Consider the following 112,347-nt stretch of genomic DNA (forward strand, 5'->3'; position numbering starts at 1 on the left):
CGTCAGGCACTTATACCGAGCCCCCCGGCCTCACTGAGGTCGGGGTTTTTTGTGTCGGGTAGCTGGCTGATGGTTAAGTGCCGGTGCCGAGAGGGTGTTCAGGTCTCGACTTCGTAGAGTTCGATGGGCGTGCCATCCGGATCGCTGAAAAAGGTGAAGCGAGCCCCGGTGTACTCGTCGATGCGGATAGGCTCGGGGTGGGCGCCGCGGACCTCGAGCAGGGCGACTGAGGTGTCGAGGTCCGTGGTGGCGAGGGCCAGATGGCGGAGCCCGCAGGCCTCGGGGTAACTCGGACGCGGGGGTGGCGACGGGAAGGAAAACAGTTCCAGCTGGATACCACCGGGCAACAGGAGATCGAGCTTGTGGCTGTCGCGCTGTTCGCGATAGGTCTCGTTGATGACCTCGGCGTCCAGCACTTCCAGGTAGAAGCGCCGGGCACGTGGATAGTCGGCGGTGATCAGGGCGATGTGATGCACGCGGGCGAGCGGCAAGCGGGCAGAGGGCGCGTCCATGGGTGTCTCGCGGTCGTGTCGGTGTTGGACGCCCTGATAAAGGGCGCCGGAGGTATCAGGTGCAGAGCGGTTCCAGTGCTTCGACCAGGCTATCCATCTCGTCTTCGGTGCCGATGGAGATACGCAGATAGTCGCGAAGCGCGTCGGTATTGAAGTGACGAACCAAGATGCCGCGTTCGCGGAGGCCGACGAAGAGTTGGGCGGCATCGATGTCCGGATGATGGACCAGCAGGAAGTTGGTTCGGGAAGGCAGAACGCGAAAGCCCAGTTCCTCGAGACGTCCTCGTGTGCGTTCCCGGGTGGTGATCACGGCTTCCCGACAGGCTTCGAAATGGTCGTGGTCAGCCAGAGCCGCGATGCCTACGGCACTGGCGAGACTGTCGATGGGGTAGGAATTGAAGGAGTCCTTGACCCGCTCGAGCCCCTCGATCAGTTCCCGCGAGCCGACCGCGTAACCAAGGCGCAGGCCGGCGAGGCTGCGCGATTTGGAGAAGGTGCCGGTGACCAGTAGGTTGGGGTGATCGGATACCAGAGGAATGGCGCTTTCTCCGCCGAAGTCCGCGTAGGCCTCGTCGATCAGCACCACCGAGTCGGTAACGCGGGACAAGAGCGTGGCGATGGCCTGGCGCTCGTGCCCATGGCCGGTGGGCGCATTGGGATTGGCAAACACGACGCCGCCGGATTCCTTGGCGAAAGCCTCCAGATCGACGCGCCACTGCTCATCCAAGGGCAGGGCATGACGCGTGACGCCATACAGCCGGCAGTAGACGGGATAGAAACTGTAGGTGATGTCCGGCATTTCCAGCGGTCGGTCGTGACAGAAGAATGCCTGGAAAGCCAGGGCCAGGACTTCATCCGATCCGTTGCCGACGAAGACCTGTTCCGGCTCGACGCCGACCTCGCGGGCGATGGCCTCGCGCAGGGCGCGGGACTCGGGGTCAGGGTAGCGACGCAGATGATCCACCGGGAACTCGCGCAACGCAGCTTCGACACCGGGCGCGGGTGGATAGGGATTCTCGTTGGTGTTCAGCTTGATCAAGCGCTCGCGGGGTTGTTCGCCTGGCACGTAAGGCGTCAGCTCCCGTACCTTGGGGCTCCAGAACTTACTCATCGTTATTCGCTCGGGGTGGAAACACTGGATCGACCATGGTGACCCGCTCGTTGGAACCGCGCAAGCCGGCGTCGTGCCAGGTGGCTCCGTGTAGGGGCGGTCAGCAAGTCGGGCAGCCTGGTGACGATGCCGTTGCTATGCTGGGTGGTGTTCGAGCATGTCCGTCCGATGGCATCATGGCAGTGGAACCTGACGACCTCCAGGCTGTCCGCTGTTGGCACGAGAGGTTATGCTATCGAACAGGTTGCCGTGCATCACGGCGCCATGCCCATTGGTTAGGAGAACGAATATGCAAATCAGGACGTTGCTGGCGGGCTCGGCCATGCTCGCCTTGTTGGCGGGTTGTGCGGCGGGCCCTACCGATCAGGGAACCGCCAAGCCGGAGATGACGAGTACCGAGCAGACGTATCAGGGCACCTTGCCGTGCCGCAACTGTGAAGGGATCGACCTGAACGTCACCATGACGGGAGACGAGCAGGGCGCGGCCGCCGACCGCACCTTCGATCTGGAGGCCTCCTATCGTGGCCACCCGGAAAATCCGCCCAACGAAACCTACACAGGTAACTGGGAAGTGCTCGACGGAACGGCCGATGATCCCGAAGCCACCGTCTACGAGCTCACGCCGAACGGCGAAGGTCAGGTCTATTACTTCCTGCGTGTGGATCCACAGACCCTGGAGTTGATCGATCCGCAGCGTCGCCGCTTCCAGAACAACGAGGTGCTGCGCCTGAAGCGCATGTGATGCAACAGGCATCGCGTTGAGACGAGGGGCGGCCACGGGGCCGCCCCTTGCGTATGCCCTCCACCGCCAGTCTTCATCCTTCGACGAGTCACCCATGGCCAAAGCCAAGAGCGCTTTCGTCTGCACCGAGTGCGGCGCTGAATACCGAAAATGGCAGGGGCAGTGCTCCAGCTGCCAGGAATGGAATACCCTGAGCGAGGTGCGGCTCTCCGCAGCCCGTCCCGGAGCCGCTACGGGCAGTGGTGCGGGTCGAGGGGGCTATGCCGGTGCCGTATCGCGTGAGGTTGTCGAGCTTTCCAACGTCGACCTGAGTGAAGTGCCCCGGCTGACCTCGACGTTCGAGGAGTTCGATCGGGTGCTGGGAGGCGGTCTGGTGCCGGGTTCCGCCGTGCTGCTGGGCGGGCATCCCGGGGCCGGCAAGTCGACGCTGCTGCTGCAGACGGCCTGCAAGCTGGCCCAGCAACGTCGCGTGCTCTATGTCACCGGGGAGGAGTCGCTGTCGCAGGTGGCGATGCGTGCCCATCGCCTCCAGCTTCCCACCCAGGGCTTGCAGATGCTGGCCGAGACCAGCATCGAGACGATTCTCGGCGTCGCCGAGCGTGAGCGTCCCGAGGTCTTGATCATCGACTCCATCCAGACGACGCACCTGGAGGATATCGCGTCGGCGCCCGGGGGAGTGGCTCAGGTGCGAGAGTCCGCCGCTGCCCTGACACGATTCGCCAAGCAGTCCAGCACGGTGCTCATGCTGGTGGGTCATGTGACCAAGGACGGCACGTTGGCCGGCCCCAAGGTACTCGAGCACATGATCGATGCCTCGCTGTTGCTGGAAGGCGGCGCGGACTCGCGTTTCCGCACGCTGCGAGGCCAGAAGAACCGCTTCGGTGCGGTCAACGAGCTGGGAGTCTTCGCCATGCTCGAGCATGGCCTCAAGGAGGTGAAGAATCCCAGCGCCATCTTCCTGTCGCGCAGCGAGGAGCAGGCGCCGGGCAGCCTGGTGATGGTGGTCTGGGAGGGCACTCGGCCGATTCTGGTGGAAGTGCAGGCGCTGCTCGATGACTCGGCACTGGGCAATCCGCGTCGTGTGGCGGTGGGGCTGGACCAGAACCGCCTGGCCATGCTGCTGGCAGTACTGCATCGCCATGGTGGGCTGTTCACCGGCGACCAGGATGTCTTTCTCAACGTGGTCGGCGGGGTCAAGGTACTGGAGACCAGTGCCGATCTGGCGGTGTTGCTGGCGGTGGTGTCGAGCCTGCAGAGTCGGCCCCTGGCACGCGAGCTGGTGGTGTTCGGCGAAGTCGGCCTGTCCGGCGAGATCCGGCCGGTGCCGAGTGGCCAGGAGCGTATCGTCGAGGCTGCCAAGCATGGCTTTCGTCGCGCCATCGTGCCCCGCGCCAATGCACCCAAGCAGGCCCCCGAAGGCATGGAGGTCGTCGCGGTGGACAAGCTGGCCGATGCCCTGGAAGCTCTCTAGACGTTGTAGAATGCCGATAATGAAGCCAAGGAGAACGAGATGAGCGCCATCCGCCTGACCCAGTACAGTCACGGTGCCGGCTGTGGCTGCAAGATCGCCCCTGACGTCCTGGACGGCATTCTGGCCAAGGCCGGGCCGGGAGCCTCCCACTCTCGGTTGATCGTCGGCAACCAGGGTCGCGAGGACGCCGCCGTCTATGACTTGGGTGACGGTCGCGGAATGATCGCCACGACCGATTTCTTCATGCCGATCGTCGATGACCCCTTCGATTTCGGTCGGATCGCCGCCACCAACGCCATCAGCGATGTCTATGCCATGGGCGGATCGCCGGTGATGGCCCTGGGCATCCTTGGCTGGCCACTGGACAAGCTAGGCGCCGACATTGCCGGCGATGTGGTGGGCGGTGCCCAGGCCGTGTGCCGCGAGCTCGGTCTGGCATTGGCCGGCGGGCATTCCATCGACGCACCGGAGCCGATCTTCGGGCTGGCGGTCAATGGTCTGGTCGATCTCGAGCACCTCAAGCTCAACAAGGGCGCGCAAGTCGGCGATCTGCTGTACCTGACCAAGCCGCTCGGCGTGGGCATGCTGACCACCGCGGAAAAACAAGGATTATTGGCGCCGGGCCATCAAGGACTGGCGCGCCAGACGATGCTCGAGACCAACCGCATCGGCATGGAGCTTGCGCGGATACAGGGCGTGCATGCCATGACCGATGTCACCGGTTTCGGCCTTGCCGGTCACCTGACCGAAATGTGCGATGCCAGTGATGTCGCTGCACGCATCGATTTCCGGCGCCTGCCGCGCTTGGCCGAGGCCGAGGCCTATCGGCGCCAGGGTGCCGTGCCCGGCGGGACCGGCCGCAACCGGGAGGCTTTGGGCAAGGCGCTGCCCGCCATGGATGAGGCCCACTGGCAGTGGTTGTGCGATCCACAGACCTCCGGCGGCCTGTTGCTCTCGGTGCATCCCTCCTGGGAGGACGATATCGAGCGCGTTGGGCGCTCTCATGGTCTCGAGCTCGAGCCCTTCGGCGAAGTCGGCGCCGCGCGGGGCGAGGCGCGCATAGAGGTTCGCGGATGAGTCCGACACTGGTCGACCCTGATCTCGAGTTGTTGCGCGAGCGGCGCGTCCTGATCGATGTACGCGCGCCGGTGGAATTTCGTCAGGGAGCGCTGCCGGGTGCGGTCAACCTGCCGTTGATGGATGACGATGAGCGCCATCGGATCGGGATCGAGTACAAGCAGGCCGGCCAGGATGCCGCCATTGCGCTGGGAGAGCAGCTGGTTGCCGGCAGTGTGCGGGCGGAACGTGTCGATGCCTGGCGGCGCCTGCTGGATCGCCATCCCGATGCGCTGATCTATTGCTTTCGGGGTGGCCAGCGCTCGCGGATTGCCCAGCAATGGCTCGCCGAGGCCGGGGTCGAACGACCGCGCATCCGTGGCGGCTGGAAGGCCATGCGCCAGGCGCTGTGCGCGCGGATCGACGCGGCGGCGGAGCAACCGCTGCTGGTGGTCGGTGGCCTGACCGGCTGTGCCAAGACGAGTCTGATCCAGGCGCTGTCATGCGGATTGGATCTCGAGGCTTGTGCCCGCCACAAGGGGTCCGCTTTCGGCCGCCATCCGCTGATGGCGCCATCCCAGATCGATTTCGAACATGCCATGGGCCTGCGCCTGCTGGAGCTGCCGGGGCCGGTCGTGCTGGAAGACGAGTCCCGCCACATCGGCACCGCCAATATCCCCCTGACCTTCTGGCGTGGCATGGAGCGTGCGCCGCGCATCCGGGTCGAGATGCCCCTGGACTGGCGCCTGCAGCAGATTCACAAGGACTACATCGAGGATCTCTGGACGGTCTACCGCCATCAGTTCGGCGAGTGGCTTGGCTGGACGCTGATGCGCAAGCAGCTTTCCGGCGCCTTGCAACGCCTGCGCAAGCGGCTGGGCGGCGCCCGGCTGGCCCGACTGCAGCGCCTGCAGACGCTGGCCTTTCGCGAACATGAGCGAGGCAACAGCCAGGCCCATGAGGCCTGGCTGGCACCACTGTTGACCGAGTATTACGACCCCATGTATCGCTATCAGCTGGAGAAACACGACGACCAGCATTTCCTGCACGTGGGCGACTGGGACAGTTGCTTGGCGGCGGCGCGGGACTGGATCGAGGAAGCGTCTCGTGCCGAGCGTTCGTCGTGTGGTCGCTCAGCGGCGAGCGCTGCCCAGCCACTGGGATAACAGCCGATCCAGCAAGGGAGCCTGGCGATCAAAGCGCCTGGCGTCGGCCAGCATGGCCTGGCGTGTCTGGAGATAGGGGCCGGTGCCCAGAGACGGCAAGTGATCAAGCATGTCGAGCACGCTGGCGGGGGTGGCCTCCAGGTGGCAGAGCAGGCCGAGCACGCGGTGGCCATCCCAACTGAAGCCCTGCATGGGGCTTGCCTCGCTGCCGCCGAGCGGCAGGGCATCATCAGGCAGGGCGAAGATATCGCGGTGCCACATGAAGGCCTCGAAGCGTTCCGGCAGGTCGAAGGGGCTGTCGGGTGCCAGGTCGATGGTGTGCCAGCCGCTTTCGGCATGGGTGCCTGGCGATACCATGGCGCCGAGGGCCTCGGCGATGCGGCGCGCGCCGTGGCCGAGGCCGAGCAAAGGCTTGCGGCCATTCAGTGCCTGTTCGATCAGCTTGCGCTCCCGGCGCGGCCAGGCCGCGTTCGCGGGGATCCGGCCTTCCTCGGGGCCATCGAGGATGATCAGGGCATCGCCGTCGGCGAGCCGGGGGGCAGCTCGCCCTCATGAAGATGGAAAATGGTATGGCTGTATCCCATGCTGTCGAGCCAGTCGGCAATTCGGGCGGGGCCTCGGTGCGGGCCATGCTGGAGGAGGTGCAGATGCATAGGGACCTCGGCAGTGAGTGAGCAAAGGACGGGAGCGGAAGGGTACATGAAGCCGGCACTCAAGGAACAGATCCTGACCATCCTGGCCGAAATTCCGCCGGGGCGCGTGACGACCTACGGCCGCATCGCTGCCATGACCGAAGGTGCCACCCCGCGCATGGTGGCCAGAGCGCTGCGCGAGCTGCCCTCGGGGCATGACCTCCCCTGGTTTCGGGTGATCACCGCCTCGCGTCGACTGGCCGATCACGGCGGGGCGGATGAACAGCGCCGTCGCTTGATCGATGAGGGTGTGGCGTTCGACAGCCGGGGGCGAGTGGCCAAGGAGCGCCTCTGGCCTTGAAGGCCCCATCACACAAGGAGATTTCATGAGTCAGTCATCTGGCGGTTTCTTCGATCGACTCCAGGCGTTGCCGTTGCGAGGCCAGCAGGCGTTCATGGCCGCGCTCTGCGAGCGTCTGGTACCCAACTATGCCCTGTATGCCGAGACGACCGGTCACGGGGACGTCAAGGCGCTACGGGCCGTGCTCGACCTGGTCTGGGAACGGCTTTCGGTCAAGGACGCGCGCATCGACTTCGATCGGCAGGCGGAAAAACTGGCCGAGCTGGAGCCGCCGGAGGAGGACGACAGCTTCGGGGCTCGCCGGGCGCTGGAGGCGGTCGTCGCGGTGTCTGCGCTGCTCGATACCCTGCGCGGTGAGTCGCCGGATTCGGTCCTGGAGGTCAGTCGCACCTCGCGAGGTGGCGTGCGGGCGTTCATCGAGTTGACCGAGGGCGAGGAGGATGCCGGCAAGCTTGCTGCCCTGACGCGCGAGCATCCGCTGATGCGCGAGGAGAACGACTTCCAGGATGCGGTGCTCGAGGCGGCCCAGGGCCACCTGGACCGCGACGCCCTCAAGGCTTTGCGCCGACTGGGGCGTAACGAAGGAGTCAGCAATCTGGGCCTGACGACGGACTGAGCGCTCAGAATCGCAGGCCCGCCGTGATCATCATGCCGGCGGCGCCGAACAGTATCAGGTCGCTTTCGACATGTCCCCATCGCATGCCAATGCTGGGAAGCGCGGCTGGGGCGGTTTCCAGATGGTTGAAGGGAATCTTGTCCCGGTACTCCCCTCTGTATCCGTGCAGTAACCCGGCCGTCAGCTTGGCGCGTATGCTGAAATCGTGATCGAAGTGCCAGAGAGGAAACTGCCGGCCGAGATAGAGATAGAAGGTCTCTTGAGCGAAGGAGTTCTGGAAATGGGCACCACCGGCCAGCCAGTCATTCGGGGTGTGGAACTCGAGGCCGATCAGCTCTTGGTGATTGTTGTGTTCGGGGTCAGGGTCGAAATGTCGCGTATACAGGCTGGTTTGCACGAGGACATGGTCCAGCGCCAGCTTGGGAGGCCAGTCGAGCGACAGGGGCAGGGGATTGGCGTGCGCCTGGCCGGCCAGCAACGCCCATGAGGTGATGATGAGAAGTTTCCCGAACGGGCGATGCGTCATGATGCGTCCAATGGAGTGTATGGTGCATCATGCCTGCCGCGGCCCGCACCGGCAACCGAGCCAGCCTGGTGCCTGGGAGCAGGCACTTCTCGAGCAACGGCCTGGGGTGTCCCGGGCCGTTGCTTCACAGTGATTTACCGTCCCGCTGTTGCGGCTCGATTCCCGTAATCGACAGGTACCCAGTCATAGCCTTCAGGTGCCTTGCGAATATGCCCGATGCCCGGGAAGGACATATGAGGCACGGCGACGAGGTCACCTTCTTCGGCTATGGCCAAGAAGGCCTTCGAACGTGTGCTGGCGGCCATTTCTGGATTGACGTCGTAGGCAATGGTCACCGATGGGTCCGGCAATTGCACAGCCGCCACATGGATGATATCGCCGATGAAGGTGAGCGTCTGCCCCTGGCTTTTCAGCGTGTAGAAGGCACTGCCTGGCGTGTGCCCCGGATGGAGAGACGCTGTCAGGCCCGGGAGTATTTCCGTGGTCCGGTCAAAGGGGGCGACCTTGCCAGCATCGATGTAGGGCTTCAGGCTCTGGATGGCCTGATCAAAATAGCGCATGTCATAGTCGGTACGCTTCGCGTTCTGACGATCCAGAAAGAAATCGACGTCCGGCTTGCCGACGTGAACCGTGGCGTTGGGGAAGATGATCTGTCCGCCTTTGGTGAGTCCGCCCATATGATCGGAATGCACATGGGTGAGCAGCACATCGGTGATCTGTTCAGGCTCAACGCCTGCGGCACGCAGACTGTCGATCAGCTGGTTGCCCAGCCCCGGTCCGAACAATGGACCCACGCCCGTATCCACAAGGACGAGCCGATTGCCCATTTCGAGTAGAAACGCATTGATCGATACTTCGACAGGGTTGGCCAGATAGGCCCGCGCCAGCATGGCATCGATTTTTTCGTTGGTAATGCCATGCAGGAGCTTATGCAGGTCCTGTGGCACTGTGCCGTCGGAAAGTGCCGTGACTCGAACATCCCCTACCATGACGGCATAGGTATCGGCGCCCTGTTGGACAATGCCCGGCGAATCGTTTGGCGCGAGGTGCGTGGTTGCGAAGACTGGCCCTGACGCGACCAGGCTCAACAATACAGCGGAAAGCATAAAGGCACGTACAGCCATTGGCCTGTCTCCCTGTTCAGGTGAATGTCAGAGCCAGAGCATAGAGGGCGGAATGATGGTCGAGAAAACGATGGTCGTTATACCTTGCATAAGCCGCACTGATAGCCCTGTATCGACCTGTCCCGAAGGGAAATGAATCTAATGCCTGACCGTTTGAGCGAAATTGATATTGGCTTGTTGATGGCGTTCGAAGCCCTGATCCAAGAGAGAAATGTCAGCCGTGCGGCGGATCGGCTAGGAATTACCCAACCGGCCCTTTCGGGACGATTGACGCGCTTGCGTACGCTCTTTGGCGATCAGCTCTTTGTTCCGGTCGCCGGTCGAGGCGTGATGCCAACTCCTCGTGCTAACGAGCTTGGAGCGACATTGCCTCAACTGCTGGACCATCTGCGGGAGTTCATCGGGCCAACTCCCTCGTTTGATCCGGGGAAAAGTGATCGCGAATTTGTACTTGCGGCCTATGACAATCCCGCCATTATGCTGGGGCCGGATATTGTCCCTGCGCTCAAGCGGGCGTCGCCTCATATCAGGATCACATTCGTAGTGCCGGATCCCGAGACGATCACGCAAGCCCTCGATCGTGGAGATATCGATATGGTCGTCGGCCTACCCCGACCGGAGGATGGGGGATTGATTGGCCGGACGCTGTTCACCGACGAGTTCGTGACCGCGCAACGGCATGGTCATCCGCGAGGCAACCACCCGATCACGCTGGACGAGTTCTGCGCCGCTGAGCATCTGCTGGTGTCGACCAGCGGAGGAGGATATAGGGGGCCGGTGGATCGTGCGCTCGACAAGCTGGGTCGGTCACGTCATGTCAGCCTTTCAGTCCAGAGCTATGCCCTGGCACCGATCATCCTTGGCAGTAGTGATCACCTGTGCACACTGCCCGGCCGTTTCCTTCGACGCTTCGAGGCCATGGTCGATCTGTTTGCGCCACCGCTGGATGTTGGCAACGTTGAATTGTATGCCCTCTGGCATCCGCGTATGAGGGACGATCCAGCACATCGCTGGTTTCGTAATCTGGTGTTTGAGGTGGCTCGGGTAACGCACGGCTGAGGTCGACCCTTCGGTTGCCCGGGCAAGGCGTTGCCGAAGCAGTCACCGCCCTTACCCACAGGAATCCCGAGCCGACTTCTGCCAGCGATACGGCCAGGAGCATGCATCGTCAGTGGTTCTGGATACGCAGAGTTTCCAGGCCACGAAACACCAGGCTTGAGCGCCATTGAGTTCCGCCGGGGGCCAGGGAGAAGTCGTGCTGTATCAAGGCCGGCAGAACGCGCTGCAGTTCTATTCGCGCCAGGTGGGCACCCAGGCAGTAGTGTGCACCATGCGCGAAGGCCACGTGCCGTCTGGCATCGCGGCCAAGATCCAGGCGGTCGGGGTCGCAAAAGACTCGAGGGTCCCGGTTGGCCGCGGAAAAGGAGAACACGACCACCTCGCCCCGCTGTATTCGCTGATCGCCAACCTCCAGGTCTTCGAGCGCATAGCGTATCGAGCAGCGGACCGGGCCGTCGTAGCGCAACAGCTCTTCCACTGCACTGTCGGTGAGTTCGGGATGGGCTCGCCAACGCGCGAGCTGATCGGGGTGGCGCAGCAAGGCCAGCGTGCTGTTGCCGATCATGTCGGTCGTGGTTTCGAAGCCGACCGCGAACATCAGCGCGTAATGGGTGACCAGTTCCTCGAGGCTCAATCCTTGGTCCAGTGCGGCCTTGGGGTCCAGGGTGCCGGGGCCGTTTGCGACCTTTCGTTGTGTTTCCAGATGTTCGCGAATGTATCGGCTGAATTCCTCTGCACTGTGGTTGATGCGGGTGGCAGTGTCTTCGGTCATCAGAGGATCGAACCCCGCAATCATGTCCTGCCCCCAGGGCAACACGTCGGGCAGGTCCTCGCGGGGGAATCCCAGTATTTCGCTGATGGCGGCTGCCGGCAGCGGCAAGGCGAGTTCCTTGATCAGATCGGCTTCCTGGCTCTGGCGTAGCTTGCCGATAAGCTCGGCGGCGCACTCGTCGACATAACCGGTCCAGCGCTTGACGGCCTCAGGAGTGAACAAGGGCGAGAAGACGCGCCTGAGTCGTTGATGCTGTGGAGGGTCCAGAAACAGCATGAAACGGTTGAGATGCTGGCTGAAGGGGACGCTTTCCTGTTGCCGACTCAAGGCGCTGAGAAACGGCATATTCGCGCGACCGGCATCGAGGTGTGGCGATGCATCGCCCAGCTCTCGCGGATCGACGCCAAAGCGCTTGTCGCGCAGACCGGCCGACACCTCGGCGTGATGGGTCAGCCACCATCGGGATACGGTGTCCTGGAAAACCGGGCCGTGGTCGCGAAGTTGCGCCAGAAAGGGATAGGGCTCATCGACGTAATCCGGATGGTAGGGATCGAAGGAGATACCCTGCCGAGAAACTTCCACGGCTCGCCCCGGTGTACGAGGCGCTCTGGCGGGGTGCAGGCGGTCCAGTCCGAGGGCAAGGCGAGGGCGCGAAGCCAGTGCCGGTTGCATCGCCTCGGCAAGCGCCTGGACGTGGGGCGTGCGTACCATGCTGAGGTGGTCACCCGGCACCGGGACGATGTCCAGCGAGGCGCACAGGCCTTCCCAGCCCATGGCAGGCTCATCGGAACTGGTGCAGACCCCTCGCGCGGGGTGCACCAATTCGGTGGGGAAGCCGGAGCGGGCGCGTAGCAGGGTGGCCGAACCGGGATAGAATCGCGGTCGGAATCGCATCATCGCCGTGTAGTTGGTGTTATGGACGGTGGTGACCCTGTTGAGTGAAGTCTGGAGTCGGCTGCCCAGCCTGCGTGTCAACCATTCTCGCTGTTGATCCGGCGCGAGGGTCTCCAGCTCGCGGGCGCTGATCGGTTCGCCGGTCTGTTGGGTCAGGCGCTGGGTGATGTTGTGGAGTTCGTACAGGGCCATCAGATCGGGAGGGAGGTCATCGTGGGCATCATGGCCTTCTCGGAGCTGGAAGGTATCGATCAGGAACAGCGCGTCGATGCGCTCGCCTTGCTCGTGGAGCTGGCGCGCCATTTCATGCGCGACCAGACCACCGAAGGAATGCCCCGCGAGCCGGTAGGGCCCTTCGGGCTGGATGGTCCGCATTTCGCCGATGTAGCGTCGCGCGAGTTCCTCGACCGACCCGAGGGGAGAGGCGGTGCCGTCGATGCCGGGAGGCTGGAAGGCGATCAGCGGGGAAAGCTCGGCGAGCTCGGCAGACAGGCTCGACAGATACGTCGCCACTCCCATCAAGCCAGGAATACAGAACAAGGGAAGTGAAACCTGCCAGTCGCTCAATGCTATCGCACAGCTACCGGACTGCGCCCCCAGGGGCGCAGTCACGAAGGCGCCGTTGCTGCCGCCCGTGTTCTGCTGCATTCGGCTGTCTTCCACGAGGTCGACCAACTGGCCCAGCGTCATGGAACCGAACAAGGACATCAGAGGCAGCTTCACGTGGAAATGGCGTTCGATGTATTCCGTCAGTTCTACGGTGGCCAGCGAATCCAAGCCTAGCTGGTTCAGTGGATGGTCAGCGGGGATCGAAGCAGCCCCGGCATCGTTTTCGGTGAGCCGGGCTATTTCCTGAGCGAGGGCCTCGTGTAGATGCGGTCGGCGCGAGGGGCGATCCGTTTCCCGGTCGGCCGTATCGTGATCGGCACGTTCCGGCGTGATGGTGTCCTGCAAGTGGCGGGAGTCGAGATGGTGGTCCACGAGCCCTCCTGGGTCATTTCGTTGTGGGTAAACTTTCCTGAGGTGGCATGCGATGAGCCTTCCACTCGGCTTCGGCTGGATCGGCATTACGTATTAAGCGCTCACCTGTTAGCGCACCAGTCATGATGAGTTCGGGCCAACGAAGCGACTGGGCTTTCCCGGTAATGCACGGAAGCCGCCAGAATCTTTTGTGAGCCATGTTGTGCCGAGCGCCGGTCAGCGGTGTTACGGGCAGAAGGAAAAGAAACCTGCTTGGTACCTCCCATCAAGCAATGTTCCCGGTTTAGTCTCAATGACCAGACAGCGCCATCACCTCTAGTTAGCCAGTTTTGAAAAGTCAAGCTCGTGCCCGAGCATCAAGTTTTGGTTGTAACGGGATTGACGCTTTTTTCATGATAATGAGGATGTATGGAGATGGTGTATTTGCTCGAGTTATGATGTCCTCGGTCTCTGATATGGCGTGATGAGTTAGAGTGGTTGGAAAGTCAGAAAGTGTTACGAAGTGTTGTTGTTTTGTGAGGCTTGATATCTAGTTGCGAAATCGATCTTGACGTGACGGGTGGCTGTAATATTGAAATAACGTCGTTGTGCCATGGTGCCATGCGAGCAGGCTAGGAGGCACGAAAAAATGCCTTGGCGATGAGAGCATGCGCGATATTATGCATTGTTAATATTATGCGAATCTGTGAAGGTGAGACGAATTCGACAGGTTGTGGCACGGGTAAGTGTAAAAGCAGGAAGCATGGCAAATGCTCGATAACTCATAAGGAAGATCGGCAGCCTGAGCGGGGCAGCAAGGCCTGCATAGAGGCGCCATATGGAGGCAGGGAATGAAGCGAGAGACTGAGGTTGTCAGCGTGGGAGGATGGAATATCTATGTCGAACGGTATGTCTGTCCAGAAGCTTCCGAGTCGGCGATTTTTGTCAATGGAGCACTTTCGACGACACAAGCTTTTCGCAGTACCATAAAGAACTTGAAGGGAAAGGTGAACATGATTCTGTTCGATCTTCCTTTCATCGGGAAGTCCAGGCAGCACAACACCATTTCCCGTCCAATATCCAAATCCGAAGAAGTGATGATTCTCCAGGGTTTGATTGACCGCTATCAACCATCCTATCTCCTTTCCGTGTCTTGGGGTGGGTTGGCAGCACTGATGGTGCTGGCCAACAAACCACCCTCTATTCGCAAGGCATTGATAGCGTCGTTCTCGACCAGAATTACTCCGGAAATGCGCCGTTATATCGAGCGTGCCAAAGTGTTGCTCGATGAAGAAAGGAATCATGAGGTCGCCACCTTGCTGAACAGTGAGGTAGGCAAGTACCTGCCTCGATTGCTGCAACGAGTGAACCATGAGCACATCAAGAACCTCGATGGCGAGACATATCGTCAGGCCAGGTTTCATATCGGTCAGATATCGTCACTCAGTTTCGAGGACTATGTCGATGTGTTCAAGGAAGTGGAGGTGCCCGTACTGTTCGTGAACGGAGATTGGGACGAATATACGTCCAAGGAAGATGTCAAGTGTGTCGAGAATTATATTGAGGAGTGTGAGTTCTTTGTCATCCCTGAGGCGGGGCACTTCCTGGATATGGAGAGCAAGTCGGCATCCCGGAGCATGAGCGAGATATATGATCGCCATTTGCTGGCTTAAAGGGCCGGCTGTGTGAGGTGAGCGGAAAACATGGGGCTGGCACACGAGGTGGTGGCCGGCCTCATCGAGTGCAGCGTCTTTGCTTGATGCGCGGATATCGGAAGGACGACGCTCGATGCGTCGGATAGCGGCCGGCGCTTGGTGGGGCGAGCGAAACGACGCGCATGCAAAAGCCCCGTGTCGCGATAGGCGAACGGGGCAAGCATATATCTACAGAGGAGGCGCCTTGGCGCTGTTCCGCAACCCTGCGATGTCAAAGGGTTTCCCGATGGTGCCGGCACCAGGAGTCGAACCCGGGACCTACTGATTACAAGTCAGTTGCTCTACCAACTGAGCTATGCCGGCTCGGAACCCGATCTCGGCCAGGAAAGCAGAACGAGAACTAGGTTGGCGTGGCTGGGGTAGCAGGATTCGAACCTGCGCATGCTGATACCAAAAACCAGTGCCTTACCGCTTGGCGATACCCCAGCATTGTGGTGGCCAGAGACGGAATCGAACCGCCGACACGGGGATTTTCAATCCCCTGCTCTACCGACTGAGCTATCTGGCCCGCGCCAACGGTGCGTATTAAACCCTAAAGGCCTTTGCGCGTCAACCGTTTCGTTTCAAAAAGATGGCGTATACAGCACCTTGGGGCCCGTTACTGTTCCGGCGGCACATAGCCTTCGGCCTGGTCGGTTTCCTCGTTGTTCAGGAAGCGCTCCAGCTGCTCCATCAGATAGGCCCGGTCCGTCGGGTCGAGCATGTTGAGGTGCTTCTCGTTGATCAGGCGGGTCTGCAGGGCTTGCCACTCCTCCCAGGCGCGCTTGGAAACACTGGCCTGGATCTCGCGGCCCTTTTCGCCGGGCAGCGGGGGGAAGGGAAGGGCTTCCAGCTCTTCCTGATACTTGCGGCAGAATACGGTCTGGGTCATCGGGATGGCTCCTTGGCTGATTCGGATGCATGGCCTGCGGGTGCGGACAGGGTGAAGGGGCGCAGCGACTCCAGCAAGCCCTTGACCGGCGCGGCGAGTCCGATGTTGGCAGGGTCGGTTGGATCGAACCAGCGCCGGGATTCTCCGATGGCGTCGAGGCGTGTCACGCGAGCTGGCTGGGGCGTGATTTCCAGCCGGAAGTGGCTGAATACATGCGTGAAGGTGCGCCAGGCCTCATCGAGCTCGGCACCCGGTGCGTGCTGGTCCAGCCAGGCCCGCATGGCGGGGAGGTCTTCGAATTGCGGCAGACTCCAGAGGCCGCCCCAGAGCCCGCTGGAGGGGCGCTGCTCGAGCAGCACGCGACCTGCGTCATCCTGGAGCAGCAACATGAGGGTCTGCCGAGTGGGGAGTGCCTTCTTCGGCTTGGATTCCGGAAAGCGGCGTTCCTCGCCACGTTCGTGGGCGAGGCATTCGGTCTCGAAGGGGCAGCGTCCGCAGTCTGGACGGCCGCGGCGGCAGAGTGTCGCGCCCAGGTCCATCATCGCCTGGGTGTAGTCGATCACGCGCTCAGCGGGCGTGTAGTGCTCGGCCAGCGTCCACAGCCGGCGTTCCACGGCAGGGCGCCCCGGCCAGCCCTCCACGGCATGCAGGCGGGTCAGCACTCGCTTGACGTTACCATCGAGGATCACCGCGCGCCGCCCGGTGCTCTGGGCGATGATCGCCCCGGCGGTGGAGCGGCCGATGCCGGGCAGGCTGGCCATGGCCTCGAGGCTGTGCACGGGGAAGGCGCCACCGTGCTCGGCCACCACGACCCGGGCAGCCTTGTGCAGGTTGCGCCCGCGAGCGTAGTAGCCAAGTCCGGTCCATAGATGCAGCACTTCGTCCTGATCGGCGGCGGCCAGGGCCTCGACATCGGGAAAGCGCGTCATGAAGCGCTCGAAGTAGGGAATCACGGTGGTGACCTGGGTCTGTTGGAGCATGATCTCCGAGACCCAGACCCGGTAGGGGGTGCGGTTTCGTTGCCAGGGCAGGTCGTGGCGCCCGTGCACGTCGAACCAGTCCAGCAGGCGGCGCTGGAAGGTCTCGGGCGACAGGATGGCGGGTGGATCGTCGGTCATGAAAGGGCTCGACACGCAAAAAAGCGCCGATCACGGAGACCGGCGCAGTGACTGGCTTTACTTGATGCTCATTTCAATAGACTCTCGAGGGTGCCACGAAGTTCACCGCCGGCTTTTTCCTCGAGTTTGTCCATGGCGTCTTCGAGACGCTTGTCGATTTCCTCGCCGGCTTCCTGGCGCAGCAAATCGCCGAGCGACCCTTGCAGGGCCTGGCGGTCGAAGCGACACCACTCGTTGCTGTTTTCGCTCAGTTGCCCTTCGCAGTGAACGGGGAAGGGGACTTGCTTGAGGCGCGGATTGACCTCGCAGGCTGCATCCACGGTGTCGGTGAAGTGGGCATCGGCCTTGAGATCGAAGCGTTCGCTGGCCACATCGAGCTGGCCCTGGCCGTCCAGGGCGATACCCGGGATCGTCACGGTGAGGTCGTCGCTCTCGGCCACGCCATCGCGGATCCGGAAGCTGGCCTCGGCGCGTTGGAGGCGGGTGCCCTCCTGCCATTCTCGGCTGGTCTCCTTGCCCTCGAGACGGGCCGCCGTGGTGCAGAGTTGTCGTGAGATATTGGTGCCGGTCAACTGCCCTTCGGCGAGCCGGGTTTCCAGGTGGCCGTTCAGGGCGCGCTTGAGTTCGGCCAGGCTGTTGCCCTGGCTTTCGAGTTCGCCGTTTCCTTCCAGAAGCCCCTGCACGGGGGTCGGTTCATCGCCGAGGCTTTCCAGCAGATCGCCCAGCCTCACAGCGCTGATGTTGGGTGACAGCTGCCAGCGCAGCGGTGTCTCGCGGGCATCGAGCGAGCCGGTGGCCGAGAGCTGGCCCTCGTGGAAATCCGCTTTGAAGCGAGTCAGGCGATGGCGACCCTCCTGGCCTTCCAGCGCCAAGGCCACGTTCTGGAAGCGCTGCCGCAGAAAGTGAAGCTCGCCGAGCTCAAGATGCGCCTCGAGGTTCAGGCCGGCCAGCCAGCTTGCGGGCACCAGGGCTGTCGCTTGCTCGGCATAGGCGCGCTCGAACAGGGGAAGGCTGGCGCTGGTTTCCGAGGAAGGCGTATCGGGCGGCAGGTAATCGTCCAGGTTCAGGGTGTCGCCCTGCAGGTCGAGATTCAGGCGAGAGCCGTCGAAGCGGCCTCCCAACTGCCCGCTGAAGGTGCCGCCATCCAGGTTCAGGGTCAGGCCGTCCAGGGTGATGGTCTGCAGATCGCCCTCGATCGGGCTGGTCAAGCCGACCTCGCTCAGTGCCGTATCGCTTGCCGTGGACGGCAGGATGTCGAGGCGTGTCAGCCAGGGGCGCAGCGACAATGGCGAGAGTTGCAACTGCCCGCGATAGGTAGGCGCCGTGAACAGTTCGGTCAGGTTGAGGTTGCCATTCAGGTCGAGGCCGTCGGGGCCCGTCAGGTGCAGTTCGCGGAGTTGCGCCGTCTGGGCCGGCAGGTCGGCATCCAGTTGGAAAGTGGTCTCCAGCGCCAGACGCTTGTCGCCCAGGCGCGGATGCAACAGGCTGGTATTGAGCTGGCCATCGCGCAATGTCAGATGCTGCTCGCCAAGATCGAGCACTGCCTCGCCGGCGCTCAGGTTGGCTCGCTGCTCCTCCTGCGCATCGCCGAGACGGGTATCGGCCTGCAGGGAAAGCTGCTGCAGAACGTGGCGTCCTTCGGCCAGACCGAGGTCGACCTGCGACTTGAGGATGATCTCGCTGACGAGGGTCGGCGTTTCGACGGCAACGTCGTCGTCCAGCGTGACGCGGAAGCTGGCATTGAGCGGAAAGGGCTTGTCGGGATTGACGTTGCGGCCGGTCACGTTGAGCTGCTCCAGGATGATATCCCGTTCTGCCTGATCATCGCGGTAGTGGACCTGCCCCTGGTGGACCTGAACGCTGGCGATGTTGAGCGCCACGGAAAGCCCTCCGTCGCTCGAGGCCTCGGGATTGGGGCCGGCGCTGGCTGGCGCGAGGACGGCTTCGGCCTCTTCGCCACGACTCTCCAGGCGCTCGATGAGCGTTTCCCAGTTGCCACGGCCCTGGGCATCGCGCGCCAGGTTGAGCGACAGACCTTCGAGGGTCAGGCCGTCGATGGCAATCTCCCCGCGCAGCAGGGGAGCGAAGGCCAGGCTGACTTCGGCCTGGTCGAAGGCGGCGAACGGACGGGCATCGGAAGACTGGCTCGGCAGGCGAGCTTCGGCGGCCTTCACGCTGACGCCCAGTCGCGGATAGAACGACCAGCTGAGCGGGCCATCCAGTTCCAGCTTCAGCCCGCTATGTTCGCGTACCACGTCGACGAGGCGTGGCTTGAGGTCTTCGGGGTCGAAGAAGGTGGTGACAAAGACCACGGCACCGACCACGACCAAGCCGAGAATGCCGATGGTGGCCAGCAGGGTACGCAGGATTCGCTTCATTGCCCGGCTCCTTTGGGCGGTAAATCGAGTTCGAAGTAGTCACCCGTCTGGGTCAGGCGATAGCCGAGTCGTTTCAGCAGCATGTGGTCGGCCATGGAAAGCTGCGAGCTGACCATGCGCAGCCGGCACCCTTCGTGGTGTGCCGCTTCGCCGGTCAGTGTCAGAAGACGCGAGCCGACGCCCCGGCGGCGTGTGGTCTTGCGCACGCAGAGGTGGGAGAGCCACCAGGCGTCGGCGTCGGTGTGGACCGCCACGGCTCCCAGTAGTCGATCGTTGAAGTGCGCGCAGCAGAAGAAGCGCGTTGCCGCCAGATGCTCGCGGATGAACGCCTCGGGTTCCTGTGGCAGGCGCTCGATGGGGGCATCGGCGTAGATGCGGAGCAGATCGGTGCGGGCCTGGGCATCCGATTCCCAGGTCGCCTGGTCGACTCGCTGAAGCGTGACCGGCATGCATGATTCTCCCGTCTAGGGTGGCGAAGACCGCCATCGCTGAATGGTTGGCATTGTAGCGGATGGGGGTGGCGTTTCACTATAATGGCGATTCTGCGTCGGCGGCCTGCCATCGGCGCGTTCTGGTCAAGCGACCGGTCTTCTTTCGACAAGCGCCCTGGCGCTGGAGATTCAACATGTCCGAGCGTACCGCCATGGTCACCCGCGACACCAAGGAAACCCAGATCACGGTCACCGTGAACCTCGATGGCGAGGGGCGGCTGACCTGCGAGACCGGTGTGCCCTTCCTCGATCACATGCTCGATCAGGTGGCGCGCCATGGACTCATCGACCTCGACATCAAGGCGGTGGGCGACCTGCATATCGATGCCCACCATACGGTCGAGGATCTGGGCATCACCCTGGGGCAGGCTTTCGATCAGGCGATCGGCGACAAGCGCGGCATCTACCGCTACGGCCATGCCTATGTGCCACTCGACGAAGCGCTGTCGCGGGTCGTGGTGGACTTTTCCGGTCGTCCGGGCCTGTTCATGGATGTCGAGTTTACCCGTGCCGTCCTGGGACAGATGGACACCCAGTTGTTCTGGGAGTTCTTCCAAGGGTTCGTCAATCATGCCCGGGTCACCCTGCACATCGACAACCTGAAGGGCTTCAATGCCCATCACCAGGCGGAGACCATCTTCAAGGCCTTTGGCCGGGCCCTGCGCATGGCCGCGGCCGAAGACCCGCGCATGGCCGGCCGGATGCCGTCCACCAAGGGCAGCCTGTGAAGGAAACGCCGGGCCGCGCCGTGGAGCGCGAGACGCTTGAGTCAGGTTTCCCGAACCCGTCGACCGATACGAGGAGCATCTCATGACCATTGCCGTCATCGACTACGGAATGGGCAACCTGCATTCCGTCGCCAAGGCATTGGAGCACGTGACTCACGAGAATGTCGTGGTGACCCGTGATGCTCGGCGCATCCATGGTGCCACCCGGCTGGTTCTGCCCGGTCAGGGGGCCATTCGCGATTGCATGGGCGAGCTGGAGCGTACGGAATTGCGTGGCCTGGTGGAGGAGCTGCTGGCCAGCCAGGACAAGCCGCTGCTGGGCATCTGTGTCGGCCAGCAGATGCTGCACGAACGTAGCGAGGAGAATGGTGGCATCGATTGTCTGGGTTTCATGCCCGGCCAGGTACGCCATTTCCCCGCCGACATGCGCGACGAGAACGACAACCGGTGCAAGGTGCCGCACATGGGCTGGAACCTGGTACACCAGCATCAGGACCATCCGTTGTGGCGCGGCATCGACCAGGATGAGCATTTCTATTTCGTGCACAGTTACTATGTCGATGTCGACGACGACACCACCCTGTTCGGCACCACCGCGTACGGCCGTATCTCGGCCCATGTGGCGACCGGCCGCGATGCCACCTTCGCCGTGCAATTCCATCCGGAGAAGAGCTCCCGGGCTGGACTCAGGTTGCTGGAAAACTTCGTTCACTGGATGCCCTGAACGGCGCCCGGCCTACCGCCGGGCCCCGCCCTGGAGGATTTGACATGCTGGTAATTCCCGCCATCGATCTCAAGGATGGCACGTGCGTTCGCCTTAAGCAGGGGCGCATGGACGACGCTACCACCTATGGCGACGACCCGGTGGCCATGGCCGCTCGCTGGGTCGAGGCCGGGGCTCGCCGCCTGCATCTGGTCGATCTCAATGGCGCCTTCGAGGGGGAGCCGATCAATGGCGAGGCAGTCACCGCCATTGCCCGTGCCTATCCGGACCTGCCGATCCAGATCGGCGGCGGCATTCGTAGCGCGGCGACCATCGAACATTACCTGAAGGCGGGAGTCTCTCAGGTCATCATCGGCACCAAGGCGGTCAAGGAGCCCGATTTCGTCACCGAGATGTGCCGGGCCTTTCCGGACCACGTGATCGTCGGTCTCGATGCCCGCGATGGTTTCGTGGCCACCGATGGCTGGGCCGAGGTGTCCACCATCAAGGCCACCGAGCTTGCCAAGCGCTTCGCCGACGACGGCGTCTCCGCCATCGTTTATACCGATATTGCCCGTGACGGCATGATGGGTGGCGTCAATGTCGAGGCCACCGCTGAGCTGGCGCGCCAGGGCGGGTTGCCGGTTATCGCCTCGGGGGGCGTCACCAACCTCGATGACCTGCGGTCGCTTGTCGAAGCAGGCGAGACGGGAATCCTCGGTGCCATCACCGGCCGTGCCATCTACGAAGGCAGCCTGGACGTGGCCGAAGGGCAGCGGCTGTGCGATGAACTCACCCGCCAACGAACCGGGAGCTGAACCATGGGACTCGCCAAGCGCATCATCCCTTGCCTGGACGTCGATGCGGGACGCGTGGTCAAGGGCGTCAACTTCGTCGGCATCCGCGATGCCGGCGATCCGGTGGAGGTCGCCCAGCGCTACAACCACCAGGGGGCCGATGAGATCACCTTCCTCGACATCACCGCCAGCCACGAGGACCGCGACACCACGGTGGAAATGGTCGAGCGCATCGCCGGCGAAGTGTTCATTCCCTTGACCGTGGGCGGCGGCATTCGCACCTGCGACGATATTCGCACCATGCTGAATGCTGGCGCCGACAAGGTCTCGATCAACACGGCCGCCGTGCACAATCCCGACTTCGTTCATGAGGCCGCGGAACGTTTCGGCAGCCAGTGCATCGTGGTGGCCATCGACGCCAAGCGGGTCTCCGGCGAGAACGAGACGCCGCGCTGGGAGATCTTCACCCATGGTGGCCGTCGTCCCACCGGCCTGGATGCCGTCGAGTGGGCGCAGAAGATGGTAGAACTGGGAGCCGGTGAGCTACTGCTCACCAGCATGGACCGCGATGGTACCAAGCAGGGCTTCGATCTTGGCGTGACTCGTGCCATCAGTGAGGCGGTCAGCGTGCCGGTGATTGCCTCCGGTGGCGTCGGCAATCTCGATCACCTGGTGGAAGGCGTCAAGGATGGCGGGGCCGATGCGGTACTCGCTGCCAGTATCTTCCATTTCGGCGAGTACAGCATTCCCGAGGCCAAGCGTTACATGGCCGAGCGTGGCATCGAGATGCGCCTTTAGGGGAAACACGGTATACATGCCTGCGCATGCAGATCGCTGCGCTCTGGCTGCCATCCTTGTCGGTTACCCTGCGGGCCCATCTAACGACGCTACCGGTTCGCTCCTGGCGAACCGGTACGCGGTGCGGGTGCGCCAGCCCGGTCGAAAGCTCGCCTAACCTCATGTTATGTCTTGCCTTCTGTGCTCCAGACGCCTTGCGTGACCCACATGGATGTGGGGAAGGCGATGGCCCGTCGGGCACGGGCCTGGCTTCCCGCGTAAATCAGCGTTTCTCTACTGCCCCGGGGCCTTCATGGCGCGGGCCTTCACGCGACCGGCCAGGCTGGACAGGGCGAACAGGATCGCGGCCAGGCTGACGATGGTCGGACCGGTCGGGGTGTCCAGCCAGAAGGCCGCCTGCAGGCCCCCGGTGGTGGCGCTCGCCCCGAAGGCGGCGGCGAGCAACGTCATGGTTTCCGGTGTGCGGCTGAACGGGCGGGCCGTGGCGGCGGGGATGATCAGCAAGGCGGCGATCAACAAGACGCCTACCACCTTCAGTGCCACGGCAACGACTACCGCGAGCGACAGGGTCAGGATCAACTGCTCGCGTTTCGGGTCGATGCCACTGGCGTAGGCGAGGTCGGTATTGAGGGTGGCGGTCAGCAGGTTCGACCAGCGCCAGCCCATCAATCCCAGCACGAGGGCCGCCCCTGCCCAGATGATGGCCAGGTCGGGCTTGCCGACGGCCAGGATGTCGCCGAACAGGTAAGCCATCAGGTCGATACGTACGCCGGATACGAAGGATACCGCCACCAGGCCGAAGGCAAGGGCCGAGTGAGCCATGACGCCAAGCAGAGTATCCATGGCATAGCCCCGTCCGCTCAGTGACGAGACGATCGTCGCCATGACCAGTGACGTGACCAGCACGCCGGCGAGGATCGAGGTCGACAGGACCAGCGAGAGGGCCACGCCGAGGACCGCGGCGTGAGCGGTGGCATCGCCGAAATAGGCCATGCGCCGCCACACCACGAAACAACCCAGTGGTGCGGCGGCCAGGGCAACGCCGATGCCGGCCAGGGCGGCGCGAACCAGAAAGTCGTCGAGGATCATGAGGCCAACTCCGCTGGCGCTTGTTGATGGGAGTGGTCGTGACGGTACAGGGCGAAGGCATCCTGAGTGTCGTGCCCGAACATGGCGCGGTAGGCTGGCGAGGAAGCCACGCGCTCCGGCGTGCCTTCGCAGCAGATGGCCCCGTTCAGGCAGACGACGCGATCCGAGGCGCGCATCACGACATGCAGTTCGTGGCTGACCATCAGAACGCCGCAGCCGAGCTCGCGGCGTACGCTTTCCAGTTGGCGGTAGAAGTCGGCGACACCGCGCTGGTCGAGTCCCTGGGTCGCTTCGTCGAGAATCAACAGGTCGGGGGACTCCAGCAAGGCGCGGGCCAGCAGGATGCGCTGGAATTGGCCGCCCGACAGTGAATTCATCTGCTGTTGGCTCAGCCCGGCGGCGCCTGCCCGCTCGAGGGCCTGGTCGATCCGCTCGGCGTGCTGCCGACGAGGCAATCCCATGAACCTGGACACCGTCATCGGCAGGGTCGGGTCGAGATGAAGTCGCTGCGGGACATACCCCAGAACCAGTTCCGATGACCGTGCGATGCGTCCTCGTGAAGGTGTCAGCGAGCCGATGATGGCCCTCAGTAGGGTGGTCTTCCCCGAGCCGTTGGGGCCGACGATGGTGACGATCTCGCCGCGCTCGATAGTGAGCTGGATATTGTCGAGGATGGGGCGTCCATCAATGTCGACATCCAGGTGTTCGATGGTCAGCAATGTCATGGTGTCTCTATCGGAAGCGAACAAGGGTGAAGCTGGGCAGCGCAGGATGGCGTGCTTGACATTATTGTTATGTTATAACATAAATGTTTGCCGCTCAATTCACCTGACTGCGCCCCTGGAGGATGCCATGCCAATACGCGCTCGCCATTGCTTGATGGCGCTGCTGGGAGCACCGGCCATTGCGGTCGCCGATGTGCCGGATGTGGCGGTGGACATCCCGCCGGTCCATTCGCTCGTCGATCGTGTCATGGGAGATCTGGGCTCCCCCGAACTCGTGATTCAGCCTGGCGCATCACCGCATGGCTATTCCATGCGGCCATCGGAAGCCTCCGCGCTGGATCGTGCCGATGTCGTGTTCTGGATCGGCGATGACCTGACGCCCTGGTTGGGTGAATCGCTGAAGAGTCTGGCCGGCGATGCCGAGAGCGTCGCCCTGCTGGAGGTGCCTGGCACGAAGACGCTGGCGTTTCGTCAGGGGGCCACCTTCGAGGCCCACGATCATGATCATGGGCATCATCATGGTCACGACCACGACCACGACCACGACCACGACCATCATCATGCGTCTGGCGGTCATCACCATTCGCATGATGGCGAAGATCCACACGCCTGGCTCGATCCGGAGAATGCCCGTGTATGGCTGGATGCCATCGCCCAGTCGCTGGCCGACGCCGATCCGGAGCACGCGGAGACCTATCGGGAAAACGCACGCCTCGGCAAGGAAGCGCTTGAGGAACTGATCGGTGAGCTGGAGGAGCGTCTTGCCGGTGCCCATGACGCCCGCTTCATCGTCTTTCACGATGCCTATCAGTATTTCGAGCAGCGCTTCGATCTTGCGGCTGCCGGGGCGATTTCTCTGGGTGATGCGTCGGACCCGAGTCCGGCGCGCATCGATGAGCTCAGGGACATGGTGCAGGAGCTGGGAGTCGACTGTGTCTTCAGCGAACCGCAGTTCAACCCGCAACTGGTGGAAAACGTGTTCGGCTCGACCGGAATCGACACGTCCATCGTGATCGATCCTCTGGGAACGGAGTTGTCGCTCGGTGAAGCGCTTTATCCGCAACTTCTTCGCCAGTTGGCGGATGGCGTGGCGCAATGCGCCACGGAAGCCTGATCGCGGTGTCGCACCGCTTGTGGTCCGGCATCGAGAGACATCAGTAACACATTGATAAATAACGTAAAAGAACGAGTGGTTCATCCACTCGAACTGTTGAGCAAAGGAGAGAAGCATGAGCATGCCATATGTGAAGAGGGCGAGCGTTCTGGCCATCAGCCTGCTGGCCATGACGGCGGGTCAGGCGGCGATGGCACATGAGAACGGCCACGATGAGCATGACCACGATCATGGGCACAGCCACGATCATGGCCACGACCACGACCACGACCACGACCACGACCACGACCACGACCATGGCCATGACAGCGATATCTACGCAGGTTATTTCGACGACAGCCAGGTGAAGGACCGGCCGCTTTCCGACTGGGAGGGTGACTGGCAGTCAGTGTATCCCTACCTTCAGGATGGCACGCTCGATCCAGTCATGGCCTACAAGGCGGAGAAGAGCGATGAGAAGACCGCCGAGGAATACAAGGCGTACTACGCGAAGGGCTACGAGACGGATGTCGATCGCATCGTGATCGACGGCAGTACCGTGACCTTCCATGAAGATGGCGAAACGATGTCCGGCGAATATGCCTACGATGGCTATGAGATCCTGACCTACGAGGCCGGCAACCGGGGCGTGCGGTTCATCTTCGAGCTGCAGGAAGGCGGTGATGAGTTGCCCGAGTACATCCAGTTCAGCGACCACAGCATCTACCCGACCGATGCGGGCCATTACCACCTCTACTGGGGCGATGACCGGGAAGCCCTGCTGGACGAGGTCACGAACTGGCCGACCTACTATCCCTCCAGCATGAGCGGCGACGAGATCGTCCGCGAGATGAAGGCCCATTAGGGCTGCCATGCTCGGCCCATTGGCTCGCCAATGGGCCGTCTCGCTCCGGTGTGTCGGGCCTCATTGCGTACACGCCCCTTGAAAACTCCCCCTGACGCCACCACCCTCCCACGCGGGTCCAGCATGGACCGCCCGCGGCTGACCGCCGTCGGTAACGAGATCGAATCTGAACCATTCCGACTTTCATAAGGAGGTATTGGATGTCAGTGCAGACATCGTCCAGCCGACCGCTGCCACAAGCGAACGCCAAGACCGATCTGAATTTCCTCGAAGCAGAGAGCCGGGTGCGGAGTGCCCCGCTTCCGGATGAGGATCCCTATCCGACCCGTCTGTCCGAACCGCTGGATCTCCCCTGGCTCAATCGCCGCGAGCCGGTGGTCAAGGGAGGCGAAGCCGATGGGCCGCTCTCGTCCTCGCAGCTCGACACCTTCGAGCGCCAGGGCTTTCTCTTCGAGCCGGATTTCCTGAAGGGGGAGGAGCTCGATGCGCTGCGCCGCGAGCTCGATGCCCTGCTGGCCCGAGATGATTTCCGCGGACGCGACTTCGCCATTACCGAGCCGCAGGGCAACGAGATCCGCTCGCTGTTCGCGGTGCACTTCCTGTCGCGGGTCTTCAGCCGCCTGGCCCACGATGAACGCCTGATGGGCCGCGCCCGCCAGATTCTCGGGGGCGAGCCCTATGTCCATCAGTCGCGCATCAACTACAAGCCTGGCTTCGAAGGCAAGGGCTTCAACTGGCACTCGGATTTCGAGACTTGGCACGCCGAGGATGGCATGCCCGCCATGCATGCGGTGAGTGCCTCCATCGTGCTGACCGACAACCACACCTTCAATGGTCCGCTGATGTTGGTGCCGGGCTCGCATCGCGTGTTCGTGCCTTGCCTGGGCGAAACGCCGGAGGATCATCATCGGCAGTCGCTCAAGACTCAGGAGTTCGGCGTACCGAGCCGCGAAGCACTGCGCGAGTTGATCGATCGGCACGGTATCGAGGCGCCCACCGGCGCGGCAGGTGGCCTGCTGCTGTTCGACTGCAACACCCTGCACGGTTCCAACGCCAACATGTCGCCGGATCCGCGCAGCAATGCCTTCTTCGTCTACAACCGTCGTGATAATCGTTGTGTCGAGCCCTATGCGGCCGCCAAGCGCCGACCGAGCTTCCTGGCGCATGCGCCGGATGAGCCGTGGTCGCCGGATAGCTGACTCGAGCGTAAACTGAAGGAGCCGGGCCCTGCTGGGCCTCACCCGTAGAAGGAGTCGAGTCGGATATGCGCTTCGTTCCCCGTTTCACCGATGGCCGGAGTTTTCCGGAACCGCTGGGCAAGATCGTCTGCGTCGGTCGCAACTATGCCGAGCATGCCCGGGAGCTGAACAACCCGGTGCCCAGCGAGCCGTTGCTGTTCATCAAGCCGGCCACCAGTGCCGTGGATCTGGCCTCGCCCATCCAGCTACCGCTTGCGCGTGGCGAGGTTCATTTCGAGACGGAACTGGCATTGCTGATCGGCGAGCCATTGAGTGCGGCCGCGCCTGATCAGGCCGAGCATGCCATTGCGGGGATTGGCCTGGCGCTGGACCTGACGCTGCGCGATGTTCAGGCACGTCTGAAGGACAAGGGGCAGCCCTGGGAAATGGCCAAGGCCTTCGATGGAGCCTGTCCGATATCGGCTTTCCTGCCGCTCGCCGAGACACCCAACTGGAGTGCCCTGGAGTTTACCCTGGAAGTGAACGGCGAGCGCCGACAGCACGGCCTGGGAGCTGACATGCTGTTCTCGGTGCCGACACTGCTGGCGGAAATGAGCCGCCACTTCACGCTGCTGCCGGGGGACGTGGTGCTGACCGGTACGCCCGCCGGCGTGGGGGAATTGCCTCGCGGTGCAGCGTTGCGCCTTCAATTGACCGGAGGTCTGACAGTGGAGACCCGGGTCGCGGAATGAACCCGGGTCGGCGCATCGTGGCCGAGCCAGACTGAGAGCCTCGGCCGATATACCTCAACGACAAGGCCCCGCCGGGTTACCCGGCGGGGCCTTGTCGTGGTGGGGCTTGCCCCGGGCGTTCAGCAAGCCCGGGACAGCAGGGCTAGTCCTGCTTCAGCTTGTAGGCCACCACGTAGTCACCGATGGTGGTACCGATCGAGCCGTGCCCGCCGGCCACCTGGACGACCATCTGCTCGCCCTGGCTGTTGAGGTAGGTCATCGGTGTGGCCTGGCCACCGGCCGGCAGGCGGGCTTCCCACAGCTGCTCACCGGTGCTGAGGTCATAGCCGCGCAGGTAGTCGTCCACGCTGGCGGCCAGGAAGGCTACGCCACTTTCGGTGATGATCGGTCCACCGATGCCCGGCACGCCCATCTTGATCGGCAGCGGCAGCGGCGTCATGTCTTCGATGGTGCCGTTCTTGTGCTTCCAGACGATCTCGCCGGTGCGCAGATCGGTGCCGGCCACGTAGCCCCAGGGCGGTTGCTGGCAGGGCACGCCGAACGGCGACAGGAAGGGCTTCATATCGACCGCATAGGGGGCGCCTGCATTCTCGTTCAGGCCCTGTTCTCCCTGGTTGGTCTCGCCCAGGTCAGCGCCTTCCTTGGGCACCAGGGTGGAGGTGAAGGCCAGGTAGAGTGGCATGCCGAACATCACCTGGCGCTTGGGGTCCACGGCGATGCTCCCCCAGTTGAAGACCCCGAAGTTGCCCGGGAAGACAATGGTGCCTTGCTCGGAGGGCGGGGTGTACTGGCCCTCGTAGCGCAGCGACTTGAACTGGATGCGGCACATCAGTTGGTCGAGCGGCGTGGCCCCCCACATGTCCGCCTCGCGCAGGGTCGGCGGCCGGAAGGTCAGGCTCGAGATCGGCTGGGTCTCGGCGGCATGGTCACCCTCGATGGTGCCCTGGGGTGCCGGCTGCTCGGAAATCGGCAGGATCGGCTCGCCGGTCTCGCGGTTCAGCACATAGACATCGCCCTGCTTGGTGGGGATCACCAGGGCCGGCTGGGTTCCCTGCTCGGTATCGAGATCGAGCAGGCTGGGCTGAGCCGGGGTGTCCATGTCCCACAGGTCGTGATGCACGAACTGCTGGACCCACTCCACCTGGCCGGTTTCCAGGTTCAGCGCCACCACCGAGCTTGCGTACTTCTCCTCGGCCTCGCTGCGGTACATGCCGAGTTGGTCAGGCGTGCGGTTGCCCATGGGGAAGTAGACCATGCCCAGCTCTTCGTCGGCGCTGGCGATCGACCAGCTGTTCGGGGAGCTGGTGGTATAGGTCTCGCCCTCGGCGATCGGTGAGGTCTCGTCCGGGTTGCCGGCGTCCCAGTTCCATACCAGTTCACCGCTCTTGGCGTCGTAGGCGCGAATCACGCCGGAGGGAGACTCGACGGCATAGTTGTCGTTGACTGAACCGGCGACGATGACCTTGCCGTCGGCTACGACGGGGGGAGAGGTGGAATAGTAGAAGCCGGCCTGCTTGAACGGCATGTTGTGCAGCAGGTCGAGTTCGCCGTTGTCGGCGAAGTTGCTGCAGCGTGCGCCGGTCGCCGGGTCGACCGCGACCAGGCGGGCATCGGAGGTCGGCAGGAACAGCTGGGCGTCGCACTGCATGGCGTCCAGGTCCTCGGCCGGTCCGCTGGCGACCTGCACGTCAATGTCGTCCGCCTCGCCGGAGCTCGGCGGCAGGTAGGAGACGCCACGGCAGGTCTGGTGCTGGCGCGAGCTTTCCGCCGGCACCTTGGCGTCATAGACCCACTGTTCTTCGCCGGTATCGGCATCCAGGGCAATCAGCCAGTTGTGCGGCGTGCACAGGAACAGAGAATTGCCCACCTTCAGCGGAGTCGCTTCGTAGGTGGTTTCGGTAACGTCCTCGGGGCCTTTCACGTCACCTGTCTGGTACTGCCAGGCCAGCTCCAGATCACCGACGTTCTCCGGAGTGATCTGCTCGAGCGGTGAATAGCGCTGCCCCAGGTTGCTGCGCCCGTAGGCGTGCCAGCTTTCCTTGGGCGTGTCCCCGGTGGCCGGCTCTTCGGCGACCACGTCGCGGCTCAGCTCGCCCTCGATACGGTGAGCGTCGACGCTGAGGCTGGCGAGAGTGCCCACACCGATGATCGCCCAGACCGGCAGCAGCAGGGCCAGGCCGGCGCGACTGCCCCCCTTGGCCGGGATCAGCAGCGGGATGGCGAGCACCAGGAAGAGGCCCAGCCGGGTTGCCAGCGGCCACCAGTCGTAACCGGATTCCCAGAGCGACCAGGCGGCGGTCGCGATCAGGAAGAGCGCGTATAGCATCTGAGCGGTGGGGCGACGCGAGCGCGTCAAGGCCCCGACCACGATCAGGACGATGCCGGCCAGTGCGTAGTACCAGCTACCGTCGAGGGTGATGAGCCAGATGCCACCTCCCAACAGGGCCAGTCCTACCAGCCAGAAGATGAGCGAAAGAATGATCATGATCCAAGCTCCTTGCCATGGAAGAAGCCCTGAATAAGGTCGCGATGCCGGTATTCGCACGCCAGCCCGATCTCGGTTGCGCTCGCCGTGCCGCCGAATGGAGCAGACTGTACCGAGCCATCATTCGGCGTTTGAATCCGTTCGTCGATTTATCCAGTGCTTGCGGAGTCGTTGATTAATTTCATTTTATAATAGTTAGCCTGTGAAACAAAGGCGGCCACCCGTGGCGGCCCGTGTGACGCCTCGTCCCGGACGCAGCGTTACCATCACTATGGTCTAATGGACCGGAGATGTCAGTGTCGAATGCGTCGAAAACCGTTCATTCCAGGTAGGTATACCCTTCCAGACCGGCGGAGAGGTCATGCCGGAACTGGTACTGCTCGTCGTCGCTCAGGTCGCTGGCGGCGAGTTGCTCATCGAGCCGTGCGCGCAGGGCATCGGCATCGAAGTTGACGTACCCGAGCACGTCGGCGACCCGATCGCCGCGCAGCAGGTGGTCGAAGTGCCACTGGCCATCGGCATCGAGGGAGGCATCCACTGAGTCAGTATCGCCGAACAGGTTGTGCAGATCGCCGAGGATCTCCTGATAGGCGCCGACCAGGAAGAAGCCCATCAGGCGCTCCTCGTCGTCGCGCCATTCCGGCAGCGGCAGCGTGGATTCGACCCCCTGGCCGTCGACATAGCCATCGATGCGGCCGTCGCTGTCGCAGGTGATGTCCTGGATCACCGCGCGGCGCGAGGGCTCACGGTCGAGGCCGGAGAGTGGCAGCACCGGGAATATCTGGTCGATTCCCCAGACATCGGGCACCGACTGAAACAGCGAGAAGTTGACGAACAGCTTGTCGGCCAGCTTTTCGGCCAGCTCGTCATGGATCTCGCGATGGGCGCGGTTGCGGGGGTCCAGCCGCTCGCGCAGGCGAGCACAGGCAGCGGAATGGACGCCTTCCCCCTCGGCACGCGCACCGAGGTCGGCCAGACCCATGACGAAGCGGTCCTGGAGTTCGCCCAGCGCCTGGGTCAGGTCGTGCCAGGCCTCGACCAGCCCGCGCGGGTCATGCAAGGCGTGCAGTTCGTCGTGGACCCGCCACAGCTCGGCTACCTGCGGGTCGCCGGCGTGGCAGCGCGTCTCGGGGGCTTGGGTATCGGGGCGCTCCTCGCCGATCACGTTGGTGATCAACACCGCATGATGGGCGGTCAGGGCCCTGCCGGATTCGCTGAGCAGGTGGGGATGGGGCAGCCCTTCGCTGGCGCAGACCTGGGAGAAGGCCGAGACGACGTTGCGGGCATATTCGCGCATCGAGTAGTTGATCGAGCAGAAGCTGCGCGAGCGAGTTCCCTCGTAGTCGATGCCCAGTCCGCCACCGACGTCCACGGTATCCACTGGCGCGCCCATCGCCAGCAGGTTCTGGTAGAAACGGGCGCATTCACGCAGGCCGCGCTGGATGTCGTGAATGTTGGCGATCTGTGAGCCCAGGTGGAAGTGCACGAGCTGCAGGCTTCCCAGGGCGTCGGCCTCGGTCAGGCGAGTGACCACAGCCTGGATCTGGCTGGCGGTGAGGCCGAACTTGGACTTCTCGCCCCCGGTATTCTGCCATTTTCCCTTGCCCACCGAGGCGAGACGGGCCCGCAGTCCGATGCGTGGCACGACGCCGAGATGCTCGGCCTCCTCGAGGATCAGCGGCAATTCGGAGAGCTTCTCCACGACCAGGTAGACGCGATGTCCCAGCCGTTCGCCCATCAGGGCCAGGCGGATGTATTCGCGGTCCTTGTAGCCGTTGCAGACGATCAACGAGGGGCCGTCGCCGGAGAGCGCGAGAACCGCCAGCAGCTCGGGCTTGCTGCCGGCCTCCAGACCGACGCGGCCGCGACCACGCTCCTGGGTGGCGAGGATCTCCTCGACCACCCGGTGCTGCTGATTGACCTTGATGGGATAGACGGCCGTGTAACCACCATCGAAGTCTTCCTCGGCCATGGCGCCGTCGAAGGCGGCACAGAGCTGCTCGACGCGGTCGTGGAGGATATCGGTGAAACGTACCAGCACCGGCAGGCGCAGCCCCGCCTCGCGAAGCCGTGTCGCCAGTGTCGTCAGCGGCAGGGCAGGCCCTTCGGCGTCTTCGCCGAGTGGTCGCACCAGAGCCTGGCCGCCATCATCGACATCGAAATAACCGCTGCCCCATTGATCGATGTTCCAGGTATGCCGGGCGCGATGCGCGGGGCCGGCGGCACTGCTCATGGAGGCCTTCAAGACGTGACCTCGGGAAGCGGCAGGGCACCTTCCTCCAGGCGTCGTTTGAGGATGGTGCGGAACTGATCGGGATCGTGGGGCGTCAGGTCATGGGCCGGCGGGTCGACGTAGACCACCAGCAGCCGCGAGAGCCAGTAGCGCAGGGCCGTCATGCGCAGCATCATCGGCCAGGCATCGCGCTCGGCGGCTTCCAGCGGGCGCTGGGCCTGGTAGGCGGCGAGAATGGTGGCGTAGCGTTCGGCGTCGAGGCGACCGTCGGCCTGAGAGGCCCAGTCGTTGATGACGATGGCCAGGTCGAACAGCAGATCGCCCGTGCACCCATTGTAGAAATCGATCATGCCGCCCAGGCGGTCGCCGTCGAACAGGGTGTTGTCGCGGAACAGGTCGCCGTGGAGCGCGCCCTGGGGCAGTTCCGGATGCCCGTCGAAGAAGCCCTGGTAGATTTCTACCTCGTCCATCATCAGCGCCTGATCCTCGGGCGAGAGATAGGCCAGAACCTTGTGGTGCATGGGCAGCAGCCAGTGCAGGTCGCGCGGGTTGGGGCGATGTCCGGGGAAGCGTTGCGAGACCTTGTGCATGTGGCCCAGAGCATCGCCCAGGGCGCGGCACTGCGCCAGGTTGGGATGATGGGGATGTTGCCCCGGCAGGCGCGGAAACAGCAGGGCCGGCTTGTCGGCCAGGCTGTGCAGGGCGATGCCGTCGTGATCGTGCAGGGGGCCGGGGACCGGTAGACGGTGCTCGTCGAGGTAGTCCAGCAGCTCGACGAAGAACGGCAGTTCCTCATGCTCGCCTTGCTCGAAGAGGGTCAGCACCAGTTCCTGACGATCGGTGGTGACGAAGAAGGTGCTGTTCTCGGTGCCGGCGGGCACGCCTTCGACGGCAACCAGCGAGCCGGCGTCGAAGCGGCTCAGGAATGCCGCGACCTGGGCGTCGGTAAGCGGTGTGAATACGGCCATGTGTGTCTCGCGCGGGCTGTGCCAAATCGCCTATTGTAGCGGCTTGGCGCGTCGATGCACGACTACCGGGGCAGGTTGTGCCGCACCAGGGGTCAGCCGTCCTGCCGTACCCATTCGGGGACGGTGATATCGTTGCCCTCCTGGCGCTCGAAGTTGCCGTCGCCGTCCCTGTCGACCAGATAGTAGGATGGGCCCGAGGCGGGCTGGATCTCGATGGCATAGAGCACGCCGTCGACCCGGTACTCGCGAATGGTGCGATCCGCTTCCTGGCGGGTGGTGATCTCGGGGGCGGGCGAACCGCCGGACTGGGCCAGGGCCGGCAATCCGGCGAGCAGCAGGCCGCCACCGACCAGCAAGGCGGCGAACGGACGAAACAGGGACAGCATGGCAATCTCCGGGGCTGCAGTCATCTCCCCTAGTGTATGCCGTCGTCCGGTCGAGGCATACCGTCCGGCAAACATCGGCGGCTATGCGTATCATGGGGACTCAGGATGGCGCTTTCTTCCCGGACATCATTTTACTCAGACATCAATGGATGCCGATTCATGGCCGACACCCCCATCGTACTCGTCGACGGTTCTTCCTATCTGTATCGAGCCTTTCACGCCCTGCCGCCATTGACCACTTCCGGTGGCCAGCCCACCGGTGCCGTCAAGGGTGTGCTCAACATGCTCAAGCGCTTGCTCAAGGATTATCCCGACAGCCCCATGGCGGTGGTCTTCGATGCGCCCGGCAAGACCTTCCGCGATGATCTCTACGCCGAGTACAAGGCGCAACGGCCGCCGATGCCGGACGATCTGCGCGCCCAGGTCGAGCCGCTGCACGACTGCGTGCGGGCGCTCGGCCTGCCGCTGCTGTGCGTCGAGGGCGTGGAAGCCGACGACGTCATCGGCACCCTGGCCCGACATGCCGCCGAGGCCGGGCGCGATGCCGTGATCTCCACCGGCGACAAGGACATGGCGCAGTTGGTCAATGGCCACATCACCCTGGTCAACACCATGAAGGACGAGACCCTCGACACCGCCGGCGTCGAGCAGAAGTTCGGCCTACCGCCGTGTCTGATCATCGACTTTCTCGCGCTGATGGGCGACAAGGTCGACAACATTCCCGGTGTGCCCGGTGTCGGCGAGAAGACCGCCCTGGGGCTGCTGCAGGGCATGGAAGGGGGGCTGGAAACCATCTATGCCGACCTGGAGAAGGTCAAGACGCTGGGGTTTCGTGGCGCCAAGACGTTGCCGAAGAAGCTCGAGGAGAATCGCGAGCAGGCCTTCCTGTCCTACGAGCTTGCCACCATCAAGACGGACTGCGATCTGCCGGTCGGCCTCGACGACCTGAATATCGCCCGCCCCGATCGCGAGGCGCTGCTCGCCCTTTATCGCCGACTGGAGTTCAAGAACTGGCTGGCGGAGTTGCTGGAAGGCGATGACGAGGGTGTCGATGACGTGGCGGGGGGCACTGCCACGCCCGAGGCGAGTGACGCGGAGGAGGCCGGCGGGAGCGGAACGCGCCGCGATGTGGTGATCACCGAGCAGGCGGTGCTGGACGAGTGGCTGGCGCGTCTTGCGGACAGCGAGGCCTTCTGCTTCGATCTGGAGACCACCAGCCTCTCCTACATGGAGGCCGACATCGTCGGCGTGGGACTTGCCCTGGAACCAGGGGAAGCGGCCTACATTCCGCTGGCGCACGATTACCTGGATGCGCCGGAGCAACTCGATCGCCAGGCCGTGCTCGAGGCGCTGGCCCCCTTGTGGGCCGATGCCGGCAAGGCCAAGATTGGCCAGAACCTGAAGTACGACATCTCGGTGCTGGCGCGTCACGGCTACGAAGTGGCCGGTGCCCTGCACGACACCATGCTCGAATCCTATGTGCTGGATTCCACGGCCACCCGCCACGACATGGATTCCCTGGCGTTGAAGTACCTGGGCGAGAAGACGGTGAGCTTCGAGGAGATCGCCGGCAAGGGCGCCAAGCAGCTCACTTTCAATCAGGTTGCCCTGGAGCAGGCCGCGCCCTATGCCTGCGAGGATGTCGATATCACCTTGCGGCTGCACCGTGAACTACGCCCGCGGGTCGACGGGCAGGGTCGGCTGGCCGAGGTGCTCGACAACATAGAACGACCGCTGGTCCAGGTATTGTCGCGAATGGAGCGCAACGGGGTCGCGCTGGATCCCGAGCGGCTCCACGAGCAGAGCCGGGAGCTGGACGAGCGCATCCGCGAGCTCGAACAGCGCGCTCATGAACTGGCTGGTCGCGAGTTCAACCTCGGTTCACCCAAGCAACTGGGCGAGATCCTGTTCGAAGAGCAGAAGATTCCGGTCATCAAGAAGACGCCCAAGGGCGCGCCCTCGACTGCCGAGGCCGTGCTCGAGGAGCTGGCGCTGGATTATCCGTTGCCCAAGGTGATCATGGAGCATCGCGGCTTCTCCAAGTTGCGCTCCACCTACACCGACAAGCTGCCCAAGCTGGTCGATCCTTCGACCGGGCGTCTGCACACCAGTTACCACCAGGCGGTCACCGCGACCGGGCGCCTGTCGTCGTCCGACCCCAACCTGCAGAACATCCCCATTCGCACCGAGCAGGGCCGACGCATCCGCCAGGCATTCGTGGCCCGACCGGGCTACCGGCTCGTCGCCGCCGACTACTCACAGATCGAGCTGCGCATCATGGCGCACCTGTCGGGCGACAAGGGCTTGCTCGATGCCTTCGCCGAGGGCCGCGACATCCACGCCGCCACCGCCGCCGAGGTCTTCGGCGTGGCGCTCGACAAGGTCTCCGGCGAGCAGCGGCGCAGCGCCAAGGCGATCAACTTCGGGCTGATCTACGGGATGAGCGCCTGGGGACTGGGGCGCCAACTGCATATCGAGCGCAACCAGGCGCAGATCTACATCGATCGCTATTTCGACCGCTACCCCGGCGTGGCGCGCTACATGGAGCGCATTCGCGCCCAGGCAGCGGAGGACGGCTATGTGGAAACCGTCTTCGGTCGACGGCTCCATCTGCCGGAGATCCACTCCCAGAATCGCAATCGGCGCCAGGGCGCCGAGCGTACCGCGATCAACGCGCCGATGCAGGGCACGGCCGCGGACATCATCAAGCGTGCCATGATTGATGTCGACGACTGGCTGGCCGAGGATGACATCGATGCCATCATGGTCATGCAGGTTCATGATGAACTGGTCTTCGAGGTCGCGGAAAGCGAGGTCGACACCTTCATTGAACAGGTCAAGGCCCGCATGCAAAGCGCCGCCGAGCTCGACGTGTCGCTGACCGTCGAGGCGGAGAGCGGCGCCAACTGGGACGAAGCACACTGAGTCAGCGGTCCGCGTGGACTGTGCGGCTGTCAGGGGGTGCTTGCTCGCGGTCGTGCAAGCCGTAGTCGCGCTCGATCCGGGCGATGCGCAACCGATAGTCGGCGAATACCGAACGGCGGCCCGCTTTCTGGGCCGCGCGGTGGGCCTCCAGGCGGCGCCATTCGGCGACGGCCTGCTCGTCGCGCCAGAAGGACAGCGACAGCAGGCGATCGGGGTCGGCCAGGCTCTGGAAGCGTTCGATGGAGATGAATCCCTCCACGTCCTCGAGCAGCGGCTTGAGCTCGGCGGCGATGTCCAGGTAGCGCTGACGCTGGTTGGGATGCGGCTGGGCTTCGAAGATGACGGCGATCATGCGTGTTCCTCCTGTGTCGAAGTGAGGCGGGGGATTCGGCCGTGCCGCGATGGCAGGTAGCCTTGATGGTGAAGGGTGTTGACGTATTCACGACGCTCGAGCAGGCCGGTGATGACATGGGTGGCAATGCCCAGTGCCAGGCGTCTTCCCGGGCAGTGGTGACGTCCCGCGCCGAAAGAGAAGCTGATGCGCTGGCGACGCTCGAGGCGGAAGTGGTCGGCATCCGGAGTCAGGGCAGCATCGCGGTTGGCGGAGGCGGTCAGCACCAGAACGGTGTCGCCGGGCTTCAGCCATGTATCCCCCAGTTGGCAGGACGCCGCGACGAAGCGCTGGGTGCTGTGTACCGGCGGGTCGTGGCGCTCGACCTCTTCGATCATCGTGGCCACGCCTTCGGGTCTGTGAGCGAGCGCATCGCGTAGCGACGGGCGCGCATGCAGGGCGAGCATGGCATTGCCGATCAAGCCGGCCGTGGCGTCATGAGTCTGCGACAACAGCCCGATCAGGTTGGCGACCAGGATGTCCGGGGCCAGTGTGCCCTGGGCTCTCGTGGGGAGAGTCTCGAAGCGGGATACTGTCGCCATCAATGCTTCAGCGGCCCGGTGGGCAGCTTCGCGTTGGACGCTGGTGCCGAGCGGATTCAAGCCGGCCACGAAACGCGATGTTTGCGCGGCCAGCCAAGCTTCGTGCTCTGGTGGGCATCCGAGCAGGGCGGCGATAACCATGACCGGAACACGAAACATGGCGTCCGATGGCGCTGGAACATCCGATGCGCTGAGTCGGTACCGCGTCAGCCTGGCGATCTCTTCGTCATCCAGGGCGTTCAGGAAAGGCATCAGGAACCGCCTGGGAGCCTGGTGGGGCTCGCCTTCGTTCATTCTCATCAGTCGACCGAAGAGTTCGCCGGCGGGGCCATCGGCGATCGTGGCGGGGACTGGTTCCTCGTGCGGTCGCACGTGGCAAGCGGGCTGCTCGAAGGCCTCGGCGACGGTGGCGGCGTCGCTGGCGACCCAGAGACCCGGTGCCTCGAGATAGTGAAGGCCACCGTGCTGACGCAAGTTGGCGTAGGAAGGATAGGGATTCGGGTGGCTTGGGGGATCGAGGGTAAGCATCGTGCATTCCTTTGTGCGTGTCCGGCATGATGGCGCTAGAGTCGTTCAGTCAGGGGCCTGACATGGCGTACCGACCCAGTATCGGTGCCTGTCGCGGGTCATGATTCGATCGGGAGCGAAATATGGCAGTCACGGATCTCGCGATGTCCCGGGTGGCGGCGGCGATCGCCGAGCCGGCGAGGGCCCGCATGCTGTGCGCGCTCATGGACGGCCATGCGCGGACCAGCACCGAGCTGGCGGTGATCGCCGGGGTCGGCCCGCCGACGGCCAGCACTCATCTGGCGCGTCTCACCGAAATGGCCTTATTGCGGCGGCACGTTCAAGGGCGTCATCGTTACTATGCGCTGGAGGATCCGAGCGTCGCCGAGGCCCTTGAGGGGCTGATGGTCATCGGGCAAGGAGCGGCGCCGACCTTCGCGCCGAACACGCCGCAGCGCCTGCGCTTCGCTCGGACCTGCTATGACCATATGGCCGGCGAGCTGGCGGTGACGCTCCACGATGCCTGTGTCGGGGCCGGCTGGCTGGTGCCCGCTGCCGATGCGGGGAGTGACTATCGGCTGACCGAGGAAGGGGCGCGAGCCTTCAGCGCCATGGGCGTGGACGTCGCGGCGGTGCGGGCTCGCCGACGTCGCTTTGCTCGTCCCTGCATGGACTGGAGCGTGCGTCGTCCGCACCTGGCGGGAGCCCTGGGAGCGGCTCTGCTGGAACTGGCCATCGGTCGGGAGTGGGTACGGCGTGACCTCGACGGCCGGGCGCTGACATTGACGTCAGCGGGGCGACGGGGGCTGGGGCGTCGATTCGGTATCGAGATACCTGGCTAGCGTGCCGGGGTGAGCGCCGGAAGGAAAGGCGGGCCCGCGACGATGTCGCGGGCCGTCACTTGCAGGGATTGCGAGAATGAGCCACCTATCTCCAGCCGACGCGGTCGAAGATCTTGATGGCCTCGGGGTTGTTTTCGCCCAGTTCGCTGATGTTGAGCTGGTCCTTCTTGAAATCTCCCCAGGATTCCAGCACATCGCTCTTTTCGGCACCTTCGACGACCGGGAATTCGTAATTGCCCGCGGCGAAGGCCTGCTGGGCCTCGTCGGAGGCGAGGAACTCCAGGAAGCGAATGGCATTGTCCCGGTTTGGCGCGTTTTCCACGACGCCGGCGCCGCCAACATTGACGTGCGCACCACGGTCATCCTGATTGGGGAACAGGATCTCGACCTTCTCGGCGGCTTCCCGGTCGGCGTCGTTATCCGATTTCAGCAGGCGAACGTAGTAGTAATGGTTGGCCACGGCGATATCGCACTGGCCGCTGGCGACACCCTTGATCTGGTCGGTGTCACCGCCTTCGGGGTCGCGAGCCATGTTGTCGACCACGCCCTGTGCCCAGGCTTCGGCTTCCTCGGCGCCGTGATGGGCGATCAGCGAGGCGAGCAGAGACTGGTTGTAGATGTTGTTCGAGGAGCGAATGCACACCTGGCCCTCGAAGCGCGGATCGGCCAGGTTCTCGTAGCGGGTGAGTTCGTCGGCGTCGACGTTGTCGGGGTTGTAGAAGATGGCGCGGACGCGCTGACTGAAACCGAACCACTTGCCTTCCGGGTGGCGCATGGCGTCGGGCAGTCGCTCGGCCAGCGTTTCGGACTCGATGCTGGCGAAGATGCCTTCCTGTTCAGCGCGCCACAGGCGGCCGGCATCGACGGTCATCATCACGTCGGCAGGGCTGGCTTCGCCTTCGCGGAGAATGCGCTGGATGAGCTGGTCGGAATCGCCCTCGAGAACGTTGACTTCGATGCCCGTTTCTTCGGTGAAGGCGTCGTAGAGCGCCTGGTCGGAGTCGTAGTGCCGCGCCGAATAGATGTTGAGCTCATCGGCGGCGGCGCCGGTGGTGAAGGCCGCGCCGGTCAGCAGGGCGGCAAGCGGTATGACGAGTCGCTGGGAATGGAACATGCGTAACCTCTCAGGCGTGTTGGAAATGATTTGTTGATGTTAATGCGTTGCATTTCCTGTCAAGCATTGAAGCGCCTGCCGGCGAGGGCGTCAACCTCGGGGTGCGCAGAACGTTGACGCAGGCGTTGAGGGCTGCAGCGTTGAAAATCGCAACGTGTCGAAGATGCTTTCGCGTTACCATGACGCTCGAACTTTGCTGTCGGCGACTGCCATGCACCAGGCTCCCTTTCAGAATGCCGCCGAGCCGTTCGCCTCGGAGGCGCCCATCGTCCTGAGCATGCAGGACATCCATCACGCCTATGGCCGCCACACGGCGGTGGCGGGGATCAATCTGACGGTACGCCAGGGCGAGGTCGTCTGCCTGCTGGGGCCTTCGGGGTGCGGCAAGACGACGCTATTGCGCATCGTTGCCGGTCTCGAGGTTCTCCAACGGGGGCATGTCGAGATCAATGGGCGGCCCCTGGGGCAGCCGCATGTGCCGCCGGAGCATCGCAATGTCGGCTTGGCCTTCCAGGAGTCGGCGTTGTTTCCCCATCTGAGCGTGCTCGAGAACGTCACCTTTGGGCTGGCGTCGTTGCCCGCTCGGCAGCGCCGCGCACGTGCCATGGAACTGCTCGCCCTGTTGGGGATGGAGGACTACGCCGGCAGTTATCCCCACACCCTGTCGGGCGGGCAGCAGCAACGCGTTGCCCTGGCCCGAGCCCTGGCGCCGGAACCCGGCTTGATGCTGCTCGACGAGCCGTTCTCGAGCCTCGATGCGCGACTGCGCGACCGCATTCGCGACGATACCCTGCACGTCCTCAAGAAACTGGGAGCGGGCGCCCTGCTGGTGACCCACGACCCGGAGGAGGCGATGTTCATGGCCGATCGCATCGCCCTGATGCGTGAAGGCCATGTCGTACAGATGGGCACGCCCCGGGAACTCTATTGCGAGCCGGTCGACCCGTTCGTGGTGACCTTCTTCGATACGGTCAACGAGCTGACCGGCGAGGTCCGCGGAGGGCGCGTGGCCACGCCGGTGGGCGAAGTGGCGGCACCGGCGCTGGCGGAGGGTGAGCGAGCGCGGGTGATGATCCGTCCCGAGGCGTTGCGGGTCGAGGCACTGGCGAAGCCGCCGACGACGACCCATAGCCATGTGATCATGGCCAAGCTGCTGGGACGAGCCAGTTTGCTGCATATCTGCGCCCATGGCGCCGATGGGCAGGAGGCGCACCTGCATGCCCGGGTGCCGGGCGTCTTTCTGCCCGAGGAGGGGCAGCCTGTGGCGATAAGCCTGGATGCTTCACAGGTGTTCGTCTTTCCCGCCGGGACGCGCGCCGCGCATGGCGAGGCTTAGCAGCACCACGGGCATGATGCCCACCACGACGATCGTCAGTGAGGCGGTGGAGGCCTCGGCGAGCCGTTCATCGGTGGCCAGGTTGTGAGCGCGCACGGCCAGGGTGTCGAAGTCGAAGGGGCGAAGGATGATGGTCGCCGGCAACTCCTTCATCACGTCAACGAAGACCAGAATGGCGGCGGCCAACAGGCTGCTGCGCATGATCGGGGTATGGATTCGACGCAGGGTGCCGCCGGCGGTCTGTCCCAGGGTGCGAGCCGCCGCGTCCATGTTGGGCGTGACCTTGCCGAGGCTGGCTTCCAGGGCATTGAACGATACCGCCAGAAAACGCACCACATAGGCATAGATCAGAATGAAGGCCGAGCCGCTGAAGATCAGGCCGGCGATAACGCCAAAGTGTGTGCGTAGCCAGCCATTGATCTGGTCATCCAGCCAGGCGAAGGGAATCAGGATGCCCACCGCCACCACCGAGCCGGGCACGGCGTAGCCCATGGCGGCGATGCGGGTGGCGGTACGGGTCGTCGGCCCCGGGTGCAGGCGAGCGCCATAGCTCAACAGGAGTGCCAGGGCCACGGCGACCAGGGCGGCCAGGGCGGCAAGTACCAGACTGTTGCCGGCGAACTCGAGAAAGGCGGGGCCGAACAGGTTGTCGCCACCGGTCAGGGCAAGGTAGAGCAGCAATCCGCCGGGGATGAGAAAGCCCACCAGTACCGGCGTCAGGCAGGCCAGGCAGGCCGCTGCGGCTCGCCAACCGGCAAGCGGAAACTCCGGCAGGCGCCGGTAGCGGCCCGTGGTGTGGAAATAACGGCGTCTGCCGCGCGAGACGCGCTCCAGCAGTACCAGGCCTATCACGAAGGTCAGCAGACAGGCCGCTAACTGGGCGGCCGCGACCTGCTCGCCCATGCCAAACCAGGTGCGGTAGATGCCGGTGGTGAACGTGTCGACGCCGAAATATTGCACCGCGCCGAACTCGTTGAGGGTTTCCATCAACGCCAGCGAGACGCCGCCGACGATCGCCGGACGCGCCAGGGGCACGGCCACGCTGCCGAACAGCCGCCACGGGCCGCATCCCAGGGTGCGCCCCACATCCAGTACGCACACCGACTGTTCGAGGAAGGCCGTCCGGGTCAGCATGTAGACGTAGGGATAGAGCACCAGGGTGATCAGGGTGGCGGCTCCGCCCAAGGAACGGATGTCCGGGAAGACATAATCGTCTCGCCCCCACTCGAAGGTCGCCCTCAGCCAGCCCTGTACCGGACCGGCATACTGCAGGAAGTCGGTATAGGCGTAGGCGATCACATAGGTCGGCACCGCCAGCGGCAGCAACAGGGCCCATTCGAACAGACGGCGTCCCGGGAAACGACACATCACGATCAGCCAGGCCGTGCCGGTGCCGATGATGAAGGTTCCCAGGCCCACCATGATCACCAGTAAGAGAGTGTTGGCGAGATAGCGACCCAGTACGGTGCTGGCCAGGTGCTGCCAGACGCCATCGGTGGGCATGACGATATGGGCGAGCACCACCAGGACCGGCAGCGCCACGATGGCGGCGATCCCCAGGGTCAGCAGATTCCAGGCATCGAGTCGTAGCCTCGATCGGAGGGCCGTCGGTACGGAGCGTGAAAGACGGGTGCGGGACAAGCGGGAGGTCTCCCGGAGGCAGACGAAGCGGCGGACAGTGCCAGCATATCAGGCGTCGCAGCCCGCTGGCATGGCGGGCTGCGAGATCGTTCAGTGACCGAGCAGCAAGGTCGGCAGACCGGTCACCAGAGTGGGAAAGATGGCCATCAGCACACAGGCCAGCACGATCAGCGCGCAGAATGGAATCACGGCTCGGTAGAGATCGACGATCTCGACCCCCTGGGGCGCCACGCCCTTGAGGTAGAAGAGTGCATAGCCGAACGGCGGTGTCAGAAAAGAGGTCTGCAGCACCACGGCCACCATCACCACGAACCACAGCACGTCGATGCCCATCTGCTCCACGATGGGCAGCATGATCGGGAAGCTGAGCAGCACGATGCCGGTCCAGTCCAGGAACATGCCAAGCACGAAGACCAGAAAGAGCATCAGGATCAATGCGCCGGTGGTGCCGCCGGGCATGGCCATGACGACCTCGCTGATGACCTCCATGCCGCCACCGATCGAGAATACGCCGGTGAAGGCGGTAGCGCCAACCAGCACCAGCATCACCATGGTGGTGGTCTTGCTGGCTTCGATCAGGGTGCGATAGCAGGTTGAGAGCTTGCGGTCGCCGAAGATCAGGAAAAGTACGAACGCGATGGCCACGCCGATGGCCGAGGCCTCGGTGGCAGTGGCGATGCCGGTGAACAGTGACCCCAGGACGCCGAGGATCAATGTCATGGGGGGCAGCACGTACCGGCCGAGCATGCCCAGCAGTTCACCGGTGGAGACATCGGCGCGTTCCTCGGCGGGGACCGGTGGGCCGTAGGATGGCTTCACATGGCAGATGATCAATACGTAGAGGGCATAGAGCACGCCTAGCATGACCCCGGGCACCAGGGCGCCGGCGAACAGTGCGCCCACCGAGACCGGCGAGTAGCTGGCCATCAGAATCAGCATGATGCTCGGCGGGATCAGAATGCCCAGGCAGCCGCTGGCCATGATCACTCCGGTACTGAGTTCCTTGTTGTAGGAGTACTTGAGCATTGGCACCAGGGCGATCATGCCCATCACGGCGATGGAGGCGCCGACGATGCCGGTGGTGGCGGCGAGCAGCACCGAGACGATGACCACGGTGAGCGCCAGGCCGCCGCGCAGGTTGGCGAGCAGCAGGCGCATCGACTCGAACATCTTCTCGGTGACGCCCGAGTCGTTGAGAAAGCGTGCCATCAGCACGAAGAGGGGGATGGCCACCAGGACGTAGTTGTCCATGGCGTTGCCATAGATGTTGTTGATCAGAATACCCAGGGTATTGGCCCCTGGCCCCAGCCAGGCTCCGAGTACAGCGACGCCGCCCAGGACAAAGGCCAGCGGGTGGCCCATGAACAGGCCGACCAGCAGGCCGCCGAACATGAACAAGGTGAGCATCTCGGCGCTCATGCGGTTTCCTCCCTGCGCACTTCCTGGATGGCTCGGATCACCACGGCGATGGCCTGGAGCAACAGCAGGACGGCGGTGACGACAATGACGGCCTTCACCGGATAGACGGGGATGGACACCATGCCGTAGGTGGTTTCGCCGCGGCTGAAGGAGCGCAGGAAGAAATCCCAGCCCAGGCTGAGCAACATCCCGATGAAGGGAACGAAAAAGAGCAGGTAACCCAGGATCTCGAGTCCCGCCTGCTTGCGTCGTGACAGCAGGCGCTTCAGCACGTCCACTTCCACATGGGCGTGGTGGCGCAGTCCATAGGCGGCCATCAGCATGAAGTGGGCGCCGAACAGCATCTTGGTGACATCGAAGGCCCAGTCGCTGGGGCGCCCGATGAGAAAACGCATGGCAATGTCGTAGATCACGATCAGGGTGATCACGGCGAGCAAAGGGGCAATCAGGCGTCCGAATCCCTCATTGAGGGCATCGATGGTCCTGGCAATGGCATTCATGATGATGATCTCGGCGTCAGACGATATCGGCGTGGCCAGGCGCAGGGAGCGCCGTCGTCACGGCAGGGCGGGCCCCGAAGGGCCCAGCCGCTCCGTTTCACTGCTCCATGCAGGCCTCGATTTCCTCCAGGGAGGGCAGGTTGTCGGTGACTCGGCTCATGTTGTAGGGCGCCGAGATGTCGCGCCAGTTAGCGTAATGCTCCATGTAGCTGATCATGGAATGATAGATCTTGGCGTGCATCGGATCCTCGCAGGCGCCCTGCACGATCACCTCGTTGGTGATGTCCTGGATCTCGGCGAGGTCCTCTTCGGAGAGCTGGTTGATGGTGGTGCCGTCCTCGAGGAACTTCACCGTGCCTTCGGTCGACTGACGCTCGGACCAGGCCAGCGACCAGGCCATGGTGGCGTCCGCGGCGATCTTGAGCTTTTCCTGGGTCTCCTCGGAGAGCGCGTCCCAGGCATCCTGGTTGATCATCACGCCGAACACGCTGGCGGACTGGTGCCAGCCCGGCGTCAGCCAGTAATCGGCAACCTCGTTGAAACCGGCCTTGTAATCCACGCCGGGGGTGGAGAACTCGGCGCCGTCGACCACGCCACGCTCGATGGCTTGATAGATTTCCCCTCCGGCGAGCGTGACCTGGGAGCCGCCCAACTTTTCCAGCACGCGTCCTTGGTCCCGGCCGGAGAGGCGCAGGCGCTTGCCCTCCAGGTCGGCGAGGCTCTCGATGGGCGTGCCGCCGCGGAAGCCGGATTCGTTATTGGTGATACCGTAGGGCAGATAGACCATGTTGTACTGGCCGTAGACTTCCTGATAGAGCTCGAAACCGCCCCATTGTTGAATCCAGTTCAGGTAGTCGACGCCATTGAACAGGCTGGTGGTGGTAGCCAGCGGCGAGAAGGCCGGGCTGCGTCCCGCCCAGTAGCCGGGCCAGTCACCGGCGGCCTCGATACTACCGGTCTCGGTGGCGTCGAACACCTCGGTGCCGGGCATCAGGGTGCCGCCGGCGCGGAAGTTGATCTGCAGCTCGTCGCCGGCCAGCTGGTTGACCAGTTCTGCCCAGTGGCGGTCGATCTGGATGAGATCCAGGTTGTCCGGCCAGGTCGTGGTCATGGTCCATTCTTCCTGGGCCTGGACATGAGTCGCCAGCGTGGCCAGGGCAACGCCGGCGGCCAGGCTGGTGAGAGCGAAGCGTGTCATCATGTGGGACTCCCTCATGGGGTTGTTGTGGTTGTCGAGAAGAGACGCAGCAAAGAACGTTGCCATCCCGTGATATCCCCGACCAGCGTAACGGCGGCAGTCATCAAGCTAGCATGGCTTTTCCGCCGTGTTCGATGTCCACCATGGTCGTGTTCCACGCAATTTTGTGGCGACCGCACATGTCATTGATTCATGGAAAGTCTCGTAATATCAGTAGAATGAAGGGGTTTTGGCGTATCGAGTGCTGCGTTGCCGAAGTGCAGTCGAGCGTTTAATTCCCGAAATTCATTAGACCAAAGTTGATTTGTCCAGGAGATCGGCATGTCGCCCTTGCCCAGCCCCCACTTCCCGCCGGAACTGGACGAGTTCTGTCAGGCCCTTCGTCGGCATCGATGGCGTGGACTGGTCTGGCTACAGGGCGAGGCCGGGCGTTGTCGCGAACGGGCGTGGCGGCTCTGGGGAGATGCAAGATGGCAGGCTCCTCTCTGGGTTGCTCCCGAATCGCCAGACGGCATCGCGGCGTCGTCATGGCTTCCGGCGAGCAAGGCGCGGACCCGGCTGGGCGGGGAGCAGGACCTGATCGTCTTCGATGCGGCCTCTCCGGGCGCGGGGTTCGATCCCGAGGCATTCGGTGCCCTGTCCGGCACCTTGCGTGCCGGTGGCTTGATGGTGCTGTTGACGCCCACCGACTGGGGCGCGCGGCCCGATGCCGACTATGCTCGTCTGGCCGAGTATCCCTGGTCCCTGGAGGAGCTGTCGTGCCGATATCTGGCGCGCTTGTCGACCTTGCTGGCGGATGCGCCGGGCGTCGCGCGGTGGACCGATGCGGCATCGCCGGTGGTGCCGGTATTGACCGATGAGCCTCGCGAGGCGCCGACGTCGCCCGACGCTGCCTGCCTTACCCCGGACCAGGCCGATGCCGTGGCCCGGCTAGAGCGTCTACGGCGACGTCGGCCGCTGGTGATGACCGCCGACCGGGGGCGCGGCAAGACGGCCGCTCTGGGCATCGCCTGTGCCCGACTGCTGGCGCGAGGCATCGCCGTTCTGGTAACCGCGCCGCGTCCGGCTGCAGTGGCGGGGCTCTTCGAGCGTCTCGCAGCGCTGTGCCCCGAGGGCGTTCGCCAGGGCAATCGCTTCGCGACCGACAAGGGACACGTGAGCTTCCTGGCCCCGGATGAACTGCAAGCGCGAATCGAACGAGGCGAGGCCGGCGGGGCAGGCAGCTGGTTGCTGGTGGATGAGGCGGCAGCAATACCTGCCGGACTCCTGGGGAGCTGGCTCGAGGCCTTCCCGCGAATCGCCTTTGCGACGACCGTGCATGGCTATGAAGGCGCGGGGAGAGGCTTCGCGCTGCGCTTTCGAGAGAGGCTCGACCGCTTGGCCCCGGACTGGCGCGAATGCCACCTGGCCACGCCGGTGCGCTGGGCCGAGGGCGATCCTCTGGAGGCGTTGACGTCGTGCCTGCTGATGCTCGACGCCGAACCGGATGTCGACCAACCGGAGGCGGGCGTGCACTGGCAGCGCGAGGATCGCCGAGACCTGGCCCTCGACGAGCCGCGTCTGCGTGCCATCTTCGGTCTGCTGGTGCAGGCTCACTACCGCACCACGCCTGGCGACCTGAGGCGCTTGCTGGATGCGCCGGGAGGCCGTATTGCCAGCCTGTCGGGCGGTGGCGGGGTCGCGGCCGTCGCGGTCACCAGCGACGAAGGAGGCTTCGAACCGGTATTGGCAGAGCGAGTGGCGCGTGGCGAGCGGCGACCTCGTGGACATCTGCTGGCCCAGTCACTGGCAGCCCATGCCGGCGAGCGCGAGGCGCTGATGGCCCGATTGCGCCGTGTCCTGCGTATTGCCGTGGTGTCGCCATGCCGCCGCCAGGGCATGGGAGCGCAGTTGCTGGCGGCCGAACGGCGCGATGCCGAGTCGGATGGCATCGACCTGCTCGGTGCGAGCTTCGGCGCCGAACCCGGCCTGCTGGCCTTCTGGCAGGGTCAGGGGTTTAGAGTGGTACGCCTCGGCCTGACCCGCGAGACCTCCACGGGCGAGCACGCCCTGATGGTGGTGCAGCCGATCAGCGCCAAGGGCGAGGCGCTGGCGACACGCCTGATGCATCGCTTCCATCGTCAGCTTCCTGCCCTGCTGGCTTTCGAGCTGGCCGAGCTCGAGCCGCTGGTGGCGCTGGCCCTGCTCGGCGAATGTCCCGCCGGGCCGCTGTCGGCGGAGGACCTTCGCGACCTCGAGGATGTGGCCCATGGGCATCGCGATCCGGCCATGGTGAGGCCGGCCGTGCAGGCACTGATCGGCTTCGTCGCTCCCCATGGCCAGGGCGATGACGCGCTGGCCATGCTGGCCGCCTGGGCCTTCCAGGGGCGTTCCGACGAGTGGCTCGCTCGACGGCTGTCGCTCAGCGGCGCTCGGCAGGTCGATGGCTGGCGGCGGCAGGGCATCGCCAGATGGCTCGATGCCGCCAGTCTTCCCAAGGGTGAGGACGGCCGGTAGAGTCTCCGAGTCAATCACGATACAGAAGCGCCATGAACGCACATCTCGAGCAACTCGCGCCGCGCCCGCTGTGGCGCCATTTCCGCACTCTGTGCAACACCCCGCGTCCTTCCGGCCATGAAGCGGCTCTGGTCGCGCACCTTGAGGCCTGGGCCGACGGCCTCGGCCTGCCGCATGATCGCGACGCTTTCGGCAACCTGCGCATCCGCAAGCCGGCCAGTCCCGGCCACGAGAAGGCGCCGGGCGTGATTCTGCAAGGTCACCTGGACATGGTCGCCCAGGCCAATGCCGATCATCCCCACGACTTCACCCGCGATCCCATCGCAACCCATGTGGTGGATGGCTGGCTGCATGCGCGGAATACCACCCTGGGCGCCGATAATGGCATGGGCGTGGCGGCGGCACTGGCGATCCTGGAAGACGACACGCTGGTGCATGGCCCGCTCGAGGCACTGTTCACCCTGGAGGAAGAATCCTCGATGGGTGGTGCCTTGAACCTGGCGGAAGACTGGCTCGAGGGGGAGATGCTGCTTAACCTCGATTCCGAGGACCGTGGTCAGGTCTACATCGGTTGTGCTGGCGGTGCTGACGTGGTGGTCGAGGCGCAGTTGCCCACCAGCGCGGTGGGCGAGGATGAAACACTGGTGCGCCTCGCCCTGACCGGGCTGACCGGAGGCCACTCGGGTCTCGATATCGACAAAGGACGCGGCAACGCCAATCGCCTGCTGGTGCGGGCGTTGCGCCGCCTCGAAGACGTCGATGCACGCCTGGTCGACTATCAGGGGGGTACTCTGCGCAATGCCTTGCCTCGTGAAGCCTTCGCTACTCTGGCGTTGCCCGCCGAGGAAGTGGAGGCCGCGCGCACGCGCCTGGCAGCCCTGGAGCAGGAGTTGCGCGATGAACTGGCCGGGGTTGATGATGACCTGCGACTGACCCTCGAGCCAGGCGTCGCTGCCGACGGCACGGCTGCCCTGAGCCGTGAGGCCAGCCGCCTGCTGGTCAATGCCCTGCATGTAGCGCCCTGTGGTGTCGAACGCATGAGTACCGCCGTGCCGGGCGTGGTGGAAACGTCCAACAATCTCGGGGTGGTGAGTCTGGCAGACGGCCGCTTCCACCTGTGCGCACTGGTGCGCTCGCTGCGAGACAGTGCGCGTGCCGACATCGCCGATCGCTTTCGCGCGCTGTTCGAGTTGATCGGTGCCCGCACTCGGGTCGAGAACGCCTATCCCGGCTGGACGCCGGCCCCGGAGAGCCCGCTGCTGGCGCGCTTCTGCACCCTGCACCGGGAGCGGCTGGGGGTCGACCCGGCCATCAAGGTGATTCATGCGGGCCTGGAGTGCGGCATCCTCGGTGCCAAGTATCCGGCCCTGGAAATGATCTCCTTCGGTCCTTTGATCCGTGGCGCGCATTCGCCGGACGAGCGCGTGGAGATCGACTCGGTTGCGGAGTTCTGGGACATGCTGCGGGCCCTGGTCGAAGATCTGGTGGACCCCAAGGCGTGAAGGAGACGGCATGAACGAGGCATGGCTCGCGCCCGGTTGGGTGCTGCCGCTCGGGCTGGGCGTGCTGGCACTGGTGAGCCTGGCTTGGGGAATCGGCCAACGCCGCCGTCATGTGGCCGTCAGTGCCCGTCTGGCCGAACGCGAGGCGGCCGCGGCACGGCTCGAGCAGGAACTGACCCAGAGCGACGCCCAACTGGATGGCTGTCGCGAGCGGCTGGCCAGTGTCGAGGCGGCGCTCGAGCAGACTCAAGGGCAACTGGCCGAGCAGCGCGAGCGGGCGGCACGGCTGGAAACGGAACGTGAGCAAGCGGCGCTGCGCCATCGTGAGCAGCTTGCGCTGATGGAAGACGCCCGCGAACGCCTCAAGGACGAATTCCACCAGCTCGCCGGCCAGGTCTTCGACGAACGCCAACGCACCTACAGCGCCCAGAGTCGCGAGAGCCTCGAAGCGCTGCTGAAGCCCTTCCGCGAGCAGGTCGACCATTTTCGTCGACGCGTCGAGGAGTTGCATGGCCAGGAGCAGCGCGAACGCGGCTCGCTCAAGGCCCAGCTGGATCAACTGGCCGGTCTCAACGCCAAGCTCGGCGAGGAAGCCGCCGGGCTGGCCCGGGCACTCAAGGGCGACCAGAAGGCGCAGGGCAATTGGGGAGAGCTGATTCTCGAGCGGGTGCTGGAGCGTAGTGGCCTGCGTCGCGACATCGAGTATCGTCGCGAGGTGACGCTGCACGACGAGCAGGGGCGGCGGCGTCCCGATGCGATCATCTACTTGCCGGAAGACCGTCATCTGATCGTCGATGCCAAGGTGTCGCTCAGCGCCTGGTCCCGAGTGGTCAACGCCGAGGACGAAACCGAGCGGGAAGCGGCGATGCGCGATCACCTGCAGTCGCTGCGCTCGCACGTTCAGGGCCTGGCGGCCAAGGACTATCCGGGCCTCTCGACGCTGCACTCTCCGGACTTCGTGTTCCTCTTCGTGCCGGTGGAGCCGGCCTTCGCGGCGGCCTTCGAACGTGATCCGACGCTGTTCCAGGATGCCTTCGACAAGCAAGTGGTGATGGTCACGCCGACCACCCTGCTGGCCAGCCTGCGCACCGTGGCGGGTCTGTGGAGCCTGGAACGCCAGAACGAGAATGCTCGTCTGATCGGCGAGCGTGCCGAGCGCCTGCTGAGCAAGTTCGGAGGATTCGTCGAGAGCCTGGAAGAGGTGGGGCGACACCTGGAGCGTGCCGGAGACAGCCATCGCCGCGCCATGCGGCGGCTGTCGACGGGACAGGGCAGCCTGGTCGCTCAGGCCCGGGAGCTGGAACGCTTGGGCGTGCGCATGAAGAAGCCGCTGCCCGATGACCTGGTGCGTGCCGCCGAGGGCGAGGCACCGGATGAGTCTCCCGAACACGACGCCGCCGCCCCGAAAGGCGGCGACGAGGATCAAGACCGCTAATGGTCGAGAGCGGATCCAGGGAAATCGTGTTCCCCGAACCTTTTGGGTACAGGAAGTGCTGATTTATGTCGTGAGCGACGATAAGCTGGCCGCCGCCGGAACGGAATAACCGCAGTTTACTGATCGTAAATGAGGATTATGAGTACCGCCGACGGTCAGGGTATCGAGCGCAACAATAAATCAGTGCTTCCTTAGCCGAGATAGGCGTTCAACATCCAAATCGTCTTCTCTTGCTCGCGGATGTAGTCGCTCACCTGGGAGGCGGTACCTTCGTCGTCGGCATCGGATGCCAGGGAGAGGATCTCGCGCTGCAGCTCGATCAGCGTCTGGTAACCCTTGACCACGCCACGCACGCAGGTCTCGCCGTCGTGGATATCCTTCTCTTCCTCGATGCTGGACAGCTTGAAGTAATCGCTATAGGCGTGCACCGGCTTGTGTCCTAGGGTCAGGATGCGCTCGGCGACCTCGTCGATCTTGGCTAGCAGGTCGGTATAGAACTCCTCGAACTTGGTGTGCAGCTCGAAGAAGTTCTCGCCTTTCACGTTCCAGTGATAGCCGCGAACGTTCATGTAGAAGATCTGATAGTTGGCCAGCAGGGCGTTGAGCCGTTCGGCCAGTTGGCTGGCACTGCCGGAATGCAGGCCGATGCTGTTGGTCTCGCTCATGCGAATGCCTCCTTGATTCGTGTTGGGCCAGTATAGGCGCCGGGGTAGTGACCGTTAAGCGAATTTCCTGCATGGACACCATAGCGCTGATTGATGACATGCGGGCGACGTTGCGGGGCTTCAAGAGGGTGGCGACTGCTAGACTGTCGGAAGACACCGAGGAGAGACGCATGGCTCGAGGAAACTGGCACGCCCTGTTGATAGCCCCGTTCGCGGTCCTGGCGGGCTGTCAGGCGACGCCCACCCGCATGCCGGAAGCCGAGCCGGCCCCCGCCGCTGCCTGCCATTGGCCGGTGGAGGCCGGCTCGCGCAGCACCACTCTGGCACGGGTGGTCGAGGTACTGGAGCAGCGCGATTTTCTGGTACGCGATACCGATACCTCGCTGGGGCTGGTCAGTGCCGAGCGTGCCGGCCGCACCCTCTATCATGATGCCGTCGACCCGGCACCCCGCCTGGGCGGTTTTCTGTTCGGCGGAAGCGGCGGTCATGTGGCATCCGGCGTGGGGCTGGGCATCGGCTTTGGTGGCGCGGGGTGGCCGTCCGAGGAAGCCACCCGGATCGAACGTGTCTCGGTGGTGGTCGGCGGCGAGTCGGTGAGGGTGTCGCGTGATGTTCAGCTGTACGACTGGCGCGGTCAGTTGCGGCAGTCGCGCACCGCCAGTGACGCGAATTTCTGTCGCGAGCTGCACGATGCCGTCGAGGCTGGGGAGGTGTCGTCATGAGGCGCCGCTTGCTGGGGGGCGCGCTGATGCTGCTGCTGACGGGATGCGCGAGCATGGCACCGCCCGCCCCCGCCGAGCCTGTCACGGGGAACGTGCCAGGCTCGGTGGTCGACGTGCTGGATGAAGCCATGATCCTGCTGATGGAGCGTGGCTATGTGGTGCGCCATGCCGATGCCGACCTGGGACGTGTCGAGGCCGTGCTCGGGCGTTGGCCCGGTTACCGGCTGCGTCTCGAGGCGAGTCCCGCCGAGCGAGGCAGCCGGGTCGAGATGACGGCCCTGCGTGGCGGTCGTCCCCTGCCGCCATGGTTGCTCGAGCCCTGGCTGGCGACGCTGCGCACACGCCTGGAGAACTAGGCGGGTGCCTTCCAGTCGATGGCTTCTATTTCCGCCAGCAGACGATCGCGCAGGCTCGCCAGGGTGTCCAGATCATAGGGCGAGGCCTGACCGTGGCCCCAGACCGGCGCCGGCCAGGCGTCGTCGTCATGACGTCGCAGGATCACGTGCAGATGCAGCTGGGCGACCACGTTGCCCAGGGTGGCGATGTTGAGCTTGTCGCCCGTCAGACACTCCTTCAACACGCTGCCGGCCAGGGTCGCCTCCCGCCAGAGCTGGCGCTGGTCGGCCTCGTCGAGTTCGATGACCTCGGAGACGCCGGCACGGCGTGGCACCAGAACCAGCCAGGGGAAGCGGGCATCGTTCATCAGGCGTAGCTGACAGAGCGGGAGTTCGGTGATGGGGTAGGTGTCCTCGATCAGACGGGCGTCCGGTTCGAAATCTGGCATGTCGGGGCTCCTTGAAGTCGTTGGTACATGTGCAGCATGCCATGGCCATGCTGCAGGGGAATCAGGTCTGGAAAGCCGGGGTAGGGGGTTGTGCGGGATAGGGGCTGTGCGGGACCGCGCTTCCTGCTAGATTGAACGAGTAGCATCCCTTCCCGGAAACGCCGGAGGAGGCGGTATGGCGCCTGTGGCGCCGTTCGCCTTCCGCGTTTCCCTACCGAGCCGTAACAAGGAGAGCCCGATGAAACGGACCCTTTCTCTGATGATGATCACCCTGTTCACGCTGTCGCTGCTGGCTGGATGCAACACCGTGCGCGGTGTCGGTCAGGACATCGAACAGGGCGGCGAGGCCATCCAGGAGTCCTCTTCCTGACGCATGCCTCCACCATGGCCCGGCTTGCCGGGCCATGGTTCATTGCCTGGCGTCATGTGCCGCCTGGGTCTGACGCTCTTCCTCCTCTTCTGCCCGCTTGCGCAGCTTCTTGCGCAATGCGGCCTTCTCGTGGCGCAGCTGTTGCTCGGGCGTCTTCAACTCCAGAGGCGGCACGCTGGCGGGTTTGCCCGCTTCGTCCACCGCGACCATGGTCAAGTAACAGCTATTGGTGTGACGGATCAGCTTGTTCTGTATGTCCTCGGCTATCACCTTGATGCCGACTTCCATGGACGAACGTCCCACGTGGTTGACGCTGGCCAGGAAGGTCACCAGTTCGCCGACATGGATCGGCTGCTTGAAGCGTACCTGGTCCACCGACAGTGTCACGACATAGCTCCCCGAATAGCGGCTGGCACAGGCATAGGCGACCTCGTCGAGTTTCTTCAAGATGGCGCCGCCATGGACCTTGCCACTGAAGTTTGCCATATCGGGAGTCATCAGCACGGTCATGGTGAGTTCGTGCTGACCGGGCAGTGCATGTTCCGTCATTTGCAGGGTCTCTTGTGGAGGTTGCCCCAGCATAACGCCTTGCCGCCGTAATGGGGACAAGGCGAGCCACACATATGCCATGCGTTGATTCATGGCGCCGGCTGCCGGGGCCAGCCGTCAATCCGGCACCGCTAGAGCCAGGTCAGGACGGCGGCGATGATCACGCCCGTCAGCAGCAACTGGACCAGGCAGAACCCCATGATGTCCTTGGCCTTGAGACCGGCGATGCCGAGGACCGGCAGGGCCCAGAAGGGTTGCAGCAGGTTGGTCCAGGCATCGCCCCAGGCCACGGCCATGGCCACGCGGGGAATGTCCACGCCCAGGGCCTCGGCGGCCGGCAGCATGACCGGCGCCTGCACGGCCCATTGGCCGCCGCCGGAGGGCACGAAGATGTTGACGATGCCGGCGCTGATGAAGGTCCAGAAGGGCAGCGAGGCTTCCGAAGCCATCGAGATCAGGGCGCCGGAGAGCGTCTCGGCCAGTCCGGACTGGACCATGATCGCCATGATCCCGGCATAGAAGGGGAACTGGATGACGATGCCGGCGCCGCCCTTGATCGCTTCATGCAGGCTCTCGAGCAGGCTGCGGGGCGTGCGATGCAGAACGATGGCCAGGAACAGGAAGAGAAAGTTGACCACGTTGAGGTTGAGACCGCCACCACGCAGCACGAAGTGGTCGAGCAGGAACAGCAGCCCCGGAATCCCCACCAGCCAGGCCAGGGTCACGCTGTTCTCGAGACGCTCCGCTGGCCGGGTGATGCGCACGCGTCGTGTCTCGTCCTCGTTCAGCAGGCTCGGGTCGATGTACACGCTGTCCTTTTCGTCGGGCAGCATCATGCGGTTGATCAACGGCATGGCGATGAACAGCACCACCACGATGCCGAGATTGAACAGCGAGAAGACGGTCTCGGAGGTGCCGATGACGCCGATCTGTTCGGCGGCGAAATGGCCGTCGGTGGCGATGGTCAGGGGCACCGAGCCGGCCAGCCCGCCGTGCCAGACGATGAAGCCCGAGTAGGCGCTGGCGACCAGCAGACGATAGTCGACGCGGATCTGGCGGGCCAGCTCCTTGGCGAACAGCGCGCCTACCACCAGGCCGAAGCCCCAGTTGATCCAGCTGGCGGCCAGCGACACCAGGGTGACCAGGACGATGGCGGCGCCGGCGTTGTTGGCCAGGCCGGCCAGGCGTTGCAGCAGTCGCTTGACCGGGGGCGAGCTGGCCAGCATGAAGCCGGTGACCAGTACCAGCAGCATCTGCATCGAGAACGACAGCAGATTCCAGAAACCGTCGCCCCAGAAGCGGAGGACCGTCAGTGGCGTCTGACGTTCGAAGGCGATGGCGGCGGCAGCGGCGATCACCGTCAGCAGCAGCACGAAAATGTAGGGGTCAGGGAGATACCGCTCGACCAGTTTGACCGCTGGACGCGACAGTGACTTGAGCATGGTGCTGGGCCTCATCTCGGGTCAGGGAAATACGGCTTGAATGACGGCACGTGCAAATCGCCATGCCGCACGGCGCTGGGAAGCTCGCCTAACGGTTTGTTATGTCTCGCTTTCTGCGCGTCATTTGCTTTGCGCTTCACGACGCTCGGCTATTCAATCAGCCTTGCCATCGTGGCCGAAAATACTGAGAAATCTCGTTAGATCAGGAAGTTGGGCAGCATCAAATTGCCCGACTTCCCGGGAGCTGTCAAAGCCACCAAAGTCCAATGACTGAAGAGGGCGGTGTGTCCTCAGGCATCTCGCCAGTGCCACCGACGATAGTGCCGATAATAGGCGATCAGTACGGCCGAGCGCGTTGCGGTGAAGACAGTGAAGGCCAGCCACAGGCCGTGATTGCCAAGCGGTTGAGTGAGCCACCAGACGGGGAGGTAGACCGCCAGGCCGATGAAGATGCTGTTGCGCATCTCACGGATTGCCGTGGCGCCGATGAACACGCCGTCCAGCAAGTAACTCCATACCGCAATCAACGGCATGGCCACCACCCAGGGCAGGTACTCGCCGGCATTGGCACGGACATCCGGCAGGCCGGTGAGCAGCGCGATCAGCCAGTGACCGCCCAGCGCGAAGGCCAGGGCGGCGATGCCTGCGGTCAGCAATGAGAAGCGGGTCGCGCCGCGCACTGCTTGGGCGAATTCCTGCCAGCGACCACGACCCACGGCGTGGCCGGTCAGGGCTTCGGCGGCGTGGGCGAAGCCATCCAGGCCGTAGGAAGTGAGCATGATGAACTGCAGCAGCACCGCGTTGGCGGCCAGGATGGTGTCGCCTTGAGCCGCGCCCTGGGCGGTGAAGAAGGCCGTGGCGAACAGCAGCCCCAGGGTGCGCACGAAGAGGTTGGCATTGACCTGGAAAAGCTCGGCGTAAGCGCCGAGACGCAGGAGACGTTCGCGCCGGAAGCGTCCCTCGAGCCGCCGCAGTTGACGGCTGACCAGCCAGAGGCCCACCGCCAGAGCGCTGAAGTCGGCAATGACCGTGGCCCAGGCCACGCCATCGCTGGTCATGCCGAACCCGACCACGAAGAGCAGATCGAGCAGGATGTTCACGGCGTTGGTCAGCACCAGGATGATCAGCGTCACCCGGGAATTCTGCTGGCCGAGGAACCAGCCGAGGATCGCATAGTTGGCCAGTACCGCCGGTGCCGACCATAGACGAATCCGTGCGTACTCGCCGGCCAATGCCGTGGCCTCGGCGCTGCCGTCCAGCAGCCAGAGGCCGAGGTCGACCAGAGGGCCGCCCGCCAGGATCAGCACGAGGCCGATGCCCAGTGCCAGCAGCATCGATTGGCCCAGCAGGTTGCGTACACCCTCGTCGTCGCCGCGTCCCGCAGCCTGGGAGGTCAGGCCGGTGGTGCCCATGCGGAGAAAGCCGAAGCCCCAGTAGAGAAAGCCGAACAGGGTCGCGCCGAGCGTGACCGCAGCCAGATAGCGGGAATCCGGCAGGTGGCCCACCACGGCGGTGTCCACCAGGCCGAGCAGCGGTACGGTGATGTTGGAGAGGATGATCGGCCAGGCCAGGGACCAGACACGCCGTTGGTCGGGATCGGAAGATGACACGGTGGCTCCGGAAGTTCAGCGAGCCCGATAGGATGGGGGAGACGGCTCGTCTGAGCAAGAAAACGGCCCTCGCCTCGACGAGAGCCGTGTCTTTCAAGGGAGGCAGGCGCGCGCCGATCTCAGGCCGCAGTGATGAGCCGGTATTTCTCCATCAGTTCTTCCCGGGATTCCTTGCGCTCCGGGTCGAGGGGAATGCAGTCGACCGGGCAGACCTGCTGGCACTGCGGCTCGTCGTAGTGACCGACACACTCGGTGCACCGGTTGGGGTCGATGATATAGATCTCTTCCCCCGGCGAGATGGCGTCATTGGGGCATTCGGGTTCGCAGACGTCGCAGTTGATGCATTCGTCGGTGATCATCAGGGCCATGGGGCGCCTCATAAAAATCTGCTGTGCGTCGGCCATAGGGCGTTGGCATCTCGCCAGAAAGCGCTTTTGTACGTCTGCTTTTCGTACACCTAAAGAGCGCTTTCCGCTCGATGTTGCCTTGTCTGGCGCAAGCTCGCTAGATTTTAACAGGGTTTGAGCAAATCAGTACCGGGCACACAAGACCGAGTGCCACGGTCAGGTATTGTAGCGATTCTTGAGCGCTTCGGCGACATCGGGATGGACATGCTGCGACACATCGCCGCCGAGGCGCGCGATTTCGCGCACCAGCGTGGAGGAAATGTAGGAGTTTTCCACCTCCGGCGTCAGGAAGACGGTCTCCAGTTCCGGCATCTGGGCGCGATTCATGTTGGCCAGCTGCAACTCGTACTCGAAGTCAGAGACCGCACGCAGGCCTCGCAGGAGAATGCGGGCCTGGCGCTGACGCATGAACTCGGTGAGCAGGCCGGAGAAACCGACCACTTCCACGTTGTCGTGGTGCTCCACCACCTTGCGCGCCAGGGCGATGCGGGCGTCGATGTCCAGAGCGGGCGACTTGCCGGGACTGGAGGCGATGGCCACCACGATGTGATCGAACAGGCGCGAGGCCCGCTCGATCAGGTCGTAGTGTCCGTTGGTGATGGGATCGAAGGTGCCGGGATACACGGCGGTGTTCATGAGTCCTCCTCTCCGTCGTCGAGCCGGCCGAAGGGGTTGTCCACGGCCAGCGAGACCGGCTTGGCATAGCCCGGAATCTGGATGGCGTCATCGCCGACGTCGAGTTCAGGGCCTTCGAGCACGCCTTCGCCGAAGCGATAGCGGGGCGCGAAATGGCCTCGGTCGGCGTCGTGGTAGTAGGCCGCGGCAGTCTCTCGTGTGGCTTCGCGCCGGGCTCGCCAATCTGCCATGGCCGCAGCGCCGTGACGGGCAGTGAGCAGGCGCTCGGTGACGCCGGGAGAGAGCACCACACCGGTGGCGTTGTTGCCGCCGAATCCCTTGGCATTGATGAAGGCGGCATCCGCCTCGAAGGCATAGGGGTCGCGAAAGAAACGCAGCCGGTCGGTGTGGACGTCGTCGGCCACGGCATCCAGGGTTGGAATGCCCGGCAAGAGGCCATGGGCGAAGCTGCCCAGGGCGCTGGCCAGCTGGTCGCCGGCGGCACCGCCCTGTGAATGGCCGACGAAGGCCTTGATGGCCGTTACCGGCCAGTCTTCGATGCCGTGGGCCCGGGCGACCAGGTCGAAGACGTGAGACTCGGTGACACGGTTCTTGGGCGTGCTGGTGCCATGGGCATGCAGGAAGGTGCGATGTCGCAGGGCATGCTTGCCGAGCATGTCGCGCACCAGCGAGGCGGCCTTGCCGAGCGTGATGTAGTTGCCGATGCCCGGTGCCGAGATCGAGCGCTTCCAGCCGTCGGCGTTGACGAAGACCTCGGGCACGCTGCCGAGGAGCTCGGCACCGACCTCCAGGGCCAGGGAGTCATCCATCAGCATCAGGAACTGGCTGGATTCGCCCATGGTGAAGCCGCAGTTGCGGGCGAAGGGGCGGCAGGCCCGCTGGTAGTCGGCGTCGGTCAGCAGTTCCAGGGCGTCCAGGGCACGCAGGCTGTCGTCATCGGCCAGGGCGCCCATGGCGCGAAAGCCCTCGACGATCTCCGGGGTGATCGGTGCGTCGGAGGTGCCGACCATCACGACGCGGCGCCGCCCGGCGCGGATGTCGTCCACGCCGAGCCGCAGGTTGTAGAGGAAGCTGGCGCAGGCGCCCAGTGCGGCGCCCGTGCCCCCTACGCTGCCCAGCACATAGGCATTGAGGAAGTCGGCGGGCATCTGCCCATAGCCCAGCGGCATCTGCTTGGAGGTGGCCCGCTTGCCGGAGACGAAGCTCTTCAGCAGACCGCCCCAGCCCTCGTCATCAAGCTGGCCGATGGAGTTGCCGGCATACACCGCGACCTGGTCGGGGTCCAGGCGGTCGCGCAGTTCATCCCAGGTCAGGCCGCTGTCCCCCAGGCAGTCGCTGGCGGCGAAGATGGCCATGGAAAGCCCGCGGGGGTGGTGCACGCTGCGGTAGAAATGACTGGGTTCGAAGCCCGAGGGAAGCTGGCCGGCGGCCCGTACCTGGGCAGGGCGTGTCTCGGGCAGCATGACGTCCATCTCGCCGGCTGGCACCGTGACTTCCAGATGCCGGCGGTCGAGCTCGCGAACCTGCCAGGTCGGTGGCAGGTCGTCGGGCAACTGGCGACGGCGCACGCGAAAGGTCAAGGGGGCATCCAGCGCGAGGGTCGCTCGGCGGTTGGCGGGCAAGCCCTCGGCGTTGAAGCGGGGATCTTCGATGCGTCGGATCAGGGTGTGGTCCAGTACGCGCTGGCGGGTGCGCTCGACGAGGGTGGTGGCATCGAGGGGATGCCCCTGGGCGTCGTGCCAGGTGCCGTCGTCCTGAGCGTCAGCCAGGCGCATCATCGCCGCCAGGCCGAGCAGGGTCTGGGCCTGGTCATCATCGGGCAGGGCGTCGAGCACGGTGCGGCGAAACGCCTGGTGGCCCGAGGTACGGCCGGCGGGATTCACGCCGCCCATGCCCACGATCACCGGTAAATGTGACAAGCCGGGTTCCTCGTTGGATTGAAATAGCAGGGCAGAATCGTCTCTCGATAGGCCATGGATCATAGCACCCGGCCCGCCACGGCGTCATGCCGGGCCGCTGCGCCGGGGCGATGGCGGCTGCTAGAATGCTCGACCGTCGACATCGCCATCGGTTCCCCCATGACTGGACATTCCCGCGCCATCACCTCCAATCAGCCCGGTCCCCACCGGGATCTGACGCGTCGCGTCGAGCGAGCGCTGCAACACCCCCTGCGCAAGCCTGTGGCCGACCATACTCGCGAGGCGTTCGAGCGAGCCGAGCACTGGCGTGACGCCCGGGCGAGGATGCCACTGATCCTGGATGCCGGTTGCGGGGTCGGGCTGTCGACCCGACGCCTGGCCAGTGAACACCCGGGCTGCGCGGTGATCGGCGTCGATCGCAGCGCCGATCGCTTGTCGCGGGATCACGGGCCGCTGCCCGACAACGCCCTGCTGGTGCGTGCCGACCTGGTCGATTTCTGGCGGCTGGCGCTGGCCGAGGGGTGGCAGCCGGCGCGGCATTATCTGCTGTATCCCAATCCCTATCCCAAGTCGGTGCATCTCAAGATGCGCTGGCATGGCCACCCGATCTTTCCGGTCATCCCGGCGCTGGGCGGTCGCTTCGAGCTGCGTTCCAACTGGCGACTCTACGTCGAGGAGTTTGCCCTGGCATTGCGGCAGGCCACTGGCGTCGAGGCAGGCGTCGAGGCGTTCGAGCCTGATGGCGAGCCGCTGACCCCCTTCGAGGGCAAGTATCGGCAAAGTGGGCAGTCGCTCTGGCGGCTGGTGACCGAGTTGCCGCATCGCCCCGAGCTGCTGCCTGTCGAGTAAGCGTTATCTGAGTCGGTGATCGCGAAACCGTTCACCCAGGGTGCGCTGTAGCCACTGGGCGATGGGGCCGCGTCCGCTGTCGCGGCGGGAGACCGTCTCGACCTCGATGACCGGCGGGATGCCGAGGGCATCGCTGGCCAGGTGGATGAGATCGTCGCGAAAGGGCGGGTATTGGGCGATGTGCTGTGGTACCAGGGCCCAACCGAGCCCCCGGGTCGCCAGTTCGGCCATGGAGTAGAAGCTGTTGAGTCGCCAGAACTGGGCGCTCAGTGGTTGCCAGGCATCGCCCTCGCTGCGTGAAGCGATCAATAGCTGGCGATGCCCGGCCAGATCGCCCGCTGAGGGCGCGGGAAGCTCGGCGAGGGGATGGTGACGCGCGACGACCAGGGCTTGCTGGAGATGGGCGATGCGAATGCCCTCCAGCAGCGGCCCCTGGCCCTGCTGGCGCAGGAGGATGCCAAGGTCGGCGGTCTGGTCTTCCACCCAGCCGGCGATATCGCCCTGGGCGCCATAGAGCAGCGTCAGTTGCAGGGCCGGGTAGTGGCCGGCCAATGCTTCCAGGCTCTCGTCCACCGGCGGCATTTCCACCAGCGCCTCGTCGATGGCCAGCACCAGCCGTGCTTCCTCGCCCTGGCCGATGGCTTGGGCCCGGGATTCGAGTCGCTGACACTGGCGGATGACCGCCCGCGCCTCGTGGAGCAGTGCGGCGCCTGCCTCGGTGAGGCGGGGCATCCGGCCCGTGCGGTCGAATAGCTGGCAGTCCAGGTCGGTCTCCAGGTGCGCGATGGCGGTGCTGATCGCGGACTGGACCCGGCCCAGATGGCGGGCCGCCGCCGAGAAAGAGCCCCGCTCGGCGCAGGCGATGAGGATTTCGAGCTGGTCAAGACTCCAACGCATGATATACGCGACCTATCTGAAAAATTGATGGATTCCAACTCGCACCCATCGCCATCATGGCGAGAATAGGAGGCCACGTCGAGGCCATGTTGGCCTGAGGGACCCGAGTGAGGAGGTCACGATGCGTTCCTGGAAGGAAAGGATCACGCACACTCTGCTTTTCGAAATGGGCGGACTGGTGCTGGTAACACCGCTGGCGAGCTGGCTGACCGGTCACGGCCTGAGCGAGATCGGAGTGCTGGCGGTGGGGCTGGCCAGTGCTGCCATGCTCTGGAACCTGGTCTGGAACCGGCTCTTCGATGTCTGGGTGCCGACGCGACGCCGTTCCCTCGTCCAGCGGATGGCCCAGGCCTTCGGCTTCGAGCTGGGGCTTTTGATCATGACGCTGCCGGCGGTGGCCTGGTGGCTCGGCATCGGGATCGTCGAGGCATTCTGGCTGGATCTCGGGTTCATGCTGTTTTTCCTGCTCTATGCCATGGTATTCAACACGCTTTTCGATCATGTCATGCGCCGGCGGCTGGCGCAGGGGGAGTGCGGATGAGTTATGTATTTCTCGCCCTGGCGATCATCGCCGAGGTCGTCGCCACATCGGCGCTCAAGGCATCGGACGAGTTTTCGCGTTTCTGGCCGAGCGTTCTGGTGGTGGTGGGCTATGTCACGGCCTTCTATCTGTTGACGCTGGTGTTCCGCACTCTGCCGGTAGGCATTACCTATGCGGTCTGGGCGGGGCTTGGCATCGTGCTGGTAACGCTAGTCGGCATGGTGGTCTACGGCGAACGCCCCGACCTGCCGGCGGTGGTGGGCATGGCCCTGATCATCGGCGGCGTGGCGGTGATTCAGGTGTTTTCCTCGTCGACGCCACACTGAGCCGAGATACGGTCGAAACGCCCTCCATGCCCGGGTAAACTGCGGAGTCGCGCCGTTGCCCGAATAACGCTGCATGGATGCCGTCATGTTTCATCGCACGCTGAGCTGTTGTCTGCTGGTCTTGTCATTGCTGCCGTCGTCCGTCATGGCGGCGGGATTTCCACGACTCTCGTCGCTGACTGATGATGGCTTTCGCATCAGTGCCGAGGCACGCCTGCTGGGCACGGGGGATCGCTCGGATGAGATTCTGGCGAGCCTGTCGCCGTCGCTTTCCCTGTCACCGGCCTCGGTCTCCAAGGTGTACACGGCGGCAGCGGCCCTTGACCGTTTCGGCCCCCAGCATCGCTTCACCACGCGTCTGGTCAGCACGGCCGAGCCCGGTCCCGATGGCGTGCTCGGCGGCGACCTGGTGTTCGATGGCGGCGGTGATCCGGCACTGACCAGCGAAGACCTGTGGCGCCTGGTTCAACGGCTGTACCAAGCCGGCGTGCGCGAGGTGACCGGCCGGCTGGTGGTCAGCCAGTGGCGTTTCGGGCCGGTGGACTGCATCACGACCGATCGTTGCGAGGCGCGTAGTCGAGTGGACAACGCCTACAGTGCGCTGCTGTCCTCCGCGGGTGTCAACTTCGGTAGCTGGTGCGTGAACGTCGCGCCGGGCTCGGCGCCCGGTGTGCCAGCCACGGTTACCGGCTGCGACAGCAAGGTTCTGCTGCCGGACATCGACAACCGGGTCGACACCAAGGCCGCCAATAGTGGGACCCAGCTATCGGCCCTGCGGTTGACCGAAGGCGGCGGTGATGTGGTGCGCGTCAGCGGGCAGATTTCCACCAATGCCCATCCCCGGGATCTCTACCGTGCCAGTGCCGCTCCGGCCGAGCAGACCGCGCAACTGCTGATGGCGATGCTCGAGCGTGCCGGTATCCAGGTCCAGGGCGGGCATACCACCAGCACCACGAAACCCTTGGCCTCGGCACGCGAGCTGGCCGCGGTGGATGGCGAACCGCTTCAGGAGGTTCTGCTGCGGACGCTCAATTACTCCAACAACTTCATGGCCGATGTGCTGGCGCTGGATATGGCAGCTGACCCGCGTCCGTCCCTGGAACAAGGCGGTGCCGCCATCGAAGCCTTCGCGGCCGGCATTCCCGACCATGGCCCGCTGACGCTGCGCAGCGGCAGCGGCCTGACACCGGAGAACCGCACCACCGCCAGCGGTGTGAACAGCCTGCTGGCGTACATGTTCGCTCAGCCCTCCCTGTTTCCCAGCTTCGTGGCCGGACTGCAGTCACCCAGCAACGGCGTGATGCGCTTCATCCGCAAGGGGCCTTCGAGCTTTCAGGACCGTGTGATGGTCAAGACCGGCACCCTCAATGAACCGGTGCAGGTACGCGCGATGACCGGCTATTTCCGCACCCGGTCGAATCGTTGGGGCGCCTTCACCGTGCTGGTCAACGGCACCGAGTCGACGCCGTATCTCAACTGGACAATGGTGCTGGAACGCCTGTCCGAGGATTTGGCCGCACTGATCGAGGCTCATTGAGTCGCCAGCGATACCAGATTGTGGAGGGCCGGCGAGTCATTGTCCGGCCGCCAGGCGAGCCACAGCAGCATATCGCACGTATCGAGCTCGGGTAGCTGTAGAAAGTGCACGCCGGGCATTGGGTGGTGGCTGCTGGCAGCGGGCACGATGGCGATGCCGAGCCCGGCGGCGACCATGCCGAGGATGGCGATATTGTCCGCACCGTACTGCACGACCCGGGGCTGGAAGTCGAGCCGGCGAAAGTGCGCCTGTATGCGGTCATGATACTGTGGCGAGGCGTGTCGGAAACCCCAGATGACGTCTGCGTCCGCCAGCTCGCGCAGGCTTGCTGGTGGTGATGTCGCCCAACGGGAATTCTCCGGGACGGCCAGCAGCAGGTGGTCGCGTTGCAACAGCCGTGTTTCCAAGCCGGGCAATTCACCTCCGTCGAGATAAAGGATGCCGGCATCCAGCCCGCCATCCTGCAGCCGATCGAGTTGAGGACCCGACAGCAGTGGAAAGACCTCGAAGGCCACTCGAGGGTAGTGATCCCGATAACTTGACAGCAGGCGAGCCACTTCGGGAACCCACAGGTGGGTCACCGTCACGCCGAGACTGACTCGACCCGTCACCCCTTGGCCCAGAGTCGAAAGGCGCGTGCGTAGCCGTGTGCGTTGATCGAGGAGTTCCCGAGCTTCTTCGTGGAGCGCCCGGCCGGCTACTGTGAGTCGCATGCCGCGGGCATGTCGGTTGAACAGCCGAGTCTCGAGATCTTCTTCCAGTAAGCGAATCTGGCGCGTCAGGGCGGGCTGGGCGACATGAACTCGTCGGCTTGCCGCGGACAACGAGCCTTCCTCCACCACGGCGAGAAAATACTGGAGTTGTCGGAATTCCATGCACGACCCTTGCTGGCAATATCGAAATGATATGGGTGGAATCCATTATGGATATTTTTTATATCGCCTAGCCTGCGCCATAGTCCAGTGACAATCCATAACAAGATTCGCTTCGGCGAGCTGGACAATCCCATGAACAAGACGCTGTATTCCCTTCTGGTCGTCGGGCACTTCACTTTATGCACCCTGGCCATGATCTGGCCCGGTGCGTTGATCGCCAATCGCGTCGAGCCGACCATGCTCGGCCTGCCTTTCCTGTTCGCCTGGTACATCCTGTGGATGCTGGTGCTGTTCCTCGGCATGTGGGCGGCTTTCGTCGTGCGGCCTGCGGGAGGTCGCGATGAATGATGCGATGATCGTCACGGCCATCACCCTGGCTTATCTCGGTATCGTACTCTGGGTCGGGTTACGGGCCCGAGGACGGGGCGGTTCCGGCCTGGAGGGCTATGTGGCAGGTGGCCGCCACGTCGGGGTGGTGATCCTGTTCTTCATCCTCGGCGCCGAGGTCTTCTCGGCCTTTGCCTTTCTCGGTACGCCGGGTTGGGCCTACCAGCATGGTGCCCCGGCCTTCTACATACTGGCTTATCTGTCGCTGGTACCCATCACCATCTGGGTGCTGGGGCCCAGGGTGGCGGCATTGGGCCGTGAACGAGGCTATCTGACCCAAGGCGATATGCTCGCCGACCATTATCGCAGTCGGCCGCTGGGCGTGCTGGCTGGGATCATCGGCGTCATGGCGCTGGTGCCCTATCTGACCATCCAAATCGCCGGGGCCGGACTGCTGTTTCAGGCCGCCACCGATGGCTTGGTCCCTTTCTGGTTGGGTGCTCTGCTGGCCTTTCTGGTGGTGGCGGCCTATGTGTTCTGTAGTGGCCTAAGTGGTATCGGCTGGACCAACCTGGTGCAGGGCATCATGATGATTGCCATTGCCTGGTTTCTGGGACTGGCGATCCCCGAGCATCTGTTCGGCGGTGTTGGTGAGATGTTCGCGCGTCTCCAGATCGAGGCGCCCGAGCATCTCGTCCTGCCTGGGGCGACCAACATGGGCTGGGGCTATTTCAGCACGGCCATTCTGGTTAGTGCCTTCGGCGGCGCCATGTGGCCGCACATGTTCATGAAGTTCTATTCGGCCGACAGCGGCCGGACCCTGCGTCGGGTCAGCGTTTTCTATCCGCTTTATGCCTATCTGCTGGTGCCCTTGTTGTTTATCGGCTTTGCGGGGGCGCTGGTGTTTGCCGAGATGCCCCTGAAGCGCCCGGATACCGTACTGTTGAAACTGGTGATGGAAGTCGCGGCGTTTCCGCCGTGGGTGGTTGGGTTGATGCTTTCCGGAGCGCTGGCGGCAGCCATGTCCACCGGCGCCAACCTGGCTCATACCGCAGCCGTGGTATTGGTGCGTGATGTCCTCGGTACCACGTTGATGCGTGATGTCGGCGAGCGGGCCACAGTGGCCGCGACTCGCTGGAGCGTGCTGGCGCTGTCGTTGATCGCCTATGGTCTCGCTCTGTTCAACCCTGCCTCTCTGGTGATGATCCTGCTCACCGCCTACGGACTGATCGTGCAACTTCTGCCGATGGTGCTGGGAGCGCTTTTCTTCCCATTGCTGAATCGTCGCAGCGCCATGGCCGGTGCCATCGCCGGCAGCCTCTCTTTCCTGCTGCTCGAGTTTGGTTTCGGCTCACCGCTGGGGTGGCATGCCGGTGTCTGGGGCATGCTCGCCAATCTGGCAGTGCTTGGCCTGTGCCAGGCGCTGCTGCGTGAACGTGGGGCCGCTCGCGTCCTCGATTGAGGCCATCCCCTTTGCTGACCCGATGGAGAGAACCATGAATCACCAACATCCACATCTAGACATCAGGGCGGCCGTCGAGAGTCAGGTCGAGTCGACTTTCGAACGGGTTCAAGACCTCTACCAGGCGATTCACTGTCAGCCGGAGCTACCCTTCCAAGAGCACCGTACCAGCGCACTGCTTGCCGAGGCATTGGAAACTCTGGGCTTCGAGGTAACGCGCGGCGTCGGTGGCACCGGGGTGGTGGCCCTGATGCGCAATGGCGAGGGGCCGACGGTGATGTTGCGGGGCGACATGGATGCCTTGCCCATCGAGGAGCAGACCGGGGTCGAGTTTGCCAGTCGGGAAACCGCCGAGAACGCTGAGGGCAAGAGGGTGCCGGTGATGCATGCTTGTGGTCATGATCTGCACAGCAGTTGCTTGGTCGGTGCCGCGTCCGTGCTAGCGGATCTCAAGGCGCAGTGGCAGGGAACCCTGATGCTGGTTGCCCAGCCCGCCGAGGAAATCTTCGGTGGTGCGCGGGCGATGCTCGATGACGGCCTCTATGAGCGTTTCGCGCGTCCGGATATCGTGCTTGGGCAGCATAATATGCCGGCCATGGCCGGTACGCTCGGCCATCTCGCGGGTAACGCCATGGCGGCCGCCACTACCTTGAGGGTGACCATCCATGGCGATGGTGGGCACGGTTCCATGCCGGCCTATACCGTGGATCCCGTGGTGATCGCTGCGTATGTGGTGACGCGTCTGCAGACCATCGTGGCCCGGGAAGTGCCTCCGGAGGAAACCGTCGTGGTCACGGTCGGCAAGCTGCATGCCGGGACCCAGGGCAACATCATTCCCCATACGGCGGAACTCGAGATCAACGTGCGCAGTTTCGACAACGCACTGCACCGCCGCGTGCTCGAGGCCATCGAACGCATCGTGCGGGCCGAGTGCGAGGCGGGCCGCTCGCCTCGAGATCCGGAGTTTCACACACTCACCGAGACCATATCACTGCACAATGATGAGGAAGCCGTCGAGCGGGTGCGTCGTGCCCATGCCGAATATTTTGGTGAGTCGCAGCTTTTCGCCATGCCGCGACTCAACGGCAGCGAGGATTTTCCCTACTTCGGCAATGCCATGGCGGGAGGTTTCGGCGGTGATGATATTCCCTGTGTCTATTGGTTCATCGGCGCGACGCCCGAGGCACGCTGGCGGGAGACGCCAGGCGAGGGGATCTCCGAAAAGATGCGTCATCTGGAAATGCCGCATTCACCGTATTACTTCCCCGGGCAGGAGGCGACCATACGGACGGGAATAGCGGCGTTGACCACCGGAGCCCTGGCCTACCTGGCTCCCTAGAGGAACTGTGCATCGGTTCTGCTACCATCGCTGCTCATACCCTGGCTGATCGATGGATACTGGCAGATGAAACCTGGACACACCGGCCTGCGCCATCTGGTGCATTCCACTCGCTATTCCTTCAAGGGGCTCAAGGCGGCCTATCGCTACGAGTCGGCCTTTCGCCAGGAGCTCGGCCTCTGCCTGGTGCTGATTCCCCTGGCATGGTGGATCGGTGAGGCGCCGGTGGAGTGGCTCTTGCTGGTCGGCAGTTGCCTGCTGGTGTTGATCGTCGAGTTGCTCAACACTGCTGTCGAGAGCGTGGTGGATCGCATCGGCCCCGAGCGTCACAAGCTCTCCGGGCGTGCCAAGGACATCGGCTCGGCGGCGGTGATGCTGGCATTGGTCTTTGCCGGGCTGACCTGGGGGTTGTTGCTGTGGGACAAGTTTCTGGGTTGAGTCGGTGCTTTCTTAAACGCGCCTAGTGTCCGAGGCGTGTGCTTGGTTATGCTGAGGGCATTCGCCAGCCGACGATGAGACGCCCATGGCCCTGCCTGCTGATTTCCTGCCCCTGGATGCCATTCCCGAACCGCTGACCTCGGCGTTGCGGCATACTTGGGAGCGTCTCACCGCTTCGCTCGAGCAGGCCGACAATCTGGCGTCGATGCAGGGCCAGGAGGCGCCGAGTGAATGCTGGACGGCGCTGTCTCCCGAGCGGTGCGAACAACTGGCCCGGGTGCTGGCCGTTTCCGGTTTTGCCGTGGAGACGCTGGTGCGCCATCCCGAATGGCTCGCCCATCTGGATGCGGAGGGCGAACTGGATGCCGCGCCCTCCGAGGCAACCCTGCGCGAGTCGCTCGAGGAACGTCTCGAAGACGCCGAGGACGAAGCCGCCATGCATGCCGCCATCCGCCGCTTTCGGCAGGCTCGCATGCTGGGCATCGTCTGGCGCGACCTGACGCGCCCGCAAGGCATCGACATGTGGCACACTAGCGGCGCCGTGTCGCGTCTGGCCGAGGTGTGCCTGGAGGCGGCGCTGAGCTGGCTCGAGAAGCACGTCGAGCCGCGTTGGGGACGACCCGCCGCGCGAGCCGATGGCAGCGAGCAACGCCTGGTGGTGCTGGGCATGGGCAAGCTCGGGGCCGGCGAACTCAACCTGTCTTCCGATATCGACCTGATCTTCGCCTTCCCCGAGAAGGGCGAGACCCAGGGCGGGCGCAAGTCGCTGGAACATCAGGAATATTTCACCAAGCTTGGCCAGAAGCTGATCGCTGCGCTGGACGCGGTGACCGCCGACGGCTTCGCCTTCCGGGTCGACATGCGGCTGCGCCCTCTGGGGGATGGCGGCCCGCTGGTCGGCAGCTTCACCTCCCTGGCCGGCTATTATCAGGATCAGGGCCGGGAGTGGGAGCGCTACGCCATGCTCAAGGCGCGACCGGTGGCCGGCGACGTGGATGCCGGTGATGAGTTGCTGGCGAGCCTGCGGCCCTTCGTCTATCGCAAGTATCTCGATTTCGGTGCCATCGAGTCGCTGCGCGAGTTGAAGTCGATGATCAACCGCGAGGTGAAACGCCGTGGCATGGAAGGCAACATCAAGCTCGGGCCCGGCGGCATTCGCGAGGTCGAGTTCGTGGTCCAGGCCTTCCAGTTGATCCGCGGTGGGCGTGATACCGAGCTGCAGGTGACCTCGTTGCGCAGCGCGCTCGAACGTCTGCCGGCGCTGGGGCTGCTGCCGCAGGAGGTGGTCGACGAACTCGAGCCGGACTATCGCTTCCTGCGCGATCTGGAGCATGTCCTGCAGGCGCTCGAGGATCGCCAGACCCAGATGCTGCCCGAAGGTGAGCTCGAGCGTGAGCGTGTCGCCCTGGGGCTGGACATGGAGGACTGGCCGGCGGTGATGGGGCGCCTCGACGAAGTCCGCGCCCGGGTGCGTCGGCATTTCGATGCGGTGATCGCCGACCCCGAAGAGGAAGTGGAGCCGGACGAAGGCGCCTCGGAGACGAACAGCGGAGTCGACCTCGAGGAGTGGCGAGCCCTGTGGCGCGGGCATGAAAGTGAGGAGGAGGCCCTGGCACTGCTCGAGGCCGGTGGCTTCGACGCGGCGGCGGCCAGCCATCGTCGATTGATGGCATTGCGTCGTTCTCGCCAGGTCCAGAGCATGCAGCGCATCGGCTTCGAGCGCCTCGATGCCCTGATGCCGCTGCTGCTGGAGGCTGCCGCGGACAGCGACGCGCCCGACACTGCCTTGGAACGCGTGCTGCCCTTGATTGAGGCGGTACTGCGACGCACCGCCTATCTGGCGTTGCTGCGCGAGAATCCGGTGGCTCTGGAACATCTCATGCGGCTGTGCAGCGCCAGCCCCTGGATCGCCGACCAGTTGGCGCGCCATCCCATCCTGCTCGACGAGCTGCTCACGCCGGATACGCTGTACACACCGGCGGACAAGGCGCGCCTGGCCGACGAGTTGCGCCAGGCGCTGGGGCGAATCCCCGAGGATGACGAAGAGGGCCAGCTTGAGGCGTTACGGGTGTTCAAGCATGCTCAGGTGCTGCACGTTGCCGCCTCGGACATCGCCGGCACCCGCCACTTGATGAAGGTCAGCGATTATCTGACCTATATCGCCGAAGTGGTGCTCGAGGCGGTTCTGGCCATGGCCTGGAAGCATCTGACCCGCAAGCATGGCTTTCCCGAACGCCGTGACGGCGGCCGCTGTGGCCAGGTGCCGGAATTTCTGATCGTCGGCTACGGCAAGCTCGGGGGCATCGAGCTTGGCTATGGTTCGGATCTGGATCTGGTATTCCTGCACGATGGCGCCGGCCAGGGCAGCACCGACGGGGCCAGGCCCATCGACAATGCGGTGTTCTTCACTCGACTCGGCCAGCGCATCATCCACTTGCTCACCGCCATGACGCCGGCGGGCAGCCTCTACGAGGTCGACATGCGCCTGCGCCCCTCGGGCAATTCGGGATTGCTGGTCTCGAGCCTCGATGCCTTCGCCGACTACCAGCGCCGCGAAGCCTGGACCTGGGAACACCAGGCCCTGGTTCGGGCACGCGTGGTGGCGGGCCACGAAACCCTGAGCGAGCGTTTCGCCGAGGTACGTGGCGCTATCCTCGGCAGCGAACGCGACCTCGACGAGCTGCGCGGTGAGGTCGTGGCCATGCGCCATCGGATGCGCGAACACCTGAGCGGCAAGGCCGATGCCGGTCGTTTCGACCTCAAGCACGACCCGGGCGGCATGGTCGATATCGAGTTCCTGTGCCAGTACGCCGTGCTGGCCATGGGGCACGAGACGCCCGCATTGCTGACCTACAGTGACAACATGCGCATCCTCGAGACCCTCGAGGAGACCGGCCGGCTGCCGGCCGACGACTGTCGCCGCCTGCGTGACGCTTACCTGGCTTGCCGCACGGCATCCCACCGCTCGGCCCTGACAGGCGACCCGGCATTTGGCGACGTCGAGGACTTCAAGGCGCATCGCGATACTGTCATCGCGGTGTGGGAACGGTTGCTCGAGCTGGCCTCATGAAACCGGCTTATCGATAAGGAAACCATCACGATGCACAAGGTCCTGGTCCTGCATGGCCCCAACCTCAACCTACTGGGTACGCGTCAGCCGGAGATCTACGGTCGCGAGACCCTGGCCGATATCGACCGCGACCTGCGCGAGCAAGCGGCACGGGCCGGCTGGGAGCTGGCCTGCCGGCAGAGCAACCATGAGGGCGAGCTGATCGATGCCATCCATGCCGCTCGGCTAGATGGCACCGCGGCGATCATCATCAATCCGGCCGCTTATACCCACACTTCGGTGGCCATTCTGGATGCGCTCAATGCCTTCGACGGCAAGGTGATCGAGGTACATCTCTCGAACGTGCACAAGCGCGAGGCCTTTCGCCACCACTCCTACGTATCGCTGCGGGCCGATGGGGTCATCGCCGGACTCGGTAGTCAGGGCTACCATGCCGCCCTGGAGGCATTGATCACGGCTGGATGAGCGACACGCTGGACCAGCTTCGCGAGTGACTTGCGCGGATTTATAGTCCTTCACGGGACGGCTGCGCTGCAGGCAGACTAGAGCCCAAGGCTTCATTCATCGATCCTGCCTTCCCAATCTCAGGGGATGACCTTCTCGGCGCGAAGCCGGTCGAATAGATCAAAAAAGGCACCGCGAGTCTCGCGGAAATGGTCGAAGCCGAAGTCGCGGGACTTGGTGGTGTCGTTGACACATTCCTGGTCGCGACTCAGGTCGGCGTCGGTGTGCCACCAGGAAGCCAGCTTGTCGACGTCCGGCTCGACGAGATCGTGCTTTGCGGCGATTTCGCGCCAGGTCGATTCCGCGTTGGCCATCTGATCCTCCAGCGGCTGCGGTGTCTCGGGGCAGTCAGCCACCTCGAGGCCGAAGTATTCACCGATCTCATGCCACATGCGGCGCCAGCGGAAGACATCGCCATTGACCGTATTGAAGGCTTGATTCGCTGCGCCCGGCGTGGTCGCCGCCCATTCCATCTGCCGTGCCAGCACGAGAGCATCGGTCATGTCGGTCAGCGCATTCCACTGAGTCTGCGATCCCGGGAACACAAACGGCTGGCCGGTTGCCTTGCAGATCGATGCGTAGACGGCAAGCGTCGTGCCCATGTTCATGGCGTTGCCGCGGGCATATCCGATCACGGTGTGCGGTCGGTGCACGTTCCAGGCAAAGCCGTGATGCTCGGCGGCCTCTAACAGTACGTCTTCCAAGGCGTAGTAGAAGTTATCGCCCGGCACGCGCGGCTCGGATTCACGGAATGGAGTCTCGATACGCCCACTGCCGTAGGCCTCGAACGACCCTAGATACTGTTTGGTGCCGGTCACCAGCGAGGCATGTTGCAGGTTATCGCTATCGAGCGCTTCGAACAGATGACGCATCATCGCACTGTTGGCTTCAACGTTGGCCTTCTCATTGTCGCGACGAACCCAGGTGCAGTAGAAAACATGTGTGATCGGCAGCCCGGCGAGCGCTTGCTCGGTGGCCGGCTTGTCCAGCAGATCGGCGGCAACGGGAATCACGCCGCTCTGTTCGGTGGCACGGCGCGATAGACCGTAAACGGTCCACCCGCTGGCAACTAGATAAGAAGCCAGATTGCCGCCGGTGATACCGGTGGCGCCCACAACGAGTGCTGTGCCTTTGCGCATGATCAGTGTCCCTCTTGGAAGTTCAAGAAGATCCGGCTTCACGCCAGATCGATGGATACAGCTTGATAGAGGGCTGCTGTTGCTACAATCGGTAGTATTGCAAATCTTTATTGCGTATATCGCAACATAATGAGCCTTGATACGATGGACCTGAACGCCTTGCGCGTATTCGAACGTGTCGCCGCCACCGGCAGCTTTACCGCCGCCGCGCACCATTTTCATCGCGCCGTATCATCCGTTTCGCGACAGATTCGTGGACTGGAAGAATCGGTGGGGCAGCCGCTGTTCTATCGGCACACCCGTGCCGTCACCCTGACCGAGGCCGGTTGGCGCTATTACGAAGAGGTTCGCGATATTCTCGAACGCCTCGACATGGCAACCGAAGCGCTGAATCAACCACAGGCGGAACCTAGTGGTGTGTTGCGCATCAATGCTCCGGTGGCCTTCGGCCAGCGCCAGATCGTGCCGTTGCTTCATCGCTTTCAATGCCGTTTCCCGGGTATCAAGGCGGAACTGCAGTTGAGCGATCACGTCGTCGACCCGGTGCGCGAAGGCCATGACATTACCTTCCGAGTCGGTCATTTATCCGATTCATCGCTGATTGCACGGCAACTGGCGCCGATGAACTACGTCGTCGCAGCGTCACCCGACTACCTGGCAAGGCGGGGAAGGCCGGAAGCTCCCGAGGCACTTGTCGAGCATGACTGCCTGATCTACCAGGGAGAGCTGGGCCGCCAGCGTTGGTATTTCCAGCAGGACGATGGGGAGAGGGAAGTCGCCCATGAGGTCGATGGTAGCCTCGTCAGCAATGATGCTGAGAGCTTGCTGAGGGCGGCGCTTCTTGGCCAGGGGCTGGTCATGTTTCCCACCTGGCTGATCGCTGAGGAGTTGGCTTCGGGGACTCTGGTGGCGCTGCTCGAGGCATGGCGTAGCGAGGTCATGCCCGGCCATCGCGAGCTTTATGTCTTGACGTCCGAGCGCCGGCTCAGGGCACCCAAGGTGCGTGCCTTCATGGATTTTGTGCTCGAGGAGGTGTCGCCTTTCCCGCCTTGGGATGGCTGGCGAGAAAGGTTGTAGCCCGATTCATGCTCAGGAGCATGCATGTACCACCATGGGTCACGCGTTCGAGCTAGCCGGAGGACAGAGCGAACAGGCCGCTATGCCGCATCAGCCACAGCACCAGGCTGATGGTCACAAAGGACCCCAGGGTGCTGACCATCAGGGCGGCGGCAGTGATATCGCTCAGCCCGAAGCGCTGCCCGAATATCGGATAGACGCTGATCATCGGGGCGCAGGCGAACAGCAGGGCGCCGGTAAGCAGCAGTGGATCGATATCCGGCAGCAGAAGGAAAATGCCGAACACCGCCAATGGGTGTAGCACCAGCTTGCCGATGGCGATCTGGCCCATGTCCCGGACCATGCCCTTGGGGCGCAGGCCGTACAGTGAGCCGCCGATCACGAAGAGCGCAGCGGGGCCGGCGGCACCGGCCAGCATATCGATGGCCTTGGCCAGGGGAGCAGGGATGGGGCGGCCCATGACGGCGAGCAGAACACCGATCAGCAGTCCGATCAGCACGGGGTTGCGCACCAGGCGAAGAGCTGTCTGGTGCAGTGTCCCGCGGAAGCCATTACCGGTCTGGCGGCCCAGCTCGGCAAGGGTCAGGGCTAAGGGAATGATCAGCAGGTTCTCGATCAGCATGTTCAAGGCGAGGAACATCGCGGCGGGGGATCCCAACACCATGGCGGCTACCGGGTAGCCGATGAAGCCGCTGTTGGACGCCGACATGCCAAGGGCCTGGATGGCACCGGTGCCCAGGGGTTTGTGCTCCAACCCGAGGGTGAACGCCAGGCCGAGCGCGAACACCCCGAGGGAGCCGGCCCCGTAGGCCAACAGGTAGTCGGGATCGAAGACCTCGCCTAGCGGGTTCTGGGTCAGGGCGCGTATGACCAGCGCCGGAAGGGCGAAGTACATGACGAAGATGCCGATGCCCTGCAACGGCTCATGACCAATGATGCGGCCGGCCCGGGCCAGGTAACCAAGGCCGATGATGGCGAAGATCGGGGTGGTGATAGCGAGAATGTCGAGCATTCGAGGCCTCCTTGCCGCTGTGCTCCCGTCTCGTGTGAAAGGCCGCGCGATGCTCCGCCTGCGGCATGGTGAGGATGGCGGGGTCAGGTGTCAGGCGTTGTGCTCAGCTGACATGGGTCTTGATCAGTTGCACCTTGTCCCGCAGCAACGGCAGGAATGACCGTGTCAGGGTGTCGAAGTCGATGCGCGCGGCATTGGTGCTGATGTTGATGGCACCGAGCAGCTTGCCGTTGGCGTCGAAGGCCGGGACTGCCAGGGAGCGCAATCCCGGGTCCAGTTCCTGGTCGACGATGCTGTATCCCTGCTGGCGTACCTGCTCGATGCAGTTGCGCAACTGGGCCGTATCGGTGATGGAACGCTCGGTATGCGGCTCGAGCTTCACTTGTTCGAGATAGCGGGCCAGTTCGTCATCCGGCAACTGCGACAGCAGCACACGCCCCATCGAGGTATAGGCCGCCGGCAGGCGCGTGCCGACTGACAGGGTGATCGCCATCAGGCGATGCTTGGCGGAAGATCGGGCCACATAGATCACATCGTTACCGTCCAGCACACCCATCGACGACGACTCGCCGATTTCATCGGTGATGTCCTCCAGGTATTGCTGGATCACCGAGCGGTAGTTGTTGGCCGACAGGAAGGCATACCCGAGTTGCAGTGCCTTGGGGGCAAGCTCGAAGTGACGTTGCTGCTTGCGAACGTAGCCCAGGGCATGCAGCGTCAGCAGGAAGCGGCGAGCACGGGCTCGGTTCATGTCCGTCTTGGCAGCGACTTCGCTCAGCGTCATGCGCGGGGTTTCGTCGTCGAAGGCCTGGATGACCTCGAGGCCGCTGGCCAGCGCTGTCACGAAGTCGCGATCATCGGGGGTCAGGGTATCGTCTTGCATGAGGGTGCCTTCGCTATGGTTCATGTCGACTTGCTAGGTCGCTCGCCCTCAATCTAGCATAATTGTTCGAATTGCGAACACCTGTGCGACTTATGTCAAGTGATGCGCCGACTCCCCGCGAGAGCCGGCCGTTCCTGCCAGTGGAGAGCCTGTCATGCCCGACGCCCTGATCCAGCATCCCTTCATGAGCCAGAGCGGTCTGGCCGCGTCCCGCGACGAGGACTTCGTCGGCGCCATGCTGGCTTTCGAACTGGCGCTGGTCGAGACTCAGGAGGCCAAAGGGGCCATTCCTGCTGGGGTCAGTCGACGCATGCGAGCCTGCCTCGAGAGTCACGATTTCGATCCGGGCGCAATAGCCGAGGGTGTGGCCAGCGGCGGCAACGCCGCCATTCCTTTCGTCAAGGCCGGACGAGCAGTGCTCCCCGATGATCTCAAGCCCTACTGGCATCTTGGCGCGACCAGCCAGGACGTGGTCGATTCTGCCCTGATGCTTCTGCTGACGCCACGCCTGGCCCGTCTGGATGCCTTGCTGGCCCGCTGTCGACGCGCGGCGTTGCCGCTGATGGAGGCTCACGCTCGGACGCCGATGGTCGGGCGCACCCTGATGCAGCAGGCGTTGCCGATCACCTTCGGCGTCAAGGTGGCCCACTGGGCCTTGGGGCTGGAGCAGGCGCGCCGCCGTCTCGCCACCCTGGCCGAACCGGGGCTGCCCGTGCAGTTCGGTGGGGCCGTGGGGGTGCATTCTGGCTGGGAAACCCTGGGACTCACTGTCATGGACGGCCTCGCCGAGCGCCTGGGCCTCTCGGCGCCGGTGTTGCCCTGGCACACCGATCGCCAGCCGATCCATGCCCTGGCGACGGCCTTCGATGGTGCGGCCGGGGCCGTCGAGAAGTTGGCGCTGGACGTGTCGCTGATGACTCAGACCGAGCTCGGCGAGGTGGCCGAGCCCGCCGGGGAAGGCATGGGCGAGTCGTCGTCCATGCCCCACAAGCGTAACCCGGTGCGCTGCGCGATGATCCGGGGCGCCTGTCGTCAGATCCATGGTCACACCACGGTCATACTCAATGCCACGGCCCAGCCGCTGGAGCGCGGGTTGGGCGAGTGGCATGCCGAATGGGCGCCACTGCTCGACAGTGCGCTATTGCTGGAGGGAGCCCTCGAACAGGCTGCCGTGTTGCTCGAGGGGCTGGAGGTGCACGCCGAGGCCATGCAGCGCAATCTCACGGTGACCGGTGGCGCGATCATGGCCGAGCCGGTCACCAGGTTGCTGACGCCTCACCTGGGGACGGAACAGGCCAAGGCCCTGGCCGCGGAGGCGGCGGAGCAGGCACGCCAGCAGCGGATCCCGTACGCCGATGCGCTCGAGGCGTTGATGGTGTCGCGTCATGGTGAGCTGTCGGGCGAAATCGGGCGGGCGGATCTCGAGGCGGTCACGGATCCGGCGTTATACCTTGGTAGCAGTCAGGCGCAGGTGGATCGCGCTCGGGCTTGGTTGGAAGATCGCTAATAGACTGAAACTCAAGTGAAAGAAACGTCCTGAACGGGGGCAGGGAACACCTGCCCCCGTTTTTCGTGCGCGTTTGACGGGCCGGAGCTGGCGGATTATTTTGTTCGTATAACAAACCTATGTTCGTACAGCGCACCTTGCCGAGTGACAAGTCTCGGTGCCCATGAGGCGTTGCGACAAGCACCGGTGCGCGATTCAACCAGAGGCAAACCATCATGGCCGAGATCCTCAGCCTGCATGATGCGGTGGCACGCTACGTCGAAGACGGCGCTACCGTGGCCATGGAAGGCTTCACCCATCTGATTCCCTTCGCTGCCGGACACGAGATCATCCGTCAGGGCAAGCGCGATCTGACGCTGATCCGCATGACGCCGGATCTGGTCTATGACCAGCTGATCGGTGCCGGTTGCGCTAGGAAGGTGATCTTCTCCTGGGGCGGCAATCCTGGGGTCGGGTCGTTGCACCGCCTGCGCGATGCCGTCGAAAAAGGCTGGCCGCACAAGATCGAGATTCTCGAACACAGTCACGCCGCCATGGCGTGTGCCTTCGAGGCCGGCGCCGCTGGGCTGCCGCTGGCCGTGCTGCGCGGCTATGTAGGCAGCGAACTGCCCCGCGTCAACGACCAGATCAAGTTCATCGAATGCCCCTTCACCGGCGAACGTCTGGCCGCCGTGCCTTCGGTACGGCCGGATGTGTCCATCGTGCACGCCCAGAAAGCCGATCGGGCCGGCAACGTGCTGGTCGAGGGCATCGTCGGCGTGCAGAAGGAAGCCGTGCTGGCCGCCAGGCACAGCATCGTCACCGTTGAGGAGATCGTCGATGACCTCGAGGCGCACCCCAATGCCTGCGTGATTCCGGGCTGGGCGATCGACGCCATCAGCGTCGCCGAGAAGGGCTCGTTGCCGTCCTACGCGCATGGCTACTACCCGCGCGACAACCACTTCTACAAGGAGTGGGATGCCATCGCGCGCGACCGCGACACCTTCACCCAGTGGATCGATGACAACGTCATGAACGCAGGGGGGAATGCCTGATGAGTTCTGTCGACAATCACCCGGACTACACCTCCTCCGAGATGATGACCGTCACGGCGGCGCGTGCCCTGGAAAATGGCACGACCTGCTTCGTCGGCATCGGGCTGCCGTCCGAGGCTGCCAATCTGGCGCGGCTGACTCATGCTCCCGATGTGGTGCTGATCTATGAATCTGGCACCTTGCAGACCAAGCCGGACGTGCTGCCGCTGTCCATCGGCGACGGCGAGCTGTGCGAGACTGCGCTGACCACCGTCTCGGTGCCCGAGATGTTCCGCTACTGGCTGCAGGGGGGAAAGGTCGACGTGGGCTTTCTGGGCACCGCCCAGATCGATCGCTACTGCAATCTCAACACCACCCTGATCGGCGATTACACCGCACCCAAGGTGCGCCTGCCGGGCGGTGGCGGCGCGCCGGAGATCGCCACCAACGCCGGTGAGGTGTTCATTACCCTCAAGCATTCCAAGCGCACCTTCGTCGACGAGGTCGACTTCGTCACCACCCTGGGCTTCGGTCGCGACGGCAAGGGCCGCGATGGCGTGCCCAACATCGGCCGTGGCCCGACTCGGGTTATCACCGACCTGTGCGTGATGAAGCCGGATCCCGAAACCAAGGAGCTGGTGGTGGTATCGCTGCATCCAGGCGTGACCGCCGAGCAGGTGCAGGAGGCCACCGGTTGGGAGATCCGTTTCGCCGAGACGCTGGAGAGCACACCGGTACCCAGTGCCCGCGAGCTCGAGGTGCTGCGCGAGCTCAAGGAGAGAACCGCTCGTGCCCATGGCGGCCAGTAAGAGCGGCGTGTTCTAGAGGCGAATTTCAGGAGATCAGTGAATCATGAGTGACGCTTTTATCTGTCATCCGCGCCGCAGTGCCATCGGCCGCTTCGGCGGCACCCTGGCAAGTGTGCGCCCCGATGACCTGGCCGCCGATATCTTCAAGGCCGTGCTGGCGCAGGCGCCCGGTCTGGCTCCCGAGGCGATCGAGGAAGTCTTCATGGGCTGCGCCAATCAGGCCGGTGAAGACAACCGCAACGTGGCGCGCATGTCGTCACTGCTGGCCGGTCTGCCGCCTTCGGTGCCCGGCACTACGCTCAACCGCCTGTGCGGCTCCGGCATGGACGCGGTGGGCACAGCCTTTCGCGCCATCAAGGCCGGTGAAATGGAGCTGGCACTGGCCGGCGGCGTGGAGTCCATGTCCCGGGCGCCCTACGTGATGGGCAAGGCCGAGACCGCCTTCGACCGTGGGCAGAAGATCGAGGACACCACCATCGGCTGGCGCTTCGTCAATCCGTTGATGAAGAAGGTCTACGATACCCACTCGATGCCCGAGACCGCAGAGAACGTGGCCGAGCAGTTCGGCATCTCCCGCGAGGACCAGGACGCCTTCGCCGCGCGCTCCCAGGCCAAGGTCGCCGAGGCCCAGCAGGCCGGTCGCTTTGCCGAGGAAATCGTCGCCATCGAGATTCCGCGTCGCAAGCAGGAGCCGCTGGTCTTCGACACCGACGAGCACCCGCGTGCCGGCACCACTGTCGAGAAGCTCGCCAAGCTGCCGACGCCCTTCAAGGCAGAAGGCGGCAGCGTCACCGCGGGCAACGCCTCCGGCGTAAACGACGGGGCCGCCGCCATGCTGGTGGCCAGCCAGCAGGCCGTGGAACAGCATGGGCTCGAGCCCATGGCGCGGATTGTCGGCATGGCCACCGCCGGCGTGGAACCACGCATCATGGGCTATGGCCCGGTGCCCGCCGTGCGCCGCCTGCTGGCGCGTACCGGCGTCTCCCTCGACGAGATCGACGTCATCGAACTCAACGAAGCCTTCGCCGCCCAGGCACTGGCCTGCATGCGCGATCTCGGGCTCGAAGACGACGACCCTCGGGTTAACCCCAACGGCGGCGCCATCGCCCTGGGCCATCCGCTGGGCATGTCCGGGGCGCGGCTGCTGATGACCGCCGCCCACGAACTGCAACGTACCGGCAAGCGCTATGCGCTGTGCACCATGTGCGTCGGGGTGGGGCAGGGTACCGCCACGCTGATCGAAAGGGCGTAAGAGGTAAAAGAGGGAAGGGAGAAAAGATCGGGATGTCTGCCCTCTAGCCGGTGCGAAGCACCGGTCTTCTGTCTTGAGCGGCGAAGCCGCGTTCTTTCTTCTTACCGCTATTGCCAATCGGGCGTCGGGCCATGATTCGATGCCTGGCGATGAGAGAGTGTTTTATGGCATTTCTGAATATCAACGGACGCAACGTTGCCTATCGTCTGCTGGGCGCCGAGGCCAATCCGCTGGTGATCTTGGCGCATCCGCTGGGCATGACCCAGGCGGTGTGGGACGACGTTCTACCGGCATTGCTGCCGCGTTATCGGGTGCTGGCCTGGGATCTGCCGGGCCATGGTGCCAGTGAGGCCTGGCCAGCAGATGGTGGCGATATCACTCCGGCTGCGTTGGCCGCCGATGCTCTGGCACTGGTCGAGCAGGCCGGCGACACGCGCTTCCACTTCGTCGGCACCTCCATTGGCGGCGTCATCGGCAAGCAATTGCTCTCCGAGCATGCCGATCGGCTTTTGTCGGCGGTTCTGACCAACACCGGGGCGGTGATCGGCAATGCCGAGCTGTGGAACACGCGAGCGGGCCGGGTGCGCGACGAGGGCCTGGCGGCGTTGTCCGGCGAGATCGTGCCGCGCTGGTTCGCCGCCGACCTGAACAAGCGCGACCCGGCGCTGGCAGAGGGCTGGCGAACTGTCATGGGGCGTGGCGATGCCGAATCCTATGCCCGGCTCTGCGAAATGCTCGGCCGCACCGATTTCCGCGGCAAGCTCAAGGCGGCTTGTTCCCAGCCCGGGGGAGTCGACGTGCACCTGCTTGGCGGGAGCGAGGACATGGCGACGCCGCCCGAGACCCTGCAAGCCCTGGCGGCCGAGTGTGGCGGCGCGCCGCTGGAGATTCTCGAGAACCTGGGGCATGTGCCTTCGGTGGAGTTTCCCGAGGCGCTCGCCAAGCGACTGCTGCTGTGGATGGCCCCGGATCGCTCCCAGGTCGGCGAGCAGGGCGTGGCCTATGCCGAGGGACTCGAGACCCGCAAACAGGTGCTGGGCGAGGCGCACGTGGCGCGCTCGACCGAGAACGCCACTTCGCTGGATGCCCCTTTCCAGCAGATGATCACCCGTCTGGCCTGGGGGGAGCTGTGGGGCAACGGCGACCTGACCCGGGCCGAGCGCAGCATGGTCACCACCGGCATCCTGGCCGCCCTGGGGCGCGAGGAGCTGGAACTGCATCTCAAGACGGCCAAGCGCATCGGCCTCAGCGAAGCCCAGCTACGCCAGGTGCTGATGCATGTGGCGGTCTATGGCGGTGTGCCGGCGGCCAACCACGCCTTCGCGTTGGCCAAGCAACTCGGCTGGGGCGAGACCCTGGAATGAGGACACGACCGGCCGTGACGGGGGCGTGGCGTTGGATGGGACACAAACGGGAGGCTGAGGTGTGTTGAGCCCGCGTATCAAGTTGCGCCATCTCCAGGCCTTTCTTGAGGTCGCCAAGCATCGCAGTTTCGCGCGGGCCGCCGAGAGCCTGGCGATTACCCAGCCCGGGGTATCCAAGACCATCCGCGAACTCGAGGACATCCTGGGAACCGAGCTCTTCGAGCGTGGTGCCCAGGGTGTGGCATTGAGCCAGTCGGGACTGACGTTCCTGCGTCATGCCGGGCCGGCGATCCGGACGCTAGAAGAAGGTATCAGTGCGGTCGGCGATGCCCATCAGGGCGCGCGCTGGTTGCGCGTGGGGGCGCTGTCCACCGTGGAGAGTCGCCTGCTGCCCACGGCGATTCGGCGTTGGCAGGCTACCCAGTCGGCGGATCGGGTCGGCGTCAATGTGGTGACCGGCCGCAGTGCCTTCCTGCTTTCTCAACTGCGTCTCGGTGAACTCGATCTGGTGGTGGGGCGCATGACCGAGGCGCGCGAGATCCGCGATCTAACCTTCGAGCATCTCTACTACGAGCCGTTGATGCTGGTGGTGCGCGCCGGCCACCCCCTGGCCGGTATCGAGCCGCTGGCCCCCAGTCGGCTGACCGAATTCCCCTGGGTGATTCCGCCGCCGCAGACCACGCTACGCCAGCAGGTCGACAGTTTTTGCGTGCGTCATTCTCTGGACTTGCCCGTTCAACTGCTGGAAACCCTGTCGCTGCCGATCAGTCACCGTTACACGCAGGATGGCGACGCTATCTGGGTGGCCCCGAGAGAAGCGGTGATCGACGATCTCGAGGCCGGCCGTGTCGTCGAGCTGGCGCTGCGGCTGGAACAGCAGGGCGGTTCGGTGGGGTTATGCACCAACGCCAGCATGGAACCTTCGCTGGTACTGGAAGGGTTCTGTGAGGTACTGCGCGAAGTGGCTGCCGAGTCCATAACCACCAAGTTATGACCTCTCGCCGAGACGTCAATTGGCAGCCTGACGGTCAGCCGCCACACTGCGATCATTGGCCGACGAGCCGCCGGGTGCGGTGCGTCGCCTTCTGTCAGCCAGCAAGAGACACCAAGATGCAAGACGATAACAAACGCTTCGTGGAGCGCGACCGTGACTGGCATCCACCGGCCTATGCCCCCGGCTACAAGACCTCCGTGGCTCGTTCGCCGAGCCAGGCGCTGGTCAGTCTGCAGACGTCCAGCGTCTCCGAACTGACCGGGCCGGATTTTCGCCAACTGCGCATCGGGCCCCATGATAACGACCTGCTGATGAACTTCCGCGAGGACCCCGCCCTGGCGGGAGCGGCGGGCCTGCCGGTGGGCGAGCGCATCATCCTGTTCGGCCGGGTGGTCGATCAGTTCGGCAAGCCGGTCCCGCATACCTTGGTGGAGATGTGGCAGGCCAATGCCGGCGGTCGCTATCGCCACAAGAAGGATGGCTACCTGGCACCGCTGGACCCCAATTTCGGTGGCGTAGGGCGTTGCCTCACCGACGAGCAGGGCTGGTATCGTTTTCGCACCATCAAGCCCGGCCCCTATCCGTGGGGTAACGGCATTAATACCTGGCGCCCGGCGCACATCCACGTGTCGGTGATGGGCCCATCGATTTCCACCCGCCTGATCACCCAGATGTATTTCGAAGGTGACCCGCTGATTCCGCTCTGCCCGATCGTGCAGACTCTCAAGGACCCCGAGGCCGTCGAGACCATGATCGGCCGTCTCGACATGGCGCGCAGCCGTCCCATGGACTGCCTGGCGTATCGGTTCGACCTGGTGGTACGGGGCGAGCTTCAAACCTACTTCGAGAATCAGTGAGGGGAGCCGAGACCATGCGACAGCCGAATTCCCAGCCTTGCAGCGAGCTGATGCTGCGCGAGACCGCATCCCAGACTGCCGGGCCCTATGTGCACATCGGCCTGGCCCTGGACGTGGCCGGCCTGCCCGAGCGCGATGAGGAAATCTGGAGCCGGATGGCCAAGCCCGAGGCCGAGGGTGAGCATATCGAAGTGATCGGCACCGTGATCGACGGCAACGGCGATCCGGTGCGCGATGCCCTGCTGGAGGCCTGGCAGGCCGATGCCAGTGGGTGGTATCAGCCGGCGTTCGACCTGCAGAAAGCGTTCAACAGCTTTGGCCGGACCGCCACCACTGCCGAGGGCAACAGCGAGTGGTCGCTGACCACCATCAAGCCCGGTTCCGTGGCCCGTGGCGACGGCAAGGTGATGGCACCGCACATCAACCTGGCGATCTTTGCCCGAGGAATCAACATTCACTTGCAGACCCGTCTCTATTTCGAGGACGAGGTCGAGGCCAATGCCGCCTGTCCCGTGTTGGGTGCCATCGAGTCGCCGACACGTCGCCAGACCCTGATCGCCAAGCGTGAGGAAGTCGACGGCAAGGTGCGTTATCGCTTCGATATCCGCCTGCAGGGCGAAGGCGAGACGGTGTTTTTCGATTTCTAGACGCCCCGCTTCATGAGCCAATGCCACAGTAATTATCGGGCCCTGCGACGGGGCCCGGACGGTTTCATGGCTGCCCTGGTCTCCCGATCCGGCCATGTGTGTTGTGGCCCGCGGCGGCTCAGCGAGATGTGAGGCGGCAACGCCGGGGAAAGCAAGCAGGTGCCAGGCATGCCCTTGGCGCCGAGAGTTCTCTCACCCTCCTTTTCTGGCCTGGATGATCCGATCCAGGGTATCCAGCAGCCACCGACGCTCCTCTTCCGACAGGAAGCTGTCGAAAGCCGACTCGCCTTCATTCACCTGACGGTCGAGGCGCTCCGTGAAGGCCTTGCCTTTCTCCGTCAGGTAAAGGGCGTAAGAGCGGCGGTCATGTTTCGATTTCCGGCGTTCCACCACCTCCATGCCTTCCAGCTTGTCGATGGCCGCGACCATGGCGGAGCGGTCCACATCCAGGGCGTTCGATACGGCCGTCTGGGTGAGCCCCGGGTTGTGGTAGACGATAGCGAGGATGCCGAACAGCCCCGGGGTGATGCCCTCCTGAGCGCACGCTTCGGAGAAAACGTCGAAGTAGACCAGTTGGGCGCGCCTCAGCTTGTAGCCGAGGCGCGACTGCAGCATCGAGTAGTCGATTCCGTTCTTGTCGTCGCTGTGCATGTGGCTGTCCTGATTGCTGTAGACCAATGTTTAATGGTTAGAATGTTTATGTGATAAACAATTTATGAAAGTCTTTAAGTCCATGCTACCAAGGCGTCGACGCCCGGGGTAGGGCAGGTCGACCCTTCTCGACAATGACCATAATGACAGGGTGCGATCATGTTAGATTCCTTCCGCGATGTCCGTCTGGGAACGGCGACTGCCCACCTGGCCCGTCGTGATGACGGGGTGCAACTGCTGCGCGTCGAAGAGCCGCTCGGCGAATATCCGGAAACCCTGATGGGATGCCTGGATTACTGGGCGGCGGTGGCGCCCGATCGGTGTTTCGTGGCGCAGCGCAACGGGGCGGGCGAGTGGCAGCGGTTGAGCTATGCCGAGACCCTGACCAGGGTTCGCTCTCTGGCCCAGGGGCTGCTCGATGCGGGCCTGAATGCCGAACGTCCCTTGGCTATCCTCAGCGGGAATTCCGTCGAGCACTTGTTGCTGGCGATGGCGGCCATGTACGTGGGAATCCCGTATGCGCCGATATCTCCTGCCTATTCACTGGTCAGCAAGGATTTCGGCAAGCTACGCCATATCACCGACTTGCTGACCCCGGGCATGGTGCTGGTCGACCAGGCGGATGACTTCGCCGCTGCCCTGGAGGCGGTACAGGTCGATGATGGTATCTGCCTGGCGCTGGAGCCCGGGGCGATCTCCGGTGCGCGCGCTTTCGCCGAGTTGCTGGACACACCGGTGAGCGAAGCGGTCGACGCTGCCCATGCAACCGTCACGCCCGATACCATCGCCAAGTTCCTGTTCACCTCCGGTTCCACCGGCATGCCCAAAGGGGTCATCAACACCAATCGCATGCTCTGCGCCAATCAGGAGATGCTGGCAGCCCAGATGCCCTTCCTGCGTGACGAGCCGCCGGTGCTGGTGGACTGGCTGCCCTGGAACCATACCTTTGGCGGCAACCACAATATCGGCATCGTGCTCTACAACGGCGGTAGTCTCTATATCGACGATGGCCGCCCGATACCGGGCGAATTCGATAAGACCATCGCCAATCTGCGCGACATTGCGCCGACCGTCTACTTCAACGTTCCCAAGGGCTTCGAGATCTTGGTCGACCACCTGAAGCGCGACGACGCTCTGCGCGAAACCTTCTTTTCCCGTCTCAACCTGATGTTCTTCGCCGCGGCGGGGCTATCCCAGCATATCTGGGACGAACTCGACCGCCTGGCCATCCAGACCCTGGGCTGCAAGGTAGGCATGTTGACCGGCCTGGGGGCGACCGAGACGGCGCCTTCGGCCATGTTTGCCTCGCTGGAAGAATCGCAGTCCGGTGTGGTGGGGCTGCCGGCGCGCGGGGTCACGGTCAAGCTGGTGCCCAACGGCAGCAAGCTGGAGTGCCGGGTGAAAGGGCCCAGCGTGATGCCGGGCTATTGGCGTCAGCCCGAGGTGACGGCCAGAAGTTTCGACGACGAAGGCTTCTATTGCCTGGGTGACGCGGTCAAGTTCATTGACCCGGCCGAGCCTCAGCGTGGCATGCGCTTCGACGGGCGTATCTCCGAGGACTTCAAGCTGGATACCGGCACCTGGGTCAGCGTGGGCCCGTTGCGCGCGCGAATCATCGAGGCTGGAGCTCCCCATGTGAAGGATGTGGTGATCGCCGGGCTCGACCGCTCCTATGTCTCGATCCTGATCTTCCCGGATATGCCGAAGTGCCGCGAACTGGCGGGGCTGGGCAGCGGGGCCGAGAATGCCACGGTGCTGGCCAGCGAGCCGGTGCGCGAACGTTTCCTGCAGTTGTTGCGTGACCTGGACAGCGAGAGCACAGGCAGCGCTAGCCGGGTACGGCGGGCGATGCTGCTTGCCGAACCGCCGCGCCTGGATGCCAACGAGGCCACCGACAAGGGATCCATCAACCAGCGGGCCGTGCTCGAGAACCGGGCTGATCTAGTGGACGCGCTCTACGCCGTCGAGCCTTCCGAGGATGTGCTTCGACTCGATGGAAACCGGGCCCGATGAGGACAAGATGCTGACCCACACTCATGTCCGCTCCATCGAATGGGGTGATTGCGACCCGGCGGGAATCGTCTTCCACCCTCGCTACCTGGCCTACTTCGATCATGCGACCTGTTTGTTGTTCGCCAGGGCCGGCTTCGACCTGGCGACCCTGCAGTCCCGTTTCGGCGTGCTCGGCTACCCGGTGGTCGATCTGCACAGTCGTTTCACGACGCCCTGCCGCTTTGGCGATGAGGTGCGTATCGAGACGCGAGTTGCCGAGTTCCGCAACAGCAGCTTCGACGTGCACCACCGCCTGTATCGCGGCGCAGACCTGGCCGTGGAGGCCACGGTGACTCGTGTCTGGGCCGGGCCGCACCCGGACGACCCGCAGCGTCTGCAGGCCCGGCCGGTACCGGAGGCAGTGAGAGTGGCGCTGGGAACGGAGTAGAGCGCGGTAGGCCTTGCCTGCGGGGTCCTTGTCAGGTCGATCGGACAGCAGGCCCTTGCGGTATACCAAAGTCTGGTATCGGGAGGAGTGGTGATATGGACTATAATCCGAAAAAAGATAGATGTTTAAATCTATTATTTTTATACACAACAATTACAAGTTCGCTAAATCGCTGAGGTGATCCATGATGCATCGTTCCTTGCTCACGCCCCTGGTCATTGCCGTCTCCCTGGGGAGTCTGGCGTTCGCTGGCCAGGCCCAGGCCCGAGACCTGCGCATGGCGCCTGGGGTGCCGCCGGCGCATCCGGCGTATGACCCGATGTTCACCGAGTTTGCCGAGCGGTTGGCGGAAAAGACGGACGGCGAGCTTACGGGGAATCTGCTGGGCACCGAGGTGGCCAACATCGGCAACATGCGCAACGCGTTGCGCAGCGGCATGGTAGAAGTGGGGCTCTTTCTGCCGGCCTACTTCCCGGCCGACCTGCCGGAGATCAACCTAGTGGGCGACCTGGCGCTTCTTGGCACGAATCCGCATGCCATGGGAGCGGCGATGACCGAATATATCGTGACGTGCGGCGCGTGCCAGCAGGAGCTCAAGAAGCTGGGCATCGTCTATACCAGTTCCCATGCGTCGGACCTGTATCGGATCCTCAGCACCGAACCGGCCAGCTCCCTCGACGATCTCCAGGGGCTGCGCATGCGGGTCGGTGGTCCCCAGTATTCCCGCTGGGCGGAGGCGATGGGCATATCGCCGGCCTCCATTCCAGTGGGCGAGCAGTACGAAGCGCTCTCGCAGGGCGTGATCGAGGGCACTGTCGCGTCCGTCGCCGATATCATCTCCTTCCGGCTGGATGATGTGTTGAACCATATCACCGACATCCAGCTCGGCACTTTTCATAGCACCGTCTCTCACGCGGTCGGTCAGCAGGCCTGGAACTCGTTTTCTTCCGAGCAGCGTGAGGCGCTGGTCGAAGCCTCCGTGGAAGCCAGTGCTGCCATCACCCAACGCTGGGGATACGAGATGGCAGATGAAGCTCGGGAGATCGCCCAGGAAAGCGACATCAAGATTCTGGAGCCCGATCCCGAATTGCTGGATGCCACCGAAGCCTTCCTCGAAGAGGACCTGACCTACGCCGCCGAGCAGGCCGAGAACCGCTATGGCGTCGAAGGTGCGGCGTCGAAGATCGAGCGCTTCCAGGGCCTGGTGGAGAAATGGACCGGTATCGTCGAGGACGTCGGCGAGGAGCCCGAGGCGGTCGCCGAGGCCATGGAGCGTGTGATCTGGAGCCAGGTGGACTTTTCCTCCTACGGCACCTGATGTCATGCCCGGAGGCCGGAATTTGCCGGTCCCGGGACCGCCGAGGATGCAGGAGGCGAATTCATGGCCGTGTTGTACCGCTTGACCAACCGTGTCGCCATCGGGCTGGCGCTGCTGGGTACTGTCGGCATCCTGTTGATGGTGATCCACGTTACCCTGGATGTGGTGCTGCGCTCGACCCTATCGGTGTCGGTTCCGGCAATCGTGGAGCTGGTTACCCGCTATTACCTGATCACCATGGCACTGCTGCCCCTGGGGTGGGTGGAGTGGCGGCGCGAAATGATTGCCGTCGAGGCCCTGGAAGGACTGATGGGCCCTTGGCTAGTGCGCCTGTCGGATGTCCTGGTGTCGCTGCTGTCGGCGGCGATCTATACCGTCCTGGCCGTGGCGACCTGGGGCAAGGCCATGGAGCAGTACGATATCGGTTCCTATGTGATGTCGCTCAACTTCCCCATGCCGGTCTGGCCGACCTATTTCGTGTTGCCCCTCGCCTTCGCCCTGGCGGCCCTGGTTTGCCTGGTTCGCTTGCCCTTCCTGGCGGGAGGCGCGCCCTCGTCTCCCGAATCCCAAGGAGGGAAGTGATTCATGTCCGTCACTGTCGGCGTCTATGGCCTCATTGCCCTGTTGGTTCTGCTGGCCCTGCGTGTACCGGTTGCCCTGGCCCTGATCAGTGTCTCGATGGGAGGCATGAGCTTGATGCTGGGCTGGGATACGGCCATCGGCATGCTGTCCTCCGCGCCCTATGAGTTCATCGCCAAGTGGACGCTCAGTGCGGTGCCGATGTTCTTGCTGATGGGCTTCGTCTGCTTTCATGCCGGGCTCACCAAGGGGTTGTTCAATGCCGCCAAGGTCCTGTTTCGCTGGCTACCCGGCGGCGTGGCGATCTCGAGCATCGTCGCCAGTTCGGGCTTCGCCGCGGTGAGCGGCTCCAGCGTTGCCTGTTCGGCGGCCATGGGGCGTATCGCCATTCCCGAAATGGTCAGCGGCGGCTACAAGCCGAGCTTCGCCTGCGGCACCATCGCCGCCGGCGGCACCATCGGTGCGTTGATTCCTCCGAGCATCCTGATGATCGTCTATGGCGTCTTCGCCCAGGTTTCCATCACCCAGGTATTTCTCGGGGGCATCACCATTGGCCTGCTGACGGCGCTGAGCTACAGCCTGGTGATCCTGACGGTCAGCTGGTTGCGGCCCGACATCGTGCCGCGTGAGGCCGTCGGTGCCCGGGAGGTGGAAGCCCGAGAGGCCCTGGTCGATATCTGGCCGGTACTGGTGCTGGGGGTACTGGTATTCGGCGGCCTCTTCTCGGGGATCTTCACGGCCACCGAGGCGGGGGCGGTCGGTGCCGCCGGAGCGATCTTGGTCGCCCTGGCGCTCGGGCGCCTGAATCGCCAGTCGATGAAGGCCGCGCTGCTCGAGACGCTGTCGACGACCTCGGCGCTTTTGATCATTGGCGTCGGGGCCAGCATGTTCACCCTGTTTCTCAGTCTGAGCGGGCTGGCAGGCCAGGTGACGGGCCTGGTGACCGGCTGGGATCCCTCCTACCTGGAACTGATGCTGGTGATTGTCTGCATCTATCTGTTCTTGGGGCTGTTCATGGAGCCCTTCGGCGCCATGTTGGTGACCCTGCCGGTGTTGCTGCCGGTCTTCGAGCTCTATGACGTCAGCCTGATCTGGTTCGGGGTGTTGCTGGTCAAGTTGCTGGAAATCGGCATGATCACCCCGCCAGTGGGCATGAACATCTTCGTCATCAAGGGTGTCGCGGGCCAGTACGCATCGCTGATGGATATCTTCAAGGGCGTCGCGACCTTTCTGGTCGCCGACATCCTGGTGGTGGCCCTGGTGATCTTCTATCCCCAGATCGTATTGGTGCTGACCGGCGGCTGACCATGCCGTGTAGTGGCGTGTACCGAATTGTCATCGTATTTGTTTGTTATATAAACAATATATTTTAAATAACAACTTTTTATGCCTGAGGAGCCCACAGTGAACAAGGTGATCGACAGCCAGACCGCGGCCGGCCTGATTCGTGACGGTGACACCGTTGCCTGGACTACCGCCGGAATGTGCGGCTTCGCCGAGGCGGTGGCCGCGGCGCTGGAATCGCGCTTCCTCGAGACCGGTGCCCCTCGCGACCTGACGCTGGCGCACAGTTGTGGCTGTGGTGATGGCAAGGACCGCGGCATGAACCACCTGGGCCATGCCGGCCTGGTCAAGCGACTGGTCAGCGGCCATACCGGTCAGGCGCCGCGCATGGGCGAGCTGATCCGCGAGAACCGTATCGAAGGCTACCTGTTGCCGCAGGGCGTGCTGGCGCATCTATGGCGTCACATCGCCGGTGGCAAGCCCGGGGTGCTCAGCAAGGTGGGGCTCGGTACCTTCGTCGATCCGCGTCTGGACGGAGGCAAGGCCAACACGGCGGCCGAGGAAGATCTGGTCAAGGCGGTCGAACTCGAGGGCGAAGAATGGCTGCTCTACCGCACTTTCCCGGTGGATGTGGCGGTGATCCGCGCCACCACCGCCGACGAACGCGGTAACTTGAGCCTGGAGCGCGAGGCGCTCTTCCTCGAGCAGCTCTCCATGGCTCAGGCGGCCAAGAACAGCGGTGGCATCGTCATCGCTCAGGTGGAGTACCTGGCCCGGCGGGGCAGCCTGCACCCGCAGCGGGTCAAGGTGCCGGGCGATCTGGTGGATCATGTGGTGGTAGCTGAGCCTGGGCAGCACATGCAGACCATCTCTACCGGCTACAACCCGGCCCTTTCCGGGGATCTCAAGGTGCCGCTGGGCGGTATCACGCCGATGCCGCTCGATCCGCGCAAGGTGATCGCCCGACGTGCTGCCATGGAGCTGGTGCCAGGCGGCATGGTCAACCTCGGCATCGGCATGCCCGAGGGCGTTTCCAGCGTGGCGGCGGAAGAGGGCGTCAGTGACCTGATGACCCTGACCACCGAACTCGGTACCTACGGCGGTGTGCCGGCCAGTGGTGGCGATTTCGCCACTTCCTACAACGCCGAAGCGATCATCGATCACGGCTACCAGTTCGACTTCTATGACGGCGGTGGCCTGGATGTCTGCTTCCTGGGACTGGCCCAGACCGATCACGAAGGCAATCTCAACGTCAGCAAGTTCGGTGACAAGGTGGTCGGCCCGGGCGGCTTCATCAACATCAGCCAGAACGCCCGCAAGGTGGTGTTCTGCGGCACCTTCACCAACGGCGGAAACGTGGCGGTCGAGGACGGTCGTCTCGTCATCCGTCAGGAAGGACATCGACGCAAGTTCGTACAGCGCGTCGATCAGATCACCTTCAGTGGCCGCTATGCCCATGAGACCGCCAAGCCGGTGCTCTTCGTCACCGAACGATGTGTCTTCGAGCTGATCGACGGCGAAGTCACCCTCACCGAGATAGCGCCTGGCCTCGACGTCGAGCGCGACATTCTGGCGGCCATGGATTTCGTGCCACGCATTGCCGATGAGCTGCGCGGAATGTCGATGGAGCTCTTCCAGCCCCACTGGGGTGGCCTGCGCGCACGGCTGATCAACAACTGAGCCCTCGGACCACATCTCCGTATTTCCCCTTCGAGGAGTCGAGCATGTTCAAGAACGCCTACATCCCTTATGGCGGTTACTACTCCAGCCCCTTCTGCAAGTGGATGGGCAGCCTGGCCAACGTCAACTCCATCGAGCTGGGAGCCGCCACCAGCAAGCGGTGGTTCGCCAGTCGCGACATCGATCCCGCGATCATCGACTACCTCTATCTCGGGGTTTCGGTGGGCCAGAAGTCGATCTTCTACGGCGCTCCCTGGGCGGCGGCTCTGATGGGAGCCGGCCAGGCACCGGGGCAGAACATCACCCAGGCCTGCGCGACCGCGACCACCTCGGTGTTCAACGCTGCCCTGGCCGTGGAGGCCGGCGGCTTCGAGACCACCTACTGCCTGCTCGCCGACCGCACCTCTAATGGCCCCCACACCATCTGGCCGAATCCTGCCGGGCCGGGTGGCGAGGTGATCGCCGAGAACTGGAACATGGACAACATCGCCGCCGATCCGGCCACCGGCAAGGACATGTTGACCACCGCCGAGAATGTGGCCCGTGAGCATGGCTTCTCCCGTGACCAGGCCGATGAACTGACCCTGCGTCGCTATGCGCAATATGGCGAGGCTCTGGCCGATGAGCGCGCCTTCCAGCGGCGTTACATCTTCCCGGTCGAGGTGCCGGTGTCACGCAAGGAGACTCGGGTCGTCGAGGCCGACGAAGGCGTGATGCCGACCACCGCCGAAGGGCTTGCCAAGCTGCGCACGGTGCAGCCGGAAGGTATTCATACGTATGGCACCCAGACCCATCCGGCCGACGGCAATGCCGGGATCATCGTCACCACCCGGGAGCGGGCCGCCGAGCTAAGCACCGACCCCAGGATGGCGGTACAGGTGGTGGCCTACGGGCATGCGCGTACCAAGCCGGCCCATATGCCCATGGCACCGGCCGTCTCGGTGCAGCGTGCGCTGGATCAGGTGGGCCTGTCCCTCGACCAGATCAAGACGATCAAGAACCACTCGCCGTTCATCGTCAATGACCTCTACCTGGCCAAGGCGCTGGGTCTCGATGCCGAGACCTTCAACAACTACGGCACCTCGCTGGTGTTCGGGCATCCCCAGGGCCCGACCCTGGCGCGCCTGCTGATCGAGGCCATCGAAGAGACCGCCCTCAAGGGTGGTGGCCATGCCCTGGTGACTGGCTGCGCCGCCGGCGACTCTGCGGCGGCGCTGATCGTCAAGGTGGGGTGAAGCGTTTCCGGTGATACAGACCGGGAAGCCCGCCAAGGAACTCGGCGGGCATAGAAATGAAACGCCAGGGAATGGAAATCGCACGATGCCTATATCGGATTTCAAGTCTCCCTGAGGTTTGGGATCTCCATTATTAAAACAATGCGGAGATACAAATGAGAGTAAACAAGAACAATATTTTGCTGGCGATTGCACTTTCCACCATTTCCTGCAAGGGCTATTCGCTTGAACTTGGAGAGTTTGATGGAACCAAGGTCAGTATTGGCGGATATATCAAGGCGGAAGGTATATTTACCGATCCCGATGGAGGTGACCGTTATTTCGATTCCAGTGCCCGCCAGTCAAGGGTCAACCTGAAGATCGACAAGGAGGTCAAGGGGCATGATGTAACGGCCTTCGTGGAGGGTGACTTCTGGGATAATGCCACCGATGCCAGTGACACGAGCTACGCCATGCGTTTGCGTCATGCCTATATCAAGGTGGACGACCTGACATTCGGCCAGACCTGGACCGGGCAGTTCTATGCCAATGCGCCATTCGATGTCGAGATTCTCGATTTCTATGGAACGGGTATCGGCACCGTTTCCGGCAGTGGTGCCGTGGTTCGCCCCGATCTCGTCGTGCATTACACGCCGGGTGGCTGGCGTTTCAGCCTTCAGGATCCGGTCTATGACGATGCCGACCTGCCGGACATGGTGGCATCATACACCTACCGTACCGAAGCCGGGCACGCGTTCAACGCCGCGGTGACCGGGCGGGAAGTGCAGACGGATATAGATGACTCGGAGTTCGGCGCTGCGGTCTCTCTGGCGGGGAAGTTGAATTTCGGCGATACCTCTCTCGCCTTGAGCGGCTATACGGGAACGGGCAATAACGTTTATTCCGGATGGGGCTATAACGGTGCGACCAATCCAAGCAGCATCGCCGCTCGAGGTGAGGTCGATGCCTCGGGTGACCTGGTGAGCACGACTGGATTTTCTACAGGGGTAAGTCACAGGTTCAGCGACAAGCTGCGAGGCAACATCCGCTATGCACAGGTCAAGGCGGATGAGGTAGCACCGAGCGTTCCCGACGATACCCTGGAGAAGATCAATGTCAATCTGATCTATACGTACTTGCCCAACCTGGATTTTGGTGTTGAATGGCGCGATCGCAGTGCATTCACCATGCCGCTTCGTCCGGGTGGGCAACAAGTCGAGGTGATGGCGAAGTACAGGTTCTAGCGCGAGCCCGTCAGATAAGCAGTTGAACCCTATTCAGGTTGCTTGTTTCGATTCTTGGGGCGAACCATCAAGATGCGTTGATGGTTCGCCTTTTTTTATGTTCTTTTTTATGTTCTCGGGCTGTGACGAAAGGGCTCATGACATGCCTCTCCCGGATAGATCATGCCGCCTCAGAAGCCTGCCTCTGGAATGCGGGCCAGTACCTGGCCGCCGTGGCGCACCGCCCGGGCGTGGGAGTCGGCTTCGGGGGCCACGCTGGCCATGTAGAAGCGGGCGAGTTCGATGATGCCGACCAGGTGGGCGGCGTCACCTTCGCCGGCGTCGTGTCGGCGCTGTGCTGCCTCGGCGGCGCGGGCCAGCTGCCAGCCGCCGCACACGATGCCCAGTTGATGCAGCAATGGCACTGCGCCGCCGTAGAGTTCGGCGGTTTGCTCCTCTCCCTGGGCGAGCAGCCAGTCGGTCGTCGCCGCCAGACCGTCGACCAGTTCGTTCAAGCTTTCGGCCAGATCGCCGAGGCGCGCGTCCTCGCCGACCGAGCGAGCGCAGGTGCGGATGTCGTCGAGCAGTTCGCGCAACGTGGCGCCGTTGTCATGGAGTATCTTGCGACCCAGCAGGTCGTTGGCCTGGATGCCGGTGGTGCCCTCGTAGATGGTGATGATGCGGGCGTCACGGAATAACTGGGCGACACCGGTCTCCTCGACGAAGCCCATGCCGCCGAACACCTGGATCGCTTCGTCGCACAGCGCGTTGCCGAGCTCGGAGCACCAGCCCTTGGCCACTGGCATCAGCAGGTCGACGTGGCGGCGATGCTTGTCGGCCACTTCGGCGTCCGGGTGGTGGCGGGCCAGGTCGAACCAGCCGGCGGCGGTATAGAGGAAGGTGCGCATGGCCAGCAGTCGCGCGCGCATCCCCACCAGCATGCGCTTGACGTCAGGATGATGAAGGATCGGTAGTCCCGTCTCGCCTCTGACGACGTTGCGCCCCTGGATGCGCTCCCGGGCATGGTCCAGCGCCGCCTGGTAAGCGCGCTCCCCCAGGGCGAGGCCCTGCACGCCGGTACCGAAGCGGGCCTCGTTCATCATGATGAACATGGTCTTGAGGCCAGTGTGGGGCTCGCCGATCAACTGGCCGATGGCGCCGTCGTGGTCGCCGTAGCTGAGCGTGCAGGTGGGGCTGCCGTGGATGCCCATCTTGTGCTCGATGGAGATGCAGCGCACGTCGTTCTTCTCCCCCGGTTCGCCCCGTTCGTCGAGCAGATACTTGGGCACCAGAAACAGCGATAGTCCCTTGACCCCTTCGGGAGCGTCCGGCAGCCGGGCCAGCACCAGGTGCAGGATGTTGGGCGTGAGTTCGTGTTCGCCGTAGGAGATATAGATCTTCTGGCCGTGGAGGCGGTAGTTGCCGTTCTCGTCGGGCTCGGCGCGCATGCGGGTGGCGGCCAGATCGGAGCCGGCCTGGGGCTCGGTGAGGTTCATGGTGGCGGCCCACTCGCCGCTGACGATCTTCTCGAGCCAGGTGGCCTTCTGCGCTTCGCTGGCGGCAATCAGCAGTGCCTCGGCCTGGGCGACATTGAGCTGCGGCAGCATGGTGAAGGCCATGTTGCTGGAGAACCACATTTCCCACACGGGGGTGGAAGCCAGCTTGGGCAGGCCCTGTCCGCCGAATGCCTCTGGCAACGACAGGCCCAGCCAGCCCGCTTCGCGGAACTGGTCGTAGGCGGCTTGCCAGCCCTGGGGTAGGACGACGCGCTCGCCCTCAAGGCGGCAGCCTTCCTGATCGCCCCGGCAGTTCAGCGGGGCCAGCACACCGCTGGCGAACTTGCCGGCTTCCTCGAGGATGGCATTCACCAGGTCGGAGGACGCCTCCTCGCAGTCCGGCAGCGCGGCCACGGCGTCGAGGCCGGCGAGCTCGCCGAGAATGAACTGCATGTCACGCAGTGGAGCCTGGTAATCGATCATAGTGGCGCCCTCAAGCTGATGCTGGCCGGACCCTGGTCGGAGGATAACGTCTCGCTGGTGGGCTGATCCGGCGCCCACCAGCGAGTGGGAGTGCGAGGAGGCCTTACCGAGGTGCCATGCGCAGGGCGCCGTCGAGTCGGATCGTCTCGCCGTTCATCATCACGTTGTCGACGATCTGGCAGGCCAGGCGGGCGAACTCATCGGGCTGGCCAAGACGATGGGGGAAGGGAATGGAAGCCGCCAGGGATTGTTGAGCCTCTTCCGGCAGGCCCTCCATCAACGGTGTCTTGAACAGCCCGGGGGCGATGGTCATCACGCGGATGCCATGACGGGCCATTTCGCGGGCAATGGGGAGCGTCATGGAGACGATGCCGCCCTTGGAAGCCGCATAGGCGGGTTGGCCGATCTGGCCGTCGAAGGCGGCCACCGAGGCGGTGTTGATGATCACGCCGCGTTCGCCATCGGCCTGGGGTTCGCCCTTGGCCATGGCCGCAGCGGCCAGGCGCAGCATGTTGAAACTGCCCAGCAGGTTGATGTTGACGACACGCGAGAAAGCTTCCAGGTGCAGGGGATCCCCGTCACGGTTCACGACCTTGGCGGGATCGCCGACGCCGGCGCAGTTGATCAGTCCCTGCAGGCCGCCGAAGCGTGACACGGCAAGATCCACCACGGCCTGGGCATCGGCCTCGTCGGTGACGTCGGTGCGCTGGAAGGCGGCACGTTCTCCCGCGCCTTGCGCATTGAGTTCGGTGGCCAGTGCCTCGCCACGTGCGGCATTGAGGTCGGCGATCACCACCCGGGCGCCGGCCTCGTGCAGTTCGCGCACCGTGGCCTCGCCAAGGCCAGAGGCGCCGCCGGTGACGATAAAGGTGTTGTCCTGGAATTTCATGAATCACTCCCTCCGAAAGTTAGATGCGCGGGCCCTTACCCTTGCGCTCGAGAAATTCCCCGATCCGTTCGGCAACCTCCGGGCTGGTCTGGGTCAGGGCGGCGGTCAGCGACTCCACGAACAGGCCGTCGTCGCTGGACATGTTGTCGATGCGCGAGATGGCCGAGACCATGGCCCAGTTGGCCATGGGCGCATTCTCGGCAATGCGCTCGGCAAGCTGGCGGGCCTTGTCGAGGCTCTCGCCTTCGCCGACCACATAATGGGAAAGCCCCAGGCGCTGACCCTCGTCGGCTTCCATGATCCGGCCGGTAAGCATCATTTCGCACATGCGACCGGGACCGATGAGGTTGGCCACTCGCACCGAGGCGCCACCGCCGACGAAGATGCCGTGGCGCCCCTCGGGCAACTGGTAAATGGTGTTGGGTTCGGCGACACGCACATGGGTGGCCGTGGCCAGCTCCAGGCCGCCACCGATCACCGCGCCCTGCATGGCGGAGACCACCGGGATGCCGCCGTTCTGCAGGCGGTCGAAGATGCGGTGCCAGCCCTGGGAGTGCTGCATCACGCCGAAGGGGTCTCGATTCTGATGCTCCGTGAGGTCGAGGCCGGCGCAGAAGTGCTTGCCCTCGGCGGCGAGGATGATCACCCGGGTGCCTTCCGGGGTGGCGATCAAGGCTTGCTCCAGGGCGCCCAGCAGGCGGTCGCTGACGGCATTGCGCTTCTCGGGCCGTGCCAGCGTGATGGTGTAGATGCTGTCGTCCAGGGATGTCTTGACGAGGGACTCGGTCATGATGGGCCTCGGCGATGGGAAGTTAAGGACTCAATGAATAATGAATAGTGAATGATGAAAGACGTGGCTGGCATGCCGGTATAAGAGTTGTCAGTCCGAGTGCCGCGACGGAGGAGCATTCGACGCTGGTTGGTGTCGTTCTGTCGGTGGTCATGTCGGCTCCTGATGGCCTGGCGTCGGGGCATCACTTATGTTGATTGATATACTGTTGTTACAATAAACAATATGTAGATTACAACAGATATGCCGTCAGGTCATCTTGGCGTACTACGTCTTTGGTCGGGGCGGGTATCGGATGGGCAAAGAAAAACGGCGACCCAGGGGTCGCCGTTTAGAGGAGGGAAGTGGGGATGTGTCAGGCGGAGCACTTGTCCTGCAGGCTCATGGCTTCGTCGTAGACCGTGCTGGCCTCGTCGCCGATCTCTTCCAGATAGCGGTCGGTGGTTTCCTGCAGTACGGGCCCCCAGTCGGGATGTTCGAGGGCGTTGTCGATGACCACGAAGTCGTCGCCGGCCGCCTCGGCTTCCTGGCGCCCCTGGCGGATCAGCTCGTCGTAGACCTCGGCGGCGCGCAGTGACCACTCAAGCCCGCTGTGATCGTCGATGACCTGCTGCAGGTCGTCAGGCAGGGCGTCGTAGGTTCGCTGGCTCATGGTGGCGAACAGCGACAGGTCGTAGAGCGGGACTTCGGTATGGTGGTTGGCCAGCTCGTTGAGCCGGAAGGTCTTCATGCCTTCCCAGTTGAAGCTCAAGCCGTCGACCACGCCGCGCTGCATGGCGGTGAAGACATCCGGCGCCGGCATACCGACGGCCTGGGCACCGAGGCGTTCGAACATGTCGCCGACCAGTGGAGTGGGGCGGCGCAGGCGCAATCCATCCAGGTCTTCGGGCGTCTCGATAGGCTGTGTCTTGGTGTGCAGGTAACCGGGGCCGGTGGTGAACATGAACAAGGAATGGGTATCGGCATACTCGGCGTTGAGGTGGCCGGCATCGTAGAGGGATTGCAGGATGCAGGACCCCTGGCGGCTGCTGGCCGAGACGCCGGGCAACTCGATGACCTGCGTCAGGGGGAAGCGTCCGGCGGTATAGCCCTGAGCGGAGGCGCCGATATCGGCGATGCCGTTGGCGATGCTCTCATAGGTCTTGTCGGATTTGGTCAGGGTCTGGCCGGGATAGACCTCCACCTCCAGGCGGCCCTGGGAGGCTTCCTCGACGCTGGTCGCCCAGGCCTGGAAGAGTTCCTTGTCGATCATCGAGCCGCCGGGCCAGACATGGGCGACGCGCAGGGTGGTGGTCTCGGCCAGGGCAGCCTGGGTGGTCAGGGCGCTGGCCACCGCCAGGCCGGTCACGATCGGGTTGAGACGCATGGCATCCTCGTTGTGTCGTTGTGATTATGTTGGTGTCGTTGTGCTTGGGAGCGGGCAGCTGAATCAGAGATCCAGCACCAGGACCTTGCTCTTGGCTCGCGAGCAGCAGGGAGTGAATTGGTCGTTGGCGGCGTGTTCGTGATCCTCCAGGAAGAAATCCCGGTGGTCGGGCTCGCCTTCCAGTACCCGAGTCAGGCAGGTGCCGCAGACCCCCTGTTCGCAGGAGACCATGACGTCGATGCCGTTCTCAGTCAGCACCTGGTGGACGGTCTTGTCGGCCGGCACGGTCAAGGTCGCTCCGCTGCTGGCGATCTTGACCTCGAAGCTGTCGTCATCCTCGGTATTGGCCACGGCGCCGGCAAAGTACTCCGTGTGCAGCCGGTCGGAGGGCCAGCCCGCGGCTTGGCAGGTCGACATCACGGCATCGATGAAACCGGTGGGGCCGCAGACATAGACGCGGGTATCGGGGGCCGGCGTGGCCAGCAGTGACTCCAGGTCCAGCTTCTGCTCCGCCGGGCCGTCATCGAAGTGGAAGTGCACCTTCTCGGCGAAGCCGGAGGCGGCGATGCGGTCACGAAAGGCCGTGCGCTCCGGCGAGCGGGTGCAGTAGTGCAGCTCGAAGGTGGTGTCGGTGTGAGCCAGGCGTTCCGCCATGCACAGCAGCGGCGTGATGCCGATGCCGCCGGCCAGCAGCAGGGTGCGTTCGGCGGGCTCGAGCGGGAAGTGATTCTTGGGGGCGCTGATCTGGATCAGGTCGCCCACACGGATCTCGTCGTGCATGGCGACGGAGCCACTGCGCGAGGCTGGATCCCGGAGCACGCCGATCAGATAACGGTCGCGTTCCTCGGGATGGTTGCACAGCGAATACTGGCGAATGATAGTGTCCTGGCCCTTTGATGGGACCTGCACATCGATATGGGCACCGGCGCTGAACGCCGGTAGCGGCCGACCATGGGGGTCGGCCAGCTCGAAGGTGACGATGTCCTGGGCTTCCTCGTGCCGCGCCTTGACCTCGACGATCAGGGAGAGGGATGAGTTGCTCATGTCGTGGCCTCCGTATCGCGTGACTCGCGCTCCTCGGCGAGGATGCGGTCGATGACGCGCCGTGCCTGGACGCCGCCGCCGTCGATGTTGAGCTTGAGCAATTGGCGGTCCGGATAGCGCAGCAGGTTGCGCTGTTGCGACTCGAGCATCTCCAGGTCCTCGGAGAAGATCTGGCCCTGACCCTCGCGAATCTGGTCGGTGAGCTCCTGGTCTTCCGGCTTGAAGTTGCGCGCCATGCCCCAGAAGTACCAGATCGAGGTGTCCGTCTCGGGGGTGATGAAGTCCACCACGATGCTCGATGCCTTGAGGTCGGCGGGAGCGTCATACCCCCCGTGGCCGGCATGGGCGACTCCCACCTCGATCAGCACGTGACTCGGTGGTGTGAAGCGGCAGATCTGCCAGCGATCCACGGGCACATCGTCAGCCAGGCCATTGCCACGCAAGGCCGTTTGCCAGAAGGGCGGAGCCGGGATGTCGTGCATGTGGCGTCCGGTCGTCACCTCGTCGCCCTCGACCTTGGTTTCGGGGGCGGCTTCCTCGATTTCCGGTTGGCCGATGCTGGAGGCATGTACATAAGTCTCATGGGTCAGGTCCATGAGGTTGTCGATCATCAGGCGATAATCGCAGTGGATGTGGTAGAGCCCGCCGCCATAGGCCCAGGCCGGATCGTTGGCCCAGTGCAGCTCGGGAATCAGGGCGGGATCGGCCTTGTCCGGGTCGCCGGGCCAGATCCATACGAAGCCATGACGCTCTTCCACCGGGTAGGCACGAATGCTCGGGAAGCCGCGCACCCGCTGGCCGGGCATGCTGGAACACTTGCCGTTGCAGCCCATCTCCAGGCCGTGATAGCCGCAGACCAGCTTGCCGTCGCGCACGAACCCCAGCGATAGCGGTGCACCACGATGGGGGCAGAAATCCTCCACGGCCGCCACGCGTCCTTCGTCGCCGCGAAAGAAGACGATCGGTTCGTTGCAGATGGTACGTCCCAGCGGCTTGTCTTCGAGCTCATCCGGGGTGCAGGCGACATACCAGGTATTCTTGGGATAGGGGGCTTGATGTGTCACGGTTTTCTCCTCGGGTGGTTCCGGGCCGCACGGATGCATTGCCGCACTTGGCAGTCCGCGATCAGATGTTTTCGGGCGCGACATGGATCCACGCTTGTCTACGGTCAGGAAGTGTTGTTTTGGATCCAAAGTAGATATCTTCAGCGATCATTTGGTCAACTTATGCTTTAGTTGGATCCAGTTGTATTCGAGGGGTCATCTCTCAGCGACGATAGGAAATTCAAGTGAGTGACAGCGACACAAGTGTGGTGAGCCGATTACGCAAGCTGATCGGCGAAGGTGCTTTCCGGCAAGGAGAGCGGCTCGGGGAAGTGGCGGTGGCCGAGCAGCTGGGCGTCTCGCGCACGCCGGTACGCCTGGCTTTCCGCACCTTGGAGCAGGAGGGATTGCTGCAACGGGCCGGCAAGCGTGGCTTCAGGGTGCGTGAGTTCACCGAGGCCGATGTGCTCTGCGCCGTGGAAGTGCGCGGTGCCTTGGAAGGGCTGGCGGCGCGTCGCCTGGCGGAACAGGGAATGTCGCCAGCGTTGACGGCCGAACTGGAGTTCTGGATCCAGAAGGGGCGGGATCTGCTCGCCAAGGGATACCTCGAGGAGCAGGATGTCGAGGTGTGGAGCGAGCTCAACCGACATTTCCACGAGAACATCGTTGGCTCGGCCGGCAGTTCGGTGATCGGAGATGCCATCGCCCGCAACAACCATCTACCGTTCGCGGCGGCGGATTCGATCATCATCGACAGCGAAGCGCTCGATCGCGAATACCGCAAGCTGCAACTGGCCCAGGTGCAGCACGAGCTGGTGGTTCAGGCACTACGCCATGGTGAGGGCGCCAGAGCCGAGATGTTAATGCGTGAGCACGCCTTGATCGGACTGCGCTATGCCGAGTTGCTGGATGTAGGCCGGCACGCCCCTAGCGGGTAAATGAGCATTTTCAGCCGAGTTTGAGCGCCGTATGGGCAAGCGCTGGCAGGTTTCGGGCAGGGCGTAAGACCAAAGTCGTTTTTCACGGCGCACCGGGGTGGTTTATCTTTGCTGCATAGTGCGAACTCATGTTCTCTATGCGAACTTTGAAGCGGATAACGATAACGACACCGATCGTCGGAGGATCCCATGAAGACCAAGGTTTCTGCCTGTGTACTGGCGGCTGCGCTTGCCGGGCTGGCCGCCACGTCCACGCAAGCTGCTACCACGCTTCGCATGGCCCACTTCTGGCCCGGTGCCTCGGGTATCAACCAGGATATCTTCGAAGCCTGGGCCGAGAGCGTCGAGGAGGCATCCGGCGGTGAGCTGAAGGTCGAGATGTATCCTTCTGGCACCCTGGCCAAGGCTGATGCCATCTACGAGGCGGTGGGAAACGGTGTCGCCGACATCGGTGCCACGGCTCAGGGGTATACGGCCGGTCGTTTCCCGCTTTCGCAGATCGTTGAACTGCCCGGCGTGGCGACTACGGCCACCCAGGGGGCCTGTGTATTGCAGACGCTCTATGACGAAGGGCATCTCGATGAGGAGTATGCCGATACCAAGCCGTTGTTCATGTTCACAACCGGCCCCGGCGGCATTCATACCGTCGATACCGATATCCAGACGCCGTCCGATCTCGAGGGACTACGCATTCGGCGTCCGACCTCGGTAGCCGGAGACATGCTCGAGAACATGGGGGCCACGCCGGTCGGCATGCCGGCGCCGGACATTTACACCGCCATGCAGCGCGGCGTGGTCGATGGCCTGAGCTTCCCCTGGGAAGGACTGAAGGGGTTCCGCATCAACGAGTTGGTCAACTACCACACCGAGGTGCCCTTCTACACCCTGATCTTCGTGGCCACCATGAGCCAGCGCACCTACGACAGCCTGAGCCCCGAACAGCAGGCGGTGATCGACGACCATTCCGGCATGCAATGGGCCGAGAACGCCGGCGCCGTCTTCGACCGGCTCGACCGCGAGGGCAAGCAGGAAGCCATCGAAGCCGGCCATACCATCCGTGAGGTCGAAAATCCGCTGGAGGACCCGGATTGGCAGAAGCCGCTCCAGGCGGGCATCGACAGCTATCTGGCCGAGCTGGAGGCGCGAGGCCTGCCGGGCCGCGAGGTCTACGAAGCGGCACTGGACGCCAGCGAGTCCTGCGCCAGCGCTCAGGAGTAAGTCGTCATGCCGAGTCAACTGGAAAGGGTCAGCCACTGGCTGGCCCTCGTCTGTCGTGTCGTTGCCGGTATCGCCCTGGTGGCGCTGCTGGCAGTGACCATTGCCGATGTCGGCACTCGCTATCTGTATCGTCTCACCGAGGGGGCGATTGCCCTGCGAGTGACCGGCAGCGTGGAGCTGGTCAGCTATCTGATGCTGTGCTCGCTGCTGGCAGCCATGGCGGCCAATGTCGAGAAAAGCCAGGTGGTGGTGGAGGCGTTTTCCCACGGTCTGTCGCCGGCCCTCAAGCATCGCTTGCATGGTGTCTATCTGCTGGGCTTCGCGGCTCTCGGCTTGATCCTCTTCCTCGGCCTGCTCGAGTCGGCCGCAGCGGCGGCGCGTCACGGTGAGGTGACCCAGGATCTGCGCTTGCCGATGAGCCCCATCTATTACGTGGCCGCGGTCCTCAGTCTGTTGTTGGGGATCCGCAGCCTGATGCATGCCCTGCTCGGTGCGTTCTGGGGACGCGAGTCGGAGGTGTCCCATGGCGAGTGAAACGATCGGCGCCCTGGGCCTCGGGGCACTGCTGATCCTGATGGTGCTGCGCGTGCCGGTGGCGCTGACCATGCTGATCGTCGGAGTGGTGGGATTCGCCCAGGTGATCAGTTGGGACGCGGCCATCTCCCAGCTCAAGACGATACCGGTGGAGGTGCTCTCCAACTACAGCTTCAGTGCCGTGCCGATGTTCATCCTGATGGGCGTGCTGGCGGCGCATTCCGGCATGGCCGGGAAGTTGTTCCAGGCCACCCGGGTGATCTGCGGTGGCTGGAAAGGCGGGCTGGCGATCGCGGCGGTGGGCTCGTGCGGGGTCTTTTCGGCGATCTCCGGTTCCTCGCTGGCCACCGCCAGCACCATGACGCGAGTGGCGCTGCCGGAGATGGAACGCTATGGATACAACCGTGGCCTGGCCACCGGGGCGCTGGCCGCCGGGGGTACCCTGGGCATCATGATTCCGCCGTCCATCGCACTGCTGATCTACGCCGTGTTGACTGAGCAGTCGGTGGGCGACATGTTCATGGCCGGGCTGGTGCCGGGGCTGATGGGGCTGGTGATGTACTCGCTCACCGTGACGGTCGTGATGCGCCTCAGGCCCTCGTTGGCGGTGGCCGGCGAGCCGACTTCCTGGAGGGAGAAGCTGGCCTCGATGAGCGGGCTGGTGCCCTTTTTCGCGGTCTTTCTGCTGATGATTCTGGGCATCTACTTCGGGATCTTCACGCCGACAGAAGGGGCCAGCGTCGGTGCCTTCGCCACGCTGCTCTACGCTCTGGCCAAGGGCCTGCGGGGGCGTGAGCTGTGGCAGGCGATCCAGGAGACTCTGGCGCTGTCGACGGTGGTGTTCTTCATGCTGGTCGGTGCCGATGCGCTGGGCTACTTCATTTCGGTGTCGCGGATCTCGTTCTCGATCAGCGATTTCCTCTACGGGATGGACCTGGCGCCGATCGTGGTCGTGCTGTGCATCCTGCTGATGTACTTCGTGCTGGGCATGTTCATGGATGCCATCGCCATGCTGGTGATCACGGTGCCGGTAGTCTTCCCGATCATCCAGTCGCTGGGCATCGATCCGGTGTGGTTCGGCATCGTTACGGTGCTGACCGTGGAGCTGGGCCTGATCACTCCGCCGGTGGGCATGAACGTCTTCGTGATCAAGGCGATGGCGCCGCACGTGGGGCTGGGCGAGATCTTTCGCGGTGTGGCGCCGTTCATCGTCTCGGACTTCGTGCGCCTGGCCGTGTTGATCGCCTTCCCGGTGCTGACCTCGCTGTTTCTGCTGTAGGAGGCAAGCGTCGGAGGGGAACTTCCGAACTTGCCACCGGGTCAGGGCTTCGCCATATACCGTGAAGCCCTAACCTGAGCTGGCTATAGCCTCGATAATGTTCTCGCAGAACCAGCGTTGGGCTGGTGATCGGGTCGTATATTCCTGCCAGTAGAGTGCCACGTCGAAAGGGGGGACCTCGAACGGAAGTTCGAGGACCTTGAGTGGCGCTTCCCGCTCGAACGCCGCAGCAATCTGCTGGGGCAAGATCACCAGCAGGTCGCTTTCCTGCAGGATCCTGGGGAGGATCGAAAAGTGGGGAACGACCAGGCTGACCTTTCTCTGGATGCCCAACTCGTGGATGACATCTTCGGCCAGGCCATGTCCCGATGAAGCGGCAACTACGGCATGCCTGGCTGCAATGAACTGCTCCAGGCTCAAGTGATTACCGATGCTGGTATGGTCTCGATTGAGAAGACAGACATAGCGTTCATTGAGGATTACCCTGCGCTCAATCCCCGGAGTCGTTATCGGACGGCTACAGATGACGGCATTGACTTTTCCCGTGGCCAGCCACTCCCCGACCTTGTCGATTTCCAGGGCAATGACCTCGAGTTCTATATCCGGGGCTATAGGGTGTATATGAGCCAGGATGCGTGGTAATAACGCCATCTCGCCGAGATCGGTCAATGCCAGGCGAAAGCGTCGTCTGGAGTGTTGCGGGTCGAATTCACGGTTGCTTTCCAGAACGTTGTCTATCTGTGCCAGTGAGTCACGCAGGGAGGGATAAATCTGCATGGCTGTGAAAGTTGGCTCCATTCCCTCTCGAGACCGGATGAAGAGTCGGTCGTCGAAAAGATCACGCAGCCGTGAAAGGGCATAGCTTACCGATGGTTGAGTGACATGAAGCTGTTCTGCGGCCAGGGTCACGCTTCTGGCGTCGAAGAGCGTCACGAATACCCTGACCAGGTTGAGGTCGAGTGATGGCATGAGATAAACACCATTTATTTTGTATAGAAAATATATTGATTTGATCGATTATAGCAGGGTGGCTAATGTGAAGTGAAAGTTGTCAATTAAGAGAAGCACATGCCGTCCGTACACTCCGTCAGCTACAGTATTCTCCGCCAGCAAGGCCTCGATATCGTCTTCGGAAACCCCGGTTCAAACGAGCTGCCATTTCTCAAGGATTTTCCAGAGGATTTTCGCTATGTTCTCGGTCTCCACGAAGGTGTCGTGGTGGGAATGGCGGATGGCTATGCTCTGGCGAGCGGCAAGTCAGTATTGGTCAACCTGCATGCCGCGGCTGGAACGGGCAATGCGATGGGAGCACTGACCAATGCCTGGTATTCCCATTCCCCCTTGGTCATCACTGCAGGCCAGCAGGCACGCTCGATGATCGGCGTGGAGTCGATGCTTGCCAATGTCGATGCACCATCTCTTCCGCGCCCTCTGGTCAAGTGGAGCTATGAGCCTTCCTGCCCCGAGGACGTTCCGCGAGCCTTGAGCCAGGCAATTCATATGGCTAGTCTGCCGGCCCGTGGCCCGGTTTACCTGTCGATTCCGCATGATGATTGGCAATGCGAGGTCGGGGAAGAAGCGTCGTTGCTGCCTCCTCGTGACGTCCATCATGCGGGCGCACCATCGGATACCCAGATAGATGCGCTAGCCGAGCATCTCGACCAGGCCGACAATCCGGTACTCGTACTGGGACCTGAAGTCGATGCCGAGCGTGCCAACGCTTTGGCCATTGAGTTGGCAGAACGTCTATGCATGGAGGTCTGGATAGCACCATCTGCCTCGCGCTGCCCATTTCCCAATCGCCATGCTTGCTTTCGCGGAGTATTACCGGCAGCCATTTCGGGCATCTCGGAGCAGCTCGCCGGGCATGACCTGATCCTGGTGATCGGCGCCCCTGTATTCCGCTACCACCAATATGCGCCGGGTCGCTATCTACCGGATGGTGCTCACCTGATACATGTCACCAGTGATGCGCAGGAGGCTGCCCGGGCCCCCATGGGCAATGCTCTGGTGGGTGACATCCGCGCCGTTCTGGAGGCCTTGTTACCGAAGTTGGCCCAGAGTGACCGCACCATGCCGGATCCGTTACCGATACCGTCGCCGGCCAATTCCGGTGAGATCGGTCGCCTCTCTCCTGAAAGTGTCTTCGATGTCCTCAATGATCGGGTTCCTGATGACGTGATTTACGTCAAGGAGTCGACGTCGACGGTAACGGCCTTCTGGCAACGTGTGGAGATGCGACACCCCGGGAGTTATTTCTTTCCTGCAGCAGGCGGGCTGGGGTTTGGCTTGCCTGCGGCAGTAGGCGTACAGCTTGCCAGTCCTGATCGCCGAGTCATTGCAGTGATCGGTGATGGGTCGGCCAATTATGCGATCAGCGCACTCTGGAGTGCTGCCCGATACAATGTTCCGGTGATTTTCATCATTCTCAAGAACGAAACCTACGGTGCGCTGCGTTGGTTCTCGAAGATGCTGGATGCCGAGAGTGCGCCGGGAATTGACGTCCCCGGGCTGGATTTCTGCGCGCTGGCACGAGGGTACGGTGTCGAGGCTAACCATGTCGAAACTCGGCAGAAATTCGAGGAGGCATTGTCCCAGGCACTTGATGCGTCATGTCCCATGTTGATTGAAGTGCCAACGACAACCATCGAACCCTGAGTTAGACATTAGTTAGGCAGAATCTGCTGACAATGGGAAAGGCTAATAAATGACAAAAGAGGATGCCCATGAAATTCGCGATATCATCTCTACTCTTGGTTGCGTCAACATTAGGAATGTGCGGCTCGGCCTCCGCAGAATCCACTTTACGCATGGCTCACCTGTGGCCGGCTGGTTCGGTCGTCAACAAGAAGATATTCCAGGATTGGGCCAAGCAGGTTGAAGAAGACTCGAACGGTCAGCTCAATGTAGAAATCTATCCCTCACAGACCTTGAGCCAGGCTGGTAAGACCTATGAGGCGGCAGCAAATGGGATCGCCGATATTGCCGTTACGTTGCAAGGCTATACGGCGGGTCGTTTTCCCCTGACCGAGATCGTACAGCTACCTGGTGTGGTCAGCAGCGCATCGCAGGGATCCTGTATTCTGCAGACGCTGTATAATGAGGGGGACATCGCCGAGGAGTATTCCGATACTCGCGTGCTGTTTCTGTTCACTACAGGTCCCGCCTACCTTCACAGTCAAGACGCTGAGATTCAGAAGCCTGGTGACCTGGAGGGCCTGCGTATTCGTCGACCCAGCTCGGTGGCGGGAGAAATGCTATCAAGTATGGGGGCCCAGCCATTGGGCATGCCTGCGCCAGACATTTATACTGCGTTGCAGCGTGTGTGATGGATGGCTTGAGTTTTCCATGGGAAGCAATGACGGTATTTCGTATCAATGAATTGGTGAATTACCATCTTGAACTTCCTTATTACGCTGGTGCCATTGTGGCCACGATGAGCCAGTCTTCTTACGATGACCTCTCGTCGGATATGCAGGACGTGATCGACAAAAACAGTGGTATGAAGTGGTCCAGAGTGGCAGGTCGGGTCTTCGATGAACTCGATAGGAAGGGGCGCGAAGAAGCGGTTGCGCAGGGGGATACCATCCATGTCGTCGAAGACCCATTGTCTGACCCTGACTGGGCAGCACCCTTGAAGCAGGGCTCCCGGAACTATCTGCAAAGCCTCGAGGAGCGTGGCCTCGATGACGCCGGCGATGTCTATGAAAAGGCATTGGCACTTGGTGAGCGTTGCCAGGCGTGATCAATCGTTCCCTGGGGGACAGCACCTAGTGACAAGCAAAGGAAAGATCATGAAGGCAATCGAACTCTTGATCGGGGGGCAGTCGCGCCCCGCATCGAACCACGCCACCATCGAACGCGCCAACCCCTTGGCCGGCCATACGGTGACCCGTGCTGCGGCGGCGAGTGTCGAGGATGCTCGCGAGGCTGCCGATGCTGCTGGTCGCGCCTTCGAGACCTGTACTCGGAGCGGCCCCGAGGAGCGGCGTCTCAAGCTGCTCAAGGCAGCCGAGCTGATGGAAGATCGCCAGTCGGTATTCGTCGAGCGCATGGTGGACGAAACCGGGGCGACGCCCGGCTGGGCCGGGTTCAATGTCTCGGTCGCAGTTGGCATGTTGCGTGAGGCGGCGGCGCTGACGACCCAGGTTCAAGGCGATGTGATTCCCTCGAACGTGCCCGACAGCCTGGCCATGGGCGTGCGGGTTCCTTGTGGTGTGGTCGTGGGCATCGCTCCCTGGAATGCGCCGATCATCCTGGGCACTCGCGCCATCGCCACGCCCCTGGCGTGTGGCAACAGTGTCATCCTCAAGGCCTCAGAGCAGTGCCCGGCCACGCATCACTTGATCGTCGATATTCTGCAGCAGGCAGGCTTCGGCGACGGCGAGGTCAACCTCATCACCAATGACCCGGCGAATGCCGCCGAGGTGGTGGAGAGCCTGATCGCCCATCCGGCCGTGGCCCGGATCAACTTCACCGGCTCCACCGGGGTGGGGAAGATCATCGCCGAAAAGGCCGCTTCCCATCTCAAGCCGGTACTGCTGGAGCTCGGCGGCAAAGCGCCCTTGCTGGTGCTCGACGATGCCGATCTGGATGCCGCCGTGGATGCGGCGATCTTCGGTGCTTTCTTCAATCAGGGGCAGATCTGCATGTCCACCGAGCGTCTCATCGTGGATGACTCGGTGGCCGACACCTTCGTCGAGAAGCTGGCTGCCCGGGCCTCGGCCCTCAAAGCGGGTGACCCTCGCGACTCGGCCAATGAGCTCGGCACCCTGATCGATGCCGGAATCGGCGAAAAGCTCAATGGCATGCTAGACGACGCCGTGACTCAG

Annotated in this window: 101 protein-coding genes, 3 tRNA genes and 2 pseudogenes (1 of these 106 only partly in view); 59 read left to right on the forward strand and 47 right to left on the reverse strand. The window is 63.6% G+C overall.

All coding sequences use genetic code 11. The features are described 5' to 3' along the window. Window positions 1–98: 98 nt before the first annotated feature. Window positions 99–512: an SMU1112c/YaeR family gloxylase I-like metalloprotein gene (gloA2, locus tag A9O65_RS00005; protein WP_064701014.1), complete on the reverse strand. Its 414-nt coding sequence runs from the start codon at window positions 510–512 to the stop codon at window positions 99–101. A 55-nt stretch (window positions 513–567) separates the two neighbouring features. Beyond that, complete coding sequence (hisC, locus tag A9O65_RS00010) at window positions 568–1,623, reverse strand: histidinol-phosphate transaminase (protein WP_064701015.1); 1,056 nt, start codon at window positions 1,621–1,623, stop codon at window positions 568–570. 289 nt (window positions 1,624–1,912) lie between these two features. Between hisC and A9O65_RS00015 the strand changes: the two genes are divergently transcribed. The 4 genes from A9O65_RS00015 (at window position 1,913) to mnmH (ending at window position 6,058) form a co-directional block, all read left to right on the forward strand. Further along, window positions 1,913–2,365, forward strand: a complete 453-nt coding sequence (locus tag A9O65_RS00015; RefSeq protein ID WP_064701016.1) for a copper resistance protein NlpE N-terminal domain-containing protein — start codon at window positions 1,913–1,915, stop codon at window positions 2,363–2,365. Between the two features lie 94 nt (window positions 2,366–2,459). Continuing rightward, window positions 2,460–3,836 carry a DNA repair protein RadA gene (gene radA / locus A9O65_RS00020; RefSeq protein ID WP_064701017.1) on the forward strand — a complete coding sequence of 459 codons (1,377 nt, stop codon included), beginning with the start codon at window positions 2,460–2,462 and terminating at the stop codon, window positions 3,834–3,836. A gap of 39 nt (window positions 3,837–3,875) precedes the next feature. Continuing rightward, complete coding sequence (gene selD / locus A9O65_RS00025) at window positions 3,876–4,913, forward strand: selenide, water dikinase SelD (protein WP_064701018.1); 1,038 nt, start codon at window positions 3,876–3,878, stop codon at window positions 4,911–4,913. Beyond that, window positions 4,910–6,058, forward strand: a complete 1,149-nt coding sequence (mnmH, locus tag A9O65_RS00030) for a tRNA 2-selenouridine(34) synthase MnmH (protein WP_064699075.1) — start codon at window positions 4,910–4,912, stop codon at window positions 6,056–6,058. The genes selD and mnmH overlap by 4 nt, the downstream gene beginning before the upstream one ends. Here mnmH and A9O65_RS00035 read toward each other — a convergent pair. Then, a pseudogene (locus A9O65_RS00035) lies at window positions 6,026–6,711 on the reverse strand (type 1 glutamine amidotransferase). The gene mnmH and the pseudogene A9O65_RS00035 overlap by 33 nt on opposite strands. A 46-nt stretch (window positions 6,712–6,757) precedes the next feature. On the opposite strand from A9O65_RS00035, the gene A9O65_RS00040 reads away from it, so the two are divergent. Together A9O65_RS00040 and A9O65_RS00045 are read left to right on the forward strand one after the other, a co-directional pair. Beyond that, window positions 6,758–7,051: an MGMT family protein gene (locus A9O65_RS00040; RefSeq protein ID WP_064699073.1), complete on the forward strand. Its 294-nt coding sequence runs from the start codon at window positions 6,758–6,760 to the stop codon at window positions 7,049–7,051. Between the two features lie 25 nt (window positions 7,052–7,076). After that, on the forward strand, window positions 7,077–7,667 hold the full coding sequence (locus A9O65_RS00045) for a YjaG family protein (protein WP_064701019.1): 591 nt from the start codon (window positions 7,077–7,079) through the stop codon (window positions 7,665–7,667). Between the two features lie 4 nt (window positions 7,668–7,671). On the opposite strand, the gene A9O65_RS00050 is transcribed toward A9O65_RS00045, so the two are convergent. Next, on the reverse strand, window positions 7,672–8,193 hold the full coding sequence (locus A9O65_RS00050; protein WP_082919965.1) for a hypothetical protein: 522 nt from the start codon (window positions 8,191–8,193) through the stop codon (window positions 7,672–7,674). A 134-nt stretch (window positions 8,194–8,327) separates the two neighbouring features. Continuing rightward, window positions 8,328–9,317, reverse strand: coding sequence for an MBL fold metallo-hydrolase (locus A9O65_RS00055; protein ID WP_217641199.1), 990 nt, complete (start codon window positions 9,315–9,317; stop codon window positions 8,328–8,330). Window positions 9,318–9,458: 141 nt separating this feature from the next. On the opposite strand from A9O65_RS00055, the gene A9O65_RS00060 reads away from it, so the two are divergent. Next, window positions 9,459–10,376, forward strand: coding sequence for a LysR family transcriptional regulator (locus A9O65_RS00060; RefSeq protein WP_082920083.1), 918 nt, complete (start codon window positions 9,459–9,461; stop codon window positions 10,374–10,376). Between the two features lie 109 nt (window positions 10,377–10,485). Here the strand turns inward: A9O65_RS00060 and A9O65_RS16820 are convergent, their stop codons facing one another. Next, the gene (locus A9O65_RS16820; protein ID WP_175473462.1) at window positions 10,486–13,023 is read right to left on the reverse strand and encodes a cytochrome P450; all 2,538 of its coding nucleotides are present in this window, start codon (window positions 13,021–13,023) and stop codon (window positions 10,486–10,488) included. Between the two features lie 830 nt (window positions 13,024–13,853). Here A9O65_RS16820 and A9O65_RS00070 point away from each other — a divergent pair. After that, window positions 13,854–14,675 carry an alpha/beta fold hydrolase gene (locus tag A9O65_RS00070; protein WP_064699070.1) on the forward strand — a complete coding sequence of 274 codons (822 nt, stop codon included), beginning with the start codon at window positions 13,854–13,856 and terminating at the stop codon, window positions 14,673–14,675. 269 nt (window positions 14,676–14,944) lie between these two features. On the opposite strand, the gene A9O65_RS00075 is transcribed toward A9O65_RS00070, so the two are convergent. The 7 genes from A9O65_RS00075 to A9O65_RS00105 all read right to left on the reverse strand — a co-directional run bounded on the left by A9O65_RS00075 (window position 14,945) and on the right by A9O65_RS00105 (window position 19,533). Next, window positions 14,945–15,020 (reverse strand) — tRNA-Thr (locus tag A9O65_RS00075). A 48-nt stretch (window positions 15,021–15,068) separates the two neighbouring features. Next, window positions 15,069–15,143 (reverse strand) — tRNA-Gln (locus A9O65_RS00080). A 6-nt stretch (window positions 15,144–15,149) separates the two neighbouring features. Next, window positions 15,150–15,225 (reverse strand) — tRNA-Phe (locus tag A9O65_RS00085). Window positions 15,226–15,315: 90 nt separating this feature from the next. Then, window positions 15,316–15,588 (reverse strand): oxidative damage protection protein, encoded by a 273-nt coding sequence (locus A9O65_RS00090; RefSeq protein ID WP_064699069.1) that lies wholly within the window; start codon window positions 15,586–15,588, stop codon window positions 15,316–15,318. After that, window positions 15,585–16,706 (reverse strand): A/G-specific adenine glycosylase, encoded by a 1,122-nt coding sequence (gene mutY / locus A9O65_RS00095; protein WP_064701021.1) that lies wholly within the window; start codon window positions 16,704–16,706, stop codon window positions 15,585–15,587. Before mutY ends, A9O65_RS00090 begins: the two co-directional genes overlap by 4 nt. A 68-nt stretch (window positions 16,707–16,774) precedes the next feature. Then, the gene (locus A9O65_RS00100; RefSeq protein WP_064701022.1) at window positions 16,775–19,084 is read right to left on the reverse strand and encodes an AsmA family protein; all 2,310 of its coding nucleotides are present in this window, start codon (window positions 19,082–19,084) and stop codon (window positions 16,775–16,777) included. After that, the gene (locus tag A9O65_RS00105; RefSeq protein ID WP_064699066.1) at window positions 19,081–19,533 is read right to left on the reverse strand and encodes an acetyl-CoA sensor PanZ family protein; all 453 of its coding nucleotides are present in this window, start codon (window positions 19,531–19,533) and stop codon (window positions 19,081–19,083) included. The genes A9O65_RS00100 and A9O65_RS00105 overlap by 4 nt, the downstream gene beginning before the upstream one ends. Window positions 19,534–19,709: 176 nt before the next feature. On the opposite strand from A9O65_RS00105, the gene hisB reads away from it, so the two are divergent. From hisB to hisF, 4 genes are all read left to right on the forward strand, one after another. Further along, a complete protein-coding gene (gene hisB, locus A9O65_RS00110) occupies window positions 19,710–20,303 on the forward strand; it encodes an imidazoleglycerol-phosphate dehydratase HisB (RefSeq protein ID WP_064701023.1) in 594 nt (197 codons plus the stop codon). A gap of 82 nt (window positions 20,304–20,385) precedes the next feature. Further along, entirely contained in the window at window positions 20,386–21,027 is a 642-nt protein-coding gene (gene hisH / locus A9O65_RS00115) for an imidazole glycerol phosphate synthase subunit HisH (RefSeq protein WP_064699065.1), read from the forward strand. A 44-nt stretch (window positions 21,028–21,071) separates the two neighbouring features. After that, window positions 21,072–21,824, forward strand: coding sequence for a 1-(5-phosphoribosyl)-5-[(5-phosphoribosylamino)methylideneamino]imidazole-4-carboxamide isomerase (gene hisA, locus A9O65_RS00120; RefSeq protein WP_064701024.1), 753 nt, complete (start codon window positions 21,072–21,074; stop codon window positions 21,822–21,824). A gap of 3 nt (window positions 21,825–21,827) precedes the next feature. After that, window positions 21,828–22,601 carry an imidazole glycerol phosphate synthase subunit HisF gene (gene hisF / locus A9O65_RS00125; protein WP_064699063.1) on the forward strand — a complete coding sequence of 258 codons (774 nt, stop codon included), beginning with the start codon at window positions 21,828–21,830 and terminating at the stop codon, window positions 22,599–22,601. Between the two features lie 273 nt (window positions 22,602–22,874). Here hisF and A9O65_RS00130 read toward each other — a convergent pair whose 3' ends face one another. Together A9O65_RS00130 and A9O65_RS00135 are read right to left on the reverse strand one after the other, a co-directional pair. Further along, a complete protein-coding gene (locus tag A9O65_RS00130) occupies window positions 22,875–23,690 on the reverse strand; it encodes a metal ABC transporter permease (RefSeq protein WP_064701025.1) in 816 nt (271 codons plus the stop codon). Further along, window positions 23,687–24,415, reverse strand: coding sequence for an ATP-binding cassette domain-containing protein (locus A9O65_RS00135; RefSeq protein ID WP_064699061.1), 729 nt, complete (start codon window positions 24,413–24,415; stop codon window positions 23,687–23,689). Before A9O65_RS00135 ends, A9O65_RS00130 begins: the two co-directional genes overlap by 4 nt. Before the next feature lie 127 nt (window positions 24,416–24,542). On the opposite strand from A9O65_RS00135, the gene A9O65_RS00140 reads away from it, so the two are divergent. The 4 genes from A9O65_RS00140 (at window position 24,543) to A9O65_RS00155 (ending at window position 28,303) form a co-directional block, all read left to right on the forward strand. Next, complete coding sequence (locus tag A9O65_RS00140; protein ID WP_064701026.1) at window positions 24,543–25,529, forward strand: zinc ABC transporter substrate-binding protein; 987 nt, start codon at window positions 24,543–24,545, stop codon at window positions 25,527–25,529. A 115-nt stretch (window positions 25,530–25,644) separates the two neighbouring features. Next, window positions 25,645–26,373 (forward strand): metal-binding protein ZinT, encoded by a 729-nt coding sequence (locus A9O65_RS00145; protein ID WP_064701027.1) that lies wholly within the window; start codon window positions 25,645–25,647, stop codon window positions 26,371–26,373. Window positions 26,374–26,573: 200 nt separating this feature from the next. Beyond that, a complete protein-coding gene (thpD, locus tag A9O65_RS00150; RefSeq protein WP_064699058.1) occupies window positions 26,574–27,572 on the forward strand; it encodes an ectoine hydroxylase in 999 nt (332 codons plus the stop codon). Between the two features lie 65 nt (window positions 27,573–27,637). Then, the gene (locus A9O65_RS00155; protein ID WP_064701028.1) at window positions 27,638–28,303 is read left to right on the forward strand and encodes a fumarylacetoacetate hydrolase family protein; all 666 of its coding nucleotides are present in this window, start codon (window positions 27,638–27,640) and stop codon (window positions 28,301–28,303) included. Window positions 28,304–28,445: 142 nt separating this feature from the next. Here A9O65_RS00155 and A9O65_RS00160 read toward each other — a convergent pair whose 3' ends face one another. The 4 genes from A9O65_RS00160 to A9O65_RS00175 all read right to left on the reverse strand — a co-directional run bounded on the left by A9O65_RS00160 (window position 28,446) and on the right by A9O65_RS00175 (window position 34,375). Then, window positions 28,446–30,788, reverse strand: coding sequence for a glucose/quinate/shikimate family membrane-bound PQQ-dependent dehydrogenase (locus A9O65_RS00160; protein WP_064699056.1), 2,343 nt, complete (start codon window positions 30,786–30,788; stop codon window positions 28,446–28,448). A gap of 319 nt (window positions 30,789–31,107) precedes the next feature. Next, entirely contained in the window at window positions 31,108–33,021 is a 1,914-nt protein-coding gene (gene speA, locus A9O65_RS00165) for a biosynthetic arginine decarboxylase (protein ID WP_064699055.1), read from the reverse strand. A gap of 8 nt (window positions 33,022–33,029) precedes the next feature. Continuing rightward, window positions 33,030–33,989 (reverse strand): homoserine kinase, encoded by a 960-nt coding sequence (locus A9O65_RS00170; RefSeq protein ID WP_064699054.1) that lies wholly within the window; start codon window positions 33,987–33,989, stop codon window positions 33,030–33,032. 92 nt (window positions 33,990–34,081) lie between these two features. Next, window positions 34,082–34,375 carry a DUF2782 domain-containing protein gene (locus A9O65_RS00175; protein ID WP_064701029.1) on the reverse strand — a complete coding sequence of 98 codons (294 nt, stop codon included), beginning with the start codon at window positions 34,373–34,375 and terminating at the stop codon, window positions 34,082–34,084. A 159-nt stretch (window positions 34,376–34,534) separates the two neighbouring features. Between A9O65_RS00175 and polA the strand changes: the two genes are divergently transcribed. After that, window positions 34,535–37,300 (forward strand): DNA polymerase I, encoded by a 2,766-nt coding sequence (polA, locus tag A9O65_RS00180; RefSeq protein WP_064701030.1) that lies wholly within the window; start codon window positions 34,535–34,537, stop codon window positions 37,298–37,300. Between the two features lies 1 nt (window position 37,301). Here polA and A9O65_RS00185 read toward each other — a convergent pair whose 3' ends face one another. Together A9O65_RS00185 and A9O65_RS00190 are read right to left on the reverse strand one after the other, a co-directional pair. Continuing rightward, entirely contained in the window at window positions 37,302–37,652 is a 351-nt protein-coding gene (locus A9O65_RS00185) for an antibiotic biosynthesis monooxygenase family protein (protein ID WP_064699051.1), read from the reverse strand. After that, window positions 37,649–38,761: a cytochrome P450 gene (locus A9O65_RS00190; RefSeq protein WP_064701031.1), complete on the reverse strand. Its 1,113-nt coding sequence runs from the start codon at window positions 38,759–38,761 to the stop codon at window positions 37,649–37,651. Before A9O65_RS00190 ends, A9O65_RS00185 begins: the two co-directional genes overlap by 4 nt. Before the next feature lie 122 nt (window positions 38,762–38,883). Between A9O65_RS00190 and A9O65_RS00195 the strand changes: the two genes are divergently transcribed. After that, window positions 38,884–39,582 (forward strand): ArsR/SmtB family transcription factor, encoded by a 699-nt coding sequence (locus A9O65_RS00195; RefSeq protein WP_064701032.1) that lies wholly within the window; start codon window positions 38,884–38,886, stop codon window positions 39,580–39,582. Window positions 39,583–39,667: 85 nt separating this feature from the next. On the opposite strand, the gene A9O65_RS00200 is transcribed toward A9O65_RS00195, so the two are convergent. After that, entirely contained in the window at window positions 39,668–40,696 is a 1,029-nt protein-coding gene (locus tag A9O65_RS00200) for a Fe(3+) ABC transporter substrate-binding protein (protein WP_064699048.1), read from the reverse strand. A gap of 211 nt (window positions 40,697–40,907) precedes the next feature. Between A9O65_RS00200 and A9O65_RS00205 the strand changes: the two genes are divergently transcribed. Beyond that, a complete protein-coding gene (locus tag A9O65_RS00205) occupies window positions 40,908–42,032 on the forward strand; it encodes an ABC transporter ATP-binding protein (protein WP_064699088.1) in 1,125 nt (374 codons plus the stop codon). On the opposite strand, the gene A9O65_RS00210 is transcribed toward A9O65_RS00205, so the two are convergent. From A9O65_RS00210 to dctP (A9O65_RS00225), 4 genes are all read right to left on the reverse strand, one after another. Next, on the reverse strand, window positions 41,979–43,598 hold the full coding sequence (locus tag A9O65_RS00210; RefSeq protein ID WP_175473463.1) for an ABC transporter permease: 1,620 nt from the start codon (window positions 43,596–43,598) through the stop codon (window positions 41,979–41,981). The genes A9O65_RS00205 and A9O65_RS00210 overlap by 54 nt on opposite strands. A 165-nt stretch (window positions 43,599–43,763) precedes the next feature. Beyond that, window positions 43,764–45,092, reverse strand: a complete 1,329-nt coding sequence (locus A9O65_RS00215) for a TRAP transporter large permease (protein WP_064699046.1) — start codon at window positions 45,090–45,092, stop codon at window positions 43,764–43,766. Then, the gene (locus A9O65_RS00220; RefSeq protein ID WP_064699045.1) at window positions 45,089–45,592 is read right to left on the reverse strand and encodes a TRAP transporter small permease subunit; all 504 of its coding nucleotides are present in this window, start codon (window positions 45,590–45,592) and stop codon (window positions 45,089–45,091) included. The genes A9O65_RS00215 and A9O65_RS00220 overlap by 4 nt, the downstream gene beginning before the upstream one ends. A gap of 97 nt (window positions 45,593–45,689) precedes the next feature. Beyond that, complete coding sequence (gene dctP / locus A9O65_RS00225) at window positions 45,690–46,793, reverse strand: TRAP transporter substrate-binding protein DctP (RefSeq protein ID WP_064699044.1); 1,104 nt, start codon at window positions 46,791–46,793, stop codon at window positions 45,690–45,692. A 318-nt stretch (window positions 46,794–47,111) separates the two neighbouring features. Here dctP (A9O65_RS00225) and A9O65_RS00230 point away from each other — a divergent pair, with 318 nt between their 5' ends. Genes A9O65_RS00230 through A9O65_RS00240 form a run of 3 tightly spaced genes read left to right on the forward strand, consistent with a single transcriptional unit; the run spans window position 47,112 to window position 52,223 of the window. Continuing rightward, window positions 47,112–49,286, forward strand: a complete 2,175-nt coding sequence (locus A9O65_RS00230) for a tRNA(Met) cytidine acetyltransferase TmcA (RefSeq protein ID WP_064701034.1) — start codon at window positions 47,112–47,114, stop codon at window positions 49,284–49,286. Window positions 49,287–49,318: 32 nt separating this feature from the next. Beyond that, a complete protein-coding gene (locus tag A9O65_RS00235) occupies window positions 49,319–50,788 on the forward strand; it encodes an aminoacyl-histidine dipeptidase (protein ID WP_064701035.1) in 1,470 nt (489 codons plus the stop codon). Window positions 50,789–50,798: 10 nt separating this feature from the next. Then, window positions 50,799–52,223: a DNA recombination protein RmuC gene (locus A9O65_RS00240; protein ID WP_064701036.1), complete on the forward strand. Its 1,425-nt coding sequence runs from the start codon at window positions 50,799–50,801 to the stop codon at window positions 52,221–52,223. 191 nt (window positions 52,224–52,414) lie between these two features. On the opposite strand, the gene A9O65_RS00245 is transcribed toward A9O65_RS00240, so the two are convergent. Continuing rightward, window positions 52,415–52,888 (reverse strand): Dps family protein, encoded by a 474-nt coding sequence (locus tag A9O65_RS00245; RefSeq protein WP_064699040.1) that lies wholly within the window; start codon window positions 52,886–52,888, stop codon window positions 52,415–52,417. 170 nt (window positions 52,889–53,058) lie between these two features. Between A9O65_RS00245 and A9O65_RS00250 the strand changes: the two genes are divergently transcribed. Together A9O65_RS00250 and A9O65_RS00255 are read left to right on the forward strand one after the other, a co-directional pair. Continuing rightward, window positions 53,059–53,610: a hypothetical protein gene (locus A9O65_RS00250; protein WP_064699039.1), complete on the forward strand. Its 552-nt coding sequence runs from the start codon at window positions 53,059–53,061 to the stop codon at window positions 53,608–53,610. Next, complete coding sequence (locus tag A9O65_RS00255) at window positions 53,607–53,966, forward strand: hypothetical protein (protein ID WP_064699038.1); 360 nt, start codon at window positions 53,607–53,609, stop codon at window positions 53,964–53,966. The genes A9O65_RS00250 and A9O65_RS00255 overlap by 4 nt, the downstream gene beginning before the upstream one ends. On the opposite strand, the gene A9O65_RS00260 is transcribed toward A9O65_RS00255, so the two are convergent. Next, window positions 53,963–54,394 carry an HIT domain-containing protein gene (locus tag A9O65_RS00260; RefSeq protein WP_064701037.1) on the reverse strand — a complete coding sequence of 144 codons (432 nt, stop codon included), beginning with the start codon at window positions 54,392–54,394 and terminating at the stop codon, window positions 53,963–53,965. The genes A9O65_RS00255 and A9O65_RS00260 overlap by 4 nt on opposite strands. A 238-nt stretch (window positions 54,395–54,632) precedes the next feature. Here A9O65_RS00260 and A9O65_RS00265 point away from each other — a divergent pair, with 238 nt between their 5' ends. Further along, window positions 54,633–54,764 (forward strand): entericidin A/B family lipoprotein, encoded by a 132-nt coding sequence (locus A9O65_RS00265; RefSeq protein WP_064699036.1) that lies wholly within the window; start codon window positions 54,633–54,635, stop codon window positions 54,762–54,764. A 39-nt stretch (window positions 54,765–54,803) separates the two neighbouring features. Here the strand turns inward: A9O65_RS00265 and A9O65_RS00270 are convergent, their stop codons facing one another. The 6 genes from A9O65_RS00270 to A9O65_RS00295 form a co-directional block, all read right to left on the reverse strand. Further along, window positions 54,804–55,313 (reverse strand): acyl-CoA thioesterase, encoded by a 510-nt coding sequence (locus A9O65_RS00270; protein ID WP_064699035.1) that lies wholly within the window; start codon window positions 55,311–55,313, stop codon window positions 54,804–54,806. 131 nt (window positions 55,314–55,444) lie between these two features. Continuing rightward, the gene (locus tag A9O65_RS00275; protein ID WP_064701038.1) at window positions 55,445–56,755 is read right to left on the reverse strand and encodes a short-chain fatty acid transporter; all 1,311 of its coding nucleotides are present in this window, start codon (window positions 56,753–56,755) and stop codon (window positions 55,445–55,447) included. A gap of 290 nt (window positions 56,756–57,045) precedes the next feature. Further along, window positions 57,046–58,365, reverse strand: a complete 1,320-nt coding sequence (locus A9O65_RS00280; protein WP_064701039.1) for an MATE family efflux transporter — start codon at window positions 58,363–58,365, stop codon at window positions 57,046–57,048. A gap of 119 nt (window positions 58,366–58,484) precedes the next feature. After that, the gene (locus A9O65_RS00285; RefSeq protein WP_064699032.1) at window positions 58,485–58,733 is read right to left on the reverse strand and encodes a YfhL family 4Fe-4S dicluster ferredoxin; all 249 of its coding nucleotides are present in this window, start codon (window positions 58,731–58,733) and stop codon (window positions 58,485–58,487) included. A 195-nt stretch (window positions 58,734–58,928) separates the two neighbouring features. Continuing rightward, entirely contained in the window at window positions 58,929–59,408 is a 480-nt protein-coding gene (coaD, locus tag A9O65_RS00290; protein WP_064699031.1) for a pantetheine-phosphate adenylyltransferase, read from the reverse strand. After that, complete coding sequence (locus tag A9O65_RS00295) at window positions 59,405–61,300, reverse strand: beta-ketoacyl synthase (RefSeq protein ID WP_064701040.1); 1,896 nt, start codon at window positions 61,298–61,300, stop codon at window positions 59,405–59,407. Before A9O65_RS00295 ends, coaD begins: the two co-directional genes overlap by 4 nt. 186 nt (window positions 61,301–61,486) lie before the next feature. Here A9O65_RS00295 and trmB point away from each other — a divergent pair, with 186 nt between their 5' ends. Further along, complete coding sequence (gene trmB / locus A9O65_RS00300; protein WP_064701074.1) at window positions 61,487–62,176, forward strand: tRNA (guanine(46)-N(7))-methyltransferase TrmB; 690 nt, start codon at window positions 61,487–61,489, stop codon at window positions 62,174–62,176. 3 nt (window positions 62,177–62,179) lie between these two features. Here trmB and A9O65_RS00305 read toward each other — a convergent pair whose 3' ends face one another. Beyond that, on the reverse strand, window positions 62,180–63,073 hold the full coding sequence (locus A9O65_RS00305) for a LysR family transcriptional regulator (RefSeq protein WP_064701041.1): 894 nt from the start codon (window positions 63,071–63,073) through the stop codon (window positions 62,180–62,182). Between the two features lie 121 nt (window positions 63,074–63,194). Here A9O65_RS00305 and A9O65_RS00310 point away from each other — a divergent pair, with 121 nt between their 5' ends. From A9O65_RS00310 to dacB, 3 genes are all read left to right on the forward strand, one after another. Further along, window positions 63,195–63,614, forward strand: coding sequence for a PACE efflux transporter (locus tag A9O65_RS00310; RefSeq protein WP_064699028.1), 420 nt, complete (start codon window positions 63,195–63,197; stop codon window positions 63,612–63,614). Then, on the forward strand, window positions 63,611–63,940 hold the full coding sequence (locus tag A9O65_RS00315) for a DMT family transporter (protein WP_064699027.1): 330 nt from the start codon (window positions 63,611–63,613) through the stop codon (window positions 63,938–63,940). The genes A9O65_RS00310 and A9O65_RS00315 overlap by 4 nt, the downstream gene beginning before the upstream one ends. An 85-nt stretch (window positions 63,941–64,025) precedes the next feature. Beyond that, window positions 64,026–65,477 carry a D-alanyl-D-alanine carboxypeptidase/D-alanyl-D-alanine endopeptidase gene (gene dacB, locus A9O65_RS00320; protein ID WP_254783125.1) on the forward strand — a complete coding sequence of 484 codons (1,452 nt, stop codon included), beginning with the start codon at window positions 64,026–64,028 and terminating at the stop codon, window positions 65,475–65,477. Here the strand turns inward: dacB and A9O65_RS00325 are convergent. Further along, window positions 65,471–66,352 carry a LysR family transcriptional regulator gene (locus A9O65_RS00325; protein ID WP_064701043.1) on the reverse strand — a complete coding sequence of 294 codons (882 nt, stop codon included), beginning with the start codon at window positions 66,350–66,352 and terminating at the stop codon, window positions 65,471–65,473. The two genes, dacB and A9O65_RS00325, sit on opposite strands and share 7 nt — an antisense overlap. 132 nt (window positions 66,353–66,484) lie before the next feature. On the opposite strand from A9O65_RS00325, the gene A9O65_RS00330 reads away from it, so the two are divergent. The 6 genes from A9O65_RS00330 to aroQ all read left to right on the forward strand — a co-directional run bounded on the left by A9O65_RS00330 (window position 66,485) and on the right by aroQ (window position 73,453). Next, window positions 66,485–66,700 carry a hypothetical protein gene (locus A9O65_RS00330; protein ID WP_064701075.1) on the forward strand — a complete coding sequence of 72 codons (216 nt, stop codon included), beginning with the start codon at window positions 66,485–66,487 and terminating at the stop codon, window positions 66,698–66,700. Continuing rightward, window positions 66,693–68,141, forward strand: a complete 1,449-nt coding sequence (locus A9O65_RS00335) for a sodium:solute symporter family protein (RefSeq protein WP_064699024.1) — start codon at window positions 66,693–66,695, stop codon at window positions 68,139–68,141. Before A9O65_RS00330 ends, A9O65_RS00335 begins: the two co-directional genes overlap by 8 nt. A 34-nt stretch (window positions 68,142–68,175) precedes the next feature. Further along, window positions 68,176–69,480: an amidohydrolase gene (locus A9O65_RS00340; RefSeq protein WP_064701044.1), complete on the forward strand. Its 1,305-nt coding sequence runs from the start codon at window positions 68,176–68,178 to the stop codon at window positions 69,478–69,480. A gap of 66 nt (window positions 69,481–69,546) precedes the next feature. Then, window positions 69,547–69,918, forward strand: coding sequence for a diacylglycerol kinase (locus tag A9O65_RS00345; protein WP_064699022.1), 372 nt, complete (start codon window positions 69,547–69,549; stop codon window positions 69,916–69,918). Window positions 69,919–70,003: 85 nt separating this feature from the next. Then, window positions 70,004–72,988, forward strand: coding sequence for a bifunctional [glutamate--ammonia ligase]-adenylyl-L-tyrosine phosphorylase/[glutamate--ammonia-ligase] adenylyltransferase (gene glnE / locus A9O65_RS00350; protein WP_064701045.1), 2,985 nt, complete (start codon window positions 70,004–70,006; stop codon window positions 72,986–72,988). A gap of 30 nt (window positions 72,989–73,018) precedes the next feature. Further along, on the forward strand, window positions 73,019–73,453 hold the full coding sequence (gene aroQ, locus A9O65_RS00355) for a type II 3-dehydroquinate dehydratase (protein WP_170862793.1): 435 nt from the start codon (window positions 73,019–73,021) through the stop codon (window positions 73,451–73,453). Window positions 73,454–73,572: 119 nt separating this feature from the next. Here the strand turns inward: aroQ and A9O65_RS00360 are convergent, their stop codons facing one another. Beyond that, window positions 73,573–74,631, reverse strand: a complete 1,059-nt coding sequence (locus A9O65_RS00360; protein ID WP_064701046.1) for an SDR family oxidoreductase — start codon at window positions 74,629–74,631, stop codon at window positions 73,573–73,575. A 144-nt stretch (window positions 74,632–74,775) separates the two neighbouring features. On the opposite strand from A9O65_RS00360, the gene A9O65_RS00365 reads away from it, so the two are divergent. Continuing rightward, a complete protein-coding gene (locus A9O65_RS00365) occupies window positions 74,776–75,708 on the forward strand; it encodes a LysR family transcriptional regulator (RefSeq protein ID WP_064699018.1) in 933 nt (310 codons plus the stop codon). Window positions 75,709–75,760: 52 nt separating this feature from the next. Here A9O65_RS00365 and A9O65_RS00370 read toward each other — a convergent pair whose 3' ends face one another. Then, on the reverse strand, window positions 75,761–76,720 hold the full coding sequence (locus A9O65_RS00370; protein ID WP_064701047.1) for an AEC family transporter: 960 nt from the start codon (window positions 76,718–76,720) through the stop codon (window positions 75,761–75,763). A 103-nt stretch (window positions 76,721–76,823) separates the two neighbouring features. Beyond that, window positions 76,824–77,603 carry an IclR family transcriptional regulator domain-containing protein gene (locus A9O65_RS00375; RefSeq protein WP_064699085.1) on the reverse strand — a complete coding sequence of 260 codons (780 nt, stop codon included), beginning with the start codon at window positions 77,601–77,603 and terminating at the stop codon, window positions 76,824–76,826. 154 nt (window positions 77,604–77,757) lie between these two features. Here A9O65_RS00375 and A9O65_RS00380 point away from each other — a divergent pair, with 154 nt between their 5' ends. The 8 genes from A9O65_RS00380 (at window position 77,758) to pcaG (ending at window position 86,046) form a co-directional block, all read left to right on the forward strand. After that, window positions 77,758–79,110, forward strand: coding sequence for a class-II fumarase/aspartase family protein (locus tag A9O65_RS00380; RefSeq protein WP_064701048.1), 1,353 nt, complete (start codon window positions 77,758–77,760; stop codon window positions 79,108–79,110). Window positions 79,111–79,325: 215 nt separating this feature from the next. Continuing rightward, on the forward strand, window positions 79,326–80,144 hold the full coding sequence (locus tag A9O65_RS00385; RefSeq protein WP_064699015.1) for a CoA transferase subunit A: 819 nt from the start codon (window positions 79,326–79,328) through the stop codon (window positions 80,142–80,144). Next, on the forward strand, window positions 80,144–80,932 hold the full coding sequence (locus tag A9O65_RS00390) for a CoA-transferase subunit beta (RefSeq protein ID WP_064699014.1): 789 nt from the start codon (window positions 80,144–80,146) through the stop codon (window positions 80,930–80,932). Before A9O65_RS00385 ends, A9O65_RS00390 begins: the two co-directional genes overlap by 1 nt. Before the next feature lie 43 nt (window positions 80,933–80,975). Further along, the gene (gene pcaF / locus A9O65_RS00395; RefSeq protein WP_064701049.1) at window positions 80,976–82,184 is read left to right on the forward strand and encodes a 3-oxoadipyl-CoA thiolase; all 1,209 of its coding nucleotides are present in this window, start codon (window positions 80,976–80,978) and stop codon (window positions 82,182–82,184) included. Window positions 82,185–82,348: 164 nt separating this feature from the next. Then, entirely contained in the window at window positions 82,349–83,548 is a 1,200-nt protein-coding gene (locus A9O65_RS00400) for an alpha/beta fold hydrolase (protein ID WP_064701050.1), read from the forward strand. 61 nt (window positions 83,549–83,609) lie between these two features. Further along, the gene (gene pcaQ / locus A9O65_RS00405; RefSeq protein ID WP_064701051.1) at window positions 83,610–84,542 is read left to right on the forward strand and encodes a pca operon transcription factor PcaQ; all 933 of its coding nucleotides are present in this window, start codon (window positions 83,610–83,612) and stop codon (window positions 84,540–84,542) included. A gap of 116 nt (window positions 84,543–84,658) precedes the next feature. Continuing rightward, window positions 84,659–85,399 carry a protocatechuate 3,4-dioxygenase subunit beta gene (gene pcaH, locus A9O65_RS00410; RefSeq protein ID WP_064701052.1) on the forward strand — a complete coding sequence of 247 codons (741 nt, stop codon included), beginning with the start codon at window positions 84,659–84,661 and terminating at the stop codon, window positions 85,397–85,399. 14 nt (window positions 85,400–85,413) lie between these two features. Beyond that, window positions 85,414–86,046, forward strand: a complete 633-nt coding sequence (gene pcaG, locus A9O65_RS00415) for a protocatechuate 3,4-dioxygenase subunit alpha (protein WP_082919962.1) — start codon at window positions 85,414–85,416, stop codon at window positions 86,044–86,046. Window positions 86,047–86,238: 192 nt separating this feature from the next. Here the strand turns inward: pcaG and A9O65_RS00420 are convergent, their stop codons facing one another. Then, on the reverse strand, window positions 86,239–86,697 hold the full coding sequence (locus tag A9O65_RS00420) for a MarR family winged helix-turn-helix transcriptional regulator (RefSeq protein WP_013333710.1): 459 nt from the start codon (window positions 86,695–86,697) through the stop codon (window positions 86,239–86,241). Window positions 86,698–86,856: 159 nt separating this feature from the next. Between A9O65_RS00420 and A9O65_RS00425 the strand changes: the two genes are divergently transcribed. The 8 genes from A9O65_RS00425 to A9O65_RS00460 all read left to right on the forward strand — a co-directional run bounded on the left by A9O65_RS00425 (window position 86,857) and on the right by A9O65_RS00460 (window position 96,456). Further along, complete coding sequence (locus A9O65_RS00425; protein WP_064699008.1) at window positions 86,857–88,710, forward strand: feruloyl-CoA synthase; 1,854 nt, start codon at window positions 86,857–86,859, stop codon at window positions 88,708–88,710. A gap of 7 nt (window positions 88,711–88,717) precedes the next feature. Beyond that, entirely contained in the window at window positions 88,718–89,137 is a 420-nt protein-coding gene (locus tag A9O65_RS00430; RefSeq protein WP_064699083.1) for an acyl-CoA thioesterase, read from the forward strand. A 184-nt stretch (window positions 89,138–89,321) separates the two neighbouring features. Further along, window positions 89,322–90,455, forward strand: a complete 1,134-nt coding sequence (dctP, locus tag A9O65_RS00435) for a TRAP transporter substrate-binding protein DctP (protein ID WP_254783124.1) — start codon at window positions 89,322–89,324, stop codon at window positions 90,453–90,455. Window positions 90,456–90,518: 63 nt separating this feature from the next. Then, window positions 90,519–91,037, forward strand: coding sequence for a TRAP transporter small permease (locus tag A9O65_RS00440; RefSeq protein WP_064701053.1), 519 nt, complete (start codon window positions 90,519–90,521; stop codon window positions 91,035–91,037). Window positions 91,038–91,040: 3 nt separating this feature from the next. Next, a complete protein-coding gene (locus tag A9O65_RS00445) occupies window positions 91,041–92,339 on the forward strand; it encodes a TRAP transporter large permease (RefSeq protein WP_064699006.1) in 1,299 nt (432 codons plus the stop codon). 99 nt (window positions 92,340–92,438) lie between these two features. Further along, on the forward strand, window positions 92,439–93,998 hold the full coding sequence (locus A9O65_RS00450; protein ID WP_064699005.1) for an acyl CoA:acetate/3-ketoacid CoA transferase: 1,560 nt from the start codon (window positions 92,439–92,441) through the stop codon (window positions 93,996–93,998). Between the two features lie 44 nt (window positions 93,999–94,042). After that, on the forward strand, window positions 94,043–95,233 hold the full coding sequence (locus A9O65_RS00455) for a thiolase family protein (protein ID WP_064699004.1): 1,191 nt from the start codon (window positions 94,043–94,045) through the stop codon (window positions 95,231–95,233). A 155-nt stretch (window positions 95,234–95,388) separates the two neighbouring features. Next, window positions 95,389–96,456 (forward strand): DcaP family trimeric outer membrane transporter, encoded by a 1,068-nt coding sequence (locus A9O65_RS00460; protein WP_064699003.1) that lies wholly within the window; start codon window positions 95,389–95,391, stop codon window positions 96,454–96,456. Window positions 96,457–96,626: 170 nt separating this feature from the next. Here A9O65_RS00460 and A9O65_RS00465 read toward each other — a convergent pair whose 3' ends face one another. The 6 genes from A9O65_RS00465 to A9O65_RS00490 form a co-directional block, all read right to left on the reverse strand. Beyond that, window positions 96,627–98,414: an acyl-CoA dehydrogenase gene (locus A9O65_RS00465; RefSeq protein WP_064701054.1), complete on the reverse strand. Its 1,788-nt coding sequence runs from the start codon at window positions 98,412–98,414 to the stop codon at window positions 96,627–96,629. Between the two features lie 103 nt (window positions 98,415–98,517). Next, window positions 98,518–99,303, reverse strand: a complete 786-nt coding sequence (locus A9O65_RS00470) for a 3-hydroxyacyl-CoA dehydrogenase (RefSeq protein ID WP_064701055.1) — start codon at window positions 99,301–99,303, stop codon at window positions 98,518–98,520. Between the two features lie 19 nt (window positions 99,304–99,322). Continuing rightward, complete coding sequence (locus A9O65_RS00475) at window positions 99,323–100,093, reverse strand: crotonase/enoyl-CoA hydratase family protein (RefSeq protein ID WP_064699000.1); 771 nt, start codon at window positions 100,091–100,093, stop codon at window positions 99,323–99,325. 355 nt (window positions 100,094–100,448) lie between these two features. Then, the gene (locus A9O65_RS00480) at window positions 100,449–101,459 is read right to left on the reverse strand and encodes a TRAP transporter substrate-binding protein (RefSeq protein WP_064701056.1); all 1,011 of its coding nucleotides are present in this window, start codon (window positions 101,457–101,459) and stop codon (window positions 100,449–100,451) included. A gap of 63 nt (window positions 101,460–101,522) precedes the next feature. Next, window positions 101,523–102,503, reverse strand: coding sequence for a PDR/VanB family oxidoreductase (locus A9O65_RS00485; RefSeq protein ID WP_064701057.1), 981 nt, complete (start codon window positions 102,501–102,503; stop codon window positions 101,523–101,525). Next, entirely contained in the window at window positions 102,500–103,567 is a 1,068-nt protein-coding gene (locus tag A9O65_RS00490) for an aromatic ring-hydroxylating dioxygenase subunit alpha (RefSeq protein WP_244534495.1), read from the reverse strand. The genes A9O65_RS00485 and A9O65_RS00490 overlap by 4 nt, the downstream gene beginning before the upstream one ends. A gap of 224 nt (window positions 103,568–103,791) precedes the next feature. On the opposite strand from A9O65_RS00490, the gene A9O65_RS00495 reads away from it, so the two are divergent. From A9O65_RS00495 to A9O65_RS00510, 4 genes are all read left to right on the forward strand, one after another. Continuing rightward, window positions 103,792–104,484, forward strand: a complete 693-nt coding sequence (locus A9O65_RS00495) for a GntR family transcriptional regulator (protein ID WP_064701058.1) — start codon at window positions 103,792–103,794, stop codon at window positions 104,482–104,484. Between the two features lie 189 nt (window positions 104,485–104,673). Next, window positions 104,674–105,702: a TRAP transporter substrate-binding protein gene (locus tag A9O65_RS00500; RefSeq protein ID WP_064701059.1), complete on the forward strand. Its 1,029-nt coding sequence runs from the start codon at window positions 104,674–104,676 to the stop codon at window positions 105,700–105,702. 6 nt (window positions 105,703–105,708) lie between these two features. Then, on the forward strand, window positions 105,709–106,236 hold the full coding sequence (locus tag A9O65_RS00505; RefSeq protein WP_064698994.1) for a TRAP transporter small permease: 528 nt from the start codon (window positions 105,709–105,711) through the stop codon (window positions 106,234–106,236). Then, a complete protein-coding gene (locus A9O65_RS00510; RefSeq protein ID WP_064701060.1) occupies window positions 106,226–107,515 on the forward strand; it encodes a TRAP transporter large permease in 1,290 nt (429 codons plus the stop codon). The genes A9O65_RS00505 and A9O65_RS00510 overlap by 11 nt, the downstream gene beginning before the upstream one ends. A gap of 69 nt (window positions 107,516–107,584) precedes the next feature. Here the strand turns inward: A9O65_RS00510 and A9O65_RS00515 are convergent, their stop codons facing one another. Further along, entirely contained in the window at window positions 107,585–108,484 is a 900-nt protein-coding gene (locus A9O65_RS00515; protein WP_064701061.1) for a LysR family transcriptional regulator, read from the reverse strand. Window positions 108,485–108,583: 99 nt separating this feature from the next. Between A9O65_RS00515 and mdlC the strand changes: the two genes are divergently transcribed. From mdlC to A9O65_RS00530, 3 genes and pseudogenes are all read left to right on the forward strand, one after another. After that, complete coding sequence (mdlC, locus tag A9O65_RS00520) at window positions 108,584–110,173, forward strand: benzoylformate decarboxylase (protein WP_064698991.1); 1,590 nt, start codon at window positions 108,584–108,586, stop codon at window positions 110,171–110,173. A gap of 68 nt (window positions 110,174–110,241) precedes the next feature. Then, window positions 110,242–111,260: pseudogene (locus tag A9O65_RS00525) on the forward strand (TRAP transporter substrate-binding protein). 49 nt (window positions 111,261–111,309) lie between these two features. Continuing rightward, a protein-coding gene (locus A9O65_RS00530; RefSeq protein ID WP_064701062.1) for an aldehyde dehydrogenase crosses the window boundary here: on the forward strand, window positions 111,310–112,347 show its 5' portion. 414 nt of this gene lie beyond the right edge of the window; 1,038 of the gene's 1,452 nt are visible here — the first part of the coding sequence; its start codon is at window positions 111,310–111,312; its stop codon lies beyond the right edge, outside the window.

The sequence above is a fragment of the Halomonas caseinilytica genome (assembly GCF_001662305.1).
In the GTDB taxonomy this organism is placed as follows: Bacteria; Pseudomonadota; Gammaproteobacteria; order Pseudomonadales; family Halomonadaceae; genus Halomonas; species Halomonas caseinilytica.

What these genes read in the sequence shown, in the direction of transcription:
- gloA2 (WP_064701014.1), bottom strand. Translation starts at nt 512, where the DNA reads ATGGACGCGCCCTCTGCCCGCTTGCCGCTCGCCCGCGTGCATCACATC.
- hisC (WP_064701015.1), bottom strand. Translation starts at nt 1,623, where the DNA reads ATGAGTAAGTTCTGGAGCCCCAAGGTACGGGAGCTGACGCCTTACGTG.
- A9O65_RS00015 (WP_064701016.1), top strand. Translation starts at nt 1,913, where the DNA reads ATGCAAATCAGGACGTTGCTGGCGGGCTCGGCCATGCTCGCCTTGTTG.
- radA (WP_064701017.1), top strand. Translation starts at nt 2,460, where the DNA reads ATGGCCAAAGCCAAGAGCGCTTTCGTCTGCACCGAGTGCGGCGCTGAA.
- selD (WP_064701018.1), top strand. Translation starts at nt 3,876, where the DNA reads ATGAGCGCCATCCGCCTGACCCAGTACAGTCACGGTGCCGGCTGTGGC.
- mnmH (WP_064699075.1), top strand. Translation starts at nt 4,910, where the DNA reads ATGAGTCCGACACTGGTCGACCCTGATCTCGAGTTGTTGCGCGAGCGG.
- A9O65_RS00040 (WP_064699073.1), top strand. Translation starts at nt 6,758, where the DNA reads ATGAAGCCGGCACTCAAGGAACAGATCCTGACCATCCTGGCCGAAATT.
- A9O65_RS00045 (WP_064701019.1), top strand. Translation starts at nt 7,077, where the DNA reads ATGAGTCAGTCATCTGGCGGTTTCTTCGATCGACTCCAGGCGTTGCCG.
- A9O65_RS00050 (WP_082919965.1), bottom strand. Translation starts at nt 8,193, where the DNA reads ATGACGCATCGCCCGTTCGGGAAACTTCTCATCATCACCTCATGGGCG.
- A9O65_RS00055 (WP_217641199.1), bottom strand. Translation starts at nt 9,317, where the DNA reads ATGGCTGTACGTGCCTTTATGCTTTCCGCTGTATTGTTGAGCCTGGTC.
- A9O65_RS00060 (WP_082920083.1), top strand. Translation starts at nt 9,459, where the DNA reads ATGCCTGACCGTTTGAGCGAAATTGATATTGGCTTGTTGATGGCGTTC.
- A9O65_RS00070 (WP_064699070.1), top strand. Translation starts at nt 13,854, where the DNA reads ATGAAGCGAGAGACTGAGGTTGTCAGCGTGGGAGGATGGAATATCTAT.
- A9O65_RS00090 (WP_064699069.1), bottom strand. Translation starts at nt 15,588, where the DNA reads ATGACCCAGACCGTATTCTGCCGCAAGTATCAGGAAGAGCTGGAAGCC.
- mutY (WP_064701021.1), bottom strand. Translation starts at nt 16,706, where the DNA reads ATGACCGACGATCCACCCGCCATCCTGTCGCCCGAGACCTTCCAGCGC.
- A9O65_RS00100 (WP_064701022.1), bottom strand. Translation starts at nt 19,084, where the DNA reads ATGAAGCGAATCCTGCGTACCCTGCTGGCCACCATCGGCATTCTCGGC.
- A9O65_RS00105 (WP_064699066.1), bottom strand. Translation starts at nt 19,533, where the DNA reads ATGCCGGTCACGCTTCAGCGAGTCGACCAGGCGACCTGGGAATCGGAT.
- hisB (WP_064701023.1), top strand. Translation starts at nt 19,710, where the DNA reads ATGTCCGAGCGTACCGCCATGGTCACCCGCGACACCAAGGAAACCCAG.
- hisH (WP_064699065.1), top strand. Translation starts at nt 20,386, where the DNA reads ATGACCATTGCCGTCATCGACTACGGAATGGGCAACCTGCATTCCGTC.
- hisA (WP_064701024.1), top strand. Translation starts at nt 21,072, where the DNA reads ATGCTGGTAATTCCCGCCATCGATCTCAAGGATGGCACGTGCGTTCGC.
- hisF (WP_064699063.1), top strand. Translation starts at nt 21,828, where the DNA reads ATGGGACTCGCCAAGCGCATCATCCCTTGCCTGGACGTCGATGCGGGA.
- A9O65_RS00130 (WP_064701025.1), bottom strand. Translation starts at nt 23,690, where the DNA reads ATGATCCTCGACGACTTTCTGGTTCGCGCCGCCCTGGCCGGCATCGGC.
- A9O65_RS00135 (WP_064699061.1), bottom strand. Translation starts at nt 24,415, where the DNA reads ATGACATTGCTGACCATCGAACACCTGGATGTCGACATTGATGGACGC.
- A9O65_RS00140 (WP_064701026.1), top strand. Translation starts at nt 24,543, where the DNA reads ATGCCAATACGCGCTCGCCATTGCTTGATGGCGCTGCTGGGAGCACCG.
- A9O65_RS00145 (WP_064701027.1), top strand. Translation starts at nt 25,645, where the DNA reads ATGAGCATGCCATATGTGAAGAGGGCGAGCGTTCTGGCCATCAGCCTG.
- thpD (WP_064699058.1), top strand. Translation starts at nt 26,574, where the DNA reads ATGTCAGTGCAGACATCGTCCAGCCGACCGCTGCCACAAGCGAACGCC.
- A9O65_RS00155 (WP_064701028.1), top strand. Translation starts at nt 27,638, where the DNA reads ATGCGCTTCGTTCCCCGTTTCACCGATGGCCGGAGTTTTCCGGAACCG.
- A9O65_RS00160 (WP_064699056.1), bottom strand. Translation starts at nt 30,788, where the DNA reads ATGATCATTCTTTCGCTCATCTTCTGGCTGGTAGGACTGGCCCTGTTG.
- speA (WP_064699055.1), bottom strand. Translation starts at nt 33,021, where the DNA reads ATGAGCAGTGCCGCCGGCCCCGCGCATCGCGCCCGGCATACCTGGAAC.
- A9O65_RS00170 (WP_064699054.1), bottom strand. Translation starts at nt 33,989, where the DNA reads ATGGCCGTATTCACACCGCTTACCGACGCCCAGGTCGCGGCATTCCTG.
- A9O65_RS00175 (WP_064701029.1), bottom strand. Translation starts at nt 34,375, where the DNA reads ATGCTGTCCCTGTTTCGTCCGTTCGCCGCCTTGCTGGTCGGTGGCGGC.
- polA (WP_064701030.1), top strand. Translation starts at nt 34,535, where the DNA reads ATGGCCGACACCCCCATCGTACTCGTCGACGGTTCTTCCTATCTGTAT.
- A9O65_RS00185 (WP_064699051.1), bottom strand. Translation starts at nt 37,652, where the DNA reads ATGATCGCCGTCATCTTCGAAGCCCAGCCGCATCCCAACCAGCGTCAG.
- A9O65_RS00190 (WP_064701031.1), bottom strand. Translation starts at nt 38,761, where the DNA reads ATGCTTACCCTCGATCCCCCAAGCCACCCGAATCCCTATCCTTCCTAC.
- A9O65_RS00195 (WP_064701032.1), top strand. Translation starts at nt 38,884, where the DNA reads ATGGCAGTCACGGATCTCGCGATGTCCCGGGTGGCGGCGGCGATCGCC.
- A9O65_RS00200 (WP_064699048.1), bottom strand. Translation starts at nt 40,696, where the DNA reads ATGTTCCATTCCCAGCGACTCGTCATACCGCTTGCCGCCCTGCTGACC.
- A9O65_RS00205 (WP_064699088.1), top strand. Translation starts at nt 40,908, where the DNA reads ATGCACCAGGCTCCCTTTCAGAATGCCGCCGAGCCGTTCGCCTCGGAG.
- A9O65_RS00215 (WP_064699046.1), bottom strand. Translation starts at nt 45,092, where the DNA reads ATGAGCGCCGAGATGCTCACCTTGTTCATGTTCGGCGGCCTGCTGGTC.
- A9O65_RS00220 (WP_064699045.1), bottom strand. Translation starts at nt 45,592, where the DNA reads ATGAATGCCATTGCCAGGACCATCGATGCCCTCAATGAGGGATTCGGA.
- dctP (WP_064699044.1), bottom strand. Translation starts at nt 46,793, where the DNA reads ATGATGACACGCTTCGCTCTCACCAGCCTGGCCGCCGGCGTTGCCCTG.
- A9O65_RS00230 (WP_064701034.1), top strand. Translation starts at nt 47,112, where the DNA reads ATGTCGCCCTTGCCCAGCCCCCACTTCCCGCCGGAACTGGACGAGTTC.
- A9O65_RS00235 (WP_064701035.1), top strand. Translation starts at nt 49,319, where the DNA reads ATGAACGCACATCTCGAGCAACTCGCGCCGCGCCCGCTGTGGCGCCAT.
- A9O65_RS00240 (WP_064701036.1), top strand. Translation starts at nt 50,799, where the DNA reads ATGAACGAGGCATGGCTCGCGCCCGGTTGGGTGCTGCCGCTCGGGCTG.
- A9O65_RS00245 (WP_064699040.1), bottom strand. Translation starts at nt 52,888, where the DNA reads ATGAGCGAGACCAACAGCATCGGCCTGCATTCCGGCAGTGCCAGCCAA.
- A9O65_RS00250 (WP_064699039.1), top strand. Translation starts at nt 53,059, where the DNA reads ATGGCTCGAGGAAACTGGCACGCCCTGTTGATAGCCCCGTTCGCGGTC.
- A9O65_RS00255 (WP_064699038.1), top strand. Translation starts at nt 53,607, where the DNA reads ATGAGGCGCCGCTTGCTGGGGGGCGCGCTGATGCTGCTGCTGACGGGA.
- A9O65_RS00260 (WP_064701037.1), bottom strand. Translation starts at nt 54,394, where the DNA reads ATGCCAGATTTCGAACCGGACGCCCGTCTGATCGAGGACACCTACCCC.
- A9O65_RS00265 (WP_064699036.1), top strand. Translation starts at nt 54,633, where the DNA reads ATGAAACGGACCCTTTCTCTGATGATGATCACCCTGTTCACGCTGTCG.
- A9O65_RS00270 (WP_064699035.1), bottom strand. Translation starts at nt 55,313, where the DNA reads ATGACGGAACATGCACTGCCCGGTCAGCACGAACTCACCATGACCGTG.
- A9O65_RS00275 (WP_064701038.1), bottom strand. Translation starts at nt 56,755, where the DNA reads ATGCTCAAGTCACTGTCGCGTCCAGCGGTCAAACTGGTCGAGCGGTAT.
- A9O65_RS00285 (WP_064699032.1), bottom strand. Translation starts at nt 58,733, where the DNA reads ATGGCCCTGATGATCACCGACGAATGCATCAACTGCGACGTCTGCGAA.
- coaD (WP_064699031.1), bottom strand. Translation starts at nt 59,408, where the DNA reads ATGAACACCGCCGTGTATCCCGGCACCTTCGATCCCATCACCAACGGA.
- A9O65_RS00295 (WP_064701040.1), bottom strand. Translation starts at nt 61,300, where the DNA reads ATGGGCGGCGTGAATCCCGCCGGCCGTACCTCGGGCCACCAGGCGTTT.
- trmB (WP_064701074.1), top strand. Translation starts at nt 61,487, where the DNA reads ATGACTGGACATTCCCGCGCCATCACCTCCAATCAGCCCGGTCCCCAC.
- A9O65_RS00305 (WP_064701041.1), bottom strand. Translation starts at nt 63,073, where the DNA reads ATGCGTTGGAGTCTTGACCAGCTCGAAATCCTCATCGCCTGCGCCGAG.
- A9O65_RS00310 (WP_064699028.1), top strand. Translation starts at nt 63,195, where the DNA reads ATGCGTTCCTGGAAGGAAAGGATCACGCACACTCTGCTTTTCGAAATG.
- A9O65_RS00315 (WP_064699027.1), top strand. Translation starts at nt 63,611, where the DNA reads ATGAGTTATGTATTTCTCGCCCTGGCGATCATCGCCGAGGTCGTCGCC.
- dacB (WP_254783125.1), top strand. Translation starts at nt 64,026, where the DNA reads ATGTTTCATCGCACGCTGAGCTGTTGTCTGCTGGTCTTGTCATTGCTG.
- A9O65_RS00325 (WP_064701043.1), bottom strand. Translation starts at nt 66,352, where the DNA reads ATGGAATTCCGACAACTCCAGTATTTTCTCGCCGTGGTGGAGGAAGGC.
- A9O65_RS00330 (WP_064701075.1), top strand. Translation starts at nt 66,485, where the DNA reads ATGAACAAGACGCTGTATTCCCTTCTGGTCGTCGGGCACTTCACTTTA.
- A9O65_RS00335 (WP_064699024.1), top strand. Translation starts at nt 66,693, where the DNA reads ATGAATGATGCGATGATCGTCACGGCCATCACCCTGGCTTATCTCGGT.
- A9O65_RS00340 (WP_064701044.1), top strand. Translation starts at nt 68,176, where the DNA reads ATGAATCACCAACATCCACATCTAGACATCAGGGCGGCCGTCGAGAGT.
- A9O65_RS00345 (WP_064699022.1), top strand. Translation starts at nt 69,547, where the DNA reads ATGAAACCTGGACACACCGGCCTGCGCCATCTGGTGCATTCCACTCGC.
- glnE (WP_064701045.1), top strand. Translation starts at nt 70,004, where the DNA reads ATGGCCCTGCCTGCTGATTTCCTGCCCCTGGATGCCATTCCCGAACCG.
- aroQ (WP_170862793.1), top strand. Translation starts at nt 73,019, where the DNA reads ATGCACAAGGTCCTGGTCCTGCATGGCCCCAACCTCAACCTACTGGGT.
- A9O65_RS00360 (WP_064701046.1), bottom strand. Translation starts at nt 74,631, where the DNA reads ATGCGCAAAGGCACAGCACTCGTTGTGGGCGCCACCGGTATCACCGGC.
- A9O65_RS00365 (WP_064699018.1), top strand. Translation starts at nt 74,776, where the DNA reads ATGGACCTGAACGCCTTGCGCGTATTCGAACGTGTCGCCGCCACCGGC.
- A9O65_RS00370 (WP_064701047.1), bottom strand. Translation starts at nt 76,720, where the DNA reads ATGCTCGACATTCTCGCTATCACCACCCCGATCTTCGCCATCATCGGC.
- A9O65_RS00375 (WP_064699085.1), bottom strand. Translation starts at nt 77,603, where the DNA reads ATGCAAGACGATACCCTGACCCCCGATGATCGCGACTTCGTGACAGCG.
- A9O65_RS00380 (WP_064701048.1), top strand. Translation starts at nt 77,758, where the DNA reads ATGCCCGACGCCCTGATCCAGCATCCCTTCATGAGCCAGAGCGGTCTG.
- A9O65_RS00385 (WP_064699015.1), top strand. Translation starts at nt 79,326, where the DNA reads ATGGCCGAGATCCTCAGCCTGCATGATGCGGTGGCACGCTACGTCGAA.
- A9O65_RS00390 (WP_064699014.1), top strand. Translation starts at nt 80,144, where the DNA reads ATGAGTTCTGTCGACAATCACCCGGACTACACCTCCTCCGAGATGATG.
- pcaF (WP_064701049.1), top strand. Translation starts at nt 80,976, where the DNA reads ATGAGTGACGCTTTTATCTGTCATCCGCGCCGCAGTGCCATCGGCCGC.
- A9O65_RS00400 (WP_064701050.1), top strand. Translation starts at nt 82,349, where the DNA reads ATGGCATTTCTGAATATCAACGGACGCAACGTTGCCTATCGTCTGCTG.
- pcaH (WP_064701052.1), top strand. Translation starts at nt 84,659, where the DNA reads ATGCAAGACGATAACAAACGCTTCGTGGAGCGCGACCGTGACTGGCAT.
- pcaG (WP_082919962.1), top strand. Translation starts at nt 85,414, where the DNA reads ATGCGACAGCCGAATTCCCAGCCTTGCAGCGAGCTGATGCTGCGCGAG.
- A9O65_RS00420 (WP_013333710.1), bottom strand. Translation starts at nt 86,697, where the DNA reads ATGCACAGCGACGACAAGAACGGAATCGACTACTCGATGCTGCAGTCG.
- A9O65_RS00425 (WP_064699008.1), top strand. Translation starts at nt 86,857, where the DNA reads ATGTTAGATTCCTTCCGCGATGTCCGTCTGGGAACGGCGACTGCCCAC.
- A9O65_RS00430 (WP_064699083.1), top strand. Translation starts at nt 88,718, where the DNA reads ATGCTGACCCACACTCATGTCCGCTCCATCGAATGGGGTGATTGCGAC.
- dctP (WP_254783124.1), top strand. Translation starts at nt 89,322, where the DNA reads ATGATGCATCGTTCCTTGCTCACGCCCCTGGTCATTGCCGTCTCCCTG.
- A9O65_RS00440 (WP_064701053.1), top strand. Translation starts at nt 90,519, where the DNA reads ATGGCCGTGTTGTACCGCTTGACCAACCGTGTCGCCATCGGGCTGGCG.
- A9O65_RS00445 (WP_064699006.1), top strand. Translation starts at nt 91,041, where the DNA reads ATGTCCGTCACTGTCGGCGTCTATGGCCTCATTGCCCTGTTGGTTCTG.
- A9O65_RS00455 (WP_064699004.1), top strand. Translation starts at nt 94,043, where the DNA reads ATGTTCAAGAACGCCTACATCCCTTATGGCGGTTACTACTCCAGCCCC.
- A9O65_RS00460 (WP_064699003.1), top strand. Translation starts at nt 95,389, where the DNA reads ATGAGAGTAAACAAGAACAATATTTTGCTGGCGATTGCACTTTCCACC.
- A9O65_RS00465 (WP_064701054.1), bottom strand. Translation starts at nt 98,414, where the DNA reads ATGATCGATTACCAGGCTCCACTGCGTGACATGCAGTTCATTCTCGGC.
- A9O65_RS00470 (WP_064701055.1), bottom strand. Translation starts at nt 99,303, where the DNA reads ATGAAATTCCAGGACAACACCTTTATCGTCACCGGCGGCGCCTCTGGC.
- A9O65_RS00475 (WP_064699000.1), bottom strand. Translation starts at nt 100,093, where the DNA reads ATGACCGAGTCCCTCGTCAAGACATCCCTGGACGACAGCATCTACACC.
- A9O65_RS00480 (WP_064701056.1), bottom strand. Translation starts at nt 101,459, where the DNA reads ATGCGTCTCAACCCGATCGTGACCGGCCTGGCGGTGGCCAGCGCCCTG.
- A9O65_RS00485 (WP_064701057.1), bottom strand. Translation starts at nt 102,503, where the DNA reads ATGAGCAACTCATCCCTCTCCCTGATCGTCGAGGTCAAGGCGCGGCAC.
- A9O65_RS00500 (WP_064701059.1), top strand. Translation starts at nt 104,674, where the DNA reads ATGAAGACCAAGGTTTCTGCCTGTGTACTGGCGGCTGCGCTTGCCGGG.
- A9O65_RS00505 (WP_064698994.1), top strand. Translation starts at nt 105,709, where the DNA reads ATGCCGAGTCAACTGGAAAGGGTCAGCCACTGGCTGGCCCTCGTCTGT.
- A9O65_RS00510 (WP_064701060.1), top strand. Translation starts at nt 106,226, where the DNA reads ATGGCGAGTGAAACGATCGGCGCCCTGGGCCTCGGGGCACTGCTGATC.
- A9O65_RS00515 (WP_064701061.1), bottom strand. Translation starts at nt 108,484, where the DNA reads ATGCCATCACTCGACCTCAACCTGGTCAGGGTATTCGTGACGCTCTTC.
- mdlC (WP_064698991.1), top strand. Translation starts at nt 108,584, where the DNA reads ATGCCGTCCGTACACTCCGTCAGCTACAGTATTCTCCGCCAGCAAGGC.